Raw genomic sequence first — 115,343 nt, 5'->3', positions numbered from 1 at the left:
TGCGCATCGTGGCGCTGATCGAAACCGTGATGGGTGTAGTGGCGATGCGGGAAATTGCCGCCTCGCCGTCGGTCATGCGGCTCGCTTTCGGCACGGTGGACTTTTGCGGCGATGCCGGCATCGAAGGGCTCGGCGTGGAACTGAACTACGTGCGCTCGCAGATGGTCATCGAATCGCGCTATGCGGGTCTGCCCGCGCCGATCGACGGTGTGACGCTGGAACTCGACGATCTCGCGCGCCTGACGGGGCATGTGGCCACCGCGCGGCGCTTCGGCTTCGGCGGCAAGCTGTGCATTCATCCGCGACAGGTGGACCCGGTCAACAGCGGCTTCGCACCGAGCGAAGACGAGCGGCGCTGGGCATCGCGCGTTCTAGCCGCTTCCCGCGAGCATCCGCAAGGCGCGTTCGCGGTGGACGGCAAACTGGTTGACCGGCCGGTCATCGAGCGGGCGCGGCGGATTGCGGAGTTCGACGCGCTCGTCCCGTGACGCCCGCGCAACGCTCACCGCCTCAAATGATCCAGCGCGTCCCTCAACGGCGCACTGGAGATGACGATCGGCCCCGTAAACGGCGTATCCAGATCCACAATCACGTAGATCGCCGAGGCAATCGACACCGCGCCGAGCGAAATCGTGACCAATGCCAACGCGTTGCGCGGCGCGATCAGGCCGAAACTCAGAAAGATCACGCCCAGCCAGAACGTCAAGGTCTTGAGAAAAGGCTGGGAAATCGAACTGTGCGCTTCCTCGATGAGCTTCCACCGCGCATCCACGACGCGCCGGTATTGCTTCAGCCCGTCGTCGAGCGCGCGTTGCCGTAACGGGTCGGGCGTCCGTAGCGCCCGCAACTCCCGGCCCACGGCGCTCAGCATGTCGCCGAGCCGCACGCTTTCCAGTTTCTGCGAGTTGTTTTGCGACCCTATGTCTTTCGGATAGTCGCCAGTGGGCGGCGTTTCGGCAGGCCACGTCGATGCGATCGCCGCGGCGGTGTACTGGCGCAACAAATGCCGGGCCGGCTCGGTTTCCGTGCCGTAATCGCGTAAGGTGGTGTCGAACTCGATCAGATCGGCCGCGTAGGCGCGCAAGTCGTTCGAGGCGGTGTCGAAGCTGGATTTCGCGGACGCCGTCATCAAGCCGAGTACCAGCGCGGCGAACGTCACCAGCATGCCGATCACCAGTTGGATCAACTGCACCGTCTCGTGCGCCTTGTGCTCCTCGGGCAGGAGGGGGCGCACGCACACCCCGGCCGCGGTCACGACGAGCAGAAGAACAAAAACCACCACCGCCGAGCCTATTTCCGACATCGCCGTGCTCCGTGGACACATCCCGCCACTTTCCATCAAGCGCCGCCCGGCGAGAAGCCGGGTAGTCCCGCAATGCCCAGTGCGAATCACCCTTCATATGCACCCGTATGTTGATGTAGCGCAAGCCCATGCGCCAGCCACCATAAAGTTTTTTGCGATTGAGCCGTAGTCCTTATATGTGGCGTTCGCTTAAATTTAGACAAGAGTTGCGGACCTGGCCGAACCGGCTTGGGCGCAGCAGCGTGGCCGAGGCATTACCGAACATCCGGTCAGGCAGCCCAACGGAGACAAGCCCGATGTTGAAAAATCTGTCGATTCGCACCTGCCTCACCCTGATGATCGTGTTCTTCGGCGTCGTGCTGCTGTTCGGCGCCGCCGCCGGCTTGCTGTCGCTGCGTTCGAGCAATGCTTCGCTGCAGCAGATGTACACCGTGGACACGCCCGCTGTCGCCGACCTGGAAGGCAGCGCCGGACAGTTGTTGCGCCTGCGTCTCGCGCTGGCGACATACGCATCGCTCGTCGACCTGAACGATCAGGACGGCGCGAATGCCGTGCTCAAGCGTTTTGATCAATACCAGAAAGCCTCCAACGACCGGCTTGCCCACTATTTGAGCCGCGCGAGCACGGACGCCGACGAACAACGTCTCATCAAGGACATGCAGGACAAGCGCGACACCTTCCTGCACGAAGGCGTCGATCCGGCGCTCGCCGCGCTCAAATCCGGCGATAAGACGACCTTCCAGCAATTGCAGGCGCACAAGCTGCCGTCGCTCTACAGCGCGTACGAAAAGGCGATGCTTACGCTCGAACAGTTGCAACTCGATCACGGTGCGCAACGCTATCAGGACGCGCAGGATCTGTTCTACGCGATCTGCATTGCAGTGGCGATCGGCATGGCCGCATCGCTGCTGGGTGCATGGATCGGGCGCGCGGTGCTGGTGCGTGCCATTGTCCGTCCGGTCGACGCGACCATCGCCCAGTTTCAGCGCATCGCCAATGGCGACCTGACCGGCCAGATCGTCGTGGGCAGCCATAACGAAATGGGCCGTCTCGCGGCCGCGCTGCGCAAGATGCAGGAATCGCTGATCGCGACGGTGAACTCGGTGCGTCAAGGTACGGAATCTATCGACACCGGCGTGAGCGAGATTGCCGCGGGCAACACCGATCTGTCGCAACGTACCGAGGAACAGGCCGCGTCGCTCGAAGAAACGGCGGCGAGCATCGAACAGCTCACCTCGACGGTCAAGCAGACGGCGGACAACGCGAAGCAGGCCAGCTCGCTCGCGCAGGGCGCGTCCACGCTGGCCGCGCAAGGCGGCGATCTGACGGAGCAGGTGGTGGGCACGATGCATGGCATCGTCGACGATTCGCGACGGATTGCCGACATTGTCGGCGTGATCGAAGGGATTGCGTTTCAGACCAATATTCTGGCGCTGAACGCCGCGGTTGAAGCTGCGCGCGCCGGCGAGCAGGGGCGCGGCTTCGCGGTGGTGGCGAGCGAAGTGCGCTCGCTCGCGCAACGCAGCGCGGCGGCGGCCAAGGAGATCAAGGGCTTGATCGACGAATCGACGGCTCGCGTGCAGGCCGGCTCGCAACTGGTGCAACGCTCGGGTTCGACGATGACCGAAATCGTCGGCGCGATTGCGCGCGTGAGTTCGATCATGGGTGAAATCGCGGCGGCTGCTCTGGAACAAAGCACGGGCATCGATCAGGTCAATCTCGCGGTCGCGCAGATGGACGAGGTGACGCAGCAGAACGCCGCGCTGGTGGAGCAGGCAGCGGCTGCCGCGAGTTCGCTGGAAGAGCAGGCGCGGCGGTTGACGTCGGCTGTGTCGGTGTTCCAGACCGGCAACGGTGCGGCGTCTTCGTCTTCGTTTGCCGGGCGGCGCGGCAGTTCGACTGCTACGCCGAACACGGCCGGTGCAGGCGAACTTGCGACGGCTTAGCATCGGCGGTTGCTTTACGTCGCGGTCTGGTGAGTCTTCGGGACAAGCCGCATCGTGGATGGCGACGACTTAAGGTCGGTGGTTGTGACGCGACGGCGCGCGGAGTCTTCGCGACAAACCACGTCGCGCGGACAAGCGACCGTTACTGCATGGCCGCATAATATTTCGCCACGCTGTCGATCTCCGCAGGCGTCATTTGGCGCGCCACGTTGCGCATCTGTTCATTGATATCGTTGCGCCGCGCGCCGGAAGCAAAGGCGCGCATCTGCGCGGCGAGATAAATCGACGACTGCCCACCGAGCCACGGCGCCGCGCCCTTGCGATCGAGTGGTCCATGACACGCGGCGCACGGCGCGATATTGCGCTGCGGATCGCCCTGCATGGCGAGTTTCACCGCGTTCGCATCCGGTCCCACGCCAGTGGGCAGGGTTTCCGCCGCGGGCGCTCTCGGCAGCGACGCGTAGTAAGCCGCCAGATCGTGCAGATCCTGATCGCTGCGCGCGGCGATGATCGGTTGCATGATCGCGTTCTGGCGCACGCCGTTCTGGTAGTCGCGCAATTCCTTGTAGACCACATCCGCATATTGGCCGGCCAACGCCGGCGCGGTCACCTGCACCGTGCCGAGTACGCCATGGCACATCGAGCAATTCTGTGTCGCGATCGTCGCGCCACGGCCGCTCGAATTCGCGTCGGCCCGCGCGCGCCGCAACGGCGGTAGGACCACGACGTTGCTAGGCGCCGGACCGGTGAGATTGCTGCCGCCATACCAGCTCGACGGCGCACCCGCGGCGCTGCAGATCGTCGCCCACAAGCCGCGATCGCCGAACGACTGGCTTGCCGAAGGCAGCCAGATGAAGCCGATCAGTATTCCCACGATAGCAATCGCAATCGTGCCGCCCACACTCACGGTGAACCATGGGTTGCGCAAGCTGAAGACGCGTTCCTGATTCATCGCTGCGCTCCGACGACGACTGCCGGCACGGAGGTCTGCGGCAATCTGAGCAACTGCACGATCGGCACGCTGTAGTTGACGACTGTGAGTCCGATCATCAACGCCACCCACAAGCCGAAGCTATTGAGCGCAGCCGGCACGCGGTCCACCGGTTGCGCCGCGCTCGCAAAGCGGAAGACCTGCTGCTGAACCAGCGGGCCGAATTGCGACTTCACGAGGATGTAGATGAACAGCACGCCGGACGCCACGAGGATCAATCCGCCCACCGCCGACATGCCGACCCAGAACGCCTGGGACTGCAAGCCGAGAGCGTTGTAATCGTAGTAGGCCATGCGGCGCGGCGCGCCGAGCAGGCCGACGTAATGCCACGGCAGCGTCACCACCATCATGCCGATGAACCACAGCCACAGTTGCGTGCGCACCAGCTTCACGGACACGATCGCGCGGCCGGTCAGTTGCGGCCACAGTTCATAGGCAATCGCGAAGTACATGATGACGATCGCGCCGCCGAAAATCAGATGAAAGTGCCCGGTCACCCACTGCGTGTTGTGCACGGTCGAATTCAACTGATAGCTCATGTTGATCAACCCGCCCGCGCCGCCGAGACCGAGCATCACGAATGAAAACGCGATCACGAGCATCATGGGGTTCTGCCAGGGCAAGGCGGTCAGCCAGCCGAATGCGCCCTTGCCGCCGCGCAATCTGCCGGCGATTTCGACCGACGCGCAAATCGTGAACACCGTCAGCAGTGTCGGCACCGACACCATGCCGGTGAACACGGCATGCAGGAATTTGAAGCCGGAGCCGACCTGCGGATCGGCGAACAGATGGTGGATGCCGATCGGCATGGCGAAGACGAGGAACAGGATGAACGACACGCGCGCCATCGAATCGCTGTAGAGCCGTCCGCCGATCGCGCGCGGCACCAGCGTGTAGTAGGCGATATAAGCGGGAATCAGCCAGAAGTAGACGATCGCGTGCAGCGTCCACGAGAACAGGATGCGCGAGAGGCCGGCGTCGATCGTGTTGGTCAGGCCGAAAGCGACCGGCAGGATCTGCAACAGGATCTCCAGCGCCGCGCCGACGGCGGTCCATGCCCACAGATACGCGCCCGCCACGTTGGCGAACATGGCGAGCGGCACCGGCTTGCCGGGATTGGCGCGCTTCCAGATGCGCAGATTCACATGCATCAGCGCGACCCAGATCCACGAGCCGACCACTACCAGCACCACGCCGAGATAATAGAACGGGCTGCCGATCATCGGCGGATAGAAGGTGTAGAGCACCGAAGCCCGGCCGAACGCCACCGGCACCATCGCCATGACCGCGCCGACGGCCAGCATGATGAACGCGGCCCACGCCCATTTGAGGCCGACGAGGCGTTGCGCGAGCGCGAGTTCGACGATCGCGTAGCCGAAGCCCATCGACACGAGGGTGGGCATCACGTAGGCCATCACCGAACCGTGCGCGGTCACCGAGCGATAGTAAAGCTCGGGGTCGCCGACCCACGGCATGAGCGGGCTGCGCACCAGCATCTGCCAGGCGCCGAGCAGCAGCGCGATCAGAAACGCAATGAAGGCGAGCCAGAAATGCGCGAGAACGAGTCGCTTAGCGTGAAACACAGCTCAGCCTCCGTGATTGTCGGGCCTGCTCGAAGAAGGTGGCTTTGTCGATGACTTTCACATGTGCCCACATGGTCTGATGGCCGAAGCCGCAGAACTCGTGGCACGGCATGGTGTGATCGGCGGGCGCGTCGAAACGCGTGTTGAGCGTGGCGACATAGCCGGGCACGACCATCGTGTTGATGTTGGTGTCGGTGACGAGCAGGCCGTGCACGACGTCGGCGCTGGTGGTGCGGATCGTGATCGGCGTGTCGGCGGGCACCAGCAGGCATTGCGGCGTGAACGAGTACTGCTGCGCGATAAAGCGCACGACCACCGAGCCGTCCGGCTCGACCGCGCTGCCGAGATTGTCTTCGACGAATTCGCCGGACAGTTGCAGGCGCGATGGATCGATCGTTTCGACGCGCGAGGGCGGCATCATCGCCCAATGCAGCCCGGAGAACACGATGACCGCTAGCATCAGCACGATCAGCGCGACGGCGAAAATCGCCCAGCGTCGTTCGGCGCGTAAGGCTACCGCGTGGCCGCCGCCCGGTTGATGATTGGAATCGGTCGACATGATCAGTGAACGACGCCGCGCGGCAGAAACACGACGAAGTAGAAGCCGAACCAGATCGCCATGACGATCAGCGTGGCCACACCGGCCACGGCGATCGCGCCATGCGGGCCGGCCGCGACGACGCGTTCCACTTCGTTATCGGTCGGCGGCGCGCTGCGGGTATCGTTCGCTTCCATCTAAAGGTTCTCCAGTGCAGCGCTTCAATGCAGCGGCGCGTTGCGCAGCTCGTTGACCTGGCGGGACGTCACGGGCTGGCCGTGATTGCCCCACGCAGTGCGGATATAGGTGACCACGGCGGCGGCGTCGGTGTCGTTCAGTTCCTGCCCGAAAGGCGGCATGCCGTACGGTTCCGGATTACGCATGGTGCCTGGCGGAAATCCGCCGTTCAGCACAATGCGGATCGGATTGACCGCGGAGTCCATTTCGATCGACTGGTTGCCGGCGAGCGGCGGGTAATGCTGCAACTTGCCTTCGCCTTTCGCGCCGTGGCAGAGCGCGCACTTGTCGGCATAGATATTTTCGCCGAGCGCGAACACGTTGGTATTGGTAGGCGCCGACGGCCCCGACTTGCGGCCGCTCTTGTCCGGCAAGGTCTTCAGATAAACGGCCATCGCCTTGACGTCTTCTTCCGTCATGTATTGAAGGCTGTGGTACGTGACTTCGGCCATTGGCCCGTACACGGCGCCGCGATCGGAAATGCCCGCTTGCAGCAGATCGACGATGTCCTTGATGCTCCAGTCGCCGAGTCCGCCGTCCTTGTCCGAAGTCAGCGACGGCGCGTACCAGTTCTGCACCGGAATCAGTCCACCCGCGAACTGCTCGCTTTGCGACGATCCGCCGAGCATGTTGATCTTGGTGTGGCACATCGTGCAGTGCCCGAGCCCTTCGACCAGATACGCGCCGCGGTTCCATTCGACCGATCTGGTCGGATCGGGCTGGAACTCGCCCTCGCGGAAATACAGCGTACGCCAGCCATAGAGCAGCTTGCGCTGGTTGAACGGGAAGCGCAGCGTGTGCTTGCGGTTCGGCTCGCGGACCGGGGTGACCGTCTTCAGAAACGCGAAGATCGCGTCGGAGTCTTCACGCGTCACCTTGGTGTATTGCGCGATCGGCATGGCCGGGTAGATCAGCGTGCCGTCCGGCGTGCGACCGGTGCGCATCATCTTGAAGAAGGCGTCCTGACTCCACGTGCCGATGCCGAACTGGGCGTCCGGTGTGATGTTCGGCGAGTACAGCGTGCCGAACGGCGTTTCCATCGCGAGGCCGCCGGCGAACAGTTTGCCGCGCGGCGCCGTGTGACAGGCGACGCAGTCGCCGGCGCGCGCGAGATACTCGCCGCGTTTGACGATGTCGGGGCGCGTGTCGGCGCCCGGCGCGGATGCCGTGGCGGTCTCGGCGGCGCGGGCTTCGGCGATTAGCAGGGGCGTAGGCGACGCACGCAGAAGCGCGGCGCTACCGGCCACGATCAGGCCGCCGACCAGCAGACCGGACACGAGCGATGCGGGTGCGCCACGGCGCTTCATCACGGCAATCAAAGCGGCGCGCAAAGTGCCCGGAGAGCGGAAGGTCGGCTTCATTGCGGTTGGCTCCCGCAGGCGAGAGGCAGCCGTTCCGCAGACGCCGGTGCGGGCCGCGGATCGGCCGGACGCGGCTGACGCGCAAGCCAGCTCGATACCGCGGTGATGTCTTTGTCGGTCAGCTTGACCGCGATCGAATGCATGCAGTCCGGCGCCAACGCGTGCCGCGTGCCCGAGCGCCAGGTGCCCATCTGTCCGGCGATATAACTCGCGTGCAGACCGAGCAGGCCGGGAATGCCAGGTTGCGTGCCGGTCATGCGCGCGCCATGGCATGCAATGCATGCCGGTATCTTGCGGGCCGGATCGCCCTGCGTGACGAGGCGCCGTCCGGCGGCGAGCACGGCAGGCGCAACGTTGCTTTGATCGGCATTGGGGTAGGGCGGTTGCAGATCGGCGAAATATTGGCTGATCTTGCGAAGGTAGTCGTCGGGCAGGAAGGCGAGCAGATAGCCCATTGGCGGATAGGTGCGGCCGCCGTCGCGGAACGCGGTCAACTGATTGAACAGATAGTCGGCCGGTTTGCCGGCAATGCGCGGAAAGTAATCGTTGTTCAGGCCTTGGCCCTGCACGCCATGACACGAGGTGCAGGCGCGCACACGTTCGTCCATGGCCGATGGCATGGCGCCGGACGCGTCGGCGGCGAATGCCACGCCGCTCCACATGACGTAAAGCGCAAACAGAACCGACGATCCGATAGTTCGACGATGCACGCCAGGCCTCGATTGGGGAACGTTCTTTGTTCTCGATTATCTCTCGCGCATTCGCACGTGGATTCGCATGCGAAGCCGACAGATGATCTATGTCCACTCTGCCGATATTTTTCTTGTATAGCGACTGCAAGAACAGCAAATCGAAACGGACTTGTTCTGGACGGCGAGTGATGATTCGCTACGGCGATGCGATTGCTTTATATAAACAACGATCCGCCTGAATGCGCCGGTGGGTGGCGGCTTTCGGGCTGCGGGAATAACGCTTGAAACGTTCAGCAGCGTGTACGAGGTTGCAGGAATTCAGTCGAAGCGTCAATAGCAAACACAAGCTCGTTCGACGGGATACCTGATCATGATAGGCGTCGATTAGAGGGCTTTCAACATTTCCCGCGCGGGTCGCCTCGTCCGCCGACGTTATCGCGTGAATGTGATTGTTTGATGATGAGCCACGAGCGTCTGCGAGACGGCGTGAGCCCATCATCCATGAGTCAGCTGAAAAGTGCCTTCAAGGCCGCGCGAGCATTGCTGACGAGTTCGCTTTCGCCGATTCGCCCAGGCAACAGATGAAACTCGACGGCGGGCAATACGGGCAAGCCCACGCTCGCCGGACAGGCCACGACGCCGCCGCCAATCGACGATTCGTTCAGGCAGGAAATGCCGAGCCCGGCCTTCAGCGCGAGTTGCAAACCGGCCACGCCCGATGCGGAGTGCGATACCACGTACGGCACCTTGTGCTCGTCCAGCAACTTCACGACGAAGCGCTGCAACTGGCAGCTCGACGGCAGCAATACGAGTGAATAGGGCGTGGACGGCCGCGGACCCGAATCGGCCGCCCTGACCCACAGCAGTTTCTCGCGCCGCACAACCGTGCTTTGCGCGCCGGCGCGCCGGCCGGCGGCGCGCGTGTTGTCCGCCATGAGCCGCAGTGAGAGTCCGATGTCGAACGACGCATCGTCGCCCGCATTGCTGTCGATCACCGCGCTCGGCTGCACGGTGACGTGCAGCTTCAGGCGTGGGTGCTGTTCCGAGAACGTTTTGAGAATGCGCGCGATGTCGTGCGGACGGTAGTAGTCCGTGATGGCGATACGCAATTCGCCGTCGAGCGAGCGGCCTTGCAGGTCTTCGAACGCGGCTTCGCTCATGGCGATGATGCGCCGCGCGTGCTCGAGCAGCCGGCTGCCGGCCGGCGTGGCGCTCACGCCCTGCTTGCTGCGCACGAACAGCGGCTGGCCGGCGCGCTCCTCGAGTTTCTTCAACTGCTCGCTCACGGACGACTGCGACAGGAATACCCGCTCCGCGCCCGCCGAAACGCTGCCCGATTCGGCGACGGCGACGAAGGTCCGCAACTGCGTCAGGTCAAATCCACGTTGGCTCATGATTCGGCATATCCGATGGAAGTCATCTGAATTTCCGGCTTTTCCGATGGAAAGCGCAGCCGTAGGATACCCCCAGATTCTTTGCGGAGGGTGTCATGGGAAGCGAAACAATTGCGGGCTTAGGGTTATCCGGCGGGCTGACGGCAAGTCATCGGTGGAAAGTGCTGGGTGTCGGCTTCGCCGCGAACGCGAGCTTTTCGGCCGCGTTCTCGGGGATTCCGACGACAGCGGTTTTCTTGCGCTCGGGGTATCACCTCGGCAATGAGGGGCTGGGCCTCGTGCTCGGCATGCTCGGCCTCGGCATCGCGGTCAGCGAATTGCCGTGGGGGCTCTTGACCGACCGCTGGGGCGACCGGCGCGTCCTGTTGCTCGGACTGCTTTCTACCGCGGCGGCGTTGGCCGGCCTGGCGCTGTTCGTCGTGCCGGCCGGTGCGCACGTGCCGGGCGTGATGACGCTCGCGCTCGGCCTGTTGCTGGTCGGACTGCTCGGCGGCAGCGTCAACGGTTCGAGCGGCCGCGCGGTGATGGCGTGGTTTCGCGAGGGCGAGCGCGGCCTGGCCATGAGTATTCGCCAGACCGCGGTGCCAGCGGGCGGCGGCCTCGGCGCATTGCTGTTGCCGATGCTCGCGTCGCGCTTCGGTTTCGCGAGCGCCTATGGCGTGCTGGCGCTCGCCTGCGCGATCACGGCGGGGTTCGCGTGGCGCTGGTTGCATGAACCTTCACATACCGGAGCGGATGGTGCCCGTGAAGTCCGCGACACGGCCGCGACGAGCGGTGTGCCCGCCAGGGTCTCGCCGTTGCGAGACATCGGCATCTGGCGCGTGGCGCTCGGTGCCGGCGCGTTGTGCGTGCCGCAACTCGCCGTGGTGACGTTCGGCACCGTGTTCCTCCACGATTTCAGCCGCGCCGGCGTGCTGGCGATCAGCGTGACGATGGCCGCGGTGCAAACGGGGGCCGCGATCGCGCGGGTCTGGAGCGGCGGCTGGACCGACCGGCGCGGCAACCGGCGCGGCTACATGCGCGCCTGTAGTCTGCTGACGGCGGTGCTGTTCGCTTCGCTCGCGCTGCTGACGGGTCTCGCCCGCATGCATCACATGGCGATGACGGTCGTGTTCGCAGTGATGGTCGTGCTCGGCGGCGTGAGCGCGTCGGCATGGCACGGCGTGGCGTTCACGGAACTTGCCACGCTGGCTGGGACGAGCCGTGCGGGCACCGCGCTCGCGATCGGCAACACCTGTGTGTTTCTTGCGCTGTTCCTGACGCCGCTGGCGATTCCGCCGCTGTTGTCGATAGGTTCGTGGCCGATGGTATGGGCCGTGACCAGTGTATGCGCGCTGATCGCGTTGCCCGTGTTCCCGCGCGCGGCACGAGAAACCAAAGTGAGGACGGCGCGCGCTTGCGACGCAACCTGACGAGCCGCGGCGCCGGTTGTTGGCCGTGCGAAGGGCGGGCGCGGCGGGTTCCTCAAGCGGTTTGGGTCAGACGGTGCATCGGAATTCCGCGGCGAATGATCGAGTCGCCAAGTTCCCCCGAAAATGCGCGGCTCAAAAGACGAAATATTCATTTTGCGTATTTAGATTTTCTTCTTCTGATAGATCCGCGATGGGCTATTAGTTTCTGTGCACGATTCGGAGCGCTCCGATTTTCGTTATGTTTCGGCGGTGATTTTATGGCTGCCTTGGCGCGCTGTGCATTGCCAAGCCGGCCGTTAAGGCAGACGTAGAGTCGTTCGGATTTTTCTGCGTATGCGCATTCACTCCTACAACAAACGAGAGAAAATCCTGGTGAATATTCGAATTATCCTGGCGGACGATCATCCATTCGTTCTCCTTGGCGTCCGTGCCGCGTTGGAAATGGAGGCCGGCGTCACCGTCGTCGATCAGGCGACGAATCCTGTTTCGCTGATCGAACGCCTGCGGAGCACGCCCTGCGATGTGCTCGTCACCGATCTCTCGATGCCGGATCTTTCGTTCGCCGTGAACGACGGCTTCAATCTCGTGCGACGAATCCGCGGCGGCTGGCCGCAATTGCGCATCGTGGTGATGACAACTCTGACAAACCCCGCGATTCTTCGCGCCATAGTATCGGACGGCGCCGTGAGCATGGTCGGCAAGGCTGAGTCGATGGACGAGCTCCGGCACGCGATCATGTTGGCTCGCGATGGTCACGCGTACCTCGGCCGTTCCATCATCGAAGCGCTAGCCTGTCCACACGATCCCGAATACGAACCGCCGCCAACGCCGCGTTTAACGGGCAAACAGGTCGAAGTCGTCAGGCTGCTGGTATGCGGCCAGTCGATCTCTGAGATTGCGACCGCGCTCGGCTGTGATCGGCGCACGGTCACGCGGCAAAAGCGCGAGGCCATGGCAAAACTGGGAGTCACCAATGATCCCGGTCTTTTCTCTTACGTGCGCGCCTATGGAATTCTTAATTTTTAATCGCATATCTAAGTAATTTATTTTTCGAATTAACCGAGGTTGTTTCGGAGCGATCTTATGGTTATTCTCGAAGAAGTATTTAATGATCGCGAGAAGAGCCGTCTTGTTCGTAGAGAGGCAGCAGTCAACTTAGGACGGAGGAGAAATAGAAGATGCGCGACACCGCTGAGGTAAGCACACCCGTTCGCGCGATCATCGCGGACGATCATCCATTGGTGCTGCTGGCGATCGAAAACCTGATGAACGGCTACCCGAATATGGAGATCGTCGGCCGTGCAGCCGACGCCACCGAACTCTTCGCGGAAATCGATCGCTGTTCATGCGACCTGGTGCTCATGGATCTCTACATGCCGGGCGGCTCGGATGGCGACGGACTGGAAGTCGTCAGGCAGTTCAAGACACGGTACCCGGACATCGCGCTCGTCGTACTTACCATGGAAACCGAGGCGACCGAACTTCAAAAGGTGATTTCACTCGGCGTCGAGGGACTAATGAGCAAGCGCGATCGGATCGACCTGATTCACGTGGCCGTCATCACCGCGCTGGCGCGCGAGCGTTATGTCGGGCCCGCGGTGCGTGCATTGATCGCCGACGCAACGGTGACCCAACGGCTAGATTATGTGCGCAAGATTCTCTCGCGCCGCGAACTCGAAGTGTTCACTCAATATGCATCAGGGTACGGCGTGACGGAGATCGCCGCGCGTTTGGAGCGCAGCGTCAAAACGATCAGCGCACAGAAGTGCACTGCCATGCGCAAGCTGGCTCTGCGCAGCGACGCGGAATTGTTTCGTTTTGCCGTCGAGTATGGTGTGATCCCTGAGGAACCCATGCCGAAGCGGTGATGAGCCGCTGACAAGTCAGTGACGTGCCGCGCCGTCGCGCGGCGAATAGAAGATGCATTGGCATCGCCTGGGGAAGCACACCGTGTGCAGGGCATGTCAGTCGATAAGACAACAGAAAATGAGACAGAAGATCCGCGTCATAATCGCAGACGATCACGACTGCGTTCGCGTCGGCGTCAAGCGCGTGTTGCAAGCCGCGCCGAACATCGAATGTGTCGGCGAAGCGGCCGACACGCACGAACTGGCGGAATTACTAGACGCCTGCTCGTGCGACGTCGTCGTTTCCGATATCAGCATGCCGGGCATCCATGGCGGCAGCAACGCGGTGTCGTTTCTGCGCCGCTTGCTGCGGGGCCAGTCGCATCCATGCGTCGTGGTCCTCACCATGATCTGCCATGCACATATGCTGTCCGGTCTTTTGCATATCGGCGTGAGTGGAATCGTCGATAAACGCGAGACCGTCACAGCATTGATCGACGCGATCGAGGCCGCTTTTGCGGGGCACATCTATCTGTCGGAACACGCGCGGGTCGCGATCGACGCGGCCGATGCGCCGCCGCAACTGCGCGCCGGCATGCTGAGCGCACGCGAGTGGGAAGTATTCCAGCTTTATGTGCAAGGTCTTGCCGTCCATGAAATCGCGGTGCGGCTGCAGCGCAGCGGCAAGACCATCAGTACGCAAAAACGTAGTGCCATGCGCAAGCTCGGGCTGGAAACGGAAGCCGACCTGATCGACTACGCGCGGCAGATCGGATTGACCTGATCTGATATCTGATGGGCATATTGCGTTGCGCCGTCGGCAAATGATTTTGGAGAACCAGGAATTTAGGACTGTTCTGATTGGTTGCGGGAGGTTGCCGTCTCATAGTTCTGAATTCACTACGGCTTTATTCCGTGCTCTCCTGATGAAAGCTGTCGTTTCGTCAAGCTGAGCGATGCCCGGGCCGTGAGAATACAGGCAGATTTGTGGCGGCGATCATGCAATGCCGTCTGCCTGGCGGACAGAACCAGGAGGCGGCATGGGTGCGTTAGGTAAGCGGTTGTTGGTCGAGGGTGTCGGAACGGCGTGGCTGGTGTTCGTCGGCTGCGGCAGCATCGTATTGAACGTCGGTGTGATCCAGCAGGCGTGCGGGGTGCTGGAAGTGGCACTGGCATTCGGCCTCGCCCTCGCTATGGCCACCTATTGCTTCGGCGCGGTGTCTGGCGGTCATTTCAATCCCGCTGTCACCGTAGGTTTCACGGTCGCGCAACGTTTTCCGGTCAGGGATCTGCTTCCCTACATCGCGTCGCAAATTCTCGGTGCGATCGTTGCCGCCGCGCTACTGCTTTACGTGGCGGGCGGGCGTCCCGGGTTCGATCTGGGCGTGAGCGAGTTCGCGGCAAACGGCTTCGGCGACCATTCTCCCGCCGACTATCAGATGCATTCGGCGCTGGCCATCGAGTTCGTGCTGGCCTTCGGTTTTGTCACGGCGAGCCTGTTGGTCGCCCACAGGCGAGACATGGCGCCGATCGCGCCGCTGGTCGTCGGCGTCTGCCTGGTGCTGGTCTATCTGGTGTCGATTCCGGTTACCAACGGCTCGGTCAATCCCGCGCGCTCCACGTCCCAGGCGTTGTTCGTCGGCGACTGGGCGCTGGACCAGCTTTGGCTGTTCTGGGCTGCGCCTCTGTCGGGCGGTGTCATGGCCGGGGCGCTGTTCTCGTTTCTGCACGGCAAGGCTGACGACGCTGCCGCTACGCTCGCCGACGGGCGCGGCGAAGTCGCCTGAGTGTCGCCGGTGCCGTCATCGTGTCCGCCGTCAATTTCGTATCGGGCGTTGCAATGAGGCGTTTGCTTGAACGCCTCTCGCTGTGTCTGTTCGCCTGGCTCTTTGTCGTGGCCGCGCAAACAACAGCCGTTGCCCAATCGTTCGACAATCGCTCGAATGCTCAGGTTGTCGCCAACTTTCCCGCGAAACTAACCGTCGGCGTTCTCGCTAACAGTTGGCTGCCGTTCGACGCGATGCAAGACGGTCAACTCACCGGCATGAGCGTCGACTATCTGCGCGCCGTTGTCGGGCCGAACGTGGTCATCGAAGCCAAGGTGTTTCCGGACCTGACGCAATTGCTCGCGGCCGCCTGCGCCGGACATGTCGATTTGATGATGAGTCTTGCCCGCACACCTGAGCGCGAGCGGTGCCTGAGTTTTACCGCGCCTTATTTCCGTTCTTCCTCGTCGGTCGTGGTGCGCCGGGACAGCAACAGTTATGCGAATCCCGCCCAGTTAGCGGGAGCGCGCATCGCAATAGAAAAAGGCTTTGCGCTCGAGCGTGTGACACGCGAGCGCTTCCCACGCGCCCAGATCGTCACGTTTTCCGTGACGCGCGAGGCACTCGCCGCCGTGATTCAGGGCGACGCGGACGTTTATCTCGGCTTCACTACCGCCGTGCAATATGCATTGTCCACCGACGAGTTTCGGGGCTTGCGAGTGGCGTTCGAGGAGAACGCCAAAACCGCCAATTTGCGCTTCGCGGTGCCCCGGAATCAGACTGCATTGCGGGACAAACTTGACCACGCGCTCGCGTCGATTAACCCGGCCGACGATGCGGCTATCCGCGCGCGCTGGCTATCCGGCAACTTCGACGCGAAGCCTTTGCCCACCGTGCCGCGTCTCGCGCTAACGCCGCAGGAGCAGGCGTGGCTTAGTTCGCTGCCGCCATTGCAGGTCGGTTTCGATAACAATTGGGCGCCCTTCAGTTACGTCGACGGTTCTGGCCGGCCCGCAGGCATTGCCGCCGACTATCTGACGTATCTGAGTCGTACGCTCGGCGTCGTGTTCAATCGCGCCGACACGGCTGACTGGCCCGCTGCGATCGAATCATTTCAGCGCGGCGAACTTGCGATCCTCGCCACTGCTTCGAGTCACGATCCCCGCCTTTCGAAGGCGCGGCACACCAGTGCGTACGAGCACTACCCGCTGGTGCTCATCGGGCGAGAGGACGAACCGGCGGCTCGCTCGCTGAACGATTTTGCGTCACGCCGCATCGTCGTTTCGTCGCATGTCGGCGGGTCGGTTACGCTCCCATTCCAGCGAATTCCGCAGGACCACGTGGTAGTTGCGCCCGGTCTCGACGACGCCCTCAAGATGGTTGAGTCCGGCGAGGCGGACGTTCTGGTGGGCAACGTGGCCGCCGCCGATATCCTGCTCAAGCAACGGTACAGCGGTGTCCTCAAGATTCTCGGCACGGTTGGCGATTCCGACGCGCTTGACTTTGCCGTGCGCCCGGACCTGAGCCCACTCGCCGGGCTGATCGACCGTGCGCTGCTGGCGATGCCGCCCGCGCAAAAGCAACGCATCCGGCAGAAGTGGGTCACCGGCAATGCACCGGGGTCCGGCACGTGGAGCGTGACCGCGGTACGTCTGCTGCCGGTGCTGATCGGCGTCTGCGTCGTGCTGCTGATCACCCTGCGTGCCTATCTGTTGCTGCAGCGGGAAGTCAGGTTGCGCAAGACAACGGAGCGGGAACTGGAACTGCAACTGAACTTCCAGGAAACCTTGATGAAGACGGTGCCCTATCCGCTCGTCGCCAAGGATCTCGATGGCCGCTATATCGCAGTCAACGAAGCCTATGAGCAAGCCTGCGGATTGGGCCGCGAGGCGATCGTCGGACGGACCACCCTGGAGGTGCAAACGTGGGGCGAGGCCAACAGCCGCATCCTGGACGAGATGACCCGCGAGATGCTGAACGGTGGCGAGACTGCGCAGGTGGAGTTGCAGTTCGAGCGCGACGCGGGCAACGTGCGGCATGGGCTTTTCTGGACCCGTATCTGTCGCCGCAGTGACGGTCAACCGGCTTGCGTGCTCGGCACGATGGTCGATATCACCGATATCCGGCGCGCCGAAATGCGTGCGCGCGAGACCGAGCGGCGCCTCTTCGACGTGACGCGATCACTGCCCGCCGTGGTATTTCAACTGCGCCGCACCGCGGATGGCACGTATTCGTTTCCGTATATCGGCGGCGACACGCGTCATCTGCTGGGCGTGCGAGACGGCTCGCAGAGCAGCAGCGATCACGTCGATTTCCAGCGTGTGTGCGAGGAGGATAGGGCGTTCGTGCTGGCTGAACTCGAGCGCTCGGCGCACTGCGAAACGCCCGTGAACATGGAGTTTCGTTTCGCCGGCGACGAGGACGTCAAATGGGCGCGAGCCGAATTGGTGCCGCGCCGCGAATCGGACGGAAGCGTAGTGTGGAGCGGTTACTGGGTGGATGCCAGCATGGAGCACGCGCGCTCCGACGAGCTTGCGCGAGCGCGCGATCTTGCCGAAGCGGCGTCGCGCGCCAAAGACGACTTCTTTGCCATGATGAGCCATGAAATCCGCACGCCGATGAATGGGGTGCTCGGTCTCGTGGAAGTGCTGGAGCGCACGCCGCTCAATGCAGACCAGGGCGAAATGCTCGGCATGATCCACGAGTCGGCGGGCGCGCTGCTACAGATCCTCGACGACCTGCTCGATTATTCGAAAATCGAAGCGGGGCGGCTGACCATCGAGGCCGAAGCCATCGATATACGTGAACTGGTGGACAACGCTGTCGGCCTGTTGGCTGGCCGCGCCCATGAAAAGGGCCTGAAAGTGCGCGTGGATATCGGATCGGACGTCGCCGCCACACTGCGCGGCGACAGCGTCCGGTTGCGACAGATCCTCTTCAACCTGCTAGGCAATGCGATCAAATTTACGCCGCAGGGCGAGGTCGACGTGTGCGTGTCGGTCGTCGCGCAAGACGACGGCATTCAGACGCTCGAAATGATCGTAGAGGACACCGGAATCGGCATTGCGCCCGAGGTGCAGGCCAAATTGTTCGAGCCGTTCGTGCAGGCGGAATCGTCCACCACACGCCGTTTCGGCGGCACGGGCCTCGGCTTGACGATCTGTCGCAAGCTGATCGACCTCATGAACGGCTCGCTCAAGTTGCGCAGCGAACCGGGTAGCGGCACGCGCATGACCGTGCGGCTCGCCATGCCTATCGAGACGCAGCGCTATTCGGTCAACGGCTTGCGCGGCAAACGCGGAATCGTGGCAACCGGCGAGGCGCGCGTCGCGCAGGCCCTGATGCACTTTGGCGAGGCGCTTGGACTCGAGTTGCGCCGCGTCTCGCCTGATGCGCCGGAACTGCGCGATCGCGCCGCACTCGCCGAAATCGATCTACTGTTCGTGAGCGAAAATGTGGCCTTGCCGGCGGACATCAGGCCGCGCACGCGCGTCATCAGTCTGACCGAGAAGCCCAAGCCGACGGGCTACCGCATTCTCGACGACAACGTGCGCGTCAGCGTCAATCCCATTTCGTGGCGCGGCCTCGGCGCCGCGTGTGCCGCTGCGATGACGGGCCTGCCGTCGGTGGCGCCGCGGTCGGCAGGCATGCCGCGTACGCCGGAAAGCGGCGCTTCGCCCCCAGATCGTGAGCGGGCCATTGCCAGTGGCCGGCTGATCCTCGTCGCAGAAGATCATCCGGTCAATCAGGAGTTGATCCGTCATCAGCTCGCGTTGCTCGGTTTTGCCTGCGACGTGGTGAACGACGGCGCCGAGGCGCTGGCCGCCCTGGAGCATACGAGTTACGGCTGTCTGATCACGGATTGCCACATGCCGAACGTGTCCGGTTACGAACTCACTCGCCGTATTCGTGAAAGTGAGCAGGACGGCGCGTATCGCCTGCCGATTCTGGGTATCACGGCGAACACCGCGCCCGAAGACCTGAATCTGTGCCGCGACGCCGGCATGGACGATAGCCTCGTGAAGCCGACCCGGCTCGCCACGCTGCGTGATTATCTGAGCCGCTGGTTCGGCACCGACAGCGCGTGGCAAGCCGCGCCTTCGGAGGCCGTCAGCACGCCGGCGGTTGCCGTGCCGGATGTGCGTGGCGGCGCGGGACCGTTCGTGCCGGTCGACCTCGGGCACATGACCCAACTGTGGGGCAGCGAGTCGACGGTCAAGGCTTTACTCGACTCGTTCGTGTCGTCCGTGCGCGAGGACGTGCAGTCGTTGTCGCCGTTGCTCGAGCGCGTGGAGTCCGAGCATATCGAGCTGGAAAGGGTGCGCGAATGGCTTCATCGCGTGGCGGGGGCGGCGAGCGTCCTGCAATATCCACCGCTGCTCACGGCACTCGAAGACTATCGCCGCGAAATCACCATCAAACCGCCGGAACGTGTGCGCGACGACGGGATGCTGTTAATCGACAAGTGCAATGCCATGCTGGACGGGATCGAACAGCAGGCCGCCTTGCTCGTATAAGTACGCTCCACGCATGTGTGCGCGTCGAAGCGAGCGCGCCTCTGCGGACGAGACCGTGGCAAATTGGCCAACCAGACAACCAGACCAACAGACGAAAAAAAACGCGGCCGAAGCCGCGTTAAAGATTTGGAGACTTCCCTCGATGAAGGAGTCACTTCTCGCAAGCAGAAGCATAACCGGGATTTTGCGGTTCATTCATTACAAAATTCGCAATTAACTGTTTGAGTAAATCGATTAAAACGTCGCCGGGACGCGCCTTGAGCGATATCGCAGGCACGTCGGTGCGCCTGAAACGCTCAGGGAATCACTACGGACACCTACAAACTCGCCACGCGCTCCAGCGCGCCTGAAAGCAGGTGCACTGAGCGAAAGTGACCGAAAAAACCACGCAACGGCCGCGCGCGCTCCACCACAAACAGATTCAGCGGATTTGCACTAGTATGTGGTGGCTTCGCGCGCGGCCGAGTGTCGGTGCGGCGGGGCTTCAAGTCCGGAGAAGACCATGACTGCGCTTCGAAAAGTGAATCTTGCAGTGGTGTTGTGGGCGTTGGCGTCGGGTGTCGCCTTCGCGGATACGGTGGCACTGAAGGCGGATCTGGAGCCTTCGAGCGAGGTGCCGCCTCGCGTGAGCCACGGGCACGGTATGTTGGACGCCACCTTCGACACGTCGACGAAATCCCTGCAATGGACGGTCAGCTATGAAGGCTTGAGCGGCCCGGCAACCGCCGCGCATTTCCACGGACCCGCGCCGGTAGGCCAGAACGCCAAGGTTCAGGTGCCGATCGACAAGGGCGCGCTCGCCAGCCCGATCAAGGGCTCGGCGGCGCTGACCGAACAGCAGGTGACGGATCTGATGGCGGGCCAGTGGTACTTCAACGTCCATACCGCGCAGAACCCGATGGGTGAAATTCGCGGGCAGGTTTTGCCGGCGAACTAGGCGAGCGGAAAGCCTGATCCGGCGGCTCCGGCGTTTTTAAGATTGGAAGCCGCCATCCACCGACGCAGCCACGAACGCACGTAACATGACAGGACACAATCGAAGGAGCGTGTCCCGATGAGTTGGCAAAGCGCACTCGCGTGCTGGTATCTGCGCAGGCAGTTTCGACCGGAAACCCTCAAGCCACGCATCAATGTCGAACGAGCGCGCGCGCTGAGCGCCAAGCGCGTATGGTCGCCGCGGGTGCCGGGCGGCTGGCGTCTGCGGGAGCTGTACGGCGCGGACGATACGCCGTTGCGCGGCGAGTGGATCGAGCGCGCCGAGCGTGCGCTAGCCACGAACGCCGGGCCGACCGTCCTGTATTGCCACGGCGGCGGCTATTACTTCTGTTTGCCGCGTACCCATCGCTCGATCGTGTTCGGTCTGGCGGCGCGCGCCGACGCACCGGTTTTTTCCCTCGACTACCGTCTTGCGCCCGAGCACCGCTTCCCGGCGGCGCTTGATGACGCGACCGCAGCCTACCGTCAGTTGATCGCCGACGGTATCGCGCCCGAGTCAATCGTCATCGCGGGCGATTCAGCGGGCGGCGGTCTTGCCCTTGCCACGCTGGTGGCGCTGCGCGATGCGGGCGATCCCATGCCGGCGGGCGGTCTGCTGTTCTCGCCGTGGACCGATCTGGCCGCGACCGGCGCCAGCATCCGCACCAACGACAATCTCGATCCCATGTTCAGCGGCTCCGCGATCGCCCGGGCGGGGAAGCTCTATCTCGGCGACACGCCGCCCACGCATCCCTACGCGTCTCCCGTCTACGCGGACCTGCACGGCTTGCCGCCGCTCTTCATCATGGCAGGCAGCACTGAAGTCTTGCTCGACGACTCGCAACGCGTGGCCGACAACGCGCGCGCGGCGGGCGTCGACTGCGAACTCGAAGTGTGGAACAAGATGCCGCACGTCTGGCCGATCTTCGCGCCGTTCATCCCCGAGGGAAATCGCGCGCTCGACCGCGCCGCCGCCTTCGTGCGGCGCGTGACGAACCGTGCGGCTCAGCCGTCGAGCGCGATGTCGATCGTCTGATAGGCGGCCTCGACCGTCGCCTGGCCGTATTGCCGTTCCAGCCGACGCACGGTGAAGTGACCGTGCGCGACCTGCTGGAAGTGGTCGATGAACACCGTATTCACCATCGCGCCGAGCACCGCGCCGATCGCCGGAATCGACTTTGCGGCGATCTGTTCGCTGACCTGCACGGAGAAACGCGCGGCGATCGTGTTGAGCAGGCGCAACAAGGCCGCGGAACCGTGCGCGGTGAAGCCCTTGGTGGCGATCTCGGATGACGCTTTCGACACCGCCTGCGCGAGCGCGCCGCGCATGATGAAGTAGCCGAAGTCGGCGTCGTCGTCGGCTTTTGACGTGCCGCCCATGCCCAGCACCGTCAGACATTGCAACTGCGTGTCGATCGCCGTCAGATCCTCGCCCTCGCTGCGCGCGATGTCGCAGATCGAGCGGAACATCAGCGTGGTCGTGACGGGCAGTTCGACGGGCAGCGCGAACAGCCCGAATGCGCCGCCGGCCGCGCCAGTGGTCGCCACGGCAAACTTGTGCAGCAAGTTGCTCGGCTTGTCGGGCACCGCCAACGCAGTCGCGCCGTCCCGTCTCCCCAGCGTGCGCAGCGCGATCGACAGGCACTTGCGTAGCGCCAGTTCCGTCGCGTCGGTGACTTTTTCGTTGGCGAATGCGGGCATGCGCGCGAGCAGTTTTTCCAGCGGCGCGCCGACGATGCTCGCCAGCTTCATCGCCAGAGCGGGGCTCTCCAGTTCGTGTTTTGCGTGGCGCAGCGCCTTCAGGTCGTCGTCCGATAACGATTGTGTTGCGAGCGAACTCGGCTCCATGTGGCTCCCTGGCGTCATGTGATTTTCCTTTCTTCAGTCGATTGTCGGCGCGGCAAAGCCAGCGGCCTGTCCCGCTTAGAGCGTCGCAGCGTGGTATGATTCCCAATCGTTTGACGTGTCAACTGTTGCGCTATCAAAAATGGCTGTTCATACCGCGGCCCACCACTCGAGTGGGCAAGTTTTACCGTTCCGTGAGTCGCTTCTGGCGATGCTCGGCATCTCCTTCGTCACGATGCTGGTCGCACTCGACCAGACCGTGGTCGGCACAGCGCTTCCCACCATCGTCGCCGAACTCAAGGGTTTCGAGCTGTACGCATGGGTTGCCACGTCGTATCTGCTGACCTCGGTGATTACCGTGCCGATTTTCGGCCGGCTCGGCGATTACTACGGGCGCAAGCCGTTCGTGATTGCGTCGATCGTCGTGTTCACGGGCGCCTCCGTGCTGTGCGGCGCGGCCAACAACATGCTGTTCCTCGTGCTCGCGCGCGGCCTGCAAGGCATCGGCGGCGGCATGCTGGTCGGCACCGCGTTCGCCTGTATCCCTGATCTGTTTCCCGACTCGGTCGTGCGCCTGCGCTGGCAGGTGCTGATGAGTTCGGCGTTCGGCATCGCGAATGCGGTGGGGCCGTCGCTCGGCGGGTTCCTCACGCAGTATTACGGCTGGCGCTCGGTTTTCTACGTGAATCTGCCGGTCGGTCTCCTCTCGCTGTTTTTTGTCTGGCGCTTCCTGCCGCATCTGCGTCATGTCGAACACGAAGGCAAGATGCGGCTCGACTGGCCCGGCGCCGTGCTGATCGCCGTGGCACTCGGTTCGCTGCAACTGTTCGTCGAGTTGTTACCGAAGCATGGCGTGACCTTGAGCGCGGCCGCGTTGCTCGCGCTGAGCGTCGCGTCGGCTTACGCGTTGTGGCAGTGGGAAAAGCGCTGCCCGACGGCGATCCTGCCGGTCGACATGTTCCGCAACCGTAGTCTCGCCGCGCTCTTCACGCTTGCCGTGTTGGGCGGCTTTTCGATGTTCTCGCTGCTGTTCTACGCGCCATTGCTGTTCCAGGGCGGCTTCGGCATGTCGCCGAAAGAGGCGGGTCTCGTCATCACACCGCTGGTCGTGTTCATCACGATCGGCAGTATTGCCAACGGGCGCATCGTCTCACGGGTGCGCAACCCGAATCTGATGCTGTATATCGGCTTTGCGCTGCTCGCGCTGGCATGCCTCGGCGTGGTCGTTGCGACACGCGCCATGCCGCAGTGGCTTCTGATGTCGTTCATGATCGTCGGCGGATTGGGACTCGGTTTCGTCATGCCGAACCTGACCATTTTCGCGCAGCAAACGGCGGGTCGCGAACACCTCGGTATCGCGACGGCGCTGCTGCAGTCGCTGCGGATGATTGGCGGCATGATCGGCACGGCGCTGACTGGCACACTGGTCAGCCATATGTACGCGAGCGGTGTGCGCAATACGTTGGAGAACGATCACGCGTCGCAATGGTTCGCGGATCTCGGCGATCCGCAAATCCTCATCAATCGGGACGCGCAAACTACTTTGCTCGACCAGTTGGCGCACGCGGGCCATAACGGCGCGATGCTACTCGAGAGCGCGCGCGAAGCGCTCGTGTCGGCGATTCATCTGGGGCTCGCCATGGCGGCCATTATCGCGGTGGTGTCGGTCTGGCAAAGCCGCCGCGTGCCGCCGATTAAACTCCAGCGCAAGCTCGAGCCCGTGATTCACGCGGACTGATTTTTTAGACTTACCGTTTTACTGATAGATCATGGAAGAACAGGACCGCGTCGCCGTCATGCAGCAATTCGGCCGCACATATCGGGCGTTCATGTCGGCTTTCGAGGCGCATGTCGGCCATCCGTTGCCGCGCTGGCGCATTCTGCTCGCGCTGCACGAGCAGGCCGGCGAGTCGTCGCAGAAGCGGCTGGTGGAGCGCTTGCGCGTCGATCCGGGCGCGTTGACACGGCAGTTGAAAACGCTGGAAGGTTTGGGCTGGATTGCTCGCAGCATGGATGCGCGCGATAACCGCGTGACCAACGTGCGGTTGACGGAGGCGGGACATTCTGCGACCGAAGCCAGCTTGCCGCGTCGCAACGCGTTTCTGCACGACACGATCGCCGTGCTGCCGGACGAGGCGCTGAACGCGCTGTCCGGTGCGTTGAAGATGCTCGAGGCAAGAATCGGCGAAGTGGCGGCTGCCGCTGGCGCAGCCGAGGCTGCCGCGCAAACCCGCCCGACAGCGGACGATGAAGCGCCGCGCCAGGCCTGATTTGCTGGACGCGGCTGAACCCGGTCAGTGCGGCGGCGCGAGGCGAACAAAATCACGCGTTCCGCAACACGACGAAAGGCGCGCCTCGCTTCCCGAAAAAGCGCCCTTCGTGAAGCCAATCAGAAAAACGTTTCGATCACTTCCTTCACGCGATACGCCGGATCGACCACCAGCACCTGACGCCACTTGTCGAACGTCAGACACGGGTGCGAGATGTCGAACGCGATCATGTCGCCCACTTTCAGGTCAGCGCGTGCCGGAATCCGCAGATACGCATGCTGATCCATCAAGCCGAAAATCTCCCAGCCTTCGCTCGCCGCGATATCGCGTGGCGCTTCGTTGCCCGGACGATAGTGGCGCGCTGGTTCCGGCATGCCCGCATCGAATGCGGAATCGCGCTTGCCGAGACCGATGATCGCGCGATCCGGCTCAGGAATCGACTGCACATACGCCCACAGTTGCAGCGCCGGCAGCAGCCCTTCGCCCATTTTCTTCGCGACCGGATTACGCGCGAAGATTTCCGTCTGCGCCTTGCGATAAATGCCGACGTCGTGCGTCAGATAACAACCTGGACGCAGCACGACCTCGACCTTGCCGGTCTCCGAGGCCTTCACGAATTCTTCCGCGACCACGTCGTACCAGGCCGAACCTGCGCCTGACAACACGGCCGGCGTACGCGCAAACCGGCCCTGCTCGACGAGTTCGCGCGTAACCGCGACCGCGCTTTGCAGGAACTCGCGCACTTCGTGTTCTTCCTTGAGTACGCCTTCATACAACTCGACGCCGGCGAGCTTCAGCGTGTCCGGATAGCGTGCAATCGCCTCCAGCACCGCATTGCGCTGCGCCACGTCGCGCACGCCCGTGCGGCCGCCCGACACGCCGAGTTCGAGCAGCACCTGCAACTGCTTGTTCACCGACTTGAAAAACTCACCCAACTGTTCGACGCCTTCCACTGAATCGACGAGGCAGAAGAATTCGAAATCCGGATCGCTCAGCAACTCTGCGACCATCATCATGTTGTGACGGCCGACGAGCTGGTTGGCCATGAGAACACGCGACACGCCGCCGTGATAAGCCGCCCGCACCTGATGCGCGGTGGCGAGCGTGATGCCCCACGCGCCGTTTTCGAGCTGACGGCGGAATAGCTGCGGCGCCATGGTCGTCTTGCCGTGCGGCGCGAGCTTGACGCCGTATTCCGCGACGAATGCCTGCATCCACTTGAGGTTGTGTTCCACGCGGTCCGCGTACAGCACGGCGGCCGGCAGGCTCACGTCTTCGTTCAGCAGGTTCCACTCGAGGCGCGTGGCATCCGTGAGTTGAATGCTGGTGCCCGGAACCATGCCCAAGCCCTTGCTATAAGGATCAATCGTTGCGCCCTGATAGTTTGTAACTTTCATGTCTCCTTGCTCCATCGTCCAGTTAAATTGAATCAAAGTTGACTTTACCATGTTACCGAAAGTACGATGGATGGAGAAATGTTATTTAGTACCACGGTTCGCCGCGGGCGCGTTATAGGCCTTCGCGCGGCCTCCCACAGTCCGCAATGAATCTAACCGCCGAACCGCTGGCTTTCGACATCGTCGCGCGCATTGCCGAATGCGCGCCGGAGCTGCGCTCGGCCGAACGCAAGGTCGCCGCGCTGATTCTCGACGACCTGACGGGCGCCTCGCGCGCGAGCATCGGCGCGCTCGCGCAGCGGGCGGAAGTGAGCGTCGCGACCGTGACGCGTTTTGCCAAAGCCGTGGGTTGCCGCGATGTCCGCGAACTCAAACTGCGGCTTGCGCAGGCGGCCGCCGTCGGTCAGCGCTTCCTGCAGCCCGGCGGCCCGAGCGACGCGCCCGAGCCGATCGCGACTCGCGTGTTCGACGAATTGCAGACCGCGCTGGCGCATAACCATCAATTGCTCCGCCAGGCGCCGCTCGGCGACGCGGCGGCCGCACTGCGCGGCGCGCGCATGATCTACGTGTTCGGCATGGGCGGCGGCTCGACCGCGCTCGCCGACGAGATGCGCTTCCGGCTCGTGCGCCTCGGCCGGCCTGTCGCGACCTATCAGGACGGCTTGCTGCAACGCATGGTTGCCAGCACCGTGTCGCGCGAATGCGTGGTGATCGCGTTGTCTACTACCGGGCGCGTGCCCGAGATGGTCGAGAACTGCAAGATCGCGCGCAGTTATGGCGCGACGGTGATCGCGCTGACCGCGCCGGCTTCGCCGCTCGCGCGCCTGGCCGATTGGGTGATCCCGATCGTAGCCTTTGAGACCGATTTCATTTACAAGCCGTCGTCGTCGCGTTACGCGATGATGATGGCGCTCGATGTGCTCGTCACCGAACTTGCCGTCAGTCAGGGTGACGAGAGCCGCGAATTGCTGCGCCGCATGAAGCACGCACTCGACACGCACCGCGGCGGCGGCGATCGACAACCGTTAGGAGACTGATCCATGCACTCGCATCCCGAAGCCGCCGATACGCTGATCGTCGGCGCGCAACTGTATGACGGCACGGGCGCGCCGCCTGTCGAACGCGATGTCGCGGTTCGCGACGGCCGCATCGTCGCGATCGGCAACCTGTCGAACTGGCTCGCCGAAGAAGTGATCGAGGCTGAAGGCCGCGCGCTGGCGCCGGGTTTCATCGACGTTCACACGCACGACGACACGCACGTGATCCGCTCGCCGCAAATGTTGCCGAAGATCACGCAAGGCGTGACGACGGTGATCGTCGGCAATTGCGGCATCAGCGCGTCGCCGGTTGCGCTGAAGGGCGATCCGCCCGATCCGATGAACCTGCTCGGCGAGCGCGACGCATTCCAGTATCCGACCTTCGCCGCCTATGTCGAAGCGGTGAACGCGGCGCGGCCCGCGGTGAATGTCGGCGCGCTGATTGGGCATACCGCGTTGCGCAGCAACCAGATGGACCGGCTCGACCGCGCGGCGACGCCGCAGGAAATCGACGGCATGCGCGCGCAGCTTGAAGAAGCTCTAAGCAACGGTGCGCTGGGTCTGAGTTCCGGGCTCGCCTACGGCTCGGCGTTCTCAGCGCCGACCGAAGAAGTGATGGCATTGGCCGAACCGCTCGCCGCAGCCGGCGCGTTGTACACCACGCACATGCGCACCGAATTCGACGCGATTCTCGATGCCATGGACGAGGCGTATCGCGTGGGCCGTCACGCACACGTGCCGGTGGTGATTTCGCATCTGAAGTGCGCGGGTCCGTCGAACTGGGGACGCAGCGAAGAAGTGCTGAAGTCGCTCGAAGGCGCGAGCCGCCTGCAGCCGATCGGTTGCGATTGCTATCCGTACAACCGCAGTTCGTCGACGCTCGATGTGAAGCAGATCACGGGCGATATCGACATCACGGTCACGTGGTCCGAGCCGCATCCGGAGATGGCGGGCAAGCTCGTGAAAGAGATTGCGGCGGAGTGGGGCGTCTCGCAGCAGGAAGCGGGCAAGCGCTTGCAACCGGCGGGCGCGGTGTATCACAACATGTCGGAAGACGACGTGCGGCGCATCCTCTCGCATCCCGCGACCATGGTCGGCTCGGATGGCTTGCCGAATGATCCGCTGCCGCATCCGCGCTTGTGGGGCGCATTTCCGCGCGTGCTCGGCCACTACGCGCGCGATGCGGGCTTGCTGCCGCTCGAAGAGGCGGTGCGCAAGATGACCAGTTTGTCGGCGCGTCGCTATGGACTCACGCAGCGTGGCGAGGTGCATATCGGTTACCACGCCGATCTGGTTTTATTCGACCCGGCCAAGGTGCGCGACGTGGCGACGTTCGAGAACCCGCAACAGGCCGCCGACGGCATCGACGCGGTGTGGGTGAACGGCGTGTTGACGTATCGCAATGGCGAAGTGACGGGTGAGCGCGCCGGCCATTTCGTGGCGCGCGGCGCGGCGTCGAAGGGCGACGCGCACGGCGCGTTCTGATTGTTTAACCGATTGATTACGGCGCGCGCGGCGCTTCTGCCGAACGCGTGCCGGACTTTTTAAGGAGTGTAGTGATGAAGCGATATGGTGTTGAAGGCGGCAAGGGAACGGGCGGTCAGCATATGCCGTTTGCACGCGCAGTCGAAGCGGACGGCTGGCTGTTCGTGTCCGGACAGACGCCGATGGAAAACGGCGAAGTGATCAACGGCGGCATCGTCGAGCAGTCGCACAAGGCGATTCAGAACGTGTTCGCGATTCTGAAGGAAGCCGGCTACGGCGCGGAAGATGTGGTCCGCTGCGGCGTGTGGCTGGATGATCCGCGTGACTTCGCGTCGTTCAACAAGGTGTTCCGCGAGTACTTCGGCGACAATCCGCCGGCACGTGCATGTGTCGTTTCTTCGATGGTGATCGATTGCCGCGTCGAAGTGGATTGCGTGGCTTATAAGAAGCCCACCGCCTAAGCGCTTCGTTGTTGTCGTTCGCCGCGAATGCGGCGAACGCTCTACTCGTTACTGCCGCGCCAGACGCATATTGTCCGGCATCGGCAAATTGTAGTTCGTGCGGAACGGATTGATATCCAACCCGCCGCGCCGCGTATAACGCGCATACACCGCGAGCTTCACCGGCTTGCAAGCCTTCAGCACATCGAGAAAAATTTTCTCGACGCACTGCTCGTGAAACCCCGTGTGATTCCGGTACGAGATGATGTAGCGCAGCAGGCCCGCGTGATCGATCTGCGGACCCACGTAATGAATCTGCACGCTGCCCCAGTCGGGCTGCCCCGTCACCGGACAATTCGATTTCAGCAAGTTGGAGAACACTGTTTCTTCGACCGGCGCTTCATCCAGCGCCGCCTTCAACAACGACGCATCCGGCTGATAAATGTCCGTATCCAGATCCAGCCGATCCAGCGACATGCCTTCGAATTCTTCCATCTTCAACTTGCCGAAGTCATGCGGCACAGTCAGTTGAACCGAAACCGTCGCGCCGCACGATGCGGACACATCACGCTTGATCGTGTCGCGCACCGCGTCCATCGATTCGAACGCGGTCTGCGCGAACGAGCCGAGATACAGCTTGAACGACTTCGATTCGGCGATATTCGGCGAATCCGCCGGCACAAAAAACGTCGCCACGGCGATCTGCGGCTTGCCGCGCGCATTCAGCCACGACAACTCGTACGCATTCCAGATATCCGTGCCGAAAAACGGCAACTGCGCGCCGATGCCGATCGCCTCGCGCGCATTTTTTCGCGCGATCGGAAACAGCAGCGACGCGTCGTATTGTTCGGTGTAAGTGGAGGCCTTACCCAGCGGTGATTGTTCGGGTGTCATGATGCGTTCACAATGCCACTCAGCACGTGCCCCGTCGCCGTCACGACGCGGGCCGATTCGCAGTGGCTAATTTGGTCGTCGAAGAAAAAGTCCGGCTCGAACTCGCGCAGAAATGCGCTCTTGTCGAGGCCGCCGAGGAACATCGCTTCGTCGATTCCGATGTTCCACGCCATCAAGGTGCGGATCGCGCGCTCATGCGCGGGCGCCGAACGCGCCGTGACCAATGCCGTACGAATATGCATCGGTGCGGCTTCGTCCGCGAGTTTTTGCAGCCGGTGCAGCGCTTCGAGCAACGGCTTCAACGGACCGTCCGCGAGCGGCAGATCCTTGTTGTGAGTCTCGTGGCCGACAAAGGCGCGCAGGCCGTCCTTCTGGAACACGCGCTCGGCTTCGTCGGAAAACAGCACGGCGTCGCCGTCGAAGGCGATGCGGATTTCGTCCGGATACTTGCTCGCCATTTTCGCCGATTCGGGCAACACGCGCGCGGCGGGAAATCCGGCGGCGAGCGCGTCGCGCACGTCCTGCTGGTTCGCGGACAGAAACAGCGACGCGTTCAGCGGCTTCAGGTAGCCGAACGGCGCGCGTCCGCGCGTGAAAACCCCGCGCTCGATGGCGAGCCCATGTTCCCGGCACGAATGGAACGCGCGCAGTCCGCTGATCGGATCGCTGCGCGAGAGGATCACCACTTCGACGCGATGGCCGCCGGTGTTCAAGGCCAGCAGCTTGCGGATCAACGGAAACGCCACGCCCGGTTTGGCGGGCACGGTCAGGCTGTCGCGCTGCAATGCTTCATAGGTCTGCAGATCGCCTTCCTCGTACACGCGGTTCTCTTCCTCGAAGTCGAACAGCGCGCGCGAAGAGATTGCCACCACCAGTTTGTCGACGAGCGAGAGAGCCATCTGCGTGTTTCAGTCCTAAGTAATCAAGCTAGGAATAAGCGATATACCGGGTTCCGCGTCTCTTCCCAGTTCGGATAACCGAGCGTGGCGAGGAACTGGTTGAACACCGCGTTCTCGCTGTCCGGCACCTGGATGCCGACCAGAATCGAGCTGTAGTCCGCGCCCTGGTTACGGTAGTGGAACAGGCTGATATTCCAGTTCGGCGCCATCGACGAAAGGAATTTCATCAGCGCGCCCGGCCGCTCGGGGAACTCGAAACGGAACAGGCGTTCGTCGTGTGCCAGAGGCGAGCGCCCACCGACCATGTAGCGGATGTGCTGCTTGGACAGTTCATCGAACGTCAGATCGACGGTGGCGAAGCCGTGCGCCTCAAACGCGCCCGCGATCTGCGCCGACTCGCTTCGATTCCTGATCTGCACGCCCACGAAGATATGGGCGGAGTTCGCATCCGCAATCCGGTAGTTGAATTCGGTGACGCTGCGTGTGCCGACCAGTTCGCAGAAGCGGCGGAAACTGCCGCGCTCTTCGGGAATGGTCACGGCGAACACCGCTTCGCGCGCTTCGCCAACTTCGGCGCGCTCGGCCACGAAGCGCATGCGGTCGAAGTTCATGTTCGCCCCCGACGTGATCGCGATCAGCGTCTGGTTCTCGATGCCTTCGCGCTCCGCATACTGCTTCGCGCCGGCCACGGCCAGCGAGCCCGCGGGTTCGAGCACGCTGCGGGTGTCCTGGAAGACGTCCTTGATCGCGGCGCATAGCGCGTCGGTATTCACGAGCAGCACGTCGTCGAGATATTCGCTGCACAGGCGGAAGGTTTCTTCGCCGACCAGTTTTACCGCCGTGCCGTCCGAGAACAGACCGACTTCGTTCAGCGTGACACGCTCACCGGCCTTCAGAGACGCGGCCATCGCGCACGAATCATCGGTCTGCACACCGATCACCTTGATCTCCGGGCGCACCGATTTGACGTACGCGGCGACGCCCGCCGCCAGTCCACCGCCGCCGATCGGCACAAAAATCGCGTGAATCGGCCCCTGGTGCTGGCTGAGAATCTCCATCGCGACGGTGCCCTGTCCGGCGATCACATACGGATCGTCGAACGGATGCACGAAGGTCAGGCCGCGTTCTTCCTGCAGCTTGACTGCGTGCTCATACGCGTCGCTATACGACTCGCCGAACTGCACCACTTCGACGGTCGGGCCGCCGTGCGCGCGCACCGCGTCGACCTTCACTTGCGGCGTGGTGACCGGCACCACGATGATCGCCTTCACGCCCATGCGCGCCGCCGACAACGCCACGCCCTGCGCATGATTGCCCGCCGACGCCGTAATCACCCCGCGCTCCAGCGCTTCAGAAGGAATATGCGCCATCTTGTTGTACGCGCCGCGCACCTTGAACGAGAACACCGGCTGGTTGTCCTCGCGCTTCAGATAGACCGGATTGCGCAGACGCGCCGACAGATTCGGCGCGCGTTCGAGTTCGGTCTCGCGGGCCACGTCGTAGACACGCGCGGTCAGGGTTTTTTTCAGGTAGTCGTGGGAAGCCATGCGGGTGGCGCGGAGCGCTTGGTGAGACGGGAAAGGGTCAATGATAGCGCCAACGGTGTAGGCTCAGGCTCTCGGCATATGCACTGAAGCAGGGTCGCACAGCGCCGCCCGACCGTTCGGTTGGTCATTCCGGCGTGGCGCCGCCGCCGTACGATTTGCCATGAAAGTGCGCAAACCCCCGCCGCTGTTCCGACTTCAGCCGTCAACGCGTGGCGGAATGATGCGGTAGAATTCCATTTTGGAATAAGGATCGGAAGATGCACTGGCAGCCTCGGATCGCCCACTTGATGCCCGCCCCGCGTGAGTGTTGCCCCGCGGCGGAGCGTCACGTCCGCCACGCACGATCGTGTAGTTATATCTGAGCGCCGCGAAGCGACCGGTGTGGGTTTGGCCGTCGGTCGAGCTTCGCTCCCCTAGAAGATTTCCAGCATTGCGCGCCACGCGCACCGTCAGCCGACGCCTCATCGATGAGCGCGCCGGGCTGGCCTACCGAGTCGTCCGAACATGAACGCACCTCAAGTTTTCGATCCGCACGGGGCCGCCGCAGCGGTGGCCGCCGATCCCGAAGCGCGTCTGCGCGAAATTCCCTACAACTACACGTCGTTTTCCGATCGCGAAATCGTCATCCGCCTGCTCGGCGACGAAGCCTGGGCGGTGCTTGCCGAATTGCGCGCGGAACGCCGCACCGGCCGCTCGGCGCGGATGCTGTACGAAGTGCTCGGCGACATCTGGGTGGTGCGCCGCAATCCTTACCTGCAAGACGACCTGCTCGACAACCCGAAGCGCCGCGCGATGCTGATCGAGGCCTTGCATCACCGTTTGAGCGAGATCGAGAAGCGCCGTCGCGCCGATCTGACCGAGCACGGCGACGAAGCGGGCGTGGACCGCGCCGCGCGCGTCGAAACGCTGGTGCAGGCCGCGCGCCGCGCCGTCGACGAATTCGCCAGCGAATTCCAGAAGACCTACGATCTGCGCAAGCGCGCGACCAAGGTGCTGGGCAAGGTCACGGAAAAGGACAACATCAAGTTCGACGGTTTGTCGCGCGTCTCGCACGTGACTGACGCGACCGACTGGCGTGTGGAATACCCGTTCGTCGTGCTGACGCCGGATACCGAAGCCGAAATCGCCGGCATGATCAAGGCGTGTTTCGAGCTCGGTCTGACCGTGATTCCGCGCGGAGGCGGCACGGGCTACACCGGCGGCGCGGTGCCGCTCACGCCGTTCTCGGCCGTCATCAACACTGAAAAGCTCGAACAGCTCGGCGCGGTGGAAATGACCGAACTGCCGGGCGTCGACCGTAAAGTCGCGACGATTTTCTCCGGCGCGGGCGTGGTCACGCGCCGCGTGACCGAAGCGGCCGAGCAGGCCGGCTTCGTGTTCGCCGTCGATCCGACCTCGCTGGATGCATCCTGCGTGGGCGGCAACGTCGCGATGAATGCGGGCGGCAAGAAGGCGGTGTTGTGGGGCACGGCGCTCGACAACCTCGCCTGGTGGCGCATGGTCGACCCGGAAGGGAACTGGCTCGAAGTCACGCGCCTCGACCACAACATGGGCAAGATTCACGACATCGAAGTCGCGCGTTTCGAGCTCAAATGGTTCGACGGCAACTACGCGCCAGGCGAAAAGCTGCTGCGCACGGAAGCGCTCGACATCAAGGGCCGCGTGTTCCGTAAGGAAGGTCTCGGCAAGGACGTCACGGATAAATTCCTCGCCGGTCTGCCGGGCGTGCAGAAAGAAGGCTGCGACGGGCTCATCACGTCCGCGCGCTGGGTGCTGCACAAGATGCCGGCGCACACGCGCACCGTCTGCCTCGAATTCTTCGGCCAGGCGCGCGACGCGATTCCGAGCATCGTCGAAATCAAGGATTACCTGTTCGAGACCTCGAAGCAGGGCGGCGCGATCCTCGCCGGCCTCGAGCATCTGGACGAGCGCTATCTGCGCGCGGTCGGCTATGCGACCAAGAGCAAGCGCAACGCGTTTCCGAAAATGGTGCTGATCGGCGACATCGTGGGCGATGACGCGGACGCGGTCGCGCAAGCTACGTCGGAAGTGGTGCGCATGGCCAACGGCAAGAGCGGCGAAGGCTTCGTCGCGGTCAATGCCGAGGCGCGCAAGCGTTTCTGGCTCGACCGCAGCCGCACGGCGGCGATCGCGAAGCACACCAACGCCTTCAAGATCAACGAAGATGTGGTGATTCCGCTCGACCGCATGGGCGAGTACACGGACGGCATCGAGCGGATCAACATCGAGCTGTCGATCAAGAACAAGCTGCAGTTGGTCGACGCGCTCGAAGCGTTCTTCAAGGCCGGCAAGCTGCCGCTCGGCAAGAGCGACGACGCTAACGAAATTCCGAGCGCCGAACTGCTCGAAGACCGCGTGCAGCAGGCACTCGATCTGCTCAAGCGTGTGCGCACGCGCTGGGAATTCCTGCGCGACAAGCTCGATCTGTCCTTGCGTGAAGCGCAGCACTATCTGGTCGGTCTCGGCTACGAAGCCATGGCGGAAAAATTCGCCGACCGCGTGGACGCACAGCCCGACGCCAACGTATTTCACGTCACGCAGGACCGCACGATCCGCGTGTCGTGGAAGCAGGAAATCCGCGCCGAACTGCGGCAGATTTTCAACGGCGGCGAGTTCAAGCCGATCCTCGACGAAGCCCAGGCGATCCACAAGCAGGTGCTGCGTGGCCGCGTGTTCGTCGCGCTGCACATGCACGCCGGCGACGGCAACGTGCACACGAATCTGCCGGTCAACTCCGACAACTACGAGATGCTGCAGGACGCCCACACGGCGGTCGCGCGCATCATGAAGCTGGCGCGTTCGCTCGACGGCGTGATTTCCGGCGAGCACGGCATCGGCATCACCAAGCTCGAATTCCTGACCGAAGACGAGATCAGCGAATTCCGCCAGTACAAGCAGCGCGTCGATCCGCATGGCCGCTTCAACGCGGGCAAGCTGCTCGAAGGCGCCGATCTGCGCAATGCCTACACGCCGTCTTTCGGCCTGATGGGCTATGAATCGCTGATCATGCAGCAGTCGGACATCGGCGCGATTTCTGAGTCGATCAAGGACTGCTTGCGCTGCGGCAAGTGCAAGCCGGTGTGCGCGACCCACGTGCCGCGCGCCAACCTGCTGTACAGCCCGCGCAACAAGATTCTCGCCACCTCGCTGCTGGTCGAGGCGTTCCTGTACGAGGAACAGACCCGCCGCGGCGTATCGATCAAGCACTGGGACGAGTTCAACGACGTCGCGGATCACTGCACCGTCTGTCACAAATGCGTGACGCCGTGCCCGGTCAAGATCGACTTCGGCGACGTGACCATGAACATGCGCAACCTGCTGCGCAAGATGGGTAAGAAGAAGTTCAATCCGGGCAACGCGGCCGGCATGTTCTTCCTCAACGCGACCAATCCGCAGACCATCAACCTCGCGCGCACCGCGATGATGGGCATCGGCTACAAGGCGCAGCGCCTCGGCAACGACGTGCTGAAGAAGTTCGCGAAGAAGCAGACGGCGCACCCGCCGGCAACCGTCGGCAAGCCGCCGGTCACGCAGCAGGTGATCCACTTCATGAACAAGAAGATGCCGGGCAACTTGCCGAAGAAGACCGCGCGCGCGTTGCTCGATATCGAGGACAACAAGATCGTCCCGATCATCCGCAATCCGAAGACGACCACCGCCGACACGGAAGCGGTGTTCTACTTCCCGGGCTGCGGTTCCGAGCGGCTGTTCTCGCAGGTCGGTCTCGCCACGCAAGCCATGCTGTGGGAAGCGGGCGTGCAAACCGTGCTGCCGCCGGGCTACCTGTGCTGCGGCTATCCGCAACGCGGTTCGGGCCAGTACGACAAGGCCGAGCAGATCGTCACGGATAACCGCGTGCTGTTCCACCGCGTCGCCAACACGCTCAACTACCTCGATATCAAGACCGTGGTGGTGTCGTGCGGCACGTGCTACGACCAGCTTGCCGGCTACGAATTCGAGAAGATCTTCCCGGGCTGCCGGATCATCGACATTCACGAGTTTCTGCTGGAGAAAGGCATGAAGCTCGACGGCGTGAACGGCGTGCGCTACATGTACCACGACCCGTGCCACACGCCGATCAAGACGATGGACCCGGTCAAGCTCGTCAATCAGTTGATGGGCTCGGAAAAGGACGGCTACAAGATCGAGAAGAACGACCGCTGCTGTGGTGAATCCGGCACGCTCGCGGTCACGCGTCCTGACATTTCGACACAGGTCCGCTTCCGCAAGGAAGAGGAGATTCGCAAGGGTGCGGCGAAGCTGCGCGGCATTCCTTTGGTGGCCGAAGCGGGCGCGAACGGGATCAATCCGGCCAATGCCTCGGCCGGCTCGGCGGGCGCGCCGGACGGCTCCGTGCTCAAGGCCGGTGACGGCCCGCAGCCGAAGGGCGCCACTGACGTGAAGATCCTCACGAGCTGCCCGTCCTGCCTGCAAGGTCTGTCGCGTTACAACGAAGACGCGGGCATCGAGGCGGACTACATCGTCGTCGAGATGGCACGTCACGTGCTCGGTGAAGACTGGATGGTCGACTACGTGCAGCGTGCGAACAATGGCGGAATCGAGCGCGTGCTGGTTTAATGGCACGACTGACGATTTTTGCCTGAGGCCGACGATGGAATGCGTTTTTTGCCGTGAAGATGGCGGCGATGTGCTGTGGCACGACGACACCTTGCGTGTCGTACTCGCCGATGAACACGATTACCCGGGCTTTTGCCGGGTCATCTGGAATGAGCATGTGGCCGAGTTTTCCGACCTTGACGGAGACGACCGCGATCGCGTGATGAAGGCCGTGTACGCGGTCGAGCGCGCGATCCGGCGCATCCTTCAGCCGGTCAAGGTGAACCTGGCGAGCCTTGGCAACCAGGTGCCGCACGTGCACTGGCATGTGATTCCGCGGTTTTCGAACGACGCTCATTTTCCGCTGCCCATCTGGGCGCCGCGCCAGCGCACGGTGTCCGAAGCCATGCTGTCGTCGCGCCGCGCGCAAGCCACCTTGCTGCGCGAAGCGGTGCGGCAGGAAATCGAACAGGCGCTGGCTTGAGTTCGAGCGCTCCCGAACCTGTCGCGTTCGCGCCGGGCCCGCGAAGGGCAGGAAGAATTGAGGCGGCGTTCTCTATGAGGTCAACATGAGTGGACTAACTCCCGATACGCCAGTGCCGACCGGCGTGGTCGTGCATTCCAAATCGCGTGTGCTCGAATTGCAGTACGCAAACGGCGAATCTTATCGACTGCCGTTCGAACTGCTGCGCGTGTATTCGCCGTCGGCGGAAGTGATGGGCCATGGGCCCGGCCAGGAAACGTTGCAGACCGGCAAGCGCGAAGTGACGATCACCATGATCGAAGGCGTCGGCAACTACGCGCTGCAGCCGACTTTCTCGGACGGACACGCCACCGGCATCTATTCGTGGGACCTGCTGTACGACATGGCCGTGCGCCAGGATGAACTCTGGCGCGACTATCTCGCCAAACTTCAGGCGGCCGGCGTCGACCGCGATACGCCGATGGTTCAGGCCGGCGCTGCGCACGGGCACTGTCACTGATACGATTCGCCCCGAACGCCGCACTGATGCGGCGCAACATTTCAGAATACGCGAAAGGACGAGCGCGATGAGCAAAACCCACTTCGGCTTTCAATCGGTCGACGAACAGGACAAGGCGCAGAAGGTGGCGGGCGTATTCCACTCGGTTGCCGCCAACTACGACCTGATGAACGACCTGATGTCGGGCGGGTTGCACCGCGCGTGGAAGATGTTCACGATCGCCCAGGCCAACGTGCGGCCGGGTTACAAGGTGCTCGACATTGCGGGCGGCACCGGCGATCTGTCGAAGGCGTTCGCAAAGCAGGCGGGCGACACCGGTGAGGTCTGGCATACCGACATCAATGAATCGATGCTGCGCGTGGGCCGCGACCGTCTGCTGGATAAGGGCGTGATCACGCCGGCGCTGCTTTGCGACGCTGAGAAAATCCCCTTTCCGGACAATTACTTCGACGTAGTGACGGTGGCATTCGGCTTGCGCAACATGACTCACAAGGACGTGGCGCTGGCGGAAATGCGGCGCGTGCTGAAACCGGCGGGGCGTCTGCTGGTGCTGGAATTTTCGAAGGTATGGGATCCGCTCAAGAAGGTCTACGACGTCTATTCTTTTAAGGTGTTGCCGTGGTTGGGCGAACGCTTTGCGAAAGATGCCGAGAGCTATCAATACCTCGCCGAATCGATCCGGATGCATCCGGACCAGGAAACTTTGAAAACAATGATGGAACAAGCGGGTCTCGACGGCGTCAAATATTACAATTTGTCAGCTGGCGTGGTAGCTTTACATGTGGGGACCAAATACTAGGGTTCCTAACCCATCGATTTTTAAAGGAAAGTACGAAAATGTCCGATTCAGGTGTGTTATCTCCCCGTAAGGTTGGGCGGTCGCTGGTGAGAAGAATCGGACTGATCGCGATGGTCGGTCTGATCATGGCCGGCTCCCTCGCTTCGCTCGATGCGGAAGCTCGCCGCATGGGCGGTGGCCGTAGCATTGGCCGTCAGTCGAACAGCGTGACGCAGCAGTCCGCGCCGTCGCAACCTTCCCAAAGCAATCAGGCCATGCAGCAGCGTGCGCAGCCCGCTCCGGCGCCCGCGCCGACTCCGGCCGCGCAGCCTAACCGGTCGCGCTGGCTCGGGCCGATCGCCGGTCTGGCGGCCGGTCTCGGCATCGCCGCGTTGCTGTCGCACTTTGGCTTGGGCGGCGCGTTCGCCGGCGCCATGGCCAATATCATCGTGATTGCGGTCATCGCCATGATCGGCATCTGGCTGATCCGCCGCTTCATGGGCCGCAAGCGTGACTCGGCGCAACCGGCTTACGCGGGCAATTCGCCGTCGCTGAATTCGGGCGGCACCGGCTATTCGCAGGAACCGCGTTATAGCGCGCCGCCGTCCGGCTCGTACCTCGAACCGCAAGGCAATCCGCTCACCACGCCGACCATCAACGCCGCGCCTGTGGTGCCGGCCGGCTTCGACTCGGAAGCCTTCCTGCGCAACGCCAAGGTCTACTTCGTGCGTCTGCAAGCCGCATGGGACGCCGGCAACATGGACGACATCCGCGAATTCACCACGCCGGAAATGTTCGCCGAGGTGAAGGTCGATCTGTCTTCGCGTGGCGCCGAGAGGAATCAGACGGACGTCGTTCAACTGAACGCCGAACTGCTGGGCGTGGAAGAGCGCGCGAACGAATACTTCGCCAGCGTGCGCTTCTCGGGCCTGATTCGCGAGGCACCGGGCGCGGCGGCGGAGCCGTTCGTCGAAGTCTGGAACCTGTCGAAGGCGAATCGCCCCGGCGAAGGCTGGCTGCTGGCCGGCATCCAGCAGGTCGCGCAGCACTGAAGCGGCGGTGCGACAGGGGCCGCGTGACGCAGCAGCGCCTTCTGGATTCGCACCGTACGTTGGCCGTTCGGCATAGCAGGCCGCGAAGCGAACGGACGTTACAATAGGAACCCGCGCGGGCACCTCGCTCGCGCGGGTTTTTTCTTGCCACTTTCAATGACCCTCGCCGCCAAGCCTTTCGCTGCTGCTGTCAACCATCTGCTCGCCCGCGAATCGTGGGCTCGTGAGCGCCTCGCTCCCTACGCGGGCAAGACCGCGAGACTGTCCTGTCCACCGGTCGTGCTGATGCTGCTGGTGCAACCGGACGGCTATCTGAGCGCGGTCGCGGCCACGGAGGCGCAGCAGTTCGACGTAACCATTTCGGTGTCGTCCGACGCGCTGCCCGCCTTCGTACAAGGCGGCCAGGCGGCAGTAATGAAGCATGTGAAGATCGAAGGCGACGCCGAATTCGCCACCGTGATCGCCAAGCTCGCCGAACATCTTCGCTGGGAGCCGGAAGAATATCTGGCCAGGTTCATCGGCGACGGTCCGGCGTGGCGCGTGGCCTCGGTGGTGCGCACGGTCGGCGAACACGTGCAGCGCACCGGGCGCAACCTGCTTGACACTGCCGCCGAATATCTGCTCGACGAGAATCCGCAACTGGTGCGCCGCGCCGCGCTGGAGGACTTCAACGTCGAACTGGCCCGCGCGCGCGACGCACTGGCGCGTGTGGAAAAACGCCTCGAGCGTCTTGAACAGAAGGTCGAAGCCCGCGGCGCTGATGCGCCGGGCGGCGCCGCCACGTCGCGCGGCACGCGCTAGTCACCGGGCACAACCATGCGTTTTCTGCGTTTCCTCAAGATTTTCTTTACGGTCATCCGCTTCGGTCTCGATGAGATGATGCTCAGCCGCGTCAACGACCGGCGCGTGCGTTTGCTGCTGCGTATCACCACGATCGGCCGCAAGTTCGACGCGCCGCCGGGCGTGCGTCTGCGGCTCGCGCTGGAAAGCCTCGGCCCGATCTTCGTCAAGTTCGGGCAAGTGTTGTCGACGCGGCGCGATCTGCTGCCGGTCGATATCGCCGACGAACTCGCCAAGCTGCAGGATCAGGTGCCTCCGTTTGAATCGGCGGTGGCGATCCGGCTGGTGGAGAACGCGCTCGGCGCACCGGTCGACGTACTGTTCGACGACTTCGAGCGGGTGCCGGTGGCGAGCGCCTCGATCGCGCAGGTGCACTTCGCCACGGTGAAGGCGGGGCAGCACGTCGGCAAGGCGGTGGCCGTGAAGGTGCTGCGCCCGAACATGCTGCCCGTGATCGATTCCGATCTCGCCCTGCTGCGCGACATCGCCGTGTGGGCTGAGCGGTTGTGGGCCGACGGCAAGCGTCTGAAGCCGCGCGAGGTGGTCGCCGAATTCGACAAATATCTGCACGACGAACTCGACCTGATGCGCGAGGCGGCCAACGGCAGCCAGTTGCGGCGCAACTTTGCCGGGCTCGATCTGCTGCTGGTGCCGGAAATGTACTGGGAGTTCTGCACGCCTACGGTGCTGGTCATGGAGCGCATGGTCGGCGTGCCGATCAGCCAGGTGGAGACGCTGCGCGCGGCCGGCGTGGACATTCCCAAGCTGGCGCGCGAAGGCGTCGAAATCTTCTTCACCCAGGTGTTCCGCGACGGTTTTTTCCATGCCGACATGCACCCGGGCAACATTCAGGTGAGTCTCGATCCGACGCACTTCGGCCGCTATATCGCGCTCGACTTCGGCATCATCGGCGCGCTGTCGGACTTCGATAAGAACTACCTCGCGCAGAACTTCCTCGCATTCTTCAAGCGCGATTACCATCGCGTCGCCACGCTGCATCTGGAGTCGGGCTGGGTGCCGCCGACTACCCGCGTCGAAGAACTCGAGAGTGCGATCCGCGCGGTCTGCGAGCCGTACTTCGATCGCGCGCTGAAGGATATTTCGCTCGGTCAGGTGCTGATGCGCCTGTTCTCGACCTCGCGCCGCTTCAATGTCGAGATTCAGCCGCAGCTGGTGCTGCTGCAAAAGACCATGCTGAACGTGGAAGGGCTCGGTCGCTCGCTCGATCCCGAACTGGATCTGTGGAAGACGGCCAAGCCTTACCTCGAACGCTGGATGAACGAACAGATCGGCCTGCGCGGCTGGTATGAGCGTCTGAAGATCGAGGCGCCGCAGTGGAGCAAGACGCTGCCGCAGTTGCCGCGCCTGATTCATCACGTGCTGGCCGAGCGCCACGACAACAAGCGCGGCGCGAACGACGACATGATTCGCCAGATTCTGCTCGAGCAGAAGCGCACCAACCGGCTGTTGCAAGGCTTGCTGCTGTTCGGTGTGGCGGTCGGCGTCGGGGCGGTGCTGACGCGGGTGTTTCTGGCGCTTGCTTACGGCGGTTGATTGCGATCCCCTGCGAGGTAATTGATGAGCGACCCGACCCAACCTTCCGCGCCTGAATTTGAGAGCCGCGATCCCAACTCGCCCGAGTTCTGGGATGAGCGTTTCGAGCGCGGTTTCATGCCGTGGGATCAGGCGGGCGTGCCGTCCGCGTTTGAGTCGTTCGCCGCGCGCCATGCCGGCGCCGCCGTGCTGATTCCAGGCTGCGGCAGCGCGTACGAAGCGGTCTGGTTGGCCGGGCACGGCTACCCGGTCCGGGCGATCGACTTTTCACCGGCTGCGGTTGCGGCGGCGCATGAGCAACTGGGCGCACAGCATGCGCATCTGGTGGAGCAGGCGGACTTCTTTACGTACAAGCCGCCTTTCGCACCCGCCTGGATTTACGAGCGCGCGTTTCTCTGCGCGCTGCCGCTCGCGCGCCGCATCGACTACGCACGAAGAATGGCTGAGCTGTTACCCGCTGGCGGCTTGCTCGCGGGGTTCTTTTTTATCGGCGCGACGCCGAAAGGGCCGCCGTTCGGCATCGAGCGCGCGGAACTCGACGCGCTGCTCACGCCGCACTTCGAGCTGATCGAAGACGAAGCCGTGCACGACTCGATTGCCGTCTTCGCGGGACGTGAGCGCTGGCTAACCTGGCGTCGCCGCGTTTGACCGCGCAGCTGTCGCGCTTGGCGGCGGCGCCCGCCGCACTTGATTCGACTACCGCCGCCCCCATTTAACGCACCGGCGCCTGCGTCGGGCGCTGGTCCCCAAAATCCGGGGGGAAGATATCGTTTGCGGCTATAATTCAAGGCTTTGCAAGCGTTTACCAGATTTCAGTAGGGAAAAAGATCATGCCGATCTACGCTTATCGTTGCGAGTCATGCGGCTTCGGGAAGGACGTGCTTCAGAAGATCAGCGACCCGCAGTTGACGCAGTGTCCCGAGTGCGGGAAAGACACATTTCGCAAGCAGGTCACCGCTGCCGGGTTCCAGTTGAAGGGCTCCGGCTGGTACGTGACCGATTTTCGCGGCGGCAATGGCGGCGCGAGCGCGCCGGCCAAGCCCGACGCCAACGGCGCCTCGAATGGCGCCTCCGGCGAGAACGCGAGCGCCAGTAACGGCGCTACGCAAACCGACGCGGCGCCGGCCGGCAACACGGCTGCGACGCCCTCCGCGCCTGCTGCCGCACCGGCCGCTTCGGCGAGTTCGAGCGGTTCCGGCAGCACCTAGTCGCACTGCCGCCCTCCGGGGCGGCGCACACGCCGCGCCTTGGGCTTCGGCCCGCGCGGCTTTCTGGCGGTACACATGACGACGAAAAAAACGACACTCAAATCGGTGTTCCTGACTGGCCTGCTGGTGCTGGTGCCTCTGGCCATCACACTGTGGGTGCTCGGACTGATCATCGGCACGATGGACCAGACGCTGCTTCTGCTGCCGCGCGCGTGGCAGCCGGAGCGCCTGTTCGGCTTTCGCCTGCCCGGCCTCGGTGCAGTGCTCACGCTCGCCTTCATCTTTGTCGTTGGACTGTTGACGCAAAACTTCATTGGGCAGAAGCTCGTGAAGTGGTGGGAAGTCGTGGTCGCTCACATTCCGGTGGTCGGCCCGATCTACACCAGCGTCAAGCAGGTGTCCGATACCCTGCTGTCGAGCAGCGGCAACGCGTTTCGCAAGGCGCTCCTGATCGAGTACCCGCGCCGCGGCTCCTATACGATTGCGTTTCTGACCGGCATTCCGGGCGGCGACGTCATCAACCACCTGAAAGAAGATCACGTCAGCGTGTATGTGCCGACTACGCCGAATCCAACCTCCGGCTTCTTCCTGATGGTGCCCAAGAGCGAAGTGATCGAGCTCGACATGACGGTCGACGCTGCGCTCAAGTACATCGTCTCGATGGGCGTCGTGGCGCCGTCCGCGCCCCCGGCGCCGGTGCGCCGCACGACAGTCGAGCCTCCGCTGTAACGCGGCGCGTAGCGTTTCCATGCCACGCGCCGTTCAACCAATGCAAAACGAAAGACAAACATCATGTCGATGAGATCTCAATACTGCGGTCTGGTGACCGAAGAACTGCTGGGCCAATCCGTCTCGCTGTGCGGCTGGGTGAGTCGCCGCCGCGACCATGGCGGCGTCATCTTCATCGACCTGCGCGATCGCGAAGGCCTCGTCCAGGTCGTCTGCGACCCGGACCGCGCGGAGATGTTCAAGGCGGCCGAAGGCGTGCGCAACGAGTTCTGCCTGCAGATCAAGGGCGTGGTTCGCGGCCGTCCGGAAGGCACCACGAACGCCGCGCTCAAGAGCGGCAAGATCGAAGTGCTGTGCCACGAGCTGATCGTGCTGAACCCGTCGATCACGCCGCCGTTCCAGCTCGACGACGACAACCTGTCGGAAACCACGCGTCTCACGCATCGCGTGCTGGACCTGCGCCGTCCGCAGATGCAGCACAACCTGCGTCTGCGCTACCGCGTCGCGATCGAGGCGCGCAAGTACCTCGACTCGCTCGGCTTCATCGACATCGAAACGCCGATGCTGACCAAGAGCACGCCGGAAGGCGCGCGCGACTACCTCGTGCCGTCGCGTACGAACCCGGGCCAGTTCTTCGCGCTGCCGCAATCGCCGCAACTGTTCAAGCAGCTGCTGATGGTGGCGAACTTCGATCGCTACTACCAGATCGTCAAGTGCTTCCGCGACGAAGACCTGCGCGCCGACCGTCAGCCAGAATTCACGCAGATCGACTGCGAAACCTCGTTCCTGTCGGAACAGGAAATTCGCGATCTGTTCGAAGACATGATCCGTCATGTGTTCAAGGAAACGATCGGCGTCACGCTGGACGAGAAATTCCCGGTCATGCTGTATTCGGAAGCCATGCGCCGTTTCGGTTCGGACAAGCCGGATCTGCGCGTGAAGCTCGAATTCACCGACCTGACCGATGCGGTCCGCGACGTCGACTTCAAGGTGTTCAGCACGCCGGCCAACACGAAAGACGGCCGTGTCGCGGCGATTCGCGTGCCGAAGGGCGGCGAACTCTCGCGTGGCGACATCGACAGCTACACGGAATTCGTGCGCATCTATGGCGCGAAGGGCCTCGCATGGATCAAGGTCAACGAAGTCGCGAAGGGCCGTGACGGTCTGCAAAGCCCGATCGTCAAGAACCTGCACGACGAAGCGGTCAAGGCGATCATCGAGCGCACCGGCGCGCAAGACGGCGACATCATTTTCTTCGCGGCGGATCGCGCGAAGGTGGTGAACGACAGCCTTGGCGCACTGCGTCTGAAGATCGGCCATTCGGAATTCGGCAAGGCCAATGGTCTCGTCGAGAGCGGTTGGAAGCCGTTGTGGGTGGTCGACTTCCCGATGTTCGAATACGACGAGGAAGACAACCGCTACGTCGCCGCGCATCACCCGTTCACGAGCCCGAAAGACGAGCACCTCGAGTATCTGGAAACGGATCCGGCGCGCTGCCTTGCGAAGGCCTACGACATGGTGCTGAACGGCTGGGAAATCGGCGGCGGTTCGGTGCGTATCCACCGTGAAGAAGTGCAGAGCAAGGTGTTCCGCGCGCTGAAGATCAACGCGGAGGAAGCGCAAGCCAAGTTCGGCTTCCTGCTCGACGCGCTGCAATACGGCGCGCCCCCGCATGGTGGTATCGCATTCGGTCTGGACCGCATCGTTACGATGATGGCCGGCGCCGACTCGATCCGCGACGTGATCGCGTTCCCGAAGACGCAGCGCGCGCAGTGTCTGCTCACGCAGGCGCCGAGCGAAGTGGACGAGCGCCAGTTGCGTGAACTGCACATCCGTCTGCGTCAGCCGGAACCGAAGGTGTAATGGCTTGAGTCCAGTCAGTGCTGTCTGAAAACGACAGCCGGCGCAACGGAAAAGGCGTGATCACCATGTGTGATGCGCCTTTTTCGTTTTTTGCGTTACAGTCGATGCAACTGCGTTCGACCGCTTCCTGGTCCGATCTCCGACATGTACCGCGCAAGCATTGCGCACAGTTTTCACGCCATGCCGAAACCGCCGAAGATTCCGCAATCCGTACTCGTCATCATCCATACGCCCGCGCTCGACGTGCTGCTGATCGAGCGTGCCGATCACGCCGGGTTCTGGCAGTCGGTCACGGGCTCCAAAGACCGGCTCGATGAGCCGCTCGCCGAGACGGCGGCGCGCGAAGTCGCCGAAGAGACCGGCATTGTGGTGGGCGGTGCGCAAGTGCCGCACAACGCATTGTTCGACTGGCAATATTCGATCGAATACGAGATCTACCCGGAGTTCCGCCATCGCTATGCCGAAGGCGTGATCCATAACACCGAGCATTGGTTCAGCTTGCAGGTGCCCGAGCAACTCGAGGTCACGCTCGCGCCGCGCGAGCACACCGCGTTTCTGTGGCTGCCGTATGACGAGGCGGCGTCGCGCTGTTTTTCGTCGTCGAATGCCGATGCGATCCTGCAGTTGCCTAAAAGGTTGCATGAGCGGCTCAGTGGGCGTGCTGTCGTTGGGCATCCCACGGAGCGTGGCCGGTGAGCGTCGGCGGCGCGCGCCGCTTCGCCCGACTGCGGCAATCGCTGCTCGGTCGCCGCTACTGGCAGCGTTACCGCTTCACCAGCGGCAACGACGTCAAGCTGCTGCGTTCCGGCGACGAGTTCTTCAGCGCTCTGATCGCGCGCGTGGATGCCGCGCAGAGCGACGTGGTGCTCGAAACTTATATCTTCTGCCATGACGACGCCGGGAAGGCGGTGAGCGCGGCGCTGCTGCGTGCGGCCGCGCGTGGCGTGAAGGTGCGCGTGATCACCGACGGCATCGGCACCGCGCGTTTGCCGCTGTTCGACGAGTGGTCCGTCGCCGGCATCGAGCATCGCATCTACAACCCGCATCTGTTCGGCCGCTTCGGCTTTTCACGCACGCATCGCAAACTGGCGGTGATCGACGATCAGTTCGCGTACTGCGGCGGGATCAATATCGTCGACGACTACGAGAACAATGGTGAGAAGCTGCCGTACCGGCGCTGGGACTTCGCGGTCGAATTGCATGGACCGGTGGTCGCCGATATCCGCCAGGCGTTCGAGGTGCAATGGCGGCGGATTCGGCTCGGGCATCGGCCGATCGAGTCGATGGAGCCGGATCTCGGGCCGAAGACCGCGGCCTCGCTCGGCAGTCTGCGCCGTCGCCGCCGGCGTCGTAACGAGGAATTGTGGGCGGGCGGCCAGCCGTGCGTGGCGTTCGTCGCGCGCGACAACCTGATCAACCGGCGTGCTATCGAGAAAGCGTATCTGGTCGCGATTGGCCAGGCGCGCAACGAAGTGCTGCTCGCCAATCCGTATTTCATGCCCGGCCGCAAGCTGCGGCGCGCGCTGGTGTTCGCGGCGCGACGCGGCGTCGTCGTGAAGCTGATTATCGGGCGCAAAGAATTCAAGGCGCTCGATTACGCGGTGCCGTTTCTGTATCGCGCGCTGCTCAGGGCCGGCGTGCAGATCGCCGAGTACGAGAAAACGCTGCTGCATGGCAAGGTCGCGGTGGTGGATTCGAACTGGGCAACGGTCGGCTCGTCGAACCTCGACGCGCTGAGCCTGATGCTCAACAACGAAGCCAATGTGGTGCTGGTGAACGACCCGTCGATCGACGCACTGCGCGAAGCGATCCTCGTCGCCTTCAAGGACTCGCGCCGTATCGACGAAGCGCGCTACGACGCCCGGCCGGCGGGCGAACGCGCGCTCAACTGGCTTGCCTACACGACCTATCGGGCCGTGATGAAGGTGCTGACGGTGGGCGGGTACGACTGACTCGCGGCGATGCGCTTGTGAACGACACCGGTGAACCCGCCACGCCTTGTTTTGCCTTGCATGACCGCATGACCGCATGACCGCATGACCGCATGACGGGCCGCGTTTCGGATTGATCCTAGAGACGCCGCACACCTCGCTAAAGATAATCTGCGCTCTTCATAAATCGAGCGGTCGGGGCGTGCGCTAGCGCCAGTCGGACCGTCTCCTTCGTCAAGCCTCGCCGCCGTTTCGACTGCGCGTTCACGGCAAGCGGATCGGCTGCGCCATGGATACCCATTCGCGAACCATGTCCGTTCCCACTTCCTCCAGATCGATCGAGCATGCCAGTCTTCACGACGAGGCCGTGCAGGCCTATCAGGCCGGTCGTCATGACGTCGTGCGGGTGCTCGCCGATCGAATCCTCGCCGAAGACGCGGCGCATGTCGGCGCCATCCATTTGCGGGGCTTACTCGCACTGGCAGCGGGCGATGCACAAGACGCGCAGCGCTGGCTCGAACGCGCGATCGGCATCCGCCCGGAGCCGATTCTGTTCAACACGCTCTACGCCATTCACCTGGAGCTTGGAGACCTTGCCGGCGCTGTGCAAAGTATCCGGCAGGGCCTCGCGATTCAGCCGGACTTCGTCGCGTTCCACTACAACCTTGCGTTGACGCTGCAACATCTTGGCCAGATCGAGGACGCCGCCATCGGCTATCGACGCACGCTCGAACTCGATCCGGACCACTCGGCGGCGCATAACAATCTCGGCCGTGTCTGCGCGGACCTCGGCGCAATGCACGAGGCCGAGCGTCACTATCGGCGCGCTATGGAATTGGCGCCCGGCAACCTCGTCGCGCGTAACAATCTGGCCATGGCGCTGCTTGCGACCGGTCGCTACGAAGAAGCCTGGCCATATTTCGAGGACCGCTGGGTCAGTTTCAAGCAGTCCGATGGCCGGCCCGCGCCGGTGCCGGTAGAAGTGCCGCTGCCGCGCTGGCGGGGCGAGGGCGCCTCTACTGCTTCAGGCCCACCAACGACGCAGACATCGACGCAACGCCTTCTCGTGCTTCACGAGCAAGGTCTTGGCGACAGCTTGCAGTTCGTGCGCTATCTTGCGCTGGCACTCAAGCTTTTTGCCCGGGTCGGCTACGTCTGCCCGCCACAGTTGCGCCGCCTCTACGAACAGTCATTGTGTTCACGCTGGCCGAGGCTTGAGTTGCTCGACGCCGTGCCGCCCGAACTGTCCAGTTGGGATCAATACATTCCGCTGATGTCGCTGCCGATGGCGTTCGCCACGCAAGTGGCCACGATCCCGGCCGAGCTTCCCTATCTGCATGCGGACGCCGAATTCGCCGCCGCGTGGCGTACGCGGCTCGAAGCGCTGCCGGCGCCGCATCTGCCGCGCGTCGGCATGGTTTGGGCGGGCGGGCATTCGGGCATCGCCGTGGATCGCCTGCGCAGTCTTGCCGCCGCGCAAATCGCGCCGTTGCTGGGGTTCCCTTACGTGCGCTGGATCAGCCTGCAAAAGACCGACGATCCCGCCAAACTTCCAGACACCGCAAGCAACGCGCAGTTGATCGACTGGACAGACGAAATCGCGAACTTCGCGGACACCGCGGCATTGATCGACAACCTCGACCTGGTGATTTCCGTCGATACCTCGGTCGCCCATCTTGCCGCGGCGATGGGCAAGCCGGTCTGGCTGCTCAACCGTTTCGCGGGCTGCTGGCGCTGGCTGTATGGCCGGGACGACAGCCCGTGGTATCCCGGATTGCGTCTTTTCACGCAGACGCGGCGCGGCGATTGGAGTGACGTGCTGGAACGGGTCGCCGCAGCGTTGAAGCAGACCTTCGCGGCGCAGGACGCTACGCCCTGACGCGCACCTTTTCCTCCCGCACATTCCCACCATGTCAGCCTGACCGGGTTGCCGCCATGGCGGCAACCCCTTGTCGGGCCTGCGTGTCCCGGGACCGCCGAGGGCCGTTTCAGCCCGTGCTCGACAGCGCCGCCGCATCATTCCCAATACCCGCGATACGCCAAACGCTTCTGCATTCGCACCGACTTGCTGCATCATGTCGGCCCGGCTGCGTGGGTCAGAGAAAGCGTGTACTTGGACGAGCGAGCTCTCTCAAAGACAAACTTAAGGCAAACGCCTCTAAAAAATCTCATTCCTCTGATTGACGGATGCCGCAGAATTGAAACCAGGTTAGAAACCGGTTTCTAATAAAGTCCTTGTTTCGCGGACGGCAGCACTCAATAATAGTACGTCCGTTCGATTTTCTTTCGGTCACATTAGAACGGTAAAAAGCTATGCGAAAAGGCGAACAGACGCGAGCCGCAATTCTCGATGCAGCACTTGACCTGGCAAGCCGCGACGGACTGGAAGGTCTGACCATCGGGCTGCTGGCCGAGCGCATGCAGATGAGCAAAAGCGGGGTGTTCGCGCATTTCGGGTCGCGCGAGGATTTGCAGGTCGAGGTCGTGCGCGAATATCACCGTCGTTTCGAAGACGAGGTGTTTTTCCCGAGTTTGCGCGAGCCGCGTGGATTGCCGCGCTTGCGCGCGATGATTTCCCGCTGGATCGAGAAACGCATTCAGGAAGTCACCACCGGCTGCATCTACATCAGCGGCGCCGTCGAATACGACGATCGCGCGGATAACCCGGTGCGTGAGCAACTGGTGTCGAGCGTGACGGTCTGGCGTGCCGCGCTCACGCGGGCGATTTCGCAGGCAATGGAAGAAGGGCATCTGCGTGCCGACACCGATCCGCAACTGATGCTGTTCGAACTGTACAGCTTCACGCTCGGTCTGCATCACGACGCGCGCTTCCTGCACTTGCCGGATGCGGTGCGTCTCACGTGGGCCGCGCTGGAAAAATTGATTGTTTCGTATCAAAGCGAAAGCCGTTAGCAGCGTCGCCGCCAATCCGGCGGATTCAGCGGCGCAGAAAGTTCCGATCCACGGACTCAGCTAACGGCCTGGCTTCTTGTCAAACTTGGAGAGAGTCATGGGACAGTACGCCGCGCCGCTGCGCGACATGCAATTCGTGTTGCACGAACTGCTCAACGTCGAAGCCGAAATCAAGCAGATGCCGAAGCACGCGGATCTCGATACCGACACGATCAACGCGGTGCTGGAAGAGGCCGGCAAGTTCTGCTCCGAAGTATTGTTCCCGCTTAATCACAGCGGCGATCAGGAAGGCTGCACCTATGTCGGCGACGGCGTCGTGACCACGCCGAAGGGCTTCAAGGAAGCCTACGCACAATACGTCGAGGCCGGTTGGCCCGCGCTGGGCTGCGATCCGGAATACGGCGGCCAGGGCCTGCCCGCGTTCGTCAACAACGCGCTGTATGAAATGCTGAACTCGGCGAATCAGGCGTGGACTATGTACCCGGGGCTCTCGCACGGCGCGTACGAATGTCTGCATGCACATGGCACGCCGGAGTTGCAGCAACGCTATCTGCCGAAGCTGGTCGCGGGCGTCTGGACCGGCACGATGTGTCTGACGGAGCCGCATTGCGGCACCGACCTCGGCATTCTGCGCACCAAGGCCGAACCGAACAGCGACGGCTCTTACGCGATCAGCGGCACGAAGATTTTCATCTCCAGCGGTGAACACGATCTCGCGGAGAACATCGTTCACCTGGTGCTCGCGCGTCTGCCGGATGCGCCCAAGGGCACCAAGGGCATTTCGCTGTTCATCGTGCCGAAGTTCGTGCCGAACGAAGCGGGCGAACCGGGCGAGCGCAACGGCGTGAAGTGCGGCTCCATCGAACACAAGATGGGCATTCACGGCAACGCGACCTGCGTGATCAATCTCGACAACGCCAAGGGTTGGCTCGTCGGCGAGCCGAACAAAGGCTTGAACGCGATGTTCGTGATGATGAACGCCGCACGTCTGGGCGTCGGCATGCAGAGCCTGGGCCTGACCGAAATCGGTTACCAGAACTCGTTGACGTACGCGAAAGAGCGTCTGCAGATGCGTTCGCTGACCGGCCCGAAGGCGCCGGAAAAGGCGGCTGATCCGATCATCGTGCATCCGGATGTGCGCCGCATGCTGCTCACGCAGAAGGCCTACGCCGAAGCCGCGCGCGCGTTCTCGTACTGGTCGGCGCTGCATATCGACAAGGAACTGTCGCACGCTGATGAATCCGTGCGCAAGGAAGCCGCCGACCTCGTCGCGCTGCTCACGCCGATCCTGAAAGCGTTCCTGTCGGACAACGCGTTCGAGAGCACCAACCACGCCATGCAGATCTACGGCGGCCACGGCTTCATCGCCGAGTGGGGCATGGAACAGTACGTGCGCGACGCGCGCATCAACATGATCTACGAAGGCACCAACGCGATTCAGGCGCTCGACCTGCTCGGCCGCAAGATTCTCGGCGACATGGGCGCGAAGATGAAGAAGTTCGGCAAGCTGGTGTCCGATTTCGTCGAAGCCGAAGGCGTGAAGCCGGAAATGCAGGAGTTCATCAACCCGCTCGCCGACATCGGCGAGAAGGTGCAGAAGCTGACCATGGAAATCGGCATGAAGGCCATGCAGAACCCGGACGAAGTCGGCGCCGCCGCCGTGCCGTATCTGCGCACCGTCGGCCACCTGGTGTTCTCGTACTTCTGGGCCCGCATGGCACGCGTTGCGCTGGACAAGGAAGCTTCGGGCGATCCGTTCTACAAGGCCAAGCTCGCCACGGCGCGCTTCTACTTCGCGAAGCTGTTGCCGGAAACGGCGATGACGATCCGTCAGGCGCGCGCGGGTTCGAAGTCGCTGATGGACGTCGAAGAAGCGCTGTTCTAAGCCCCGCCTTCAGGCAAACATCAAGGCAGGCGCCGCGCGTGTCGAACCCGCGGCGCCTCCCGTCAGCCACACATCGCGAAGCGTCCATGAAGCTTCGCGACATCGCATAACTCCCCGGAGGAACGACGTGAGCAATCTGATCATTCGCAAGGTCGCCGTACTCGGCGCCGGCGTGATGGGCGCGCAGATCGCCGCGCACCTGATCAACGCCAAGGTGCCCGTGCTGCTGTTCGACTTGCCCGCCAAGGAAGGCCCGAAGAACGCGATCGCGCTGAAGGCGATCGAGAACCTGAAGAAGCTGTCGCCGGCGCCGTTCGGCGTGAAGGACGACGCGCAATACATCCAGCCCGCAAATTACGACGACGACATCGAAAAGCTCGCCGAATGCGATCTCGTGATCGAAGCGATTGCCGAGCGCATGGACTGGAAGCACGACCTGTACAAGAAGGTCGCGCCGCATCTCGCGCCGAACGCGATTTTCGCGACCAACACGTCGGGTCTGTCGATCACCGCGCTGTCTGAGGGTTTCTCGGATGAACTGAAGGCGCGCTTCTGCGGCGTGCACTTCTTCAACCCGCCGCGCTACATGCACCTGGTCGAGTTGATCCCGACCGCGACCACGCGCCCGGAAATCCTCGATCAACTCGAGTCGTTCCTGACGAGCGTGGTCGGCAAGGGCGTCGTGCGTGCGAAAGACACGCCGAACTTCATCGCCAATCGCGTGGGGATTTTCTCGATCCTCGCCGTCGTGACCGAAGCCGCGAAATACGGCCTGCGTTTCGACGAAGTGGACGACCTGACCGGCGCGCGTCTGGGCCGTGCAAAGTCGGCCACGTTCCGTACCGCCGATGTGGTCGGTCTGGACACGATGGCGCACGTCATCAAGACGATGCAGGACACGCTGAAGGACGACCCGTTCTTTCCGGTCTACGAAACGCCGGCAGTGCTGGCTGAACTCGTAAAGAAGGGCGCGCTGGGTCAGAAGACCGGCGGCGGCTTCTACAAGAAAGAAGGCAAGGCGATCAAGGTGCTCGACGCGAAAACCGGCGAGTACGTCGACGGCGGCGCGAAGGCGGACGAACTGGTCGGCCGCATTCTGAAGCGCCCGCCGGCGGAGCGTCTGAAGCTGCTGCGCGAATCGCAGCATCCGCAGGCGCAGTTCCTGTGGGCAATTTTCCGCGACGTGTACCACTACATCGGCGTGCACCTGGAATCGATCGCGGATAACGCGCGCGACGTCGATCTGGCGATCCGTTGGGGCTTCGGCTGGAACGAAGGTCCGTTCGAAGGCTGGCAGACGGCCGGCTGGAAACAGGTCGCCGAATGGGTGCAGGAAGATATCGCGGCCGGTAAGGCGCTCTCGAACGTGCCGCTGCCGTCGTGGGTGCTCGAAGGGCCGGTCGCCGAGCAGGGCGGCGTGCATACGAACGAAGGTTCGTGGTCGCCGGCTTCGAAGACCTTCGTGCCGCGCTCGTCGCTGTCGGTGTATGACAAGCAGGTGTTCCGTGCGCCGCTGGTCGGCGAAACCAGGGCTGATCCTAAGACCTACGGCAAGACGCTGTTCGAAACCGACGCGGTGCGTGCATGGGTCGACGACCGCGCGGGCGAGAACGATGTCCTGATCGTGTCGTTCAAGAGCAAGATGAATACGATAGGACCGTCGGTGATCGACGGTCTCACGCAAGCGATCGAGCTGGCCGAGAAGGACTACAAGGGTCTGGTGGTGTGGCAGCCGACGTCGCTGAAACTCGGCACGCCGGGTGGCCCGTTCTCCGCCGGCGCCAACCTCGAAGAAGCCATGCCGGCGTTCATGATGGGCGGCGCGAAGGGCATCGAGCCGTTCGTGAAGAAATTCCAGCAAGGCATGCTGCGCGTGAAGTACGCGAGCGTGCCGGTTATCTCGGCCGTGTCGGGCATCGCGCTCGGCGGTGGCTGCGAACTGGCGCTGCACAGCGCGAAGCGGGTCGCGCACATCGAAAGCTATTTCGGTCTGGTGGAAGTCGGCGTCGGTCTCGTGCCGGCTGGCGGCGGCCTGAAGGAAGCGGCGCTGCGCGCGGCGGAAGCGGCGACGCAGGTGGGTGCAACCAACGATCTGTTGAAGTTCGTGCAGAAGTCGTTCGAAAACGCGGCGATGGCGAAGGTTTCGGCCTCCGCGCTCGACGCCCGCGCGATGGGCTACCTGAAGCCGTCGGACACCATCGTCTTCAACGTGTTCGAACTGCTCGACGTGGCGAAGAAGGAAGCGCGCGCGTTGTCGTCGGCGGGTTATCGTCCGCCGCTGCGCGTCACGCAAGTGCCGGTGGCCGGGCGTTCGGCGATCGCGACCATCAAGGCGTCGCTCGTCAACATGCGCGATGGCCGATTCATCAGCGAGCACGATTTCCTGATCGCGAGCCGTATCGCGGAAGCGGTGTGTGGCGGTGATGTGGAAGCGGGCAGTCTGGTCGATGAAGAATGGCTGCTGCAACTCGAGCGTCGTGCGTTCGTCGATCTGCTCGGCACGCAAAAGACGCAGGAACGGATCATGGGCATGCTGCAGACCGGCAAGCCGGTGCGCAACTAAGCGACGAGCCCGCAGTATGTGCTTGGGGAGGGAGTAAGTGCTAAAGCGCTAACTCCCGCCGACCGCGATGAGACTGCATGGGACAGCAGTAAGCGCTAAAGCGCTAACTGCCGTCGACCGCGATGAGACTGCATGGGACCAGAGTAAGCGCTAAAGCGCTAACTCTGGTCGACCGCGATGAGACTGCATGGGACCAGAGTAAGCGCTAAAGCGCTAACTCTGGTCGACAAAGGAGATTCAAATGGCAAAGCAATTGCAAGACGCATACATCGTCGCCGCGAGCCGCACGCCGATCGGCAAGGCGCCGCGTGGGATGTTCAAGAACACGCGCCCCGACGAACTGCTGGTGCACGCGCTCAAGTCGGCCGTGGCGCAAGTGCCCGGCCTCGATACGAAAGTGATCGAGGACGCGATCATCGGCTGTGCGATTCCGGAAGCGGAACAAGGCCTGAACGTCGCGCGTATGGGCGCGCTGCTGGCCGGCCTGCCGAATAGCGTCGGCGGCGTGACGGTGAACCGCTTCTGCGCATCGGGGCTGACCGCGCTCGCCATGGCCGCCGACCGCATCCGCGTCGGCGAGTCGGACGCAATGATCGCGGGCGGCTGCGAATCCATGAGCATGGTGCCGATGATGGGCAACAAGCCGTCCATGTCGCCGCATATCTTCGATCGCAATGAAGACATCGGCATCGCCTACGGTATGGGCCTGACGGCGGAGAAGGTCGCCGAACGCTGGAAGATCAGCCGCGAAGCGCAAGACGCGTTTTCGGTGGAATCGCATCGCCGCGCCATCGCCGCGCAGCAAGCCGGCGAGTTCAACGATGAAATCGCTGCGTACACCATCACTGAGCGCTTCCCCGATCTCGCCACCGGCGAAGTCCGCGTGAAGACCCGCGAAGTGTCGCTCGACGAAGGTCCGCGCGCGGAAACATCGCTCGAAGGTCTCGCCAAGCTGCGCGCGGTGTTCGCCAACAAGGGTTCGGTGACGGCGGGCAACAGCTCGCAGACCTCGGACGGCGCGGGCGCGCTGATCGTGGTGTCGGAAAAGATGCTGAAGGAATTCAACCTCACGCCGCTTGCGCGTTTCGTCAGCTTTGCCGTGCGCGGCGTGCCGCCGGAAATCATGGGCATCGGTCCGAAGGAAGCGATTCCGGCCGCGCTGAAAGCCGCCGGCCTGAAGATCGACGACCTCGACTGGATCGAGTTGAACGAAGCATTCGCCGCGCAATCGCTGGCGGTGATTCAGGACCTCGGTCTCGATCCGGCGAAGATCAACCCGCTCGGCGGCGCGATCGCCCTCGGCCACCCGCTGGGTGCGACGGGCGCGATTCGTGCGTCGACCGTGGTGCATGGCTTGCGCCGTCGTAACTACAAGTACGGCATGGTGACGATGTGCGTCGGCACGGGCATGGGCGCGGCGGGCATCATCGAGCGCCTGTGAGCATGTTCACCCCGATGTTCGCTTCGGTCCTCGCGCGTACGCGTTGAGGACCACAGAACGGTTCGCAGGCCATCCGGCTTGCGAACCGTTCTTACATTCTCAGCAGGAGTACGAGGAGATGACGATGGATATTCTGGTCGAGCGCGCCGACGGCGTGCTGACGATGGCCTTCAACCGGCCCGACAAGAAAAACGCGATTACGGCCGCCATGTATCAGACGATGGCCGACGCGCTGGTCGAAGCGCAAGGCGACGCCGCCGTGCGGGCGATCCTGATTCGCGGCAGCGCCGGCATTTTCAGCGCCGGCAACGATCTCGACGATTTCATGAAGACGCCGCCGATGGGCGAACACGCGCCGGTGTTCCAGTTCCTGCGCGCGATCAGCTCGGCGGAGAAGCCGGTGGTGGCGTCGGTGGTGGGCCCGGCGGTCGGCATCGGCACGACCCTGCTGCTGCATTGCGACCTGGTCTACGCAGCCGATACCGCGAGCTTCTCGCTGCCGTTCACGCAACTCGGTTTGTGTCCGGAAGCGGCGTCGAGTCTGCTGTTGCAGCGCGCGGCCGGCTATCAGGCGGCGGCGGAGAAACTGTTGCTCGGCGAAGCGTTCGACGCCGCCGAGGCACAACGCATGGGTTTCGTGAATCGCGTGCTGCCCGCCGCCGAAGTCGATGCGTTCGCCGCTTCGCAGGCCGCGAAGCTGGCGGCGTTGCCGGCTTCGTCGCTGCGCGTGACGAAGAGCTTGATGAAGCGCGCGAGCTACCAGGAACTGCAAACGCAGATGTCCGAAGAAGCCGTGCATTTCGGCAAGATGCTGCTCGCGCCCGAAGCACGTGAGGCGTTCAAGGCGTTCTTCGAGAAACGCAAGCCGGACTTCCGGCAATTCGATTGAGCGGCGTGCGGGGTGTTCCAGGCGCTTCCGGCGTGCGAGCGCTCTGGCGCCGAGGGAATTGCCCACTCGCAACTTCAGGCATTAGCGCGTTGGGATGTTCGCGCGCCTGAATGCTCAGGCGCGTTGGCCACTCAAGGCTGCGTCGACTGCAACGTATCGTAGTCAACGTAGCTTGTCTCGCGGCAGAAGCTCACCAGCCGCACGCCCGCCTTGCGCGCAATCGTAATCGCCAGCGACGACGGCGCCGAGATCGTGGCGACCATCGGCACGTCGACGCGCGCGGCCTTGCGCACCAGCTCGTAGCTCGCGCGGCTCGACAGAAACACAAAACCCTCCTTGGTATCCACGCGGTCGAGCACCAACTGGCCAATCAGCTTGTCGAGCGCATTGTGGCGGCCGACGTCCTCGAACGCGTAGCGGATCGCGCCCGCGGCGTCGCACCACGCGGCGGCATGCAGGCCGCCGGTCAGCCGCGTCAACGCCTGATGTTCGGGCAAATCGCGGGCGGCGCGCGCGATCGCATCCGGCGCGAGACGTTGCAGAAAGCCGGTATCCGGCACACGCTCCGGCTGCAGATCCAGCAAATCGATGCTTTCGATGCCGCAAACACCGCATCCGGTGCGCCCGGCGAGCGCGCGGCGCTTCTCCTTCAGCGCGACGAAGGCCTGTTGCACCACTTGCAACTGCACTTCGGCATGCGGCAATTCGCCGTCGTCATGCAGTTCGACCTCGATGTCCTGAATGTCGCTGCCACGCTCCACGATCCCTTCCGAAATCGCGAATCCAACCGCGAACGCTTCCAGATCGCGCGGCGTGCACATCATCACCGCATGCGAAATGCCGTTGAAGACGAGCGCGACCGGCCATTCCTGACCGACATGGTCGATGACGGTTTCGACCGCCGCGCCGCGATGCCGATGCACCTGGCGCTCTACCGCGCCCGGCTGCCCGGCTGTTTCCAGTTCGTTCAAGCTAGTTCACTCCTTTGTCATGCCATGCGCGCGAGCGGTTGACGGCCCGGCAGGGTGCCGCCAGCCATGCCGCCGTCGCGCGAATAAGGTTCTAAAATACCCCAAGCTGGGCTTGCGTGTTGCCGGCCATCCAGGAGGGACTCAATCATGGGACTCAACGAAGCACCGCTTCTGTTCAACTTCGAGGTCGCGTCTTCGGAGAATTTCACTTACATCCCGATGTCCGTGCGCTTCAATCTCGACCGGTTCGGGCTGCGCATTTCGCTCGATCAATGGCAGACGCTGCCGCTCGAAGACCGCAAGCTGCTGGCGCGTTTCCCGGTCGAGGAAGACGCGGAAATCGAGCCGAATTTCGATCATGCCCTGTTCGAAATGCTGCGCACCCACGCGAACATCGAGCCGGAGTGGTTCACGCCCGAGGAAGCGCCGGCCTGGCGCCGCACCGACAGCGTGCCGGACGGCATCGCGCATCAGGCGCAACTGGCCGGTCTCGCCGCGCCGGGCGTCGCCCAGTGGGCCGAACTTGATCCGTTCAAGCGCTACGTGCTCGCCAAGCTGTCGCGCAAGCCGGAGGCCAACCACGACTTCGTCCCGGCCATGAAGGAGTTCGGTACGGCCGGCTAGGTACGGCCCGCCAGGTTTTTTTCACTCACTACCCTCAATCTGTTCCGAACCCTGCCGTTATCCATGGGTTGGCGCGTAAAGAAACTCGTATCGATGCGGCCCGACGCATCGGCCGCGACCGCGCGCTCCCGCCCGCAGAACGATTGACGTTCGGAACCCATGACTCCTTTTCTATCGAAGCGGCTGCTGATCAATCTGGCGGTCGTTGCCGCGGCGATCGGCGCGAACGCGTTCGTCGCCTATACGCAGATTTGCGGCCAACGCGACGTTGACGCGCGCATGCTGCGTTCGACGAGCGTGCGCCAGAACCTCGACGCCTACCACACGGCGCTCGACGGCGGGCTGGCCGCGCTCGGCCGCTTCGAGGCGTCGGGCGAGTCGGCGCCGACCAGCGCGGCCGCCGCCATGGCGACGACGCTCGCGGGTCTGGAGCGCGACCTGCGCAATGAACTGGCCGGCGAACCCGCCATGCTCGGCGCGCTCGCAAAGCTGAGCGCGGACAGCCACGCGCTGCAACACGACATCGACGACGCGCTGCTCCGGAGCGCCAGTGCCGGCCCGGACGCCTCGCGCGCGTGGGCGGCCTCGACCTATACCCATCTCGGGCTCGGCCTGGATCGCGTCGAAGCCGGCCTCGCGACACTGCGCAGCGCGGAGAACCGCGCGTTGCAGGCGTCGCTCGCGGCATCGGCGAGCGAAACGCAGCGGGCGATGTTCCTGCTGATCGTGACCATGCTGGGCGGCAGCGTGCTGCTGATCTTCACGTTCGGCGCGCGCGAAAACAGCGCCCGCGAGAAGCTGCGCAGCGTGCGCGCGCTCGGCCGCCACGACGAACGCTTTCGCGGCCTGTTCGACGACCATCCGGTGCCGATGTATATCTTCGATCGCGAGACGCTGCGCTTTCTCGCCGTCAACGCGGCCGCGATCCAGCAATACGGCTACACCGAAAGCGAATTTCTCGGCATGACCGTTCGCGCGATCCGCCCGAGCGGCGAAATCTCGCGCCTCGAAACGCATATGCAGCGCAGCGACGCGGGCCAGCACGGCCGCACCATGGCGGGCATCTGGCATCACCGGCGCAAGGACGGCTCGACGATCAGCGCTGACATTTCGTATCACGCGCTGAACTTCATGGGCCGCGCCGCGTTCTTCGTGCTCGCCGACGACGTTACCGACCAGATCAACGCCGAAGCCGAAGCGCAGCGTTCGAACCAGATGCTCGAAGCGGTGATCGACAATATTCCGCAGCGCATTTTCTGGAAGGACATGCAGTCGCGCTATCTCGGCTGCAACATGGCGTTCGCGCGCGATGCCGGGCTCGCGTATCCGGAGCAGGTCGTCGGCAAGAGCGACGCCGACATGCCGTGGCGCGACTTCTCGACGCTGCTGAGCGACCACGACAAGGAGGTCGTGAGCACCGGCGTGCCGAAGATGAACTTCGAGCTCGATCTGGTGATCGACGGCGTGCACCGCACGACCGTCACGAGCAAGCTGCCGTTCACCGACGGCGACGGCCGCGTGATCGGCGTGCTCGGTTCCTACACGGACATCACCGAGCGCAAACGCGCCGATCTTGCCTTGCGCCTGCAAAGCCGCGCGCTCGATGCCAGCGTCAACGCGATTCTGATCACCGCGCCGTCGCCGACCGGCAATCTGATCGAATACGTGAATCCGGCGTTCATGCGCATTACCGGCTACGATCCGGCCGAGGTGATCGGCCACGATTGCCGCGTCCTGCAACGCGACGACCGCGACCAGGAGGGCGTCGCGCTGATCCGTCAGGCGCTCGCGGCGAACCGCGAAGTCAGCGCGGTGGTGCGCAACTATCGCAAGGATGGCGCGCTGTTCTGGAATCAGCTCTTCATCGCGCCGGTGCCGAATCAGGACGGCATGATCACGCATCACATCGGCGTGATCAACGACGTGACCGATCTGATGCGCTATCAGGAACAGCTCGAATATCAGGCCAACTACGACAGCCTCACGCGGCTGCCGAACCGCAACCTGCTGCGCGACCGCTTGCAGCATGCGCTGATCGTCGCGCAACGGCATCACAAGGGCGTCGCAGTCGTGTTCATGGATCTGGACGGCTTCAAGAACGTCAACGACAGTCTCGGCCACAGCGTCGGCGACCGGCTGCTCAGCGTGGTCGCCGAGCGCCTCGCGCGCTGCACGCGCACGAGCGATACGGTGGCGCGGCACGGCGGCGACGAGTTCGTCATCGTGATGACCGACACCGTCGACGAACAGTCGCTGATCGCCTGGATGGAGCGCGTGCGCGCGTCGATCTCCGAGCCGGTCTGGCTCGACGGCACCGAACTGTATGTGGGTTGCAGCATGGGCGCGAGCCTGTTCCCGCAAGACGGCGAAGACGCCGAGACGCTGATGAAGAAAGCCGACGTCGCGATGTACCGCGCCAAGGACATGGGTCGCAACACGTTCCAGTTCTATCAGCCGGAGATGAACGCGAGCGCGGGCGCGCGCCTGAATCTCGAACGGCGTCTGCGCCGCGCGTTGCGTGACAACGAGTTCCTGTTGCATTACCAGCCGCAAGTGGATATTGAGAGTGGCCAGATCGTCGGCACCGAGGCGCTGGTGCGCTGGCGCGATCCGGAAGTCGGACTGGTGCCGCCGTCGTCGTTCATTCCGGTTGCGGAAGAAAGCGGGCTGATCGGGCCGCTCTCGGAATGGGTGCTGCGCGAAGCGTGCCGCCAGAACAAGGCCTGGCAGGACGAAGGCTTGCCGGCGGCGCGTGTGTCGGTGAATCTGTCGGCGCGCGTGTTCCAGCAGCGCGACATCGCCAAGCTGGTCATGCAGGTGCTGGCCGAGACCGGTCTCGAGCCGCGATACCTCGAACTCGAACTGACCGAAAGCACCATCATGCGCAATGCGGAAGAAGCGGTGTCGATGCTCAACGAACTGCACGCGCTCGGCATCGGTCTTGCCATCGACGACTTCGGCACCGGCTATTCGAGCCTCAGCTATCTGAAGCGCTTCCCGGTGGACCGCCTGAAGATCGACCGCTCATTCGTCTCCGACATCGGCGTGTCCGCCGACGACGAGACGATCACCTCGGCGATCATCGCGCTTGCGCATTCGCTGAAGTTGCAGGTGATCGCCGAAGGCGTGGAGACGTCCGCGCAACTCGACTTCCTCAAAGAGCGCGCGTGCGATGAGATGCAGGGGTTCTACTTCGCGAAGCCCTTATCGACGGACGCGATTTCCGAACTGCTGCAAGGTGGCGTGGGGCGCGAGCTGGCGATGGTTTGAGCCGTTCGCGCCGCAGTGCTCACTGCGCCGGCGTGCTGACGAAAACCGGCAGACCTTCAGCCAGTTCGGAGAATGACTGCAGGAACGGATGCGCCGTCTTGCTGACCGTCCCCGGCAGCATCATCTGCGTGAAGTGCCAGGCGACCGCCACGGTGACGTCGGCGGCGTCGAACTGATCGGTTTCGATGGGCAGCGCCGCTGCCGCAAGCTCGCGTTCGAGTTCGGCGTAAGCGGCGAACAACTGCGTGCTCACGCGATTCAGCCACGGCTCATGCTGCTTTTCCGCCGGCCGCAGATTGCGTTCGTAGACGATCTGCACGGTCTTCTCGCACGCGGCGAGCGCAAGGCCGGTGAGGCGGGCGGCGCGCAAGGCGGCGTCGGGACGCGTCGGGAAAAGCCGCTGATTCGGCCCGGCGAGCGTGGCGAGGTACTGGAGAATCACCGTCGAGTCCATCACGGTCTGGCCGTTGTCGGCGATCAGCGTGGGCGCCTTGACAACGGGATTAATTTTCGCGAACTGGTCGTAGGTGCTGAACACCGAGATCGACTCGTGCTCGAATTCGAGCTTCAACAATTTGAGACAGATAGCGACCCGGCGTACGTAGGGCGAATCCAGCATTCCGATCAGTTTCATCTCATTCCCGTTAGAACATCTATCATGGCGCGCCCGAACTCCTCATGGCCGTGCAGCTCCGCTTCGGGCCTGGGCCTGGGCACATCGAACCGATAGGTTAAGCATCTCCGCGGCGCAAAAAAAGCGACAATTAACGACGATTTGCGTCAGAATTTCTTACATGAAACCGATCCCGCCTTTGACCGCGCTGCGCTGCTTCGAGGCTGTCGCCCGTTTGGGCGGCGTGACGCAGGCCGCGCGCGAATTGCATGTCACGCACTCGGCGGTGAGTCAGCAGATCAAGGTGCTGGAAGATTCGATGGGCGTCGCGCTGTTCATGCGGGAGGCGCGTGGGCTGCGGTTGACCGAGGAGGGGCGGCTTTACGCGCTCGACATCCGCATGGCGTTGCGCGACATCAGCCATGCGACGCGCCGCGCGCAGGCGCGCCCGCACGAAAGCGAACTGGTGATCAGCACCTTGCCGTCGTTCGCGCAGCATTGGCTCGTGCCGCGTCTCGCCAGCTTTCGCGACGCGCATCCGCACTACCGGATTCGCCTGCAGACGAGCTTGCAGGTCGAGGATTTCCGCCAGGGCGCGAGCGATATCGGCATCCGCATGGGACAGGGGCATTGGCCCGACGTCGCGCAACAGAAGCTGTTCGACGACGAGATGGTCGTGGTGGCCGCGCCGCATTTCACGCTAGCGCCGCATGGCCGCTTGCCTTTGAGCGCAGCGGAAGTGCTGGCCTGTCCGCTGATCTCGAGTCCCGATACGCCGTGGCACGACTGGTGTCAGATGGCGCAGGTGGCGAAGCCGGCCGAGGGAGCGGTGGTGCTGTCGGCGAACGACTCGAATATCGTGATCGGCGCCGTGCTGCAGGGCCAGGGCGTCGCGCTCGAGCGGCGCAGCCTGGTTGCGCATGCGCTGGCGCGCGGCGAACTGGTGCAGATCACCGATATCCGCGTGCCGTACCGTTATCCCTATTGGCTGGTCTGGCCGCAACGCGAAATGCTCAATGCCTCGCAGGCGCATTTTGCTCAGTGGATCGAAGGGCAGGTCGATACCTATCTGCGCAGCAGCGGCGCGCCAGCCGCAGCGATTCGTGCGGGTTAGCTCGTATTCATTCGCATAAACCGTTTTGCGCCGGGGTTTGGGTCGGCTATATTCGTGGTTCCCATCTCAGACCGCGCTGGGAACCACGAAGCACGATTCATGTGGCGTTGCGCCCGATTTTCGCTGCTTGCACTGAGTCATGGGCGTTGCGCCGTCGACTATCCCAATCTGATTGATCCGACTGGAGAGAGCAATGACGTCGTCACCTGCAAAGAAACTGTCTGTGTTGCTGGCATCGGTTGTACTGAGCGTGGCTTGCGCCGCGCCGGCGTTCGCGCAAAGCGGCGGCGGTGGCGGTCCGGCGGGGAACGATTCTGACGCGGCGGTTCCGTCGGCCGCATCGAAAGCGGCGCCGTCCACCAAAGCTCAGCGCAAGGCCGAGCGCAAGCAGGCGCGGGCGAAGAAAAACGCCGAGTTGAAGAAGTTGGAGGCCAACGGCTATCAGCCGTCGAGCACCGATCCGAACTATCCGAACGACATTCAGAAAGCGCAGAAGAAGGCGGGAATCGGCCAGGCAGCGAGTCAGTGACCCGGTACTACGGTTAAGAACGAACGAGGCGCCGCGGCGCCTCGTTTTTATTGTGGGCGGTCAGGGCGCTCAGTCCAGCGCCGGCAGCGCGCGCGGACGCCGGTCGCTATCGGTGGCGACGTAGGTTAGCGTCGCTTCGGTGACCTTCACGAGATCTTCTGTCAGGCTCATGCGCTGCGCGTAGACCTCGACCGCCACGGTGACGGACGTGTTGCCCGTCTTGACGATGTCCGCGTAGAAACTCAGCAGATCGCCGACGAACACCGGCTGCTTGAACACGAACGAATTGACCGCAATGGTCGCCACCCGCCCGTTGGCGCGGCGGCTTGCCGGAATCGAGCCGGCAATGTCCACTTGCGCCATGATCCAGCCGCCGAACACGTCGCCGTGGACGTTCGCGTCCGAAGGCTGCGGCACGACGCGCAGCGCGCAGTGCTTTTGCGGGAGTTGAAGAATATCGGTCATTGGGGGCACTCTTGGGAAACGTGTTGGCTCGGTCGCCTCGACCGGCACGCGGGCATTTCACGACAACGGTGTGGCACGCACCGCGCGGCCAACGTGCCGCCCACGGCGGGCCAACCCATGAAAAGCGGCGCCAGCCGGCTTCTGCGACAATAGAAAGATCAGGAATTGTACGGGAAAGCGCCCAGCGAGGTCGCGCGACAAAAAGCAGTGTGCCGGGCAGGCATGCCGCGGTCGGCGCGCCGCTGCGAACTCCGGCATTTCCACACTCTCCCCAGCCGATCCCCATGCGCCGCACGCCCTCGTCCGAACCTTCCCCGATCTCTACCCAGCCGCGCAACGACTGGCAGACGATCCTCTCGCTGCTGCCGTATCTCGCCACGTATAAATGGCGCGTCGGCTTTGCGCTGAGCTGCCTGATCGGCGCGAAGATCGCCAATCTCGGCGTGCCGATCGTGATGAAGCGGATCGTCGACGGGCTCGCCTCGGTGCAGCACCTCACCGCGCTCGGCCGCGCGCACGATTCGCCGGGCATCGTGCTGCTGGGCGGCATCGGCCTGCTGGTGGTCGCGTATGCGGTGGTGCGGTTGTCCACGTCGCTCTTCACCGAACTGCGCGAGATTCTGTTTTCGAAGGTGACCGAAAGCGCGGTGCGACAACTCGCGCTGAAAGTGTTCCGCCATCTGCATGCGCTGTCGTTGCGCTTTCACCTCGAACGGCAGACAGGCGGCATGTCGCGCGATATCGAACGCGGTACGCGCGGCATCACGCAACTGATCTCGTATTCGCTGTACAGCATTCTGCCGACGCTCGTCGAAGTCGGGCTCGTGCTCGGCTTCTTCGTCGTCAAATACGAGGCGTATTACGCGGTGGTCACGTTCATCGCGCTGGCCGTGTATATCGTCTTCACGGTGAAGGTCACGGAGTGGCGCACGCATTTTCGCCGCACCATGAACGATCTCGATTCGAAGGCGAATTCACGCGCGATCGATTCGCTGCTGAACTACGAGACGGTCAAGTACTTCGGCAACGAAGAGTGGGAAGCGAGCCGCTACGACGAAAACCTCAAGCGCTATCGCACGGCGGCGATCAAGTCGCAGCGCTCGCTGTCGGCGCTGAACTTCGGGCAGCAGGCGATCATCGGCACCGGGCTCGTGTTCATTCTGTGGCGCGCCACACAAGGTGTGATGGCCGGGCGTCTCACGCTCGGCGATCTGGTGCTGATCAACACCTTCATGCTGCAGCTTTATATTCCGCTGAATTTTCTCGGCGTGGTGTATCGCGAGTTGAAGCAGAGCCTCACCGATATGGACCGCATGTTCACGCTGCTCGGCGCCGCGCAGGAAGTGCCCGATCTCGAGGGCGCTCCCGCGCTGCGCGTGAGCGGCGCGCAGGTGCGCTTCGAGCGGGTGAACTTCGCGTACGAACCAGCGCGGCAGATTCTGCACGACGTGAGCTTTACGATTCCCGCCGGTACCACGACGGCGGTGGTCGGCCATAGCGGTTCGGGCAAATCGACCCTCGCGCGGTTGATGTTCCGCTTCTACGATCTGGACCGCGCGACGGGCGGCGCGATCACCATCGACGGTCAGGATATTCGCGACGTCGCGCAAGATTCGATGCGCGCGTCGATCGGCATCGTGCCGCAGGATACGGTGCTGTTCAACGATTCGATCTACTACAACATCGCTTACGGCCGGCCCTCCGCGACACGGGACGAAGTGATCGCGGCGGCGCGCGCGGCGCATATTCACGAATTCATCGAAGGGCTGCCGAAGGGCTATGACACGCCGGTCGGCGAGCGCGGCTTGAAGCTGTCCGGCGGTGAAAAGCAGCGCGTGGCGATTGCACGGACCATCCTCAAGAACCCGCCGATCCTGTTGTTCGACGAAGCGACCTCCGCACTCGATTCACGTTCCGAGCGGGCCATTCAGCACGAGCTCGATCAGATCGCCCGCGAGCGCACCACGTTGATCATCGCGCACCGGCTTTCGACAGTGGTGCACGCGCAGCAGATCATCGTGATGGACAAAGGGCGGATCGTCGAGCGTGGCACGCATGCGGAACTGCTGCGCGCGAACGGCCTGTTCGCGCAGATGTGGGCGTTGCAGCAGCAACGCGCGGCGGAAGCGCCGGAGGCAGTGGAAACGGCGGGGGCGGGGGGCGGCGGGCGATAAATTTGCCCGGCGATTTTTTGCGTTGTCTCGCTGCGATGCTGCGCGAAATTCTTGCGCCGAGCGCCGAGCGCCGAACGCCGAACGCCGAACTTCTAGCGCCCGCCGTCGGGCACGCGCAAACGCTGATCCAGTTCACCCAACTGCGCCGGCGTGCCGACGTTCTCCCACAAGCCCTCGTACAACTCGCCGCTCGCGAGACCGCCAGCAATCGTGTCGCGATAGTACGGCGTGAGCGCGCGCCGCGTGCCGAGTGGCAGATCGCGGAACATGCGCGTGTCGTACAGACCGATGTTGCCAAACGTGAAGCGCGGCTGGGCGTCGAGCGAGAGCACGCCGCCGTCCACCAGACCAAAGTCGCCGTTCGGATGAAACGCCGGGTTCGGCACCATCACCAGATGCATGCCCGGCTCGGGCAAGGCCTGCAATCTTTCGGCGTGTGCATTCAGCGTCGCGTAATCGAAGTCGGCGTAGACGTCGCCGCTGACCGCGACGAACACTTCGCTCGCGCCGTGATCTTCGAGCAGCGGCAATGCCTGCACGATGCCGCCCGCGGTCTCCAGCGCCTCGCGTTCCGCCGAATAGCGCAACTGGACTTGCCAGCGTGAACCGTCGCCGAGAGAGGCTTCGATCTGCTCGCCGAGCCATGCGTGGTTGATCACAATGATGCGAAAGCCCGCCTGCGCGAGCCGTTCGATCTGCCACACGATCAGCGGCTTGCCGCCCACGTCGAGCAAAGGCTTGGGGCATGTGTCGGTCAATGGACGCATGCGCTCGCCGCGACCGGCGGCGAAAATCATCGCTTTCTTCAGGGACATCGTCATCGGTCAGAAGGTGTAGCCGACTTCATTCGCGCGGCCTTCGAGATCGTCGAGGAGCTTCGCGAACGGACGCAGCGGGGCATAGCGCTCGGCGACCTTGCGCGCGTAGCCGATGAAACGCGGCAGGTCCTTCATGTAGTGCGGTTTACCGTCGCGATAGTTGATCCGGCAAAACAGGCCCAGCACTTTGATGTGCCGTTGCAGACCCATCCATTCGATCTGGCGGTAGAACTCGCCGAAATCGGGATCGACCGGCAGGCCGGCTTTTTTCGCCCGTTCCCAGTAATACACGAAGCAATCCAGCTCGAACTCTTCGTCCCAGCTCAGAAACGCGTCGCGCAACAGCGAGGCGACGTCGTAGGTGATCGGGCCGTATACCGCGTCCTGGAAGTCCAGCACGCCGGGGTTCACGGGATTCGGTTCGGCGGCGATCATCAGATTGCGCGGCATGAAGTCGCGCAGCATGAACACTTGCGGTTGCGCGCGGGCGCTCGCGATCAGCAGCGCAAAGGTGCGATCGAGCACGCCACGGATTTTTTCGTCCGCTTGTTCGTCCGTCCCGCGGCCCAGATGGCGGCCGAGGAACCACTCCGGCATCAACTCCATCTCGCGGCGCAGGAAGGCTTCGTCGAACGGTGGCAGTACGTCTTCGCGCGAGGTGAGTTGCCAGCGGATCAGCGCGTCGAGCGCGTCGCGCATCAGCGAGCGGGCGCGGCGCGGGTCGTCCGTGTTCTGCGCCTCGGTCAGCGCGCCGAGGTACGAGGCCGTGCCCAGATCGGTGACGAGCATGAAGCCGGCCTCGAAATCGACCTCCAGCACATGCGGCACGTGCACGTCGGCGGCCGCGAGCAACTGCGCGACCTGCACGAATTCGCGGCACTTTTCGGGTGGCGGGGCATCGACGGCGATCAGCGTGCCGTTGCTTTCGCCTTCCGCCGCCTTACCGGCGAGCCGGAAATAGCGGCGAAAACTGGCGTCGGACGAAGCCGGAACAAGTGTGGCGAGCTCGAGCGAATAGCGCGCCGCGTGGCCTTTCAGCCAGGCTTTGAGCAGGTCGAGACGGGTATCGGTGGAGTCTTGGAATGGGGGCAGCGTCATGAAAACCGGCGGCAAATTCAGAGGGGCAACGTCTTGCCATATAATACCCCACGACTTTTTTGACGCGGCTCACGCCAGCTTTTCGCGTATTCCGCTTTACCGCCCGCCTCATCGTTCAACAGATTGTAAATATTGATGTGCAGCCGACTGTCACGGTCGGGATGTGCAGGCGGTGGACCGTGACTGCAGATGCTGACGGACGAGCCGATTCGCCAAACGATACATGCCGCCTAGACAGCTTTCCCAAACGACTCCCTCTTGTGCTGTTGTGCCGCGCAAAAGGCGGCTCGTCGCGGCGTTGATCGCCGTTCCGGGCCTGATGCCCGCGCTTGCGCACGCCCAGTTGGTGGGGGAAGCCGCGCAGCCGCAACCTATCGACGCGCCCTGGGGCATGCAACTCGCCCCGCAGCTCGAAGACCATCCGTTGCAGACGGGCCAGAAGCCAGCCACGTTCGTGCTCGGCGACGCGACCACCGGCACCAGCGACCAGGACATGGCCGCCAAGGGCTCGGCCGAGGTGCGTCGCAATACGGTCGTGATCAAGGCCGACGCGCTGCACTACGATCAGGACACGGACATGGCCGATGCGTACGGCCAGGTCCACGTGGTCAACAACGGCAGTTCGTTCGTCGGCCCGGAAGCGCACATGCGCGTGGATTCGAGCGAAGGTTTCATGACCGCGCCGAAGTACCACTTCAACGTGACGGGCGGCTCGGGCAGCGCGGAGCGCGTCGACCTGCTCGACAACGAGCGCTCGGTGTTCACGAAGGGCACTTACACGGCCTGCGCGTGCGCGGACGATCCGGCCTGGTACATCAGGGGCAGCGAGTTCGACTTCGATACCGGCGCGGACGAGGGCGTCGCCCACAACGGCGTGCTGTTCTTCCAGGGCGTGCCGGTGTTCGCTTCGCCCTGGCTGTCGTTTCCGCTTTCGGGCGAGCGGCGCAGCGGGGTTCTGCCGCCCACGTTCTCGCTGAGTTCGTCGAACGGCTTCGAACTGTCGGTGCCGTATTACTTCAATATCGCGCCGAATCGCGATCTGACGGTTACGCCGCGTGTGATCTCCAAGCGCGGCGTGCAGTTGCAGTCCACGTTCCGTTATCTGTCGCCCACGTATTCCGGCTCGATCACCGGCGAGTTCCTGCCGGACGATCATCTGACCAAGACCAACCGCTACGCGCTGTATATCCAGCACAACCAGAACTTCGGCAACGGGTTCGGCGGCTACATTTACTACAACAAGGTTTCGGACAACACGTATCCGGAAGACCTGTCGTCGTCGGTCAGTCAGTTCATGAACGGTACCCAGCTCCTGTATCAACAGGAAGCCGGGTTGACCTACAGCAACGGTCCGTGGTCTGTGCTCGCGCGTGAACAGCATTGGCAGACGCTGGCGCCTTCAACGGCGCCGTACGGCCGCGAGCCGCAGTTGAACGTGAAGTACGCGAAGTACAACGTCGGCGGCTTCGACTACGGCGCGGAAGCCGACTACACGAATTTCACCATCACCACCGCGGACCAGACCGAAGGTCAGCGGGTGATGTTCAACCCGTACCTTGCGTATTCCGTGGTCGGGCCGGGTTACTTCGTCACGCCAAAGGTGCAGTGGCACTTCGCGTCGTACAACCTGCGCAATATTCACGACGACGTGCCGATCGGCACGCCGAAGAATTTCACCGAATCGATCCCGACGTTCACCTTCGACACGGGCCTGATCTTCGACCGTTCGGTGCGCATCTTCGGCCAGGATTACATCCAGACGCTCGAGCCGCGCCTGTATTACGTGTACACGCCGTATCGCAATCAGGAATCCGCGCCGCTGTTCGACACCGCCGACTCCGACTTCGGCCTGGCGGAAATCTTCACGCCGAACACCTTTGTCGGCAATGACCGGATCGCCGACGCGAACCGCCTGACGGCCGCTCTCACCACGCGCTTCATCGACGCGGCCACGGGCGACGAGCGGGCGCGTTTCGTGATCGCGCAGCAGTACTATTTCCAGGACCAGCGCGTCACGCTGCAGCCTACGCAGACCAGCACGCAGGCCACGCATTCGGACCTGATCGCGGGTGCGTCGTTCAAGCTCGGCGCTGGTTTCGCTTCGGAAACGGCGTTCCAATATAATGCCGACAACAACCAGTTGGTGAAGACGAGCATCGGCTTCGGGTTCAGTCCCGCCACCGGCAAGGTGATCAACGTCGGGTACCGTTACACCCGCGCGAACACCACGCTGGACAACCAGCCGATCAATCAGGTGCTGATCTCGGGGCAATGGCCGCTCACGCATCGGGTGTTTGGCGTGGGCCGTTTCAATTACGACCTGGGCGGTCATCGCATCGTCGACGGTCTGGTCGGCCTGCAGTACGACGCCGATTGCTGGACGCTCGGCGCGGGGATCCAGCGCTACGCGAACGGTCTGAACACCTCGGGGCAGAATCAGTCGAGCACGCGGTTCCTCGCGCAGTTGACGTTCAAGGGCTTGTCGAGCGTCGACAACGGGCTGATGAGCGCATTCCGCGCCAGCGTGGCGGGCTATACGCCGTTGCCGCCGCCGCCGCCGCCGGAATCGCGTTTCACCAATTACGAATGACGCTCGCCCGATCATTTATAAAGTGCGAAAAGACGGGCCAGGCGCGCCCGACATCATTGGAGTATCTGTGGCAATCATGAAAAAGCTTCGCTTGGCAACGCTTGCGGCCGGTCTTGCCGCCGCGGCGTCTTTCCTGTCGGTCGCGCCGGTGCAGGCGCAGGCGCTGGGCGGCAGTAGCGGCCAGACGGTCGACACCATTGCCGCAGTGGTCAACAACGGTGTCATCACGCGGCGCGAGCTCGACGAACGCATGAGCCTGATCACCCGCCGCCTGAACCAGCAGAACGCGCCGGTCCCGCCGATGGACCAGTTGCGTCAGCAGGTGCTCAACCAGATGGTGCTGGAACGCATCCAGTTGCAGAAGGCGAAAGAAGACAACATCAACATCGACGACGCCACCGTGCAGAAAACGCTCGAACGGCTGGCCGCGGCGAACAACCTGTCGCTCGACGTGTACCGCTCGCGCATCGAGGCGCAAGGGGTGCCCTGGAGCACGTTCACCAGCGACGCGCGCACCGAACTCACGCTCTCGCGCCTGCGCGAGAAGGAAGTGGACAGCAAGGTCACGGTGTCGGACGCCGAAGTCGCGAACTACATCGCCAGTCAGCGTGGCCCGAACGCCGGCGCGACGAGCGACCTGCATCTGCAGCACATTTTCCTGAAGGCGCCGTTGAACGCGTCGGAGACGGATATCGAAGCGGCGCAGCAGAAGGCCCAGGCGTTGCTCGCCGAAGCCAGGGGCGGCGCCAATTTCGACAAGCTGGCGAAGTCGAATTCGCAGGCGCCGGATGCATCGAAAGGCGGCGATATCGGTTTCGTTTCGCCGTCCAAGCTGCCGGCTGAAGTCGTCAAGGCTGTCTCGACGATGCGTCCCGGCGAAGTCAATCCGGATCTGATCCGCACCAACGACGGCTTCGAAATCGTGCGTCTGGTCGATCGCCGTGCGGGCCAAGGCACAAGCTCGGATGCGCCGAAGCTCGTGCAAACGCACGTGCGCCACATTCTGCTGCGCGTCGGCGACGGCATGTCGGAACCGCAAGCGCGTCAGAAACTGCTTGAAATCAAGAAAGAAATCGCTGCAGGCGGCGACTTCTCGAAATTCGCGCATACTTACTCGCAAGACGGTTCGTCGTCGCAAGGCGGCGACCTCGGCTGGATCAGCCCGGGCGAGACGGTGCCGGAATTCGAGCGCGCCATGAACAACCTGCAGGACGGCCAGATCAGCGATCCGGTCCGCAGCGAATACGGCTATCACCTGATTCAGGTGCTGGGCCGCCGCGAATCCGAGGGTTCGGTTTCGCAGCAGATGGATCTGGCGCGCCAGGCCATCGGTCAGCGCAAGGCGGAACAGGCCTACGCCGACTGGTTGCGCGAACTGCGCGACACCGCGTATGTGGAAGTGAAGCCCACTCTGTCGAGCACGCAATAACCGTCATGACAAGCGCCACCCAGTCCGCCCGCCCACCGTTGCAGATCGCGATCACGACCGGCGAGCCCGCCGGTGTCGGTCCCGAACTGACGGTGCAGGCATTGGCGGGCGCGGCGGCGCATTGGCCCCACGCGCAGTTCACCGTGCTGGGCGACGCAGACCTGCTCGCCGAACGCGCGCGCGCCGTGGGTGTGGACTGGAGCGCGCTGACGGCGGACGGCAAGCGCGTGCGCGTGCAGCACCGGCCGCTCGGAGCGCCTGCCGTTGCGGGCAAGCTCAACGCGGCCAACGGCCGCTACGTGCTCGACCTGCTCGACAGCGCGATCGACGGCGCGGTAGCGGGCACGTTCGACGCCATCGTCACCGCGCCGCTGCAAAAGAGCACCATCAACGATGCCGGCGTGCCGTTCACCGGTCACACCGAATATCTGGCCGAGCGCACGCATACGCCGCGCGTGGTGATGATGCTGGCCGGCACGGGCAAGCGCCCGTTGCGCGTCGCACTGGCGACCACGCATCTGCCGCTCAAGGATGTGTCTGCGGCGTTGTCCGTCGAAGGCATTGTCGAGACGCTGCGCATTATCGATCACGATTTGCGGCATCACTTCGGCTTGCCCGCGCCGCGCATCCTCGTGACGGGGTTGAACCCGCACGCGGGCGAAAACGGTTATCTGGGCCGCGAGGAAATCGAGGTCATCACGCCGGCGCTGAAGCTCGCGGAGGCTCAAGGCATCGACGCGCGCGGTCCATACCCGGCCGACACGCTGTTCCAACCGCGTTATCTGGACGAGGCCGATTGCGTGCTGGCCATGTTCCACGATCAGGGCTTGCCGGTGTTGAAGTACGCCACGTTCGGCGAAGGCATCAATGTCACGCTCGGATTGCCGATCATCCGCACCTCGGTCGATCACGGCACCGCGCTCGATCTGGCCGGCACCGGCCGCGCCGACGCGGGCAGCATGATCGCGGCGATCGAGACGGCGGTGTCGATGGCGCAGCACCGCCGCGCGGGCTGACTCGGCGCTGCCGTGCTGTTGTGCTCGCGTGTATCCTGCCGCTGGCAGCAGCGTATGCGGCTTGGCGAGCGCTCCGGGCGCATTCGGCAAGTGCGCGCCGCTCAGCCAGTCCTTTTTCTTAAGCAGTTCTCTTTCTTAGCGTTTCTTCGATGTCCACCAGCAGACAGCAACAGGGCCGGCACCAAGGTCATATCGCGCGCAAGCGTTTCGGTCAGAACTTTCTGGTCGACATGGGCGTGATCGATTCGATCGTCGATGTCATCCGGCCGCAACGCGGCGAGCGTATGGTCGAGATCGGGCCGGGTCTCGGCGCACTCACCGAACCGCTGATCGAGCGTCTGGCCACGCCGGAAGCGCCCTTGCACGCCGTCGAACTGGACCGCGATCTGATCGGCCGTCTGAAGACGAAATTCGGCGGCCTGCTCGAACTGCACGCCGGCGACGCGCTCGCGTTCGACTTCGGCTCGCTGGCCGCGCCAGGCGAGAAAGCGTCGCTGCGCATTGTCGGCAATTTGCCGTACAACATTTCGAGCCCGCTGCTGTTTCATCTGACGTCGTTCGCGCATCGCGTGATCGATCAGCACTTCATGTTGCAGAACGAAGTGGTCGAGCGGATGGTGGCGGAGCCGGGCACCAAGGCGTTCAGCCGTCTCTCGGTGATGCTGCAATACCGCTACGTGATCGACAAGCAACTCGACGTGCCGCCCGAAGCATTCAACCCGCCGCCAAAAGTGGATTCGGCGATCGTGCGGATGATCCCGTACGAGCTGCATGAGTTGGCGCCGGTGGATGAGCGCGTGCTCGGCGAAGTGGTGACGGCTGCGTTCTCGCAGCGTCGCAAGATGTTGCGCAACACGCTCGCCGCGTATCGTGATTCGGTGGATTTCGAGGCGCTTGGGTTCGACCTGCAACGCCGCGCCGAAGACGTGCCGGTCGACGAATACGTGCGCGTGGCGCAGATCGTGGCGGCCAAAGCCTAGGCCTTGGCGGAGTAGCGAGACTGCGGTCTCGAATGACGCGATGCTCTAGCCCGTCACGCGTTTTGCCGGTGCGTTCACCAGCGCAATGCCGGTCAACACCAGGACGGCGGCCATCAGAAAGCGCAGACTGAACGACTCGCCGAGCAGTAGCACGCCGAAGGTCACGCCGAACAGCGGCGTGAGAAACGAAAACACCGACAGACGCGACGCGATATAGCGCGTCAGCAACCAGAACCACAGCAGATAGCTGACGAACGCCACGATCACCGCCTGATACGCGAGGCTCACCACGGTCAGCGGCGTGACGGTTTCGACATGTGCCTGGCCGAGTCCGAGCGCAAGCGCGAGCAGCACCACCGCCGACACCATCAGTTGATAAAACAGCGTCTTGCTGGCGCTCGATTGAGCGAGCCGCGTGGCGCGCACCACCACGGTTGTCGCGGCCCACGTGATGCCGCCCAGCACTCCGAGCGCGTCGCCCGCGACACCGGCGAGCAATGAGCCGCCGGCGGCGCGGCCGTGCAGGAACCCGTCCGCAAAAGCGAGCGAGATGCCCGCGAACGCCACGACGATACCGGCCCACTGAATCCGCCGCATGCGCTCGCCGTCGACGAACCAGTGCAGGCCGAGCGCCGTGAAACACGGTGCGGTGTACAGAAAGACCGCCATGCGCGACGCGCTGGTCAGCGTCAGGCCGAGAAAAATGCACACGAACTCGCCCGCGAACAGCACGCCCGCGAGCAGGCCGGCGCCCAGGGTGCCGTCGTCGCGAAAGAGCGGCGTGCCGCGTGAGCGCGCCCAGGCCCACACCAGCACCGACGCAATCGCCGAACGCAGGCCGGCCTGGAAGACCGGCGGCACTGTCGCATTGGTGCTTTTGATCGCGACTTGCTGGAGGCCCCAGATCGCGCACAGGCCGATCATCAACAGGATGGCGAAGCTATCCGGGGTGCGGCGCGCGGGCAGGGCGGAGGTGCTCATGGGCGGTGTCGAGTCGGAAACAGCTCGTACGATAGCAAACCTGCCCACGCCGCCCGCCGATGACCCCATTGGCTACGCGTGCTTCTTTCAGCCCGCAAGCGAGGCCGCAAGCGTTTTTGCCGACTTAACAACACCTGCCTCAGACTAATTTCGCACGGCCCGCGTTTCGCGCTAAGGTTCTGCCACTAACGTTTTGTCAGGGAAATTCCAAGCAGACGAACTCGATCCGCGCGACGCGGAGCCTGTACGAGGAGAAGCTATGAAGAACGTAGGCAGGTGGGCAGCGGTCGCGGTACCCGCGGCATTGGCGTCGTTGGGGTGTCAGTGGGCGCACGCGCAATCCAGTGTGACGCTGTACGGCGTGGTCGACGAAAGCGTGCGCTACCTGACTCACGTCAACAAGGCCGGCGATTCGTCGATCGGACTCGGCACGGGCGGCATGACGCAGAGCCGCTGGGGGCTGAAGGGCGTCGAGGATCTCGGCGGCGGCTGGTCCACTTTCTTCAAGCTCGAAAACCGCATCTACATCAATAGCGGCCAAAGCGATCCCACGCTGCCATTCTTCAATGAAGCACAGGTCGGCGTGCGATCGGATTCGTACGGCCAGATCATTCTCGGGCGGCAATACAACGTCGTGATCGAAGGGGTCACGGTGGCCGGCTACGGCAGCAATTGGTGGATCCCGTACGACTTCAGTTTTCAACCTGAAATCACCATGACGGGCGGCATCTGGACCAGTAACCAGGTGCAATATCAGGCGAGATATAACGGCTTCACATTCGCGGCCGGCTACGCATTCGGCGGCAACGCCGGCAATTCTTATGGCAGTCAGATCGGCGCGGCGGCGGCTTATAAGCCGGTAGGCGGTCCATTCAGCCTCGGCGGCGCGTACGAAGTGTCGAAAGATTCGGTCAACGGCGCGGCCGCGAAGACATGGACATTCGGCGGCGCGTACACGTGGAATCTGACGCGTTTTTCCGCCGGCTACATCGTCAATCAGAACGACGCGGGCTTTTCGAATTTCGCAAACGGGCCATTTACCGCGCCCGTGCTGGCGGCGCTCAAGTACACGGACTTCGCGCGGCGCCGCATGATCATGGGCGGCATCTCGCAACAGGTCAGCAATAAATGGCACTTCGCCGCGAACGTCTGGCGCACCTTGCAGGACGGCAAGTCCGCTGCGCAGGACGGCTCGGCCTGGCAATATCAACTGGTCGCCGACTACAACCTGTCCCGCCGCACGGACGTCTACGTGGAAGGCGATTATTCGCTGTACCGCGGCGGTCTGATCGGCGCGCAGCTGCAGGGCGTCAACGGCGTGGGACTCGCGCAGAAGGGCTCGCAGATCGGCCTGATGGCAGGCCTGCGGCATCAGTTCTGAGTACTGATTCAAAGTGGCACGCCCTGCAACGCCGCGGGATTCCGGGTACATTGACGGTCTCGTTACCACGCAACAGGGAGTGCACAAATGCGCCTGCTTCACGCCATGCTTCGGGTCGGCGACCTGGATCGTTCGATTGCCTTCTACACCGAATTGCTCGGCATGAAACTGCTGCGCCGCGAAGACTATCCGGACGGCAAATTCACGCTGGCATTCGTCGGTTACGAAGATGAACGCGACGGCACCGTGCTCGAACTCACCCATAACTGGGACACGCCTTCGTATGATCTCGGCACCGGCTTTGGCCACCTCGCCGTCGAAGTGGAAGACGCCTACGCCGCCTGTGACAAGATCAAGGCACAAGGCGGCACGGTCGTGCGCGAAGCCGGCCCGATGAAACACGGCACGACCGTGATCGCTTTCGTCACGGACCCGGACGGCTACAAGATCGAGTTCATCCAGAAGAAGAAATAAGGCCGGCGGCAGGGCGAGGTCAAACAATGAATAACATCAATCCCTACTTCAAAGAACTCGACGAGATCCACGTCGAAATTCAGGCCCTGTTCGACGGTTCCGCCGATGAAGGCGCGCTGCCGCGAATCATGGCGCGCTTCGCCCCGCAATTCTCGCTGGTCATGACGTCGGGCGTCGCACTGGATCACGCCGGCGTGCGCGAGATTTTCTCGAAGCTGCACGGCGCGCGTCCAGGCTCGCAAATCACGATCCGCGACAGGGAGATCGTCGCCGAGTATCCGTCAGGGGCGGTGGTGAAATATCGCGAGTATCAGCGCGACAGTTCCGGCAACGCGAACGTGCGGCGCTCCACGGCGGTGATGGATCTCGACGCGCACGGCAAGGTGACGTGGCGTCATCTGCAGGAAACTTTGTGCTCGGAATGAGCTGAAGTGTGTGACAAACCGGCGCTTCGGTTTGAAATCGAAGCGCCGGTTTTCAAGGCGTGAAAGAGGCGTGAAAGAGGCGTGAACGAGGCGTGAAAGAGGCGTTAAAGCGTAGGCAACAATTCCGGCGGATGCGACTTCAGCGTCTGCCGCGCTTCGCGAAACTCCGGAAAAATCGATTCCACTGTTTGCCAGAAGCGCGGGCTGTGATTCATTTCGCGCAGATGCGCGAGTTCGTGCGCGACGACGTAATCGATGATGGAAAGCGGGAAGTGAATCAGCCGCCAGTTCAGGCGAATCTTGCCGTCACTCGAACAACTGCCCCAACGCGTCGCCGCTGACGAAAGCGCGTACGCGCGATAGTTCACGCCCAGTTTCTCCGCGTAAATCGCGAGGCGCTCGCCGAACAGCCGCTTCGCCTCACCCTGCAGCCAGCCTTGCACGCGATCCTTGATCTGCTGTGGATCCGCTTGCAAGGGCAGCGGCACTTGCAGCGCCGCATCTTCCGCGCTGAACGCGAGCATGCCTTGCGGCGCGCCGAGTTTCACTCGCACGGGCTGACCGAGATACGGGACTTCGGCGCCATCTTTCCAATCGACCTTTGGCAACGCGCGTTGTTCGACACGCGTCTGCCACTCGATCAGCTTCGTGAAAATCCAGCGCTGCTTTTCGGTGATCGCGGTTTCGATATCGGCGAGCGTGACCCAGCGCGGCGCGGTGATCGTGAGACCCGTGCTGTCGATCGCGAAGCCGATCGAGCGGCGTGCCGAACGCTTGAGCGCGTAGTGGAGCGTGCGCGAGCCGATCGCGAGGCTGCGCAGCTTGCTGCCATCCGGCGCGAGCGGCACGGCCGGCTGCTGGCTCCCTGGCGAGTTCTGCGAAGCGCCTGGCGTCGGCGCGGAAGGTGACGGGGACGACGACGTCGACCCCGGCTCGGCGAAGAGCGGGAGATCGAGTTGCCGGTTATCGAGCGCCGCAGCGGGCTGCGGCGTAGGAAACTTCTGCATCGGATTCGGCTTCGCGCAAATACGCCTTCGAGGGCGTGGGCGCGTCAGATTGGTGCGGCGGCGGAACTGCTTTCCGCCGCGCGGTACGCAGTAGGATCGATGCGACGCATTTCAGCTTCGATCCACTGTTCGACGCGCGTGTTCACTTCATCGGGCGTGAGCCCCGTCGTCTCGATCGGCTTGCCGATCGACACTGTGACTATACCCGCATATTTGAGAAACGAGTTGCGAGGCCACACACGTCCTGCGTTGTGCGCAATCGGCACGACCGGCGCGCCGGTGGCCGTCGCGAAACGCGCACCGCCGGTTTTGTACTTGCCTTGCTTGCCGGTGGGCGTGCGCGTGCCTTCCGGAAACATGATGACCCAGGCGCCTTCAGCCATGCGCGCATTGCCTTGCCTGATCACCGACTCGAACGCGTACTTGCCTTCCTTGCGATCGATATGAACCATCTTCAGCATGCCGAGCGCCCAACCGAAGAAAGGCACGTACAGCAGTTCGCGCTTGAACACGTAGCACAGCGGCCGAGGCATCAACGCCGGAAATGCCAGCGTTTCCCAGGCCGATTGATGCTTGGAGAGCAGTACGGCGGGACCATCGGGCAGATTCTCGAAGCCTTCGATGTTGTAGCGGATACCGTTGAGCCAGCGCACCGTATGCAGCGTCGCGCGGCACCAGCCGGCCGCCATCCAGTAGCGGTTGTCGGCGCGCATGAACGGGAATGCGATGAAGCATGCAGTCGCGTACGGCACCGTGAACAGAACGAAATAGATCAGCAGAAGCAAAGAACGAATGAAGCGCATCGGCGTGGTCAGTGAGGGTTGGGGACGCGCGCGGCGCGCGTCACTCTTGAGCGTCGGCGAGGAAGTCGAGCGCGAAGGCACGCAGGTCGTCGTGGACGATCGTACCGTCGGGCAAGCCGCCGGCATCCAGCGTTTTGCGGCCCTTGCCGGTCAGCACCAGATGAGGCGGATGGCCGAGCGACGCGCCTGCTTGCAGATCACGCAGAGAGTCGCCGACCACCGGCGTGTGCTCCGGATCGACCTCGAAACGCTCGTTGATCATCTTCAGCATGCCGGGCCTCGGCTTGCGGCACTCGCAGTGATCTTCCGACGTATGCGGGCAGAAGAACACCGCGTCGATGCGGCCGCCGACCGCCGCCGCCATGCGATGCATCTTCAGATGCATCGCGTTGAGCGCGTTCATATCGAACAGGCCGCGGCCGATGCCCGACTGGTTGGTGGCGATCGCCACGCGATAGCCGGCCTGGTTCAGACGCGCGATGGCTTCGAGCGAACCGGGCAGTGCCACCCATTCGTCCGGCGACTTGATGAACGCGTCGGAGTCGACGTTGATCACGCCGTCGCGGTCGAGGATCACCACTTTTTTTGTCGGCATCGGCATGGCTGGGGGCTCAGGCGGCGAGTCGGGAAATGTCGGCGACGCAATTCATCTGCTGATGCAGTGCGCCGAGCAAAGCCAAACGGTTGGCGCGCAACGCCGGATCTTCAGCGTTGACCATCACGTCGTTGAAAAACGTGTCGACCGGTTCGCGCAACGCGGCGAGCGCGGTTAGCGCACCTGTGTAGTCGCGCGCGGCGAGTTGCGATTGCACGCGCGGCGCCACCTGTTCAAGTTGTGCATGAAGGGCTTTTTCCGCCGCTTCGACGAGCAGCGTGACCTGCACGCCGCCGGTCGCCGCGCCTTCCGACTTCTTCAGGATGTTCGAGATGCGCTTGTTGGCCGCCGCGAGCGAGGCCGCTTCCGGCAACGCCGCGAATTCACGCACGGCATCCAGCCGCGCGACGATGTCGTCGAGACGCGTGGGGTTCAGCGCCAGCACCGCGTCGATTTCGCCCGGCGCATAGCCGCGTTCGCGCAGCAGGCCGCGCAGACGGTCCATGCTGAACTCGTAAATGGCTTGCGTCGAATCGGTCACGTTCGGCACTGCGGCGAATTGCGCATAAGCGGTGCGCAGCAGTTCGACGAGATCGACCGGCAGTTGCTTCTCCACCAGAATGCGCAGCACGCCGAGCGCGTGACGGCGCAACGCGAACGGGTCTTTCTCGCCGGTGGGTTGCAGGCCGATGCCCCAGATGCCGACCAGCGTTTCGAGCTTGTCGGCCAGCGCGACGACGGTGCCGGTCGCGGTGGTGGGCAACGCATCGCCTGAGAAACGCGGCTGATAATGTTCCGAGCACGCGAGCGCGACTTCTTCCGGCTCGCCGTCGTGGCGCGCGTAGTACGTGCCCATGGTGCCTTGCAACTCGGGGAATTCGCCCACCATGTCGGTGATCAGGTCGGCCTTGGCCAGACGCGCGGCGCGCTTCGCGAGCGCCACGTCCGCGCCGATCAGTTCGGCAATCGCGCCGGCCAGCGCTTCGACTCGCTCCACGCGTTGCAGCGCCGAGCCCAGCTTGTTGTGATACACGACGTTCGCGAGCAGCGGCACGCGATCCGCGAGCGGCTTCTTCTTGTCCTGCTCGAAGAAGAACTTCGCGTCCGCCAGACGCGGACGCACCACGCGTTCGTTGCCTTCGACGATATCGCCCGGCGTGGACGTTTCGATGTTCGACACGATCAGGAAGCGCGAGCGCAGCTTGCCGTTCGCATCGGTCAGCGCGAAATATTTTTGGTTGGTCTGCATGGTGAGGATCAGGCATTCCTGCGGCACCTGCAGGAATTCGTCCTCGAAACGGCATGCGTACACCACCGGCCATTCGACCAGCGACGTCACTTCGTCCAGCAGCGATTCCGGCATCACCACCTGATCGCCGTCGGCTTGCGCGAGCAGTTGCGTGCGGATGGTTTCCTTGCGGTCGGCGAAATTTGCCACCACGTGGCCTTTGTGCAGCAGCGTTTCGGCGTACGAGTCCGCATGCTGGATCTGCACGAAACCTTCGGACAGGAAACGATGGCCGAGCGTGGTGTCGTCGGCGTCGATGCCGAGCGCGCTCACCGGCACGACCTGTTCGCCATGCAGTGCGGTGAGGCGATGCGCCGGACGCACGAACTGCACGTTGGTGCCGTCCGGGCGCTGATACGTCATGAACTTCGGAATCGGCAGCTTGGTGAGCGTTTCGTCGAGCGCGCTTTGCAGGCCGTCGGCGAGCGTGGCACCGGGTGCGGCATAGCGCAGGAAGAAGGCCTCGGCCTTGCCGTCCTGCGCGCGCTCCAGGTCGCTCACCGAAAAATCGGGGAAGCCGAGCGCGGCGAGTTTCTTGGCGAGCGGCGCGGTGGGCTGGCCGTCTTTATCCAGCGCGACGGAAACCGGCAGCACTTTCTCCCGCACGTGTTTTTCCGGCGCGACCGCGCGCACGTTCTTGATCGTGACAGCGAGGCGGCGCGGCGTGGCATAACGTTCGAACGACAGTTCGCCTTCGACCAGGTCGCGCGCCGCGAGGCGCTGCGCAATGCCTTCCGCGAAGGCGTCGCCGAGACGCGCGAGCGCTTTCGGCGGCAGTTCTTCGGTCAGCAGCTCGACGAGCAGGGTAGCTTGGTGGGGTTGAGTCATTTCTTGATGTTCTCGTCAGTCCGGATCGATCTTGCGTTCGACTTTCAGCGGCGGCGCCCATGCGGGCATCGCGGCGTCCTGTTCGTCGGTCGTGAGGCCGGGCACGCCGTGCACCGGATTGCCGAGCATCGGGAAGCCGAGCTTTTCACGCGAATCGTAGTAGGCCTGCGCGACCAGCTTCGACAGCGCGCGAATGCGGCCGATGTATGCCGCGCGCTCCGTGACCGAAATGGCGCCGCGTGCGTCGAGCAGGTTGAACGTGTGGCCGGCCTTTAGCACGAGCTCATAGGCGGGCAACGCGATCTGCGCTTCGATCATGCGCTTCGCTTCGGCCTCGTAGCTGTTGAAGATCGAAAACAGCAGCTCGACGTTCGCGTATTCGAAGTTATAAGTGGACTGTTCGACTTCGTTCTGGTGGTACACGTCGCCATAAGTCAGGCGACGCAGTTCCGGGCCGTTCGGGCCTTGCTCTTCCCACTCGGTCCAGACGAGGTCATAGACGTTCTCGACCTTCTGCAGATACATGGCGAGACGTTCCAGCCCGTACGTGATTTCGCCGAGCACCGGTTTGCAATCCAGACCGCCCACTTGCTGGAAGTACGTGAACTGGGTCACTTCCATGCCGTTCAGCCACACTTCCCAACCCAGACCCCAGGCGCCGAGCGTGGGATTTTCCCAGTCGTCCTCGACGAAGCGCACATCGTTCTGCTTCAAGTCGAAGCCGAGAGCTTCGAGCGAGCCGAGGTACAGTTCGAGGATATTTTCCGGCGCCGGCTTGAGCACCACCTGGTACTGATAGTAATGCTGCAGACGGTTCGGGTTCTCGCCGTAGCGGCCGTCTTTCGGACGGCGCGACGGTTGCACGTACGCCGCGCGCCACGGCTCCGGGCCGACCGCGCGCAGGAAGGTGTGGACGTGGGACGTGCCCGCGCCGACTTCCATGTCGATCGGCTGGAGCAACGCGCAACCCTGCTTGTCCCAATAGGACTGCATTGTCAGGATGATTTGCTGAAACGTGAGCATGAAGTGCCTTTCGGGCATGAGGCCGCGCCGTGAGCGCCGAAGCGCGCGGGGCTGGCCGTGGAGCGAAGTGCTAAACCGTCGATTTTAACGGAAAGGGAGGGGGGTGTCCGTTTTGCGGGGTCGGACGGGAGTTCAAATGTGCTCTAGACAGCAAAGGGCCGCGCGTGGCGGCCCTTCGTCTTCGATCGTGCGTCTTGCAGGCCATGTCGGCCGCCGGCTCAGGTCGCCGCCAACTCCACCTTCGGCGAGAACGAATCGCTCTGCGCCATCGGCCAGTACTTCTCAAATAACGAGTAGCGATGGTTGCCGTTGAGCAGATCGTTCGGTTCGAGATACTTCAGCAGTTCCGACATCAACCGCACTTCATGCGACGACACGCGCCGCACGATGTGATGCGCGCGCAGTTCCGCCGGATGCTTCAGCCCCGCGGCCTGAATGATCTCCTTCAGCGCGTGCAGCGTGTTGTGATGGAAGTTGAACACGCGGTCGGACTTGTCGAGGACCGCCAGCGCGCGCTGGCGCACGGGGTCCTGCGTCGCGACGCCGGTTGGGCAGCGCCCCGTATGGCAGGTCTGCGCCTGGATGCAGCCCACCGCGAACATGAAGCCGCGTGCAGCATTGACCCAATCCGCGCCGATCGCGAGCGTCCTGGTGATGTCGAACGCGGTGATCATCTTGCCGCTCGCGCCGATACGAATACGTTGCCGCAAGCCGATGCCGACCAGCGTGTTGTGCACCAGCAGCAGGCCCTCTTGCAACGGCACGCCGACGTGATCGGTGAATTCGAGCGGCGCTGCGCCCGTGCCGCCTTCCGCGCCGTCCACGACAATGAAGTCCGGCAGGATGCCCGTCTCCAGCATTGCCTTGGCAATGCCGAAGAACTCCCACGGATGTCCGATACACAGCTTGAAGCCGGTCGGCTTGCCACCCGACAGCGTGCGCAGCCGGTCGACGAATTCGAGCAGGCCGCGCGGCGTCGAGAACTCGGAGTGCGTGGCCGGCGAGATGCAGTCGCGGCCCATCGGCACGCCGCGCGTCTCCGCGATTTCCGGTGTGATCTTGGCGGCCGGCAGCACGCCGCCGTGACCTGGCTTCGCGCCTTGCGAGAGCTTCACCTCGATCATCTTCACTTGCGGCTCGGCGGCCTGCTTCGCGAACTTCTCCGCGCTGAAGCTGCCGTCGTCGTTGCGGCAGCCGAAGTAGCCCGAAGCGATTTCCCAGATGATGTCGCCGCCGTGCTCGCGGTGATACTTTGACATGGAGCCTTCGCCGGTGTCGTGCGCGAAATTGCCTTTCTTCGCGCCGAGGTTCAGCGCCATGATCGCGTTCGCCGACAGCGAGCCGAAGCTCATCGCCGAGACGTTGAAGATCGACATGGAATAAGGCTGCGCGCGATCCGGGCCGACGACGATGCGGAAGTCGTGATTCTCGAGCGTGGTCGGCGCGAGCGAGTGGCTGATCCATTCGTGCGCGGTCGCTTTGACGTCGAGTTCGGTGCCGTACGGGCGGCTGTCGACGTCGTTCTTCGCGCGCTGATAGACGATGCTGCGCTGGGCGCGTGAGAACGGTTTTTCGTCGGTGTCGCCTTCGACGAAATACTGGCGGATTTCCGGGCGGATGAATTCGAACAGGAAGCGGAAGTGGCCCCACAGCGGATAGTTGCGCAGGATCGCGTGGCGCTGCTGCGTCAGGTCGAACAGGCCGAGCGCGACCAGCGCAAGCGGCACGATGATCCAGAACCATGAGATGTGATGCGTGCCGGCCAACGCCGCGCAGACAGCGAACAGCACGGCTGCGCACCACATGGCCAGATAACGTCGAGAAAACATGGGAACTCCAGTGCAGTGAGGATCGTCACGGCGGGATCGCCTGCGCTGCCGGCACAGACGGAATCCGCCGCGAAGGAAAACGAACGACTGCTTGTTATGGCGAAGCTAGCTGCGGCTGGAAGAGCGAGCGCGTGGATGCCACGCGCCGCGCAGGTCGAAACGTGAAGTTGCGACGTGTGGCGCCACGCTGTGTTGCCGCGCGATCGGACGCGAAGCTCAACGGGCGTTCAGCAACGCCGCTTTTTGCGGCTCGCGCGCGACCGGCTGTCCGGTGACCGCATGTTCGATGATGCCGCCGCCGAGGCACACGTCGCCATCGTAGAGCACCGCAGATTGCCCCGGTGTGACAGCCCATTGCGCCGCGTCGAAATTCAGCTCGAAGAGACCTTCGCCGCTGCCCGCGCTGCTAAACGTGCACGGCGCATCCGCTTGCCGGTAACGGGTTTTCGCGGCGCACGCGAAGCCGTCCGCCGGCGGCTCGCCCGCCACCCAGCTCGTGTTGCCCGCGGACAGCGTATGGCTGAGCAGCCACGAGTGATCGTGGCCTTGGGCGACATACAGCGTGTTCGACGGAATGTCCTTGCCGGCCACGAACCACGGCTCGCCGCTGCCGTCCTTGCTGCCGCCGAGGCCGATGCCCTTGCGTTGGCCGAACGTGTAGAACGCGAGGCCGATGTGTTCGCCGACCACTTTGCCGTCGGTGGTTTTCATCGGGCCCGGCTTGGTCGGCAGATAGCGGTTCAGAAAGTCGCGGAATGGCCGTTCGCCGATAAAGCAGATGCCGGTCGAGTCTTTCTTCTTCGCATTGGGCAGCGCGATCTGCTCGGCGATTTCGCGTACTTTGGTTTTCGGAATCTCGCCGAGTGGAAACAGCGTCTTCGACAACTGCGCCTGATTCAACCGATGCAAAAAATACGACTGGTCTTTCGTATGGTCGAACGCCTTCAGCAGTTCGAAGCGGCCGTTGTTCTCGCGCACGCGCGCATAGTGGCCGGTCGCGATGGTCTCCGCGCCGAGCGACATGGCGTGATCGAGGAACGCCTTGAACTTGATTTCGGCGTTGCAGAGCACGTCTGGATTCGGCGTGCGGCCGGCCGAGTATTCGCGCAGGAATTCGGCGAACACGCGGTCCTTGTATTCCGAGGCGAAGTTGACCGCTTCGACGTCGATGCCGATCAGGTCCGCCACCGAAACCACGTCGATCCAGTCCTGCCGCGTCGAGCAGTATTCGCTGTCGTCGTCGTCTTCCCAGTTTTTCATGAACAGGCCGACCACGTCGTAGCCCTGTTCCTTCAGCAGCCATGCGGTAACCGACGAATCGACGCCGCCCGACATGCCTACTACGACTTTCTGCTTGCTCATAAGATGCTCACTGGGTGCTGCGTGACTTCATGGATCGTGGGTTGGCCGCGCGTTGCGGCTATCTTTTCGGCCCGACCGAATGCGTGTGCACGAAGTCGAGCGGGAAACGCCGGCCCGCAAGATAATCTTCGAGACATTGCATGACGAGCGGCGTGCGGTGCCGTTCCGGACAGGCGCGCAATTCGTCGGCGCTCATCCACAACGCGCGGACGATGTCGGGGTCGAGGGCGCGCTGTGGATCAGCTTCACCGCCCGCGCCGCAATACGTGAACCGCAGGTAGGTGACGCCCTCGCTGCCGGGCCGCTCGAAATGGGTCATATACATGCCCACCAGCGCCTCGGGCGCAAACGGGTGCGCGGTTTCCTCGATCGTTTCGCGGATCACCGCTTCAACCAGCGTCTCGCCCGCTTCCAGATGGCCGGCGGGCTGGTTCAGGCGCAGGCCGTCGGCGGTATGTTCCTCCACCACGAGAAAGCGCCCGTCACGCTCGACGATGGCCGCTACGGTGACGTGCGGCAGCCAGGTTTCCGGTTTCATGGGTGCGCATTTTACCGGTTATGGGCCTCGCCTGCCGGGAAGCGGGCGGCGCGCGGTCTGGCCGACCCCGTCCGCCGTGCAACCCCGGATTGTCCCCGATTTCTGCGCACCCCCCTCTTTCGGTTAAAGTGAGGCGTTAGCCGTTGCACCTGCAAGCCGGCGTGCCTCGTCGGCCGATCTGTCGTAAAACAGGAAGTCGAGGAGGAACAAGATGCACATCGGAGTGCCAGCCGAGACGCGCGCGCACGAAACCCGCGTCGCCGCGACGCCCGAAACGGTCAAGAAGTATGTGACCCAGGGCCACCGGGTCACGATCCAGAGCGGCGCCGGCACCGGCGCCAGCTTTCCAGACGATGCCTTTACGGCCGCCGGCGCGGAGATCGTCGACGCGGCGACCGCTTTCGGCGCCGATCTCGTCCTGAAGGTCCAGTCGCCGACCGATGCCGAGTTGCCGCTGCTTAAACGCGGCGCGACGCTGATCGGCATGCTCGATCCGTTTAATACCGAAAACTCATCAAAGCTGGCAGCGGCGGGCGTCACGGCGTTCGCTTTAGAGGCCGCGCCGCGCACCACGCGCGCGCAGAGCCTCGACGTTTTGAGCTCGCAGGCGAATATCGCGGGGTACAAGGCGGTTCTACTGGCCGCCACGCTTTATCCGCGCTTCATGCCGATGCTGATGACCGCCGCCGGCACCGTGAAAGCGGCCCGCGTGCTGATTCTCGGCGCGGGTGTGGCCGGTTTGCAGGCGATTGCGACCGCCAAGCGCCTGGGCGCGGTGATCGAAGCCTCCGATGTGCGTCCCGCGGTAAAAGAGCAGATCGAATCGCTCGGCGCCAAGTTTCTCGACGTGCCCTACGAAACCGACGAGGAGCGCGAAGCCGCGCAAGGCGTCGGCGGCTATGCACGGCCGATGCCGCCTTCCTGGCTCGCGCGTCAGTCCGCGCTGGTCCACGAGCGCGCCAAACAGGCCGACGTGGTGATTTCCACCGCCCTGATCCCGGGCCGCGCGGCACCGACGCTGATCTCGGTCGACACCGTGCAGGCGATGAAACCCGGTTCCGTGCTGGTCGACCTTGCCGCAGGACGTGGCGCCGAATACGAAGGCCAGCGCGGCGGCAACTGTCCGCTCACCGAAACGGACAAGGTCGTCATCAAGCACGGCGTGACCATTGTCGGTTATACGAATCTGGCCTCAATGGTGCCTGCCGACGCGTCGTCGCTCTACGCACGAAACCTGCTCGACTTCCTCAAGCTGATCATCACGAAGGAAGGCGCCCTGAACATCGATCTCGCGGACGATATCGTCGCGGCCACGTTGCTGGCCCGTGACGGCGAAGTCACGCGCAAGGCCTAAGAGGAGAGTGCGGACATGGAAGTCATCAACCACACCGTCATCAACCTGATCATCTTCGTGCTGGCGATTTATGTCGGCTACCACGTGGTCTGGAACGTCACGCCCGCGCTGCACACGCCGCTGATGGCCGTGACCAATGCGATCTCGGCGATCGTGATCGTCGGCGCGATGCTCGCCGCGGGTCTCACTTTGGGCACGCCCGGCAAGTTCTTCGGCACGCTCGCGGTCGCGCTCGCGGCAGTGAACGTGTTCGGCGGCTTTCTCGTCACCCGGCGAATGCTGGAGATGTTCCGCAAGAAAGAGCCGAAGAAGCTGATCGCAGACAAATCGGCCAAGGAGAACGCGTAATGAGTCTGAACGTCGTCACGCTGCTTTATCTGATCGCGTCGGTCTGTTTCATTCAGGCGCTCAAGGGGCTGTCCAATCCGAAGACGGCGCGCATCGGCAATACCTTCGGCATGGCGGGGATGGCGATCGCGATCCTCACAACCATCGCGCTGATCGTCAGGCAGGCTAACGGGCTCGGTTCGAATCTCGGGTTGGGGCTGGGTCTGTTGCTGGCTGCGCTGGTGGTCGGCGGTGCGGTCGGCGCGTTCGTCGCCGCTCGCGTCGAGATGACCAAGATGCCGGAACTGGTCGCGGCCATGCACTCGCTGATCGGTCTTGCCGCTGTGTGCATTGCGTATGCGGTGGTGTCTGAGCCGGCCGCGTTCGGTCTTGTTGATCCGGAGAACACCGCGCCGGGCTTTCTGCCTTACGGCAATCGCGTCGAGCTGTTCATCGGCACGTTCGTCGGCGCGATCACGTTCTCGGGTTCAGTGATCGCGTTCGGCAAGCTGTCGGGCAAGTACAAGTTCCGGCTGTTTCAGGGCGCGCCGGTCGTGTACGCGGGACAGCATCTGATCAACCTGCTGCTTGCGCTCGCGATGCTCGGCTTCGGCGTGATCTTCTTCCTCACGCAATCGTGGCTGCCGTTCATCATCATGACGCTGATCGCGTTCGTGCTCGGCGTGCTGATCATCATTCCGATCGGCGGGGCGGATATGCCGGTGGTGGTGTCGATGCTGAACTCGTACTCGGGCTGGGCGGCGGCGGGCATCGGCTTCTCGCTGAACAATCCGATGCTGATCATCGCGGGCTCGCTGGTGGGGTCGTCGGGTGCGATTCTGTCGTACATCATGTGCCGTGCGATGAACCGTTCGTTCTTCAACGTGATTCTCGGTGGCTTCGGCAATGAGCCGGGCGCGGCTGCGGCGGGCGGGTCGGCGGAGCAGCGTCCGGTGAAATCCGGCTCCGCGGACGATGCGTCGTTCATGCTAGGCAATGCTGAAACCGTGGTGATCGTGCCGGGTTATGGTCTGGCAGTCGCGCGCGCGCAGCATGCGTTGAAGGAGCTGACCGACAAGCTGGTGGAGAAGGGCATCGAGGTGAAGTACGCGATTCACCCTGTTGCCGGACGGATGCCGGGTCACATGAACGTGCTGCTCGCCGAAGCCGAAGTGCCGTACGACATGGTCTACGAAATGGACGACATCAACGGCGAGTTTGGTCAGGTCGACGTAGTGCTGGTGCTCGGCGCGAACGACGTGGTGAACCCGGCGGCGAAGACCGATCCGAAGTCGGCGATTGCGGGTATGCCGATCATCGAGGCGTACAAGGCGCGCACGGTGATCGTCAACAAGCGTTCGATGGCCGCGGGTTACGCCGGGCTCGACAACGACCTGTTCTACATGGACAAGACGATGATGGTGTTCGGCGATGCGAAGAAGGTGATCGAAGATATGGTGAAAGCGGTGGAATAACCGCATGCTCAAAGTTCGCGGCCCGCCTTGCAAGCGGCCGCGAACCGCTGGCTTGTCTGCTGGAATCCTCTCGCTCAAAGGCGGTTTGGTCTCCACCGGTTCGATACAGCGGCGCTATCGCGGCTTCGCATTCACATGCCGCAGCAGGTCTGCAAGCCGCCTTCCTTCCTGATCCGGATATTGTTCGAGCACCTGAAGATTCTGAATCTTCTCCAGGCCGAAATTGCGGAAATCGCCGCGCAATTCACACCACGCTCCAAGCGTCCAGCGCGCGCCCCAATAGGCGAGGGCGAGCGGCCAGACGCGGCGCTCGGTCGCCGCGCCGTTCATATCGACGTAGGCAAAGCTCACCACATGCCGCGTGTCGATCGCGCGATGCAGCGCGTCGAGCTGCGCGGAAAAATCCCCTTTGATGTGAAACGACGGCGCGAAGACGGCGAGCCTTTCCAATGCCGCACGCTTGTCGGCGGGCATGGCCGAGGCGATCTTGGCGAGCGCCCCGCGCGCGCCGCCCGCAAAGCCGGCGCCGCCCCACGATTCGAGCATGCGCGCGCCCGCGGCGAGCGCGGCCAGTTCGTCGGCGGTGAAGGTGAGCGGCGGCAGGCTTGCCGTGCGGCTCAGCCGGTAGCCGATGCCGGCCTCGCCTTCGATCGGCACCCCTGACAGTTGCAGGTCGCGCACGTCGCGATAGACCGTGCGCAGCGAGATGTGCAGCCAGTCGGCAAGTTGTTGCGCGGTGGTCAGCCGCCGTCCGCGCAGCAGTTCGGCGATCTGGAACAGGCGGTCGGCGCGGCGCGTCATCGTGGGCGTCTTGTAGAAGAGGACGGGGACAGTTCCGCGATGATAGCGCCGCATGCCGCGCTCCGGTCGGCGTTCGCGCGCGGCGCTCACCGGCCGCCGCGAGCGAGCGTTGTGTTGCGTTTAACCGTTGGTCCGCGAATGCAGGCCGAGGCGGTTGCCTTCCGTATCGGTGAAGAACGCGATGAAGCCGATGTCTTGCGGCAGCTTGATCACCGGGCCGTCGGTCTTGCCGCCGGCTTGCTCGACGCGCGCGAGAGCGGCGTCGACGGTCGGCTGCGCGTTCAGATAGACGAGCACGCCGTCGCTGGCGGGCGTCATCGACGGACTATGGACGATCGCGCCGCCGGTGGCCGGTTCCTCGTAGCCGAACACGGCGATCGGCTGGCCGCCAATTTCCTGCACATTCAGTTTGACGTCGAGCGCCGCTTCATAGAAACGGACGGCGCGATCGAAATCGACGGACGGAATCTCGAACCATGCAACAACTTTGGATGATGCGGACATGTCACTCTCCTGTGGATGGCGGTAAGCCGTGCAAAGCGCCGGATGGCGTGAGAAGGAGTGTGCGGGGGTGCTACTGACAGCGTGGTGTCAGTAGGAGATGGCAGGAGCGATGAACGCGGCGGTGACTAGTCCGATGGAGAAACGGCTTTCTCCCCAGTAGCGCACGCCACATCAGCAAAGCGCGGTTGTTCGTCGCGCTGCCCGCTTTTAGGACGAATGCCATGTTTTTTGTAAAAGCCTACCGGTAACCTGACTGCTTCTGTTGTCGGGCTGTGCTCTCCGATGCCGCAACCTTCCCTGGTTGCAAGCTCATCTGTTCCGCACCATTTCCAGGTGTCAACGCACCTTCGTTCAAGCCCGCGGCGTTCTGTTTTCAACCGCGAGATTCCTACGTGATGTGGTTTTTTCTACGTAACATCCTCGCGCGCGAGCAGGTCAACTCCATTGACATGAGCCATGCGGCTCACGTCAAACGCAAATTCCCGCTGGGTGCATCCGCGAGTGCTGTCTTGCTCGGCGGCACCATGGTCGTGTTGGGCGCGCCTGTCGCGTCGGGTGCTGCGGCGAAGACGCTCCGCCAGGCCGCATCGGCCGGTACGGAAGGTTTTGCAGTGGAGCGGGACATGCCGGGCGCGCATCCGTTTTTGTCGAACCGCACTGCGGTCCCGGCGCCGCTTGCCGGCGCTCGGGTTCAATCCGGTGGCACTCAAACACGGCCTCTCATGGAAGCCGATTTGCATGCAAAGCCAGCCTTCGTGTTATCGCCAGGCGAGTCCGTTCTCGTATCGATTTGCCGCGCGAAACCGGGCATGTGCGATCCGCATGTGGCTGGTGCGGCAACGGCCACGGCAGTCATACATGGATGGGCAGGGCGGGTTGTAGTGCAGCCGACGAGGCCGGGCGCTCAGAGCGTTGCCGACGTCAGCGGCGGCACGCTTTCCGCAGCAAGCTCGCTCGTGATGCCGGCTGATGTCGGCACCTACACCGGCCAGATCAAGGGCAGTTTGCACGATACGTGGATGGCAGCCGGACTGCCTCCGGATCTGGTCGCGCAACTGCGGCGGATCTTTGCGGGACGCCTCGACGAGTCGACTCGCGCTCAGCCGGGTGACGGCTATCGCATCGTCTATGGACCTACGGGCAGCGCCGGAACCGCCTCACAACGCAAGCGTGTGAGTGCCGTCGAAATCACCTTGACAGGACACACGTACAGCGCGGTCTGGTTTGTCGCGCCAGGGCACACGGATGGCGATTATTTTTCGTTCGATGGCGCGCGCCTCGCGGCGCAGCCCTTCACGATGCCGCTGAACTATGTCCGCGTCAGTTCGCCTTTCGGTTATCGCATTCACCCGGTGACGGGCGAGCATTTGTTCCACACCGGCGTGGACTTGACTGCGCACGTGGGTACGCCGGTCGTTGCCGCATGTGCGGGGACGGTGCAATTCATCGGCGCCGATGGCAGCGGCTACGGCAAGCACGTTGTGTTGCGCCACGCACAGGGTTATACGACGTACTATGCGCATCTTTCAGCCTTCTCCAGTGGTTTGCGAGTTGGCTCGCACGTGAGTGAAGGGCAGCAACTGGGTGCGGTGGGGCAGACCGGCGTGACGACCGGTCCACATCTGCATTTCGAGGTGCGGCTGAACAACGAGCCGACCGATCCACTCAAGTTGACGAGCCGTTTCAGTGCGGCTCCGTTAGCGGCTCGTGATCGCGCGGCTTTCGATCGTGTTGCAGGCATTGCGCGAGAGCAGTTGGCGTCGCTGCCTGCTGCCACACGTAGTGCATCGATCGCGCCGCCTGCGCGCGGATAATGCAGAAGTGCTGATCATCCGCAGTGCCTCGCAGTGGAGATGCGTTTGCGCGCAGCGACTCGCCGCTGCGTGTTCGACGCTGCCTGCTTAAAAAACGCCCGCCTACGGCGGGCGCAATTCGTTCACGACCAATGACCAATGGACGACGGCGCTCGGGGAAGCACCTGATCGCGTTACGAGGAGCACGGTTTTCGGCTCATCCAAATTCAGAGTACTCACTGACGGATCGGAAAGCAATCAAGTGCGCAAACAGTTTGCAGACCGATCTTTGGACATTTCTTTACCGCGATTTTCATTCAGCCGCTAATCGCGTTCACCGTACATGTGGGCTCTTCGCTATCGCACAGTCCATTCAATTTACAATCACTTCTTTTCTGCATACGATAATTACGGTAGCTTCCTATTTGCGGATTGTTTCAAACGCGAAACAACGTGAGGTGCCGAAAATGATGAATACCCCAGCGCACGTCTTTAGATCGATTCTCACGAGCGGCGCGCAATTCGAGGAGTACGTCGACCGGATCGGACGTCCGCGATTCGCCATCAGCATTGACGGAGACGAAACCGCGGCATCCCTCGCGCAGTCGAACGAATGGTTGTTCGCCGACGATATCGATTGCCTCATGCACGCGTTCCTCGACAGCGATAAAGGCGCACAGCGGGTACTTCTCGAAACGATGTTCAATAACGCCTGGCGATACGGCTTCGTCGCCCTATGCGCGAATCGTTACGACAGTTTCATTGAAGAATGGAAGGCGGACGACGACAAGAACGCTCGCCCCGATCACTACCGCGCACAGAAATATTTCGGCGTAATCGTCGACGCTGGAGAGATCGGCTTTAGCAACGCGCCATTGCAGTACTGGGTGTTCATCGGCAGTACGAGTGGTTGTATCACCGCTGAACAGCTTCACGGCACAGGCCTGACCTACGAGGGATTGATTGGTCAGCTCTGCGTGATCAACGGGCTCTGCGAAGTCGAACGAATTGGCAATCATCGGATCGCGGAGCGCAGCGCCGCGTAGTCCTTCAGCGTCGAGCGCGCGAGTGCGATTTCACGTCTCGCGGAACCCGCACTGCAGGCTCGCGTGGCGGTGGAGTGCACCTCTTATACGGTGAACGAATATGAAAACCTGCGACGGGAAGTGGGTGTGCAACTTTTGCGGATCGGATGAGTGCGAAGCCATGACGATCATCATCGGACCGAAAAATGTGGCGATCTGCGGAGCATGCATCGAAATCTGCATGAACGCCATGGGCGCACGGCAACGTCACAGTGCCGCCGCCGTCGCGTCGGTTGCCGCCGTGCTCGCCATTGCGACTGCGCGTGCTACGAAGGAACTCGCGTCAAGAGCCGAGCAACGCGCCAAATCTGCTCGACGACACGGAAAATCATGACGCGGAGTCGGCACGATCGCGCGGCGATCGGTGCTCGACCACGACCCCGCGTCCACCACGTTCCAGGTTTTACGATGAGCGAGTGACCGGCCTTAAGCCGCAGGCGTATCGCTCTGCGGCCGCTGCCGCACACTGCCAGCGATCAGATCGAAGCGGAACAGCCGGCATTCGAGCGCGCCGTTAAAGAGCGGCGTCTTGGTCGACTCACGCAGACGCAACTGACCCGGCAGCTTGCGATCCGACGTCAGGATGAACGCGTGCCAGCCGGTGAAACGCTGCTTGAGCGCATCGCCGAGCGACTGGAAAAATTCGCTGTCCGGCGCTTCTTCCTGAACGCGGCGAAAGCCCTCGTCTTCGCGGTTCTCACGATTGCCACGGCCTTCGCGAAGCTCGCCGCGAGCATTGCGCCCGCGAACTTCGATCCGTTCGCCATACGGCGGATTGGCGACGAGAATACCCGCATCGGAGGTCGGCGGCGTCATGCCGCGCGCGTCGACCTGTTTGAGCGGAATGTTCGGCAAGCCGGCGCGCTGGAAGTTGGCGCGCGCCTTGTCGAGCATGTCGCCGGAAATATCGCTGCCGAAGATTTGCAGATCGGCGCGCGAACTGCGCGCGGCGTGCTTGGCGTCGAGCGCGGCGGCCTTCAGCGTTTGCCAGGTTCTGGCTTCGAACTGCTTGAGCTTTTCGAAGCCGAAGCGGCGTTCCGCGCCCGGCGCGATATTCAACGCCACTTGCGCCGCTTCCGCGAGGAAGGTGCCGCTGCCGCACATCGGGTCGTACAGCGGCGTGCCCGCGGTCCAGCCGGTCAGACGCAGAATGCCCGCGGCCAGATTCTCGCGCAGCGGCGCCGCGCCCTTGTCGAGCCGCCAGCCGCGCTTGAACAGCGGATCACCCGAAGTGTCGAGGTACAGCGTGCAATCGGTGGCCGTAAGAAAGGCGAACACGCGCACGTCGGGCATGGCGGTGTCGATGTTCGGACGCGCCCCGCTCACTTCGCGCAGACGATCGCAGATCGCATCCTTGACGCGCAGCGTCGTGAATTCGAGGCTGCGCAGCGGCGATTTGATCGCGGTGACGTCCACGCGCAGCGTTTCATTCGCCGAGAACCATTGTTCCCAACGCTGCTCGACCGCAAGCGCATACACGTCCTGCTCACTGCGATACGGGCGGTGCGCGATCTTCAGCAGCACGCGGCTCGCGAGGCGCGAATACAGGTTGGCGGCCATGCCGGCAGCCCAGCCTCCGCGGAAATGCACGCCGCCCGGCACTTGTGTGCCGGCCGTGAACGGCGCGCCGTTCAGGTGTTTCGCAGCTATTTCGGCGAGTTCGGCCGCGAGCGAGGCTTCAAGCCCGCGTGGGCAAGGAAGGAAGAAATCGAAGGACATTGAGGTTGCCGGAAGGCGTTGGATAAGGCGCTATTGTACGCGGTCGGGGTGGGCCGCCATGCGCGATGTCCTGGGTGGCATGCGGCGGCGCGTCGGTCGCCGCGCATAAAGCAGAGCGCGAAGGTCAGGGGTATCGCAGCGGGCGCCCGTCATGCGCCAAAATCCACCGCCGGAGAGCAGCGGCTGTTCAGGGGGAACAGGGCGACGTTGTAGAACACGGTCGGCGCGCCATAGGCAGCCGACCCGAGCGGCGTCAGACGATAGCGGCCGATCTGCAGGGTATCCCGCGCCAAGGTCTGATTTGTTGACGATGACGAAAGCCATCGTGTCGCGGGCGCCTAACCAATTGAGTTTTGCCGGGCTGCCGCGGTTGTCTGGCTATCGCGTGTCGGCAAACGTGAGCATCGATCATGGTCGGCTCGCTAACGACGATGGCCGCGCCTTTACTAAAACCAGATGCCGGTTCACGGCGCGGTCGCGCCGCGTGCCGTTTCGCCTTCCTTCGTGTTGGAGCGTCGGTTCATCGCTCTCCATCCGCAACGAGTCGTTGCCGGACACGGACTTGATCTGGTTCGTCGCGGCAATGCCCCTTCTGCGGAAGGGCCGGTCTGCGCACTCCGGGTTTGCGGGCACAGACACGCGCGCCGCGCGGGCTTGGTTCATGAGCAGACACAGCGCCTCGGCCGGTGTCGCATTCGTCGCCGGCATTTCAATCTCCGGCAGTTGCGCGAGCCGCCGCCACGCGGACGGAAACGCACGGCTGAACAGGAAACACAATGCCCGGGTGTTGAGCGGGTGATGACGGCCGCGCTCCCATTCCCTGCGCAACAGCACGATCGCGCTGGTGCGCAGGGCAGTATGCGACGCGCGTTTCTTCAGTAATTCACGCCGGACCGCGAGATCTTCCGCACACAGAACCGCTACGCCGACGACGTCGGCATTCAGGCTTGCCCGTTCGGCTACCGTTCCGCAGCGCATGTTGAGCAGCGTATGGCCGCCGCGCGTCAGACGGATGGTCTCGAAGCGCACGTTGTCATCCAGTTGTGCCTTGAAGGGAAGGCCGGCGCATTCCGCCTGAGCATCGCACTCGCGAAGGATCACGGCGCGCACCGCGCACGCGGCGTTACTCTCCAGCAGCGCGAGATGCTGCGACAAAGCCGGGTGCATGCTTCGCAGCCACGCTACATGCTCGATCACGCCGAAGCCGGGCGTGCGGAGCAGACCACTGACAAAGAAGAATCGCAAGGCACCTCGACTGTCTGAAAAGGCCAGACCGTAGACGACGATGCGAGGCATCGGCGGCAGAGCATGTGCGCGGTGACGCATGGTCGTCTCCAGAGAAGCGGTTTTAAACGTCTGAATATTCTCAGATTAGGCTAAGACCCAAAACGTGGCCATTCAATCGGTAAAAAGTGCGCTTCAGAAATGTAATAAAAGTAATTGATACCTAGGCGACGGCATGGATGATCGAACTGCACTCAACGAGTGCTTATAGATGAGCAGAATTGACGCACTTTTTGCGGCGAGCAATGTTGCAGCGGACCGATTCGGAAAATGTGACTTGAGGCATGCGTCACCGGTGGCGGCGTCGTATAGCCGCTGCGTAGACGGGATAGGAACCAACTCGCATAGGCGGTCGTCGACGCGCGCGCGGCCACCGGACGCGGCGTTGCTGGCGGGTAAAAGCTGGAGAAGGAGAGCTACATTCGCGACGGGCGCGCAAGCCCGCAAGAGGCGCGCCGTCTACAAACCTGCGAAAGCCCGTGATCGCGCCTCGCGCGCCACGGGCAAACAGGCGACGGCGTTGCGCCGTGCCCGATCGATCAAGCGCCGGTCGCCGCGCTGCCAGCGCTCGGCGGACACGGCGGCGCGGACGCAACCGCGCTCTTCGTCGTCGCATTCCCTCGGGCCTGCGCAGCCGACGCCGCCATGGCCCGCACCGCCGAAGCCACTTGCGTGGAGATCTCCTGCAACGCCTTCCGGTGCCCGTCCACCAGCGCGTCATATCCGCCGCTGACCGGCTCGCTCACCACGCTGCGGCAAGTCATCACCGTCGTGCTCCGCACGGCCCGCACGCTCCACACCGCATCGATCAACGCATGCGAACCGGGCCATGACTCGAAGCGCTGCACATTCATGCTGACGCGATACACCGGCGTCGAATCCGGATACGCCGTGCCGTACACGTCGATGGTGCCCAATTGCTCCGTCAGATTCGTCGACAGCGCGCGACGGATTTCGTCGCCGGGCAAGGAAGCCCAGCGGTCCTGCTCGAGCACCTGAACCTGCGTCGGCCCCGTTTGCACGACGAGTTGATTCTTGGTCACCTGCGGCGGCACGTCGATCGGCGCGACTTCGATCAGCCATGCCGGCGCCGCGGTGGTCTGCGCGCTGACCGGCGCAGCCGATCCGGCGGCACTGTCGGCACCGAGCGTATAGAAGCGGCTTGCCGGCGACGAGCACGCGGCGAGCGCTGCCATACCGGCCAGCGCGCCTGCAATGACAGCGCCGCGCACGAGCCCGCGCGGCGGGCGGGGGAGCCGGGCAAACATCATGGTTTATCTCCTGTTTTACCGCGCAACAGCGATTCGGGATGACGCTCCAGATAATCCGACAGCGCATTCAGCGACTGCAACGTGCGCGTCAATTCCTGCAACGCCTGATGAACATCGGACTGCAACGGCGAGTCCTGCTGCAACGTCGCTTCGGCCGAACCGAAGGTTTGCTTGGCCGCCGCGAGCGTGTCGCGAGCCTGCGGCACGACTTCCTTGTCGAGTCGCGTGAAGAGTTGATCGGCGTTCTTCAGCGCGCTGTTCAGGTTGTTGCCGATCTGATCGAACGGCACCGCGTCGAGCTTCTTCGCAATGTCGGCGACCTGGAGTTGCAACTCGTCGAGCGTGTTCGGAATCGTCGGCAGTTCGAGCGGATCCTTTGTTACGTCGACGGTTGCCGGCGGCGCCTTCGGGAAGATATCCACCGCCACGTACAACTGGCTCGTAATCAGGTTGCCCGTGCGCAACTGGCCGCGCAGACCATGTTTGACAAGCGCTTGCAGCATGGTTTGCCCCGCCATGCTGCCCGGTGCCGGCGCCGTTTCGCGGAAGCGCTTGCCGAGACGGTCGGGGTACAGGTTCATCGTCACCGGCATGGTGAAGCTGCGCGTCTTCGGATCGTAGTCGATGCCGATATTGGTCACCTGGCCCAGCACGATGCCGCGGAAATCGACCGGTGCGCCGATCGACAAGCCGCGCAGCGACTGGTTGAAGTTCATCACCACACGCAACGGCACGCCGTCCGGATCGCGCATCGCATCCGCTTCGTCCGAGCCGAGGCGGAACGTCATATTGTTCGGCGCCTGCGCGCCCACGCCCTGACCCGGCGGCGACTGGAACGACAAGCCGCCCACGATCACCGTGGCAAGCGATTGCGTATTCAGCTTGAAGCCGCTGGAATCGAGCCGCAGATCGACGCCGCTCGCATGCCACCAGCGCGAATTGGTGCCGACATACTGGTCGAACGGCGCGGACACGAAGACCTGCATGGTCACGCCGGTGCCGTCCTTGTCGAGCGAGAAGCCGACCACCTGGCCGACCTGGACGCGCCGGTAAAAGATCGGCGAGCCGATGTCGATCGAGCCGAGCGAGTCGCCGTGCAGCACGAACTGGTGGCCCTTCTGACCGCCGGTAATGGGCGGCGGCGTTTCCAGGCCGACAAAATTCTTCTCACTATCCGGCGAGTGCCCGGCGTCTGCCCCAATGTACGCGCCCGAGAGCAGCGTGGTGAGGCCCGACACGCCGCTCGCGCCTACACGCGGCCGCACCACCCAGAAACGCGAGTCCTTGACTGCGAAGTCTTCGCCTTCCTTGGTCAGCTGCACCTGCACGAGCACGTGGGACAGATCTTTCGACAGCGTGATGGTCTTCACCGAGCCGACGTCGACATCCTTGTACTTCACCTTGGTCTTGCCGGGTTCGAGACCTTCGGCGCTCACGAAGCTGATCGTGATGGTCGGACCTTTCTCGGTCACCGACTTGATCACGAGCGCGATGCCGATCAGCGCGGCGATCAGCGGAATCACCCAGACGAGCGAAGGCAGCCAGCGGCTGCGCGGCTCAATTTCAGGGTCCGGGAGTTGGGGCGGCAGCTTCGGTCCGTTCGAATCGTTGCGCGGCGCATCGGAGGCGGGCGTCGGTTCTTGCGGGCTAGTCATGTTTGAGGTCCTGAGGTTTTTGGGTACTGCCCTTCGCGCTGCCTTCCACGCTGCCTTCCACGCTATCCCAGATGAGCCGTGGATCGAATTGCATGGAGGCCATCATGGTCAGAATCACGACCGAGCCGAAGGCGATCGCGCCGGGGCCGGCCGTGATGACGGCAAGCGATTTGAAGCGCACCAGCGCGACAGTCAGTGTGACGACGAACACGTCGAGCATCGACCAGCGCCCGATCCGTTCGACCATCCGGTATAGCGTGGTGCGCTGCTCGGGCCGCCAGCGCGACCGACGCTGCGCTGTGACGGTCAACAGCACGAGCACGCTCAGCTTGAGCATCGGCACCATGATGCTGGCGATGAACACGATCACCGCGAGCGGCCAGTCGCCCGAGGTCCAGAAATAGACGACGCCGCTCATGATGGTGTCGTCTTCGGAACCGAGCAGCGACGAGGTGTGCATCACCGGCAGCAGATTCGCGGGAATATACAGGAGTGCCGCGGCGATCAGCAGCGCCCACGTGCGCATCAGGCTGTCAGGGTTGCGCGAGTGCAGGCGCGAGCCGCACCGTGCGCAGTGCTGCGGCGTGACGGAGCGGATGCGCGGTTCGACGCGTCCGCATGCGTGGCAACTAAGCAGACCGGCGCGTCTTGCGGTGACGTATTTCATCGCGCGCTCATCCTCGGCGTGGCGTCGGCGGCACCGGCGGCGCGCCCGGCGGCAAGCCGGACGGTGCAGTGTGCAGATCGGGCGTCGCGGCGGTGTGCACTTCGGCCGGCGCGGGCGGGCCGGCGATCGAACTGACGGCGGCCGCCGCGCTATCGGCTGAGGTGCGGGGCAGTGGGCGCTGGCTGCGGCCGCCGAGTTCGTCGGCGAGGTCCCACAGAATGCGCGGATCGAATGTGACCACCACCGCGAACATCAGCGTGAGCACGCCGAACGCGAACAGCGCCGCTTCGGGAATCACGCGCGCGAGACTGACCATCTTCACGATCGTGATCAGAACGCCGAGCATGAACACTTCGATCATGCCCCACGGGCGCACGAACTGAATGGCGCGCAGCACCTGATTGAAGGCGGGCGGCACATAACCCGCGCGCAGCGGGATCAGCACATAGAGCAGTGCAAGGAGTTCAGTCAGCGGAAACAGAATGGTCGAGCAGAACACCATGACCGCGACGATCTGCATGTCTTCGCCCCACAGCGCGACGAGCGCGCCGAACAACGTGGTCTGCGAGGTGATGCCACTGGTTTCGAGTTCGACGATCGGGAAGCCCTGCGCGATCAGGAAAGTGATCAGCGCGCCCAGCGTCATTGCGCTGATGGCGTCGAGCTTGCGGGCCACGCCGCTGTAGAGCGTCGCCCCGCAACGCGGACAGCGCGCGACCGTGCGCCCGACAAGCCGAGGCTTGCGGAACAGCGTATCGCATTCATGGCACGCAATCAGGTTGTCATGGTCCATAGAGCAAGGGGCCGACGGTGTGAGGGGAGGCGTGCAATGCCCGTTCTATGGCAGGTCTGATAAAAAGGTGGAGCAATAGTACCAAAACGCGCCCGGACGTCGCACGGACCGTCGCATGGGCTGCGGGCGGGGCGGCCTGTTCAGCTGACAGTTGATCCTACATGCAATCGGTATAACTCTGACAGCCTCCGTCCCCAATTGTTCAATGCCGGCGACGTGGGCGAACAAACTGCCGATGCGCGGCGCGTCAGCGGCCCGCAGCCAGTTTTTTCCGGTTGGGGTAGCATGGCCGCCTTGGCGCGTGCCACAGCTGGCACCGGTCCCGTAATACGCGTCGATGCCATGTGCATCGAAGGCTGGAATAGCAGCGCGGGCTGCGCCGTTAACCTCTCTTAGCTTGCGTTGACCTGTCATGGCACTCAATCCTTCGTTCGCCAGCCGCGAGTCGTACACGCGGACTGCCATCGCCCTGCATTGGCTGATCGCGCTGCTGATCGTGTGCGGCTTCGCGCTCGGCTGGGTGATGACCGATATTCCCGGCTTCACGCCCACGAAGCTGAAGTACTTCTCGTGGCACAAATGGATCGGCGTGACGGTGTTCGCGCTCGCCGTCCTGCGCATTCTGTGGCGCGCCACGCATGCGGCTCCCGTGATGCCGCGCCGCATGCCGGTCTGGCAGCGCGGCGCGGCGCATCTCGTGCACCTGCTGCTGTACCTGCTGATGATCGCGATTCCCGCCTCGGGCTATCTGTACAGCTCAGCGGCCAACATCCCGGTGGTGTACCTCGGGCTGATTCCGCTGCCGCGCCTGATCGCGCCGGATCCGCATCTCAAGGAACTGCTGAAGAACGTGCATATCACGTTGAATTACACCTTGCTCGTGCTGGTCGCCCTGCACGTTGTGGCCGCGCTCAAGCATCAATGGCTGGACCGCGACGGCCTGCTCTCACGCATGCTCCCTTTCCTCAAATAAGGACAACCATGAAGGTTTCGTTTTATCGCTACATGCTCGCCGCCTTCGCCGCGGCCTCGCTGACGGTGGCAGGCAGCGCCCTGGCGCAAGTCGACGTCGCGAAGAGTTCGGTGACGGCCACCTCGAAGCAGATGAACGTGCCGGTGGAAGGCAAGTTCGGCAAGTTCACCGCGCAGATCAAGTTCGATCCGGCAAAACCGGCCGACGGCACCGCCCAGCTCAGCATCGACGTGGCCAGCTACGATCTCGGCGACGAAAGCTACAACGACCAGGTGCGCGGCAAGGACTGGTTCGACGCGAAGACCTATCCGAGCGCCACGTTCGTCTCGAGCGCGATCGCGCCGGCCGGCGGCAACCAGTTCAAGGTGACGGGCAAGCTGACCATCAAGGGCAAGTCGCAGACGGTGGTGGTGCCGGTGACGGTGACCCAGCAGGGCGCCGTGCAAATCTTCGACGGTTCACTGCCGATCAAGCGCTCGCAATTCGACATCGGCACCGGGGAATGGAAAGACACCTCGGTAGTCGCCGACGAAGTGGTCATCAAATTTCATATCGTTGCAGCACATAAGTGATGTCCGCCGCGCTGTTCGGGCGCGGCAGCTTTCTTCAAGAACCTAGGAGCGTGAATTGAAAACATCCATGTTGATCGCCGTCGGCGCGCTGGCCTCGACTTTTTCGTTCGGCGCGTTCGCGGCCGCCGATACCTATCAGCTCGACCCCACCCACACGTATCCGAGCTTCGAGGCGGATCACTTCGGCGGTATGTCGGTATGGCGCGGCAAATTCACCAAAAGCTCCGGCACGGTCACGCTCGACCGCGCGGCGAAAACCGGCACAGTAGACGTGACGGTCGATCCCGCGTCGATCGATACGGGCAACGGCAAGCTCGACGAGCACTTGAAGTCGAACGAGTTCTTCGACGTCGCCAAGTATCCGTCGGCGACTTATAAGGGCACCGATATCAAGTTCGACGGCGACAAGCCGGTTGAAGTGGTCGGCAGCCTGACGATGCACGGCGTCACCAAGCCGCTCAATCTGAAGATCGAGTCGTTCAAGTGCATGCAGCATCCGGTGCTCAAGCGCGAAGTGTGTGGCGTGGAAGCGAGCGCGCATTTCAGCCGCGCCGATTACGGCATGGATTTCGGCTCCAAGTACGGCTTCAGCATGGACACCAAGCTGCATATTCAATCTGAAGGCATCAAGCAATAAGCGCTTTCATGGGCGTTTGATTCAAGGTCTTCAAGCGCGTCGCCGTTGCGTCGCAACAAAAAACCGTTTCGTTCGCTTTCGCGACGAAGCGGTTTTTTATTGCCCATTTGAAACGCTGAAAGCCTTACGCAGCGGCATCGCGCAATTCCGCACTCGCGCCGCTTTATTTTTTCGGGTACATAGAGCGCAGGCACCGTACTGGTTGTGCGCGCATCCAGTCGGGCGTTTGAGGCGTAATGCCAACATGAATAATATTTCGCGCGAATCGGAGATCTGCATGAACGCAACGACAGCAGCAAGCCTGGCGGGGAGCCGGCAGAATTCGTGGCGCGCGGTGGTCGCGGCCTCGATCGGCAACGCGCTGGAATGGTTCGATCTGGTGGTGTACGGTTTTTTCGCGGTGATCATCGCGAAGCTGTTTTTCCCGGCCGGTAACGACACGGTCTCGCTGCTCCTCACGCTAGGCACGTTCGGCGTGTCGTTCTTCATGCGGCCGCTCGGCGCGATCGTGATCGGCGCGTATGCCGACCGCGCCGGCCGCAAGGCGGCGCTCACGCTCTCGATCCTGCTGATGATGGGCGGCACGCTGATCATCGCGATTCTGCCAACCTATCAAAGTATCGGCCTCGCCGCGCCCGTGATCCTCGTGCTGGCGCGTCTGATGCAAGGTTTCTCGGCGGGCGGCGAATTCGGCAGCGCCACCGCGTTTCTCGCGGAACACGTGCCGGGCCGGCGCGGCTTTTTTGCGAGCTGGCAGGTGGCGAGCCAGGGGCTGACCACGCTGCTTGCCGCCGGTTTTGGCGTACTGCTCACCGGCAAGCTCTCGCCGGAACAGATGGGTGCCTGGGGTTGGCGCGTGCCGTTCATCTTCGGTCTGCTGATCGGTCCGGTCGCGTGGTACATCCGCACGAGGCTCGACGAGACGCCCGAGTTTCTCGCGGCCGAAACCACCGAGACGCCGCTGCGCGATACCTTCACGGGTCAGAAATTGCGCCTGCTGATTGCGATTGGCGTGGTCGTGCTCGGCACGGTGTCGACGTATCTTGTGTTGTTCATGCCGACGTTCGGCGTCAAGCAGTTGGGGCTGGCGCCTTCCGTCGCGTTCGCGGCGATTGCGCTGACCGGCTTGATTCAGATGGTATTCTCGCCGCTGATCGGCCATCTGTCGGACCGGCATGGGCGCACCACGATCATGCTGATCTCGGCGCTGCTGCTGCTTGTGCTCATCTACCCGGCGTTCGTGTACCTGGTTGCGCATCCGACTTTCGGCACCTTGATTGCCATGCAGATCGTGTTCGGCTTTCTGATGACCGGTTACTTCGCGGCGCTGCCAGGCCTGCTTTCGGAGATGTTCCCGGTGCAAACGCGTAGCACCGGCATGTCGCTGGCTTATAACATTGCCGTGACGATCTTCGGCGGCTTCGGGCCGTTCATCATCGCGTGGCTGATCAGCGCGACGGGCTCGAAGGCCGCGCCGAGTTACTACCTGATTTTCGCCGCGATCGTGAGCCTCGTCGCGCTGATGGCGGCGCGTCGCAAGCTTGGTTTTCGCTGAAGCGCGCGCCGTGCCGTCTCGCTCTGATGTAGGGCGGTGCGACGGCGAAGAAGAAGGGCGGCGGTAAACGCAACAAGGCCGGTTCGTGATGAACCGGCCTTTTGCATTGCGAGGTCTGAAACTACACCAGAATCAGACTTGCGCGCCTGCGTTCGGATCGTCCGCGTCGGTGCGGTCCTTCCTGTCCTTGATCAGATCTTCGCGCTTCACGCCGAACCACATGGCGAGCGCCGCGGCGACGAACACCGACGAGTAGATGCCGAACAGAATACCGACCGTCAGCGCCAAGGCGAAGTAGTGCAGCGTCGGGCCGCCGAACAGGAACATCGACAGCACCATCATCTGCGTACAGCCGTGGGTGATGATGGTTCGCGACATCGTGCTGGTGATCGCGTGATTGATCACCTCGATCACGGTCAGCTTGCGCTCGCGGCGGAAGGTCTCACGAATCCGGTCGAAGATAACCACCGACTCGTTCACCGAATAGCCGAGTACGGCGAGCACCGCGGCCAGCACGGACAGCGAGAACTCCCACTGGAAGAACGCGAAGAAGCCGAGAATGATGATCACGTCGTGCAGGTTCGCTATCACGCCGGCCACCGCGTACTTCCATTCGAAGCGGAACGACAGGTAGATCACGATACCGACCACCACGCAGGCCAGCGCGAGCAGGCCGTCGGTGGCGAGTTCCTTGCCGACCTGCGGGCCGACGAACTCGACGCGTTGCAATTGCACTTGCGGTGTGTCGGCCTTCAGCGCGGTCATCACCTGATCGCTCTGTTGCGCGGACGTATAGCCCTGTTTGAGCGGCAGGCGGATCAGCACGTCGCGCGAGGTGCCGAAGTTCTGCACCTGAGCGTCGGCGTAACCGAGCTTGCCCAGCGTAGCGCGCACCGGTTCGAGCGGCGCGGCGCCCGGATACTGCACTTCGACGACCGTACCGCCGGTGAACTCCACCGACAGATGCAGCCCGCGATGCAGCAGGAAAAACACAGCGGCAAGGAACGTCAGCAGCGAGATCGCGTTGAAAATCAACGCGCGCTGCATGAACGGAATGTCTTTGCGGAAACGGAAAAATTCCATGGTCTTGTTCTCCGGGACTCAGCGGGACGAACCCGGTTTCTGCGGCGTGCTCGAGGAACCTGGCGACGAACCCGGCGCATTGCGGCGGCGCACGGTCGGCTTGCCGGCGCGTGCCTGCGCGACGGCGGCCCTGGCCTTCGACGGCTTGGCGGCGACCGCGGCAACGGCTTGCGCCGTGTCGGTCGCGGCGTCTTCGCTGCCGAGGTAGGCAGCCGAGCCGGCGGGCGCCGTATCCGGACGCCACACCTGACCGATGGCCAGCGACTTCAGTTTCTTCTTGCCGCCGTACCAGAGATTGACGATGCCGCGCGAGAAGAACACGGCCGAGAACATCGACGTCAGAATGCCGATACAGTGCACGATCGCAAAGCCGCGCACCGGGCCGGAGCCGAATGCGAGCAGCGCGATACCGGCGATCAGCGTGGTGACGTTCGAGTCGAGAATCGTCGCCCAGGCGTGCGCGTAGCCGTTCTGGATGGCCAGTTGCGGCGGCGCGCCGTTGCGCAGTTCTTCACGCACGCGTTCGTTGATCAGCACGTTGGCGTCGATCGCCATACCGAGCGCGAGCGCGATAGCGGCGATACCCGGCAAGGTGAGCGTGGCTTGCAGCATGGACAGCACGGCGATCAGCAGCAGCAGGTTGACCGACAGGCCGATCATGGAGATCACGCCGAACAGCATGTAGTACGCGATCATGAAGACGGCGATCGCCGCGAAGCCCCACACCACCGAGTGGAAGCCCTTCTTGATGTTGTCCGCGCCGAGGCTCGGGCCGATCGTGCGTTCTTCGATGATGTCCATCGGCGCGGCCAGCGAACCGGCGCGCAGCAGCAGCGCGAGGTCGGCGGCGCCTTGCGGCGTGGCCTGGCCGGTGATCTGGAAGCGGTCGCCCAGTTCCGACTGGATCGTTGCCACCGTCAGCACTTCGCCCTTGCCCTTTTCGAACAGCACCATGGCCATCGGCTTGCCGATGTTGTCGCGCGAGATGCTGGCCACCGCGCGGCCGCCGGCCGAATCCAGACGGATGTTGACCGAAGGGCGTTGATGTTCGTCGAAGCCCGCCGACGCGTCGATGATCCGGTCGCCCGTGAAGATGATCTGCTTGCGCAGCAGCACCGGCGTCTGGTTGCCTTGCGTGAACAGTTCGTCGCCCGGCGGCACCGGATCGGACGGATTCGGATGCGTGTTGACCGGATCGGCGAGGCGCGCTTCGAGCGTTGCCGTGCGGCCGATGATGTCCTTCGCCTTCGCCGTGTCCTGCACGCCCGGCAGTTCGACCACGATGCGGTCGGCGCCTTGCTGCTGGATCACCGGCTCGGCCACGCCGAGTTCGTTCACGCGGTTGTGCAGCGTGGTGATGTTCTGCTTGAGCGCGGCGTCCTGCACGGCTTTCTGCACTGCCGGCGTGAATGTGCCGACCAGTTGCACGCCGCCGTCCGGGCCGGCTTGCGAGGCCCACTGGAGTTCGGCGATGCCGCGGCTCAGTTGCTTCGAAGCGTTGTCCGCCGTGGCCTGGTCGGCGAAATTGATCACCACCGACTGGTTCACGCGGTTCACGCCGCCGTCGCGGATGTTCTTGTCACGCAGCAGCGTGCGCGCGTCCGAAGCGTCCGAATCGAGCTTTTTGTTCAGCGCGCCGGCCATGTCGACCTGCAGCAGGAAGTGGACGCCGCCGCGCAGATCGAGACCGAGGTACATCGGCAGCGCGTGCAGGGCGGTCAGCCAGCGCGGCGACGCGCTTTGCAGATTCAGCGCGACGATGTACTGCGGATCGGTCGGATCGCTGTTCAGCGACTTTTGCAGCAGGTCTTTCACGCGCAGTTGCGTGTCGGTGTCCGGCAGACGCACGCGGATGTTCGCGTTGGTTGCCGAGTTGTCGAACGTGACGTCGTCCGGCTTGATCTGATTCGCGGCGAGCGCGGCTTCGACAGCCGACAGCGTGGTCGAGTCGAGCTTGACCGTTGCCTTGCCGCTCGACACCTGCACCGCCGGCGCTTCGCCGAACAGGTTGGGCAGCGTGTACACGAGGCCGATGACCAGAGCCACCAGCATCACGGCGTATTTCCAGAGGGGGTAACGATTCATGAGTGGTCCAACGGGAAGGTTGGCTTGGAAGCGATGCGTCCGGCGATGAGCGCGGGCGGTTCACGGTGTGCTGCGTGAACTGCCGGCGAGGCCGCGCCGGACGCGAGAGATTCGGCCTTACAGCGACTTGATCGTGCCCTTCGGGAGAATCGTCGTGACCGACGCTTTTTGCACGGTGATTTCCGTGCCTTCCGAGATTTCGACGCCGACGTAGGCTTCGCCCACCTTGGTCACCTTGCCGACGATGCCGCCATTCGTCACCACTTCATCGCCCTTGGCCATCGCGGCGAGCATGTTGCGATGTTCCTTCTGGCGCTTCATTTGCGGGCGAATCATGATGAAGTACAGCACGCCGAACATCAGGATCAGCGGCAGGAAGCTCATCAGGTTCGATTCAATGCCACCTGTTGCTGTGCCTTGGGCGAAGGCATTGGAAATGAACGACACGTTGGTCTCTCCGTTATAAGTCAAAACGATCAAAAAAATCAGCCGGTTATTCTACCACCGGCCCGACGCGCGTCGGCGCGGCGAATCGGCTTTGGGATCAACCGTTTAAAGCCTGCTTTGCCGTTTTTACCGCCGCTCGCGAAAGATAATTGTAAGGTTTCCCGGCGAGGTGGACGGATTCTTCGGCTGAATCCGTTCTGCCGCGCCGTTACGGCGCCTCGGCGGTGCCGCGCGCGCGGTTCTCGTGAAAGCGTTTGCGGAAGGCCTCGAACATTTTCGCGTCGATTGCGTCGCGGATTTCCTGCATCAGCTCGAGGTAGTAGTGCAGATTGTGGATCGTATTCAACTGCGCACCGAGGATTTCCCCTACTCGATGCAGATGATGCAGATAGCCGCGAGTGAAATTTCGGCAGGTGTAGCAGCCGCACTGCTCGTCGAGCGGGCGCAGCGAATTTTTATGCGCCGCGTTGCGGATCTTCACGTCGCCAAAACGCGTGAAGAGCCAGCCGTTGCGCGCGTTGCGGGTCGGCATCACGCAATCGAACATGTCGACGCCGGCGGCCACGCCCGCCACCAGATCTTCCGGCGTGCCCACGCCCATCAGGTAGTGCGGCTTGTTGGCCGGCAACTTGGGGCCGATGTGGTTCAGCACGCGCATCATGTCTTCCTTCGGCTCGCCGACCGACAGACCGCCGATCGCGAGACCGTGGAAATCCTTTTCGGCGAGGCCTGCGAGCGACTCGTCGCGCAGGTCCTCGAACATACCGCCTTGCACGATGCCGAACAGCGCGTTGGGATTGCCCAAGCGGTTAAATTCGTCGATGGAGCGCTGCGCCCAGCGCATCGACATGCGCATCGAATCGGCCGCTTCCTTGTGCGAGGTCGGCACGTTATTGGTCGCGTACGGCGTGCATTCGTCGAACTGCATGACGATGTCCGAATTCAGCACTTTCTGGATCTGCATGGACACTTCGGGCGACAGAAACAGTTTGTCGCCGTTGATCGGCGACGCGAACGTGACGCCATCTTCGGTGATCTTGCGCAGATCGCCTAGCGAGAACACCTGGAAGCCGCCCGAGTCGGTGAGGATCGGCTTTTTCCAGCCCATGAAGCCGTGCAGGCCGCCGTGCGCCTCGATGGTCTCCAGACCCGGGCGCAGCCACAGGTGGAAGGTGTTGCCGAGGATGATCTGCGCGTGCATTTCTTTGAGCTCGCGCGGCTGCACGGCCTTCACGGTGCCGTAGGTGCCGACGGGCATGAAGATCGGCGTTTCCACCACGCCGTGATTCAGCGTGACGCGGCCGCGGCGGGCCAGGCCGTCGACGCCGAGCAGTTCGAAATTGAGGCCGTTTTCCGGGCGAACGTGATCGCCGAGGTAAGCGCCATGGTCGGCGCGCGTGCTAACGGATTGACCGTTGGTCATGAAAAAACTCCTGTGCTACCGGAAAACAGTCCGGCGCAGATGTTGAGCGCCGGCGGAAAGGTTCGCGGCGGCTTGGAACTGCGAAAATTCTCGTGGACGTCGATCAGACGTCGCGCCGCGTGAGCAGCATCGCGTCGCCGTAGCTGAAGAAGCGGTAACGCTGCTCGATCGCATGGCGATAGGTTTCGCGAATCGTCTCGACGCCCGCGAAAGCCGACACGAGCATCAGCAGCGTGGATTTCGGCAAATGGAAATTGGTGACGAGCCGGTCGACCACGCGGAATTGATAGCCCGGCGTGATGAAAATGTCGGTTTCCGTGCTGGCTGCGGCCAACGGGCGACCTGCGGCTTCGGCGTCGCGCGCGGCGGCTTCGAGCGCGCGCATCGAGGTCGTGCCCACCGCGATCACGCGGTTGCCGCGCGCGCGCGTCGCCGCGATCTTGTCAGCGAGCGATTGCGGCAAGTGATACCACTCGCTATGCATCTTGTGCTCGGCGAGATTCTCGACTCGCACCGGCTGGAACGTGCCCGCGCCGACGTGCAGCGTCAGCGTCGCGCGTTCCACGCCTTTTTCGTCGAGGCGGGCCAGCAGCGTGTTGTCGAAATGCAGGCCGGCCGTGGGCGCGGCGACCGCGCCGGGATTCTGCGCGAACACCGTTTGATAGCGGGTTTCATCGGTCGAATCGGGATCGTGCTCGATGTACGGCGGCAACGGCAGTCGGCCGAACTGCTCGATCAGCGTCAGACAATCGTCGGGGAAATGCAGCGTGTAGAACGGCTCGACGCGCTCGCCGACCGTGACGTCGAACGCATCCGCCAGCCGGATCGTGGTGCGCGGCTGCGGGCTCTTGCTCGCGCGGATCTGCGCGAGCGCCGTGCGCTCGCCGGTGAGGCGCTCTACCAGCACTTCGATCTTGCCGCCACTGGCCTTCTGGCCGAGGAAGCGCGCCTTCAGGACTTTGGTATCGTTGAAGACCAGCAGATCGCCGGCCGTGATGCATTCGGGTAACTCAGCAAAACGGCGGTCGATCAGGCGCGCGGGGCCGGTGGCGTCGGCCGGGTGATCCACCTCGAGCAGACGGCTGGCGCTGCGCTCGGGCAGCGCGACTTGCGCGATCAGCTCGGGAGGCAGATCGAAATCGAAATCGGAAAGCGTCAACATACGAACGACTGGAAGCGAAATGAACTGAATTGAGCCGAAGCCGGAGCCGGGCGGCTATGATTGCGGGACGCCAGAGCGGCCCGCGAGCCCGCGCGCTGTATGGCGCCGAACCCTTTGACAGCCGATATTGTACTTGCGAAGCAGCCCATGCCATTGTCCGACCGCCGATCGCCCTCCGTTACCGATGAAGTGAGCGCCGAACCCAGGCGCCGCGTCTCGCGCGGCAAGGCGGTGGCGGGAGGGAGCGACGCGGGCCAGGGTGTTGGCGCGGACGTTGGGCTAAGCGCTGGAAAAGCCGCGCGACAAGGCAGCGAATCTGATGGCAAGCCTGTCGACGAGCTTGGCGGCGAGTCCGCCAAAAGCGCCGCTGACGCATCTGGCGGCGAGTCCGCCAAAAGCCTCGCTGACCCATCCGGCGGCGAGCGCGTCGATGGCCTTGTGGATCCATCTGGTGACACACACGTCGGCAAGCCTGCCGACATATTCGGCGACAGGCCCGCCGGCAAGCCCGGCCCCAAGGTTGCCGCAAAATCCGCAGTGAAGTCCGGCGCGAAATCCGCCGCCAAACCCGCGGACAAAACCGCCGACAAGCTCGCCAAACTCGGCCTGACGCGCGACATCGACCTCGTGCTGCATCTGCCAATGCGCTACGAGGACGAAACCTCGCTGACACCGATCGGGCATCTGCTGCCGGGCGGCATTGCGCAGACCGAAGGCCTGGTGTTCGACAACGAGATCGCCTATCGTCCACGCCGTCAGTTGTTGGTGAAACTGCGCGACGACGCCGGCGACGAACTCGTGCTGCGTTTTCTGAATTTCTACGGCTCGCAGGTCAAGCAGATGGCGATCGGCGCGCGGCTGCGGGTGCGCGGCGACGTGCGCGGCGGTTTCTTCGGCATGGAGATGGTGCATCCGGCCGTGCGCGTGGTCGACGAAGGCACGCCGCTGCCGCAGGCGCTGACGCCCGTGTATCCGAGCACCGCGGGCGTGACGCAGGCGTATCTGCGCAAATCGATCGACAACGCGCTGTCGCGCACGTTGCTGCCGGAGTTGCTGCCGGAGTCGGTCGCGCGGACGTTTATGGAGCCGCTTGGCGTGCCGTCGCTGATGGACGCCGTGCGCACGCTGCATCATCCGGGCGTGCAGTCCGATGAGACCGCGTTGATCGACGGCACGCATCCCGCGTGGGTGCGCATCAAGTTCGAGGAATTGCTCGCGCAGCAGATGTCGCTCAAGCGTGCGCACGACGAACGCCGCACCCGCGCGGCGCCGGCTATGCCGCGCCGCAAGCTGGGCGACGAATCCGCGCTGGTGGCGCGTCTGCTGAAGGCGCTGCCGTTTTCGCTGACGGCGGCGCAGGAGCGCGTCGGCGGCGAGATCGCGCTTGATTTGACGCAGCCTCATCCGATGCAGCGGCTTTTGCAGGGGGACGTCGGCAGCGGTAAGACGATCGTCGCCGCGCTGGCCGCCGCCCAGGCCATCGACGCCGGTTATCAAGCCGCGCTCATGGCGCCGACCGAAATCCTTGCCGAACAGCACGCGCGTAAGCTGCGCGGCTGGCTGGAGCCGCTCGGCGTGAGCGTCGCGTGGCTGGCCGGCAGTCTGAAGGCCAAGGAAAAGCGCGCCGCGATCGAAGCCGCGGCGCTCGGCACGGCGCAACTCGTGATCGGCACGCACGCGATCATTCAGGACGCGGTCGAGTTCGCGCGCCTCGGGCTGGTGATCGTCGACGAACAGCACCGCTTCGGCGTGGCGCAGCGGCTGGCGCTGCGCGCCAAGGCACTGAACGCCGCCGACGGCGCGCGCAACTTCCAGCCGCATCAACTGATGATGTCGGCGACGCCGATTCCGCGCACGCTCGCGATGACGTATTACGCCGACCTCGACGTCTCGACCATTGACGAATTGCCGCCCGGGCGCACGCCGATCCTGACCAAGCTGGTGTCCGATGCACGGCGCGAGGAGGTGATCGGACGCGTGCGCGAGGCTGCGTTGACGGGGCGCCAGGTGTACTGGGTGTGTCCGTTGATCGAGGAAAGCGAGACCTTGCAGTTGCAGACCGCGGTCGAGACGTATGAGACGCTGGTGGCCGCGTTGCCCGAACTGAATGTCGGTCTCGTGCATGGGCGGCTTGCGCCGGCTGAAAAGGCGGCCGTGATGGATGCGTTCACGCGCAACGAGGTGCAGTTGCTGGTGGCGACGACGGTGATCGAAGTGGGTGTCGATGTGCCGAATGCGTCGTTGATGGTGATCGAGCATGCGGAGCGGTTTGGGCTTGCGCAGTTGCATCAGTTACGGGGACGGGTGGGGCGCGGGAGGGCGGCTTCCGTTTGCGTGTTGCTTTATACCGGGCCTTTGTCGATGACTGCGCGGGCGCGGCTTCAGACAATGCGGGAGACGACTGACGGATTTGAGATCGCCAGACGGGATCTCGAGATTCGTGGGCCGGGGGAGTTTTTAGGGGCGCGGCAGTCGGGCGCGGCGATGTTGAGGTTTGCTGATCTTCAGAATGATCAATGGTTGATTGAGCCTGCGCGAGAGGCTGCGGCGGTTTTGCTTGAGAAGTTTCCCGAGGTCGTGTTGCAGCATCTGGCGCGCTGGCTTGGCGCGCGGGAGCAGTTTTTGAAGGCTTGAAGGAGGGGGTTTTTGCCTGCTCGGCGGTTTTGTGGTGTTGGCCTTTCCTTGGCTTGTTAGTGGTCTATTAGCGTTGCCCCTGTGCGGGGCGGCACCTACTTTCTTTGCCGCGGTGTATCGACCGGAGACATGGGTAACAGGTGTGCGGAGACATGGGTAACACATGATCCGCTCATTCCTGCTGGTTCAGGTTGATGGTTCCGAAACGGTGATGCGCAAAAAACAGGTCGTAGCAG

General features: G+C 63.3%; 98 protein-coding genes (1 of these 98 running past the window's edge). 57 read left to right on the top strand and 41 right to left on the bottom strand.

Annotated features, from left to right (window positions below; translation table 11 throughout):
• On the top strand, positions 1 to 488 hold the 3' portion of the coding sequence (locus B0G73_RS15220; RefSeq protein ID WP_106282074.1) for a CoA ester lyase. Its footprint begins 325 nt before the window's first position; only the last 488 of its 813 coding nucleotides appear in the window; the start codon falls outside the window, past its left edge; its stop codon occupies positions 486 to 488.
• Between the two features lie 14 nt (positions 489 to 502).
• Here the strand turns inward: B0G73_RS15220 and B0G73_RS15215 are convergent, their stop codons facing one another.
• Positions 503 to 1,303 carry a hypothetical protein gene (locus tag B0G73_RS15215; RefSeq protein WP_106282072.1) on the bottom strand — a complete coding sequence of 267 codons (801 nt, stop codon included), beginning with the start codon at positions 1,301 to 1,303 and terminating at the stop codon, positions 503 to 505.
• A gap of 296 nt (positions 1,304 to 1,599) precedes the next feature.
• Between B0G73_RS15215 and B0G73_RS15210 the strand changes: the two genes are divergently transcribed.
• Positions 1,600 to 3,249 (top strand): methyl-accepting chemotaxis protein, encoded by a 1,650-nt coding sequence (locus B0G73_RS15210; protein WP_106282070.1) that lies wholly within the window; start codon positions 1,600 to 1,602, stop codon positions 3,247 to 3,249.
• Between the two features lie 142 nt (positions 3,250 to 3,391).
• Here B0G73_RS15210 and B0G73_RS15205 read toward each other — a convergent pair whose 3' ends face one another.
• The 7 genes from B0G73_RS15205 to B0G73_RS15180 form a co-directional block, all read right to left on the bottom strand.
• A complete protein-coding gene (locus tag B0G73_RS15205; RefSeq protein WP_106282068.1) occupies positions 3,392 to 4,201 on the bottom strand; it encodes a c-type cytochrome in 810 nt (269 codons plus the stop codon).
• Positions 4,198 to 5,823, bottom strand: a complete 1,626-nt coding sequence (locus tag B0G73_RS15200) for a b(o/a)3-type cytochrome-c oxidase subunit 1 (RefSeq protein WP_106282066.1) — start codon at positions 5,821 to 5,823, stop codon at positions 4,198 to 4,200. Before B0G73_RS15200 ends, B0G73_RS15205 begins: the two co-directional genes overlap by 4 nt.
• Positions 5,810 to 6,382 (bottom strand): cytochrome C oxidase subunit II, encoded by a 573-nt coding sequence (locus tag B0G73_RS15195; RefSeq protein ID WP_106282064.1) that lies wholly within the window; start codon positions 6,380 to 6,382, stop codon positions 5,810 to 5,812. The genes B0G73_RS15200 and B0G73_RS15195 overlap by 14 nt, the downstream gene beginning before the upstream one ends.
• A gap of 2 nt (positions 6,383 to 6,384) precedes the next feature.
• Positions 6,385 to 6,558 carry a hypothetical protein gene (locus B0G73_RS40490; protein ID WP_166679065.1) on the bottom strand — a complete coding sequence of 58 codons (174 nt, stop codon included), beginning with the start codon at positions 6,556 to 6,558 and terminating at the stop codon, positions 6,385 to 6,387.
• A gap of 24 nt (positions 6,559 to 6,582) precedes the next feature.
• On the bottom strand, positions 6,583 to 7,959 hold the full coding sequence (locus B0G73_RS15190; RefSeq protein WP_106282062.1) for a cytochrome c: 1,377 nt from the start codon (positions 7,957 to 7,959) through the stop codon (positions 6,583 to 6,585).
• Positions 7,956 to 8,669 (bottom strand): c-type cytochrome, encoded by a 714-nt coding sequence (locus B0G73_RS15185; RefSeq protein WP_106282060.1) that lies wholly within the window; start codon positions 8,667 to 8,669, stop codon positions 7,956 to 7,958. The genes B0G73_RS15190 and B0G73_RS15185 overlap by 4 nt, the downstream gene beginning before the upstream one ends.
• 488 nt (positions 8,670 to 9,157) lie before the next feature.
• Complete coding sequence (locus tag B0G73_RS15180; protein ID WP_106282058.1) at positions 9,158 to 10,045, bottom strand: LysR family transcriptional regulator; 888 nt, start codon at positions 10,043 to 10,045, stop codon at positions 9,158 to 9,160.
• Positions 10,046 to 10,140: 95 nt separating this feature from the next.
• On the opposite strand from B0G73_RS15180, the gene B0G73_RS15175 reads away from it, so the two are divergent.
• The 8 genes from B0G73_RS15175 to B0G73_RS15140 all read left to right on the top strand — a co-directional run bounded on the left by B0G73_RS15175 (position 10,141) and on the right by B0G73_RS15140 (position 21,598).
• Positions 10,141 to 11,457, top strand: coding sequence for an MFS transporter (locus tag B0G73_RS15175; protein WP_106282056.1), 1,317 nt, complete (start codon positions 10,141 to 10,143; stop codon positions 11,455 to 11,457).
• Between the two features lie 333 nt (positions 11,458 to 11,790).
• A complete protein-coding gene (locus tag B0G73_RS15170) occupies positions 11,791 to 12,483 on the top strand; it encodes a response regulator transcription factor (RefSeq protein WP_106282054.1) in 693 nt (230 codons plus the stop codon).
• Between the two features lie 152 nt (positions 12,484 to 12,635).
• Complete coding sequence (locus tag B0G73_RS15165) at positions 12,636 to 13,325, top strand: response regulator transcription factor (RefSeq protein ID WP_106282052.1); 690 nt, start codon at positions 12,636 to 12,638, stop codon at positions 13,323 to 13,325.
• A gap of 118 nt (positions 13,326 to 13,443) precedes the next feature.
• The gene (locus tag B0G73_RS15160; RefSeq protein WP_106282050.1) at positions 13,444 to 14,088 is read left to right on the top strand and encodes a response regulator transcription factor; all 645 of its coding nucleotides are present in this window, start codon (positions 13,444 to 13,446) and stop codon (positions 14,086 to 14,088) included.
• Between the two features lie 256 nt (positions 14,089 to 14,344).
• Positions 14,345 to 15,091, top strand: a complete 747-nt coding sequence (gene aqpZ, locus B0G73_RS15155; RefSeq protein ID WP_106282048.1) for an aquaporin Z — start codon at positions 14,345 to 14,347, stop codon at positions 15,089 to 15,091.
• A gap of 53 nt (positions 15,092 to 15,144) precedes the next feature.
• Entirely contained in the window at positions 15,145 to 19,587 is a 4,443-nt protein-coding gene (locus B0G73_RS15150; protein ID WP_258193324.1) for an ATP-binding protein, read from the top strand.
• Positions 19,588 to 20,089: 502 nt separating this feature from the next.
• A complete protein-coding gene (locus B0G73_RS15145; RefSeq protein WP_106282045.1) occupies positions 20,090 to 20,524 on the top strand; it encodes a CHRD domain-containing protein in 435 nt (144 codons plus the stop codon).
• Between the two features lie 117 nt (positions 20,525 to 20,641).
• Positions 20,642 to 21,598 (top strand): alpha/beta hydrolase, encoded by a 957-nt coding sequence (locus tag B0G73_RS15140; protein ID WP_106282043.1) that lies wholly within the window; start codon positions 20,642 to 20,644, stop codon positions 21,596 to 21,598.
• Here B0G73_RS15140 and B0G73_RS15135 read toward each other — a convergent pair.
• Positions 21,568 to 22,410 (bottom strand): EcsC family protein, encoded by an 843-nt coding sequence (locus tag B0G73_RS15135; protein ID WP_106282041.1) that lies wholly within the window; start codon positions 22,408 to 22,410, stop codon positions 21,568 to 21,570. The genes B0G73_RS15140 and B0G73_RS15135 overlap by 31 nt on opposite strands.
• Positions 22,411 to 22,549: 139 nt before the next feature.
• On the opposite strand from B0G73_RS15135, the gene B0G73_RS15130 reads away from it, so the two are divergent.
• Positions 22,550 to 24,145 carry an MDR family MFS transporter gene (locus tag B0G73_RS15130; protein WP_106282040.1) on the top strand — a complete coding sequence of 532 codons (1,596 nt, stop codon included), beginning with the start codon at positions 22,550 to 22,552 and terminating at the stop codon, positions 24,143 to 24,145.
• Between the two features lie 31 nt (positions 24,146 to 24,176).
• A complete protein-coding gene (locus tag B0G73_RS15125; RefSeq protein WP_106282038.1) occupies positions 24,177 to 24,677 on the top strand; it encodes a MarR family winged helix-turn-helix transcriptional regulator in 501 nt (166 codons plus the stop codon).
• A 119-nt stretch (positions 24,678 to 24,796) separates the two neighbouring features.
• Here the strand turns inward: B0G73_RS15125 and B0G73_RS15120 are convergent, their stop codons facing one another.
• The gene (locus B0G73_RS15120) at positions 24,797 to 26,074 is read right to left on the bottom strand and encodes an amino acid deaminase (RefSeq protein WP_106282036.1); all 1,278 of its coding nucleotides are present in this window, start codon (positions 26,072 to 26,074) and stop codon (positions 24,797 to 24,799) included.
• Positions 26,075 to 26,220: 146 nt separating this feature from the next.
• Between B0G73_RS15120 and B0G73_RS15115 the strand changes: the two genes are divergently transcribed.
• The 3 genes from B0G73_RS15115 to B0G73_RS15105 all read left to right on the top strand — a co-directional run bounded on the left by B0G73_RS15115 (position 26,221) and on the right by B0G73_RS15105 (position 29,057).
• Entirely contained in the window at positions 26,221 to 27,111 is an 891-nt protein-coding gene (locus B0G73_RS15115; protein WP_106282034.1) for a MurR/RpiR family transcriptional regulator, read from the top strand.
• A 3-nt stretch (positions 27,112 to 27,114) separates the two neighbouring features.
• On the top strand, positions 27,115 to 28,596 hold the full coding sequence (locus B0G73_RS15110) for an amidohydrolase family protein (protein ID WP_106282032.1): 1,482 nt from the start codon (positions 27,115 to 27,117) through the stop codon (positions 28,594 to 28,596).
• A 74-nt stretch (positions 28,597 to 28,670) separates the two neighbouring features.
• Positions 28,671 to 29,057, top strand: a complete 387-nt coding sequence (locus B0G73_RS15105; protein WP_106282030.1) for a RidA family protein — start codon at positions 28,671 to 28,673, stop codon at positions 29,055 to 29,057.
• A gap of 48 nt (positions 29,058 to 29,105) precedes the next feature.
• Here the strand turns inward: B0G73_RS15105 and queF are convergent, their stop codons facing one another.
• Genes queF through ilvA form a run of 3 tightly spaced genes read right to left on the bottom strand, consistent with a single transcriptional unit; the run spans position 29,106 to position 32,376 of the window.
• Complete coding sequence (gene queF, locus B0G73_RS15100) at positions 29,106 to 29,930, bottom strand: NADPH-dependent 7-cyano-7-deazaguanine reductase QueF (protein WP_106282028.1); 825 nt, start codon at positions 29,928 to 29,930, stop codon at positions 29,106 to 29,108.
• Positions 29,927 to 30,829 (bottom strand): 5'-nucleotidase, encoded by a 903-nt coding sequence (locus B0G73_RS15095; protein ID WP_106282026.1) that lies wholly within the window; start codon positions 30,827 to 30,829, stop codon positions 29,927 to 29,929. Before B0G73_RS15095 ends, queF begins: the two co-directional genes overlap by 4 nt.
• A 23-nt stretch (positions 30,830 to 30,852) precedes the next feature.
• Positions 30,853 to 32,376, bottom strand: coding sequence for a threonine ammonia-lyase, biosynthetic (gene ilvA, locus B0G73_RS15090; RefSeq protein WP_106282024.1), 1,524 nt, complete (start codon positions 32,374 to 32,376; stop codon positions 30,853 to 30,855).
• 504 nt (positions 32,377 to 32,880) lie between these two features.
• Between ilvA and B0G73_RS15080 the strand changes: the two genes are divergently transcribed.
• The 19 genes from B0G73_RS15080 to B0G73_RS14990 all read left to right on the top strand — a co-directional run bounded on the left by B0G73_RS15080 (position 32,881) and on the right by B0G73_RS14990 (position 57,583).
• Positions 32,881 to 36,975: an FAD/FMN-binding oxidoreductase gene (locus B0G73_RS15080; protein ID WP_106282023.1), complete on the top strand. Its 4,095-nt coding sequence runs from the start codon at positions 32,881 to 32,883 to the stop codon at positions 36,973 to 36,975.
• A gap of 34 nt (positions 36,976 to 37,009) precedes the next feature.
• Complete coding sequence (locus B0G73_RS15075; protein WP_106282021.1) at positions 37,010 to 37,438, top strand: HIT family protein; 429 nt, start codon at positions 37,010 to 37,012, stop codon at positions 37,436 to 37,438.
• A gap of 85 nt (positions 37,439 to 37,523) precedes the next feature.
• On the top strand, positions 37,524 to 37,937 hold the full coding sequence (locus tag B0G73_RS15070) for a gamma-butyrobetaine hydroxylase-like domain-containing protein (protein ID WP_106282019.1): 414 nt from the start codon (positions 37,524 to 37,526) through the stop codon (positions 37,935 to 37,937).
• Positions 37,938 to 38,004: 67 nt separating this feature from the next.
• Positions 38,005 to 38,736, top strand: a complete 732-nt coding sequence (gene ubiE / locus B0G73_RS15065; RefSeq protein WP_012431711.1) for a bifunctional demethylmenaquinone methyltransferase/2-methoxy-6-polyprenyl-1,4-benzoquinol methylase UbiE — start codon at positions 38,005 to 38,007, stop codon at positions 38,734 to 38,736.
• A gap of 38 nt (positions 38,737 to 38,774) precedes the next feature.
• Positions 38,775 to 39,767, top strand: a complete 993-nt coding sequence (locus B0G73_RS15060; RefSeq protein WP_106282018.1) for a Tim44 domain-containing protein — start codon at positions 38,775 to 38,777, stop codon at positions 39,765 to 39,767.
• 156 nt (positions 39,768 to 39,923) lie between these two features.
• Complete coding sequence (locus tag B0G73_RS15055) at positions 39,924 to 40,568, top strand: SCP2 domain-containing protein (protein ID WP_106282016.1); 645 nt, start codon at positions 39,924 to 39,926, stop codon at positions 40,566 to 40,568.
• A gap of 15 nt (positions 40,569 to 40,583) precedes the next feature.
• A complete protein-coding gene (ubiB, locus tag B0G73_RS15050) occupies positions 40,584 to 42,161 on the top strand; it encodes a ubiquinone biosynthesis regulatory protein kinase UbiB (protein WP_106282015.1) in 1,578 nt (525 codons plus the stop codon).
• Positions 42,162 to 42,185: 24 nt separating this feature from the next.
• Positions 42,186 to 42,809, top strand: a complete 624-nt coding sequence (locus tag B0G73_RS15045; protein ID WP_106282013.1) for a methyltransferase domain-containing protein — start codon at positions 42,186 to 42,188, stop codon at positions 42,807 to 42,809.
• Positions 42,810 to 42,991: 182 nt separating this feature from the next.
• Positions 42,992 to 43,369, top strand: a complete 378-nt coding sequence (locus B0G73_RS15040; protein WP_106282011.1) for an FmdB family zinc ribbon protein — start codon at positions 42,992 to 42,994, stop codon at positions 43,367 to 43,369.
• A gap of 75 nt (positions 43,370 to 43,444) precedes the next feature.
• Positions 43,445 to 44,098 (top strand): DUF502 domain-containing protein, encoded by a 654-nt coding sequence (locus B0G73_RS15035; protein WP_012431717.1) that lies wholly within the window; start codon positions 43,445 to 43,447, stop codon positions 44,096 to 44,098.
• Between the two features lie 63 nt (positions 44,099 to 44,161).
• Positions 44,162 to 45,961, top strand: a complete 1,800-nt coding sequence (gene aspS / locus B0G73_RS15030; RefSeq protein WP_106282010.1) for an aspartate--tRNA ligase — start codon at positions 44,162 to 44,164, stop codon at positions 45,959 to 45,961.
• A 180-nt stretch (positions 45,962 to 46,141) separates the two neighbouring features.
• The gene (gene nudB, locus B0G73_RS15025) at positions 46,142 to 46,657 is read left to right on the top strand and encodes a dihydroneopterin triphosphate diphosphatase (protein ID WP_106282305.1); all 516 of its coding nucleotides are present in this window, start codon (positions 46,142 to 46,144) and stop codon (positions 46,655 to 46,657) included.
• Positions 46,654 to 47,913 (top strand): cardiolipin synthase ClsB, encoded by a 1,260-nt coding sequence (clsB, locus tag B0G73_RS15020; RefSeq protein ID WP_106282008.1) that lies wholly within the window; start codon positions 46,654 to 46,656, stop codon positions 47,911 to 47,913. The genes nudB and clsB overlap by 4 nt, the downstream gene beginning before the upstream one ends.
• Positions 47,914 to 48,202: 289 nt before the next feature.
• Positions 48,203 to 49,771 (top strand): tetratricopeptide repeat protein, encoded by a 1,569-nt coding sequence (locus tag B0G73_RS15015; protein ID WP_258193323.1) that lies wholly within the window; start codon positions 48,203 to 48,205, stop codon positions 49,769 to 49,771.
• A gap of 434 nt (positions 49,772 to 50,205) precedes the next feature.
• Positions 50,206 to 50,805, top strand: a complete 600-nt coding sequence (locus B0G73_RS15010) for a TetR/AcrR family transcriptional regulator (RefSeq protein WP_106282004.1) — start codon at positions 50,206 to 50,208, stop codon at positions 50,803 to 50,805.
• Positions 50,806 to 50,902: 97 nt separating this feature from the next.
• Entirely contained in the window at positions 50,903 to 52,690 is a 1,788-nt protein-coding gene (locus tag B0G73_RS15005; RefSeq protein WP_106282002.1) for an acyl-CoA dehydrogenase C-terminal domain-containing protein, read from the top strand.
• A gap of 127 nt (positions 52,691 to 52,817) precedes the next feature.
• On the top strand, positions 52,818 to 55,253 hold the full coding sequence (locus B0G73_RS15000; RefSeq protein ID WP_106282000.1) for a 3-hydroxyacyl-CoA dehydrogenase/enoyl-CoA hydratase family protein: 2,436 nt from the start codon (positions 52,818 to 52,820) through the stop codon (positions 55,251 to 55,253).
• 241 nt (positions 55,254 to 55,494) lie between these two features.
• Positions 55,495 to 56,694 (top strand): acetyl-CoA C-acyltransferase, encoded by a 1,200-nt coding sequence (locus tag B0G73_RS14995; RefSeq protein ID WP_106281998.1) that lies wholly within the window; start codon positions 55,495 to 55,497, stop codon positions 56,692 to 56,694.
• Positions 56,695 to 56,812: 118 nt separating this feature from the next.
• A complete protein-coding gene (locus B0G73_RS14990) occupies positions 56,813 to 57,583 on the top strand; it encodes an enoyl-CoA hydratase (RefSeq protein WP_106281996.1) in 771 nt (256 codons plus the stop codon).
• A gap of 131 nt (positions 57,584 to 57,714) precedes the next feature.
• Here the strand turns inward: B0G73_RS14990 and fdhD are convergent, their stop codons facing one another.
• Entirely contained in the window at positions 57,715 to 58,554 is an 840-nt protein-coding gene (gene fdhD, locus B0G73_RS14985) for a formate dehydrogenase accessory sulfurtransferase FdhD (RefSeq protein ID WP_106281995.1), read from the bottom strand.
• Positions 58,555 to 58,701: 147 nt separating this feature from the next.
• Between fdhD and B0G73_RS14980 the strand changes: the two genes are divergently transcribed.
• Both B0G73_RS14980 and B0G73_RS14975 read left to right on the top strand, forming a co-directional pair.
• The gene (locus tag B0G73_RS14980) at positions 58,702 to 59,178 is read left to right on the top strand and encodes a nitrate reductase associated protein (RefSeq protein ID WP_106281993.1); all 477 of its coding nucleotides are present in this window, start codon (positions 58,702 to 58,704) and stop codon (positions 59,176 to 59,178) included.
• Between the two features lie 159 nt (positions 59,179 to 59,337).
• Positions 59,338 to 62,448 carry an EAL domain-containing protein gene (locus B0G73_RS14975; RefSeq protein WP_106281991.1) on the top strand — a complete coding sequence of 1,037 codons (3,111 nt, stop codon included), beginning with the start codon at positions 59,338 to 59,340 and terminating at the stop codon, positions 62,446 to 62,448.
• A gap of 19 nt (positions 62,449 to 62,467) precedes the next feature.
• Here B0G73_RS14975 and B0G73_RS14970 read toward each other — a convergent pair whose 3' ends face one another.
• Positions 62,468 to 63,082 carry a glutathione S-transferase N-terminal domain-containing protein gene (locus B0G73_RS14970; RefSeq protein WP_106281989.1) on the bottom strand — a complete coding sequence of 205 codons (615 nt, stop codon included), beginning with the start codon at positions 63,080 to 63,082 and terminating at the stop codon, positions 62,468 to 62,470.
• 160 nt (positions 63,083 to 63,242) lie between these two features.
• On the opposite strand from B0G73_RS14970, the gene B0G73_RS14965 reads away from it, so the two are divergent.
• Complete coding sequence (locus tag B0G73_RS14965; protein ID WP_106281987.1) at positions 63,243 to 64,175, top strand: LysR substrate-binding domain-containing protein; 933 nt, start codon at positions 63,243 to 63,245, stop codon at positions 64,173 to 64,175.
• A 193-nt stretch (positions 64,176 to 64,368) separates the two neighbouring features.
• Positions 64,369 to 64,704: a DUF4148 domain-containing protein gene (locus B0G73_RS14960; protein WP_106281985.1), complete on the top strand. Its 336-nt coding sequence runs from the start codon at positions 64,369 to 64,371 to the stop codon at positions 64,702 to 64,704.
• Positions 64,705 to 64,773: 69 nt separating this feature from the next.
• Here B0G73_RS14960 and B0G73_RS14955 read toward each other — a convergent pair whose 3' ends face one another.
• Positions 64,774 to 65,169: an acyl-CoA thioesterase gene (locus B0G73_RS14955; protein ID WP_106281983.1), complete on the bottom strand. Its 396-nt coding sequence runs from the start codon at positions 65,167 to 65,169 to the stop codon at positions 64,774 to 64,776.
• A gap of 284 nt (positions 65,170 to 65,453) precedes the next feature.
• On the opposite strand from B0G73_RS14955, the gene B0G73_RS14950 reads away from it, so the two are divergent.
• A complete protein-coding gene (locus tag B0G73_RS14950; RefSeq protein WP_106281981.1) occupies positions 65,454 to 67,343 on the top strand; it encodes an ABC transporter ATP-binding protein/permease in 1,890 nt (629 codons plus the stop codon).
• Between the two features lie 92 nt (positions 67,344 to 67,435).
• Here B0G73_RS14950 and murU read toward each other — a convergent pair whose 3' ends face one another.
• Positions 67,436 to 68,164 carry an N-acetylmuramate alpha-1-phosphate uridylyltransferase MurU gene (murU, locus tag B0G73_RS14945; RefSeq protein WP_106281979.1) on the bottom strand — a complete coding sequence of 243 codons (729 nt, stop codon included), beginning with the start codon at positions 68,162 to 68,164 and terminating at the stop codon, positions 67,436 to 67,438.
• Positions 68,165 to 68,167: 3 nt separating this feature from the next.
• Positions 68,168 to 69,259: an aminoglycoside phosphotransferase family protein gene (locus B0G73_RS14940; RefSeq protein WP_106281977.1), complete on the bottom strand. Its 1,092-nt coding sequence runs from the start codon at positions 69,257 to 69,259 to the stop codon at positions 68,168 to 68,170.
• Positions 69,260 to 69,482: 223 nt separating this feature from the next.
• Here B0G73_RS14940 and B0G73_RS14935 point away from each other — a divergent pair, with 223 nt between their 5' ends.
• From B0G73_RS14935 to rsmA, 4 genes are all read left to right on the top strand, one after another.
• Positions 69,483 to 71,849, top strand: a complete 2,367-nt coding sequence (locus tag B0G73_RS14935; protein WP_106281975.1) for an LPS-assembly protein LptD — start codon at positions 69,483 to 69,485, stop codon at positions 71,847 to 71,849.
• A gap of 67 nt (positions 71,850 to 71,916) precedes the next feature.
• Positions 71,917 to 73,278 (top strand): peptidylprolyl isomerase, encoded by a 1,362-nt coding sequence (locus B0G73_RS14930; RefSeq protein ID WP_106281973.1) that lies wholly within the window; start codon positions 71,917 to 71,919, stop codon positions 73,276 to 73,278.
• Positions 73,279 to 73,283: 5 nt separating this feature from the next.
• Complete coding sequence (gene pdxA / locus B0G73_RS14925) at positions 73,284 to 74,294, top strand: 4-hydroxythreonine-4-phosphate dehydrogenase PdxA (RefSeq protein ID WP_106281971.1); 1,011 nt, start codon at positions 73,284 to 73,286, stop codon at positions 74,292 to 74,294.
• A 149-nt stretch (positions 74,295 to 74,443) separates the two neighbouring features.
• Positions 74,444 to 75,274 (top strand): 16S rRNA (adenine(1518)-N(6)/adenine(1519)-N(6))-dimethyltransferase RsmA, encoded by an 831-nt coding sequence (gene rsmA / locus B0G73_RS14920; RefSeq protein WP_012431739.1) that lies wholly within the window; start codon positions 74,444 to 74,446, stop codon positions 75,272 to 75,274.
• A 45-nt stretch (positions 75,275 to 75,319) separates the two neighbouring features.
• Here the strand turns inward: rsmA and B0G73_RS14915 are convergent, their stop codons facing one another.
• Positions 75,320 to 76,255, bottom strand: coding sequence for a DMT family transporter (locus tag B0G73_RS14915; RefSeq protein ID WP_106281970.1), 936 nt, complete (start codon positions 76,253 to 76,255; stop codon positions 75,320 to 75,322).
• 259 nt (positions 76,256 to 76,514) lie between these two features.
• On the opposite strand from B0G73_RS14915, the gene B0G73_RS14910 reads away from it, so the two are divergent.
• The 3 genes from B0G73_RS14910 to B0G73_RS14900 all read left to right on the top strand — a co-directional run bounded on the left by B0G73_RS14910 (position 76,515) and on the right by B0G73_RS14900 (position 78,535).
• Positions 76,515 to 77,636 (top strand): porin, encoded by a 1,122-nt coding sequence (locus B0G73_RS14910; RefSeq protein WP_106281968.1) that lies wholly within the window; start codon positions 76,515 to 76,517, stop codon positions 77,634 to 77,636.
• Between the two features lie 87 nt (positions 77,637 to 77,723).
• Positions 77,724 to 78,110, top strand: a complete 387-nt coding sequence (gloA, locus tag B0G73_RS14905; RefSeq protein WP_106281966.1) for a lactoylglutathione lyase — start codon at positions 77,724 to 77,726, stop codon at positions 78,108 to 78,110.
• A 26-nt stretch (positions 78,111 to 78,136) separates the two neighbouring features.
• The gene (locus B0G73_RS14900; RefSeq protein ID WP_106281964.1) at positions 78,137 to 78,535 is read left to right on the top strand and encodes a hypothetical protein; all 399 of its coding nucleotides are present in this window, start codon (positions 78,137 to 78,139) and stop codon (positions 78,533 to 78,535) included.
• Positions 78,536 to 78,639: 104 nt separating this feature from the next.
• On the opposite strand, the gene B0G73_RS14895 is transcribed toward B0G73_RS14900, so the two are convergent.
• The 8 genes from B0G73_RS14895 to B0G73_RS14860 all read right to left on the bottom strand — a co-directional run bounded on the left by B0G73_RS14895 (position 78,640) and on the right by B0G73_RS14860 (position 87,808).
• Complete coding sequence (locus B0G73_RS14895; protein WP_106281963.1) at positions 78,640 to 79,542, bottom strand: M48 family metallopeptidase; 903 nt, start codon at positions 79,540 to 79,542, stop codon at positions 78,640 to 78,642.
• 44 nt (positions 79,543 to 79,586) lie between these two features.
• A complete protein-coding gene (locus tag B0G73_RS14890) occupies positions 79,587 to 80,345 on the bottom strand; it encodes a 1-acyl-sn-glycerol-3-phosphate acyltransferase (protein WP_106281961.1) in 759 nt (252 codons plus the stop codon).
• Between the two features lie 40 nt (positions 80,346 to 80,385).
• Entirely contained in the window at positions 80,386 to 80,940 is a 555-nt protein-coding gene (gmhB, locus tag B0G73_RS14885; RefSeq protein ID WP_106282304.1) for a D-glycero-beta-D-manno-heptose 1,7-bisphosphate 7-phosphatase, read from the bottom strand.
• Between the two features lie 16 nt (positions 80,941 to 80,956).
• A complete protein-coding gene (gene glyS / locus B0G73_RS14880; RefSeq protein ID WP_106281959.1) occupies positions 80,957 to 83,056 on the bottom strand; it encodes a glycine--tRNA ligase subunit beta in 2,100 nt (699 codons plus the stop codon).
• A gap of 15 nt (positions 83,057 to 83,071) precedes the next feature.
• On the bottom strand, positions 83,072 to 84,079 hold the full coding sequence (gene glyQ / locus B0G73_RS14875; protein WP_106282303.1) for a glycine--tRNA ligase subunit alpha: 1,008 nt from the start codon (positions 84,077 to 84,079) through the stop codon (positions 83,072 to 83,074).
• 218 nt (positions 84,080 to 84,297) lie between these two features.
• On the bottom strand, positions 84,298 to 85,908 hold the full coding sequence (locus B0G73_RS14870) for an FMN-binding glutamate synthase family protein (RefSeq protein WP_106281957.1): 1,611 nt from the start codon (positions 85,906 to 85,908) through the stop codon (positions 84,298 to 84,300).
• 216 nt (positions 85,909 to 86,124) lie between these two features.
• On the bottom strand, positions 86,125 to 87,270 hold the full coding sequence (mnmA, locus tag B0G73_RS14865) for a tRNA 2-thiouridine(34) synthase MnmA (RefSeq protein ID WP_106281955.1): 1,146 nt from the start codon (positions 87,268 to 87,270) through the stop codon (positions 86,125 to 86,127).
• 58 nt (positions 87,271 to 87,328) lie between these two features.
• Positions 87,329 to 87,808 carry an NUDIX hydrolase gene (locus B0G73_RS14860; RefSeq protein ID WP_106281953.1) on the bottom strand — a complete coding sequence of 160 codons (480 nt, stop codon included), beginning with the start codon at positions 87,806 to 87,808 and terminating at the stop codon, positions 87,329 to 87,331.
• A gap of 211 nt (positions 87,809 to 88,019) precedes the next feature.
• On the opposite strand from B0G73_RS14860, the gene B0G73_RS14855 reads away from it, so the two are divergent.
• From B0G73_RS14855 to B0G73_RS14845, 3 genes are read left to right on the top strand one after another with little or no spacing between them, the layout of a single operon-like run.
• Complete coding sequence (locus B0G73_RS14855; protein WP_106281951.1) at positions 88,020 to 89,162, top strand: Re/Si-specific NAD(P)(+) transhydrogenase subunit alpha; 1,143 nt, start codon at positions 88,020 to 88,022, stop codon at positions 89,160 to 89,162.
• A 15-nt stretch (positions 89,163 to 89,177) separates the two neighbouring features.
• Positions 89,178 to 89,510 (top strand): NAD(P) transhydrogenase subunit alpha, encoded by a 333-nt coding sequence (locus tag B0G73_RS14850; protein ID WP_106281949.1) that lies wholly within the window; start codon positions 89,178 to 89,180, stop codon positions 89,508 to 89,510.
• Positions 89,510 to 90,964, top strand: coding sequence for an NAD(P)(+) transhydrogenase (Re/Si-specific) subunit beta (locus tag B0G73_RS14845; RefSeq protein ID WP_106281948.1), 1,455 nt, complete (start codon positions 89,510 to 89,512; stop codon positions 90,962 to 90,964). Before B0G73_RS14850 ends, B0G73_RS14845 begins: the two co-directional genes overlap by 1 nt.
• A 114-nt stretch (positions 90,965 to 91,078) precedes the next feature.
• On the opposite strand, the gene B0G73_RS14840 is transcribed toward B0G73_RS14845, so the two are convergent.
• Together B0G73_RS14840 and B0G73_RS14835 are read right to left on the bottom strand one after the other, a co-directional pair.
• Entirely contained in the window at positions 91,079 to 91,819 is a 741-nt protein-coding gene (locus B0G73_RS14840; protein WP_106282302.1) for a YafY family protein, read from the bottom strand.
• A 66-nt stretch (positions 91,820 to 91,885) separates the two neighbouring features.
• Positions 91,886 to 92,269, bottom strand: a complete 384-nt coding sequence (locus tag B0G73_RS14835) for a VOC family protein (protein WP_106281946.1) — start codon at positions 92,267 to 92,269, stop codon at positions 91,886 to 91,888.
• 395 nt (positions 92,270 to 92,664) lie between these two features.
• Between B0G73_RS14835 and B0G73_RS14830 the strand changes: the two genes are divergently transcribed.
• The 3 genes from B0G73_RS14830 (at position 92,665) to B0G73_RS14820 (ending at position 95,481) form a co-directional block, all read left to right on the top strand.
• On the top strand, positions 92,665 to 94,083 hold the full coding sequence (locus tag B0G73_RS14830; RefSeq protein ID WP_106281944.1) for a M23 family metallopeptidase: 1,419 nt from the start codon (positions 92,665 to 92,667) through the stop codon (positions 94,081 to 94,083).
• A gap of 254 nt (positions 94,084 to 94,337) precedes the next feature.
• The gene (locus B0G73_RS14825; protein ID WP_146144183.1) at positions 94,338 to 95,108 is read left to right on the top strand and encodes a hypothetical protein; all 771 of its coding nucleotides are present in this window, start codon (positions 94,338 to 94,340) and stop codon (positions 95,106 to 95,108) included.
• Between the two features lie 100 nt (positions 95,109 to 95,208).
• Positions 95,209 to 95,481 (top strand): ClpX C4-type zinc finger protein, encoded by a 273-nt coding sequence (locus tag B0G73_RS14820; protein WP_106281940.1) that lies wholly within the window; start codon positions 95,209 to 95,211, stop codon positions 95,479 to 95,481.
• A gap of 92 nt (positions 95,482 to 95,573) precedes the next feature.
• Here B0G73_RS14820 and B0G73_RS14815 read toward each other — a convergent pair whose 3' ends face one another.
• The 7 genes from B0G73_RS14815 to B0G73_RS14790 all read right to left on the bottom strand — a co-directional run bounded on the left by B0G73_RS14815 (position 95,574) and on the right by B0G73_RS14790 (position 102,536).
• Positions 95,574 to 96,866, bottom strand: coding sequence for a class I SAM-dependent RNA methyltransferase (locus tag B0G73_RS14815; protein ID WP_106281938.1), 1,293 nt, complete (start codon positions 96,864 to 96,866; stop codon positions 95,574 to 95,576).
• A 149-nt stretch (positions 96,867 to 97,015) separates the two neighbouring features.
• Complete coding sequence (locus B0G73_RS40485; RefSeq protein WP_181196555.1) at positions 97,016 to 97,159, bottom strand: hypothetical protein; 144 nt, start codon at positions 97,157 to 97,159, stop codon at positions 97,016 to 97,018.
• A gap of 115 nt (positions 97,160 to 97,274) precedes the next feature.
• A complete protein-coding gene (locus B0G73_RS14810; RefSeq protein ID WP_106281937.1) occupies positions 97,275 to 98,192 on the bottom strand; it encodes a hypothetical protein in 918 nt (305 codons plus the stop codon).
• A 497-nt stretch (positions 98,193 to 98,689) separates the two neighbouring features.
• Positions 98,690 to 99,421, bottom strand: coding sequence for a PqiC family protein (locus B0G73_RS14805; protein WP_106281935.1), 732 nt, complete (start codon positions 99,419 to 99,421; stop codon positions 98,690 to 98,692).
• Positions 99,418 to 101,076: an intermembrane transport protein PqiB gene (locus B0G73_RS14800; protein ID WP_106281933.1), complete on the bottom strand. Its 1,659-nt coding sequence runs from the start codon at positions 101,074 to 101,076 to the stop codon at positions 99,418 to 99,420. Before B0G73_RS14800 ends, B0G73_RS14805 begins: the two co-directional genes overlap by 4 nt.
• Positions 101,069 to 101,743 carry a paraquat-inducible protein A gene (locus B0G73_RS14795; protein ID WP_106281932.1) on the bottom strand — a complete coding sequence of 225 codons (675 nt, stop codon included), beginning with the start codon at positions 101,741 to 101,743 and terminating at the stop codon, positions 101,069 to 101,071. Before B0G73_RS14795 ends, B0G73_RS14800 begins: the two co-directional genes overlap by 8 nt.
• A 7-nt stretch (positions 101,744 to 101,750) precedes the next feature.
• The gene (locus B0G73_RS14790; RefSeq protein ID WP_106281930.1) at positions 101,751 to 102,536 is read right to left on the bottom strand and encodes a paraquat-inducible protein A; all 786 of its coding nucleotides are present in this window, start codon (positions 102,534 to 102,536) and stop codon (positions 101,751 to 101,753) included.
• 412 nt (positions 102,537 to 102,948) lie between these two features.
• Between B0G73_RS14790 and B0G73_RS14785 the strand changes: the two genes are divergently transcribed.
• From B0G73_RS14785 to B0G73_RS14770, 4 genes are all read left to right on the top strand, one after another.
• Positions 102,949 to 103,509, top strand: coding sequence for a cytochrome b (locus B0G73_RS14785; protein ID WP_106281928.1), 561 nt, complete (start codon positions 102,949 to 102,951; stop codon positions 103,507 to 103,509).
• Between the two features lie 8 nt (positions 103,510 to 103,517).
• Entirely contained in the window at positions 103,518 to 104,081 is a 564-nt protein-coding gene (locus B0G73_RS14780) for a YceI family protein (protein WP_106281926.1), read from the top strand.
• A 67-nt stretch (positions 104,082 to 104,148) separates the two neighbouring features.
• Entirely contained in the window at positions 104,149 to 104,718 is a 570-nt protein-coding gene (locus tag B0G73_RS14775) for a YceI family protein (protein ID WP_106281925.1), read from the top strand.
• A 277-nt stretch (positions 104,719 to 104,995) separates the two neighbouring features.
• Complete coding sequence (locus B0G73_RS14770) at positions 104,996 to 106,273, top strand: MFS transporter (protein ID WP_106282301.1); 1,278 nt, start codon at positions 104,996 to 104,998, stop codon at positions 106,271 to 106,273.
• A gap of 132 nt (positions 106,274 to 106,405) precedes the next feature.
• Here the strand turns inward: B0G73_RS14770 and secF are convergent, their stop codons facing one another.
• The 5 genes from secF to queA form a co-directional block, all read right to left on the bottom strand.
• Entirely contained in the window at positions 106,406 to 107,356 is a 951-nt protein-coding gene (gene secF / locus B0G73_RS14765) for a protein translocase subunit SecF (protein ID WP_106281923.1), read from the bottom strand.
• A gap of 18 nt (positions 107,357 to 107,374) precedes the next feature.
• On the bottom strand, positions 107,375 to 109,441 hold the full coding sequence (secD, locus tag B0G73_RS14760; protein ID WP_106281921.1) for a protein translocase subunit SecD: 2,067 nt from the start codon (positions 109,439 to 109,441) through the stop codon (positions 107,375 to 107,377).
• A 117-nt stretch (positions 109,442 to 109,558) separates the two neighbouring features.
• The gene (gene yajC / locus B0G73_RS14755; protein WP_007179286.1) at positions 109,559 to 109,888 is read right to left on the bottom strand and encodes a preprotein translocase subunit YajC; all 330 of its coding nucleotides are present in this window, start codon (positions 109,886 to 109,888) and stop codon (positions 109,559 to 109,561) included.
• A 208-nt stretch (positions 109,889 to 110,096) separates the two neighbouring features.
• Entirely contained in the window at positions 110,097 to 111,311 is a 1,215-nt protein-coding gene (tgt, locus tag B0G73_RS14750; RefSeq protein WP_106281919.1) for a tRNA guanosine(34) transglycosylase Tgt, read from the bottom strand.
• A gap of 103 nt (positions 111,312 to 111,414) precedes the next feature.
• Positions 111,415 to 112,473: a tRNA preQ1(34) S-adenosylmethionine ribosyltransferase-isomerase QueA gene (queA, locus tag B0G73_RS14745; protein WP_106281917.1), complete on the bottom strand. Its 1,059-nt coding sequence runs from the start codon at positions 112,471 to 112,473 to the stop codon at positions 111,415 to 111,417.
• Positions 112,474 to 112,620: 147 nt separating this feature from the next.
• On the opposite strand from queA, the gene recG reads away from it, so the two are divergent.
• Positions 112,621 to 115,107, top strand: coding sequence for an ATP-dependent DNA helicase RecG (recG, locus tag B0G73_RS14740; RefSeq protein ID WP_258193322.1), 2,487 nt, complete (start codon positions 112,621 to 112,623; stop codon positions 115,105 to 115,107).
• The last annotated feature ends 236 nt before the right edge of the window (positions 115,108 to 115,343 follow it).

It is taken from the genome of Paraburkholderia sp. BL25I1N1 (assembly GCF_003002025.1).
Taxonomy (GTDB): Bacteria; Pseudomonadota; Gammaproteobacteria; order Burkholderiales; family Burkholderiaceae; genus Paraburkholderia.
The sequence above is the reverse complement of the archived record's forward strand: the minus strand, read 5'-3'. Positions and strand labels throughout refer to the sequence as shown.

Excerpts from the sequence above, each read along its gene's own strand:
- B0G73_RS14795 (WP_106281932.1), bottom strand. The coding sequence starts at position 101,743 with ATGAAATACGTCACCGCAAGACGCGCCGGTCTGCTTAGTTGCCACGCA.
- B0G73_RS14810 (WP_106281937.1), bottom strand. The coding sequence starts at position 98,192 with ATGCGTCACCGCGCACATGCTCTGCCGCCGATGCCTCGCATCGTCGTC.
- B0G73_RS15180 (WP_106282058.1), bottom strand. The coding sequence starts at position 10,045 with ATGAGCCAACGTGGATTTGACCTGACGCAGTTGCGGACCTTCGTCGCC.
- B0G73_RS15150 (WP_258193324.1), top strand. The coding sequence starts at position 15,145 with ATGAGGCGTTTGCTTGAACGCCTCTCGCTGTGTCTGTTCGCCTGGCTC.
- B0G73_RS14860 (WP_106281953.1), bottom strand. The coding sequence starts at position 87,808 with ATGAAACCGGAAACCTGGCTGCCGCACGTCACCGTAGCGGCCATCGTC.
- B0G73_RS15175 (WP_106282056.1), top strand. The coding sequence starts at position 10,141 with ATGGGAAGCGAAACAATTGCGGGCTTAGGGTTATCCGGCGGGCTGACG.
- B0G73_RS15040 (WP_106282011.1), top strand. The coding sequence starts at position 42,992 with ATGCCGATCTACGCTTATCGTTGCGAGTCATGCGGCTTCGGGAAGGAC.
- B0G73_RS15210 (WP_106282070.1), top strand. The coding sequence starts at position 1,600 with ATGTTGAAAAATCTGTCGATTCGCACCTGCCTCACCCTGATGATCGTG.
- B0G73_RS14940 (WP_106281977.1), bottom strand. The coding sequence starts at position 69,259 with ATGACGCTGCCCCCATTCCAAGACTCCACCGATACCCGTCTCGACCTG.
- B0G73_RS14840 (WP_106282302.1), bottom strand. The coding sequence starts at position 91,819 with ATGCGGCGCTATCATCGCGGAACTGTCCCCGTCCTCTTCTACAAGACG.
- gloA (WP_106281966.1), top strand. The coding sequence starts at position 77,724 with ATGCGCCTGCTTCACGCCATGCTTCGGGTCGGCGACCTGGATCGTTCG.
- B0G73_RS14780 (WP_106281926.1), top strand. The coding sequence starts at position 103,518 with ATGAAGGTTTCGTTTTATCGCTACATGCTCGCCGCCTTCGCCGCGGCC.
- B0G73_RS14915 (WP_106281970.1), bottom strand. The coding sequence starts at position 76,255 with ATGAGCACCTCCGCCCTGCCCGCGCGCCGCACCCCGGATAGCTTCGCC.
- B0G73_RS14970 (WP_106281989.1), bottom strand. The coding sequence starts at position 63,082 with ATGAAACTGATCGGAATGCTGGATTCGCCCTACGTACGCCGGGTCGCT.
- B0G73_RS15005 (WP_106282002.1), top strand. The coding sequence starts at position 50,903 with ATGGGACAGTACGCCGCGCCGCTGCGCGACATGCAATTCGTGTTGCAC.
- gmhB (WP_106282304.1), bottom strand. The coding sequence starts at position 80,940 with ATGCCGACAAAAAAAGTGGTGATCCTCGACCGCGACGGCGTGATCAAC.
- B0G73_RS15095 (WP_106282026.1), bottom strand. The coding sequence starts at position 30,829 with ATGGCTCTCTCGCTCGTCGACAAACTGGTGGTGGCAATCTCTTCGCGC.
- B0G73_RS15060 (WP_106282018.1), top strand. The coding sequence starts at position 38,775 with ATGTCCGATTCAGGTGTGTTATCTCCCCGTAAGGTTGGGCGGTCGCTG.
- pdxA (WP_106281971.1), top strand. The coding sequence starts at position 73,284 with ATGACAAGCGCCACCCAGTCCGCCCGCCCACCGTTGCAGATCGCGATC.
- aspS (WP_106282010.1), top strand. The coding sequence starts at position 44,162 with ATGTCGATGAGATCTCAATACTGCGGTCTGGTGACCGAAGAACTGCTG.
- tgt (WP_106281919.1), bottom strand. The coding sequence starts at position 111,311 with ATGACCAACGGTCAATCCGTTAGCACGCGCGCCGACCATGGCGCTTAC.
- B0G73_RS14785 (WP_106281928.1), top strand. The coding sequence starts at position 102,949 with ATGGCACTCAATCCTTCGTTCGCCAGCCGCGAGTCGTACACGCGGACT.
- B0G73_RS14890 (WP_106281961.1), bottom strand. The coding sequence starts at position 80,345 with ATGCGCTTCATTCGTTCTTTGCTTCTGCTGATCTATTTCGTTCTGTTC.
- ubiB (WP_106282015.1), top strand. The coding sequence starts at position 40,584 with ATGCGTTTTCTGCGTTTCCTCAAGATTTTCTTTACGGTCATCCGCTTC.
- B0G73_RS15115 (WP_106282034.1), top strand. The coding sequence starts at position 26,221 with ATGAATCTAACCGCCGAACCGCTGGCTTTCGACATCGTCGCGCGCATT.
- B0G73_RS14895 (WP_106281963.1), bottom strand. The coding sequence starts at position 79,542 with ATGCAGAAGTTTCCTACGCCGCAGCCCGCTGCGGCGCTCGATAACCGG.
- queF (WP_106282028.1), bottom strand. The coding sequence starts at position 29,930 with ATGACACCCGAACAATCACCGCTGGGTAAGGCCTCCACTTACACCGAA.
- B0G73_RS14955 (WP_106281983.1), bottom strand. The coding sequence starts at position 65,169 with ATGACCGATATTCTTCAACTCCCGCAAAAGCACTGCGCGCTGCGCGTC.
- B0G73_RS15055 (WP_106282016.1), top strand. The coding sequence starts at position 39,924 with ATGACCCTCGCCGCCAAGCCTTTCGCTGCTGCTGTCAACCATCTGCTC.
- B0G73_RS14900 (WP_106281964.1), top strand. The coding sequence starts at position 78,137 with ATGAATAACATCAATCCCTACTTCAAAGAACTCGACGAGATCCACGTC.
- B0G73_RS15215 (WP_106282072.1), bottom strand. The coding sequence starts at position 1,303 with ATGTCGGAAATAGGCTCGGCGGTGGTGGTTTTTGTTCTTCTGCTCGTC.
- ilvA (WP_106282024.1), bottom strand. The coding sequence starts at position 32,376 with ATGGCTTCCCACGACTACCTGAAAAAAACCCTGACCGCGCGTGTCTAC.
- B0G73_RS14975 (WP_106281991.1), top strand. The coding sequence starts at position 59,338 with ATGACTCCTTTTCTATCGAAGCGGCTGCTGATCAATCTGGCGGTCGTT.
- B0G73_RS15160 (WP_106282050.1), top strand. The coding sequence starts at position 13,444 with ATGAGACAGAAGATCCGCGTCATAATCGCAGACGATCACGACTGCGTT.
- B0G73_RS14835 (WP_106281946.1), bottom strand. The coding sequence starts at position 92,269 with ATGTCCGCATCATCCAAAGTTGTTGCATGGTTCGAGATTCCGTCCGTC.
- rsmA (WP_012431739.1), top strand. The coding sequence starts at position 74,444 with ATGTCCACCAGCAGACAGCAACAGGGCCGGCACCAAGGTCATATCGCG.
- B0G73_RS14850 (WP_106281949.1), top strand. The coding sequence starts at position 89,178 with ATGGAAGTCATCAACCACACCGTCATCAACCTGATCATCTTCGTGCTG.
- B0G73_RS15075 (WP_106282021.1), top strand. The coding sequence starts at position 37,010 with ATGGAATGCGTTTTTTGCCGTGAAGATGGCGGCGATGTGCTGTGGCAC.
- glyS (WP_106281959.1), bottom strand. The coding sequence starts at position 83,056 with ATGACTCAACCCCACCAAGCTACCCTGCTCGTCGAGCTGCTGACCGAA.
- aqpZ (WP_106282048.1), top strand. The coding sequence starts at position 14,345 with ATGGGTGCGTTAGGTAAGCGGTTGTTGGTCGAGGGTGTCGGAACGGCG.
- nudB (WP_106282305.1), top strand. The coding sequence starts at position 46,142 with ATGCCGAAACCGCCGAAGATTCCGCAATCCGTACTCGTCATCATCCAT.
- B0G73_RS14775 (WP_106281925.1), top strand. The coding sequence starts at position 104,149 with ATGTTGATCGCCGTCGGCGCGCTGGCCTCGACTTTTTCGTTCGGCGCG.
- B0G73_RS15070 (WP_106282019.1), top strand. The coding sequence starts at position 37,524 with ATGAGTGGACTAACTCCCGATACGCCAGTGCCGACCGGCGTGGTCGTG.
- B0G73_RS15015 (WP_258193323.1), top strand. The coding sequence starts at position 48,203 with ATGTCCGTTCCCACTTCCTCCAGATCGATCGAGCATGCCAGTCTTCAC.
- B0G73_RS14770 (WP_106282301.1), top strand. The coding sequence starts at position 104,996 with ATGAACGCAACGACAGCAGCAAGCCTGGCGGGGAGCCGGCAGAATTCG.
- B0G73_RS15195 (WP_106282064.1), bottom strand. The coding sequence starts at position 6,382 with ATGTCGACCGATTCCAATCATCAACCGGGCGGCGGCCACGCGGTAGCC.
- B0G73_RS14960 (WP_106281985.1), top strand. The coding sequence starts at position 64,369 with ATGACGTCGTCACCTGCAAAGAAACTGTCTGTGTTGCTGGCATCGGTT.
- glyQ (WP_106282303.1), bottom strand. The coding sequence starts at position 84,079 with ATGCTCACGTTTCAGCAAATCATCCTGACAATGCAGTCCTATTGGGAC.
- B0G73_RS14845 (WP_106281948.1), top strand. The coding sequence starts at position 89,510 with ATGAGTCTGAACGTCGTCACGCTGCTTTATCTGATCGCGTCGGTCTGT.
- secF (WP_106281923.1), bottom strand. The coding sequence starts at position 107,356 with ATGGAATTTTTCCGTTTCCGCAAAGACATTCCGTTCATGCAGCGCGCG.
- B0G73_RS15120 (WP_106282036.1), bottom strand. The coding sequence starts at position 26,074 with ATGAAAGTTACAAACTATCAGGGCGCAACGATTGATCCTTATAGCAAG.
- B0G73_RS15010 (WP_106282004.1), top strand. The coding sequence starts at position 50,206 with ATGCGAAAAGGCGAACAGACGCGAGCCGCAATTCTCGATGCAGCACTT.
- B0G73_RS14980 (WP_106281993.1), top strand. The coding sequence starts at position 58,702 with ATGGGACTCAACGAAGCACCGCTTCTGTTCAACTTCGAGGTCGCGTCT.
- B0G73_RS15170 (WP_106282054.1), top strand. The coding sequence starts at position 11,791 with ATGCGCATTCACTCCTACAACAAACGAGAGAAAATCCTGGTGAATATT.
- queA (WP_106281917.1), bottom strand. The coding sequence starts at position 112,473 with ATGTTGACGCTTTCCGATTTCGATTTCGATCTGCCTCCCGAGCTGATC.
- B0G73_RS14995 (WP_106281998.1), top strand. The coding sequence starts at position 55,495 with ATGGCAAAGCAATTGCAAGACGCATACATCGTCGCCGCGAGCCGCACG.
- B0G73_RS14990 (WP_106281996.1), top strand. The coding sequence starts at position 56,813 with ATGACGATGGATATTCTGGTCGAGCGCGCCGACGGCGTGCTGACGATG.
- ubiE (WP_012431711.1), top strand. The coding sequence starts at position 38,005 with ATGAGCAAAACCCACTTCGGCTTTCAATCGGTCGACGAACAGGACAAG.
- B0G73_RS14805 (WP_106281935.1), bottom strand. The coding sequence starts at position 99,421 with ATGATGTTTGCCCGGCTCCCCCGCCCGCCGCGCGGGCTCGTGCGCGGC.
- B0G73_RS15145 (WP_106282045.1), top strand. The coding sequence starts at position 20,090 with ATGACTGCGCTTCGAAAAGTGAATCTTGCAGTGGTGTTGTGGGCGTTG.
- B0G73_RS15045 (WP_106282013.1), top strand. The coding sequence starts at position 42,186 with ATGAGCGACCCGACCCAACCTTCCGCGCCTGAATTTGAGAGCCGCGAT.
- secD (WP_106281921.1), bottom strand. The coding sequence starts at position 109,441 with ATGAATCGTTACCCCCTCTGGAAATACGCCGTGATGCTGGTGGCTCTG.
- B0G73_RS15035 (WP_012431717.1), top strand. The coding sequence starts at position 43,445 with ATGACGACGAAAAAAACGACACTCAAATCGGTGTTCCTGACTGGCCTG.
- recG (WP_258193322.1), top strand. The coding sequence starts at position 112,621 with ATGCCATTGTCCGACCGCCGATCGCCCTCCGTTACCGATGAAGTGAGC.
- B0G73_RS14815 (WP_106281938.1), bottom strand. The coding sequence starts at position 96,866 with ATGTCCTTCGATTTCTTCCTTCCTTGCCCACGCGGGCTTGAAGCCTCG.
- B0G73_RS15105 (WP_106282030.1), top strand. The coding sequence starts at position 28,671 with ATGAAGCGATATGGTGTTGAAGGCGGCAAGGGAACGGGCGGTCAGCAT.
- mnmA (WP_106281955.1), bottom strand. The coding sequence starts at position 87,270 with ATGAGCAAGCAGAAAGTCGTAGTAGGCATGTCGGGCGGCGTCGATTCG.
- B0G73_RS15110 (WP_106282032.1), top strand. The coding sequence starts at position 27,115 with ATGCACTCGCATCCCGAAGCCGCCGATACGCTGATCGTCGGCGCGCAA.
- murU (WP_106281979.1), bottom strand. The coding sequence starts at position 68,164 with ATGACGATGTCCCTGAAGAAAGCGATGATTTTCGCCGCCGGTCGCGGC.
- B0G73_RS14910 (WP_106281968.1), top strand. The coding sequence starts at position 76,515 with ATGAAGAACGTAGGCAGGTGGGCAGCGGTCGCGGTACCCGCGGCATTG.
- B0G73_RS15190 (WP_106282062.1), bottom strand. The coding sequence starts at position 7,959 with ATGAAGCCGACCTTCCGCTCTCCGGGCACTTTGCGCGCCGCTTTGATT.
- B0G73_RS15140 (WP_106282043.1), top strand. The coding sequence starts at position 20,642 with ATGAGTTGGCAAAGCGCACTCGCGTGCTGGTATCTGCGCAGGCAGTTT.
- B0G73_RS15130 (WP_106282040.1), top strand. The coding sequence starts at position 22,550 with ATGGCTGTTCATACCGCGGCCCACCACTCGAGTGGGCAAGTTTTACCG.
- B0G73_RS14965 (WP_106281987.1), top strand. The coding sequence starts at position 63,243 with ATGAAACCGATCCCGCCTTTGACCGCGCTGCGCTGCTTCGAGGCTGTC.
- B0G73_RS14935 (WP_106281975.1), top strand. The coding sequence starts at position 69,483 with ATGCCGCCTAGACAGCTTTCCCAAACGACTCCCTCTTGTGCTGTTGTG.
- B0G73_RS15125 (WP_106282038.1), top strand. The coding sequence starts at position 24,177 with ATGGAAGAACAGGACCGCGTCGCCGTCATGCAGCAATTCGGCCGCACA.
- B0G73_RS14870 (WP_106281957.1), bottom strand. The coding sequence starts at position 85,908 with ATGTTTTCTCGACGTTATCTGGCCATGTGGTGCGCAGCCGTGCTGTTC.
- B0G73_RS15080 (WP_106282023.1), top strand. The coding sequence starts at position 32,881 with ATGAACGCACCTCAAGTTTTCGATCCGCACGGGGCCGCCGCAGCGGTG.
- B0G73_RS15205 (WP_106282068.1), bottom strand. The coding sequence starts at position 4,201 with ATGAATCAGGAACGCGTCTTCAGCTTGCGCAACCCATGGTTCACCGTG.
- B0G73_RS40490 (WP_166679065.1), bottom strand. The coding sequence starts at position 6,558 with ATGGAAGCGAACGATACCCGCAGCGCGCCGCCGACCGATAACGAAGTG.
- B0G73_RS15165 (WP_106282052.1), top strand. The coding sequence starts at position 12,636 with ATGCGCGACACCGCTGAGGTAAGCACACCCGTTCGCGCGATCATCGCG.
- B0G73_RS14830 (WP_106281944.1), top strand. The coding sequence starts at position 92,665 with ATGTGGTTTTTTCTACGTAACATCCTCGCGCGCGAGCAGGTCAACTCC.
- B0G73_RS15135 (WP_106282041.1), bottom strand. The coding sequence starts at position 22,410 with ATGGAGCCGAGTTCGCTCGCAACACAATCGTTATCGGACGACGACCTG.
- B0G73_RS14800 (WP_106281933.1), bottom strand. The coding sequence starts at position 101,076 with ATGACTAGCCCGCAAGAACCGACGCCCGCCTCCGATGCGCCGCGCAAC.
- B0G73_RS14820 (WP_106281940.1), top strand. The coding sequence starts at position 95,209 with ATGAAAACCTGCGACGGGAAGTGGGTGTGCAACTTTTGCGGATCGGAT.
- B0G73_RS14950 (WP_106281981.1), top strand. The coding sequence starts at position 65,454 with ATGCGCCGCACGCCCTCGTCCGAACCTTCCCCGATCTCTACCCAGCCG.
- B0G73_RS14855 (WP_106281951.1), top strand. The coding sequence starts at position 88,020 with ATGCACATCGGAGTGCCAGCCGAGACGCGCGCGCACGAAACCCGCGTC.
- B0G73_RS14790 (WP_106281930.1), bottom strand. The coding sequence starts at position 102,536 with ATGGACCATGACAACCTGATTGCGTGCCATGAATGCGATACGCTGTTC.